The sequence below is a fragment of the Acidovorax sp. NN32 genome, assembly GCF_057597245.1.
Window position 1 is genome coordinate 4,215,001 of record NZ_CP199679.1, and the last position, 111,679, is coordinate 4,326,679.

General features: G+C 65.1%; 108 protein-coding genes and 1 tRNA gene (1 of these 109 cut by a window edge). 44 read left to right on the forward strand and 65 right to left on the reverse strand.

Annotated features, from left to right (window positions below):
• Positions 1-294, forward strand: the final stretch of a protein-coding gene (locus tag ACT89O_RS19370) for a Bug family tripartite tricarboxylate transporter substrate binding protein (protein WP_436131685.1). 744 nt of this gene lie to the left of the window's left edge; 294 of the gene's 1,038 nt are visible here — the last part of the coding sequence; the start codon falls outside the window, past its left edge; its stop codon occupies positions 292-294.
• 133 nt (positions 295-427) lie between these two features.
• Here the strand turns inward: ACT89O_RS19370 and ACT89O_RS19375 are convergent, their stop codons facing one another.
• Genes ACT89O_RS19375 through ACT89O_RS19395 form a run of 5 tightly spaced genes read right to left on the reverse strand, consistent with a single transcriptional unit; the run spans position 428 to position 4,604 of the window.
• Positions 428-1,039, reverse strand: coding sequence for an SCO family protein (locus ACT89O_RS19375; RefSeq protein ID WP_487262886.1), 612 nt, complete (start codon positions 1,037-1,039; stop codon positions 428-430).
• A 14-nt stretch (positions 1,040-1,053) separates the two neighbouring features.
• Positions 1,054-1,956, reverse strand: coding sequence for a heme o synthase (gene cyoE / locus ACT89O_RS19380; protein ID WP_487260899.1), 903 nt, complete (start codon positions 1,954-1,956; stop codon positions 1,054-1,056).
• Entirely contained in the window at positions 1,953-3,134 is a 1,182-nt protein-coding gene (locus tag ACT89O_RS19385; RefSeq protein ID WP_487260900.1) for a COX15/CtaA family protein, read from the reverse strand. Before ACT89O_RS19385 ends, cyoE begins: the two co-directional genes overlap by 4 nt.
• Positions 3,134-3,877, reverse strand: a complete 744-nt coding sequence (locus ACT89O_RS19390; RefSeq protein ID WP_306553491.1) for a hypothetical protein — start codon at positions 3,875-3,877, stop codon at positions 3,134-3,136. Before ACT89O_RS19390 ends, ACT89O_RS19385 begins: the two co-directional genes overlap by 1 nt.
• On the reverse strand, positions 3,819-4,604 hold the full coding sequence (locus ACT89O_RS19395; RefSeq protein WP_487260901.1) for an SURF1 family protein: 786 nt from the start codon (positions 4,602-4,604) through the stop codon (positions 3,819-3,821). The genes ACT89O_RS19390 and ACT89O_RS19395 overlap by 59 nt, the downstream gene beginning before the upstream one ends.
• Before the next feature lie 15 nt (positions 4,605-4,619).
• Here ACT89O_RS19395 and ACT89O_RS19400 point away from each other — a divergent pair, with 15 nt between their 5' ends.
• Positions 4,620-4,844 (forward strand): twin transmembrane helix small protein, encoded by a 225-nt coding sequence (locus tag ACT89O_RS19400; protein WP_055398589.1) that lies wholly within the window; start codon positions 4,620-4,622, stop codon positions 4,842-4,844.
• Positions 4,845-4,961: 117 nt separating this feature from the next.
• Here ACT89O_RS19400 and ACT89O_RS19405 read toward each other — a convergent pair whose 3' ends face one another.
• The 8 genes from ACT89O_RS19405 to ACT89O_RS19440 form a co-directional block, all read right to left on the reverse strand.
• Positions 4,962-5,843 (reverse strand): cytochrome c oxidase subunit 3, encoded by an 882-nt coding sequence (locus tag ACT89O_RS19405; RefSeq protein ID WP_487260902.1) that lies wholly within the window; start codon positions 5,841-5,843, stop codon positions 4,962-4,964.
• A gap of 61 nt (positions 5,844-5,904) precedes the next feature.
• Positions 5,905-6,129 (reverse strand): DUF2970 domain-containing protein, encoded by a 225-nt coding sequence (locus ACT89O_RS19410; protein ID WP_055398587.1) that lies wholly within the window; start codon positions 6,127-6,129, stop codon positions 5,905-5,907.
• Positions 6,126-6,761, reverse strand: a complete 636-nt coding sequence (locus ACT89O_RS19415) for a cytochrome c oxidase assembly protein (RefSeq protein ID WP_426304979.1) — start codon at positions 6,759-6,761, stop codon at positions 6,126-6,128. The genes ACT89O_RS19410 and ACT89O_RS19415 overlap by 4 nt, the downstream gene beginning before the upstream one ends.
• Before the next feature lie 13 nt (positions 6,762-6,774).
• Positions 6,775-6,885, reverse strand: a complete 111-nt coding sequence (locus ACT89O_RS19420; protein ID WP_212742253.1) for a cytochrome oxidase small assembly protein — start codon at positions 6,883-6,885, stop codon at positions 6,775-6,777.
• Between the two features lie 11 nt (positions 6,886-6,896).
• Positions 6,897-8,528, reverse strand: coding sequence for a cytochrome c oxidase subunit I (gene ctaD, locus ACT89O_RS19425; protein ID WP_055398585.1), 1,632 nt, complete (start codon positions 8,526-8,528; stop codon positions 6,897-6,899).
• Between the two features lie 30 nt (positions 8,529-8,558).
• Positions 8,559-9,728, reverse strand: coding sequence for a cytochrome c oxidase subunit II (gene coxB / locus ACT89O_RS19430; RefSeq protein WP_055398584.1), 1,170 nt, complete (start codon positions 9,726-9,728; stop codon positions 8,559-8,561).
• 59 nt (positions 9,729-9,787) lie between these two features.
• Complete coding sequence (locus ACT89O_RS19435) at positions 9,788-10,264, reverse strand: DUF2244 domain-containing protein (RefSeq protein ID WP_121505568.1); 477 nt, start codon at positions 10,262-10,264, stop codon at positions 9,788-9,790.
• A 151-nt stretch (positions 10,265-10,415) separates the two neighbouring features.
• Complete coding sequence (locus ACT89O_RS19440; RefSeq protein WP_487260903.1) at positions 10,416-11,321, reverse strand: biotin synthase; 906 nt, start codon at positions 11,319-11,321, stop codon at positions 10,416-10,418.
• A 23-nt stretch (positions 11,322-11,344) separates the two neighbouring features.
• On the opposite strand from ACT89O_RS19440, the gene ACT89O_RS19445 reads away from it, so the two are divergent.
• Both ACT89O_RS19445 and ACT89O_RS19450 read left to right on the forward strand, forming a co-directional pair.
• Entirely contained in the window at positions 11,345-12,067 is a 723-nt protein-coding gene (locus ACT89O_RS19445) for a ComF family protein (protein ID WP_487260904.1), read from the forward strand.
• An 85-nt stretch (positions 12,068-12,152) separates the two neighbouring features.
• Positions 12,153-12,680: a tRNA (cytidine(34)-2'-O)-methyltransferase gene (locus ACT89O_RS19450; RefSeq protein WP_055398580.1), complete on the forward strand. Its 528-nt coding sequence runs from the start codon at positions 12,153-12,155 to the stop codon at positions 12,678-12,680.
• Positions 12,681-12,729: 49 nt separating this feature from the next.
• On the opposite strand, the gene ACT89O_RS19455 is transcribed toward ACT89O_RS19450, so the two are convergent.
• The 4 genes from ACT89O_RS19455 to ACT89O_RS19470 form a co-directional block, all read right to left on the reverse strand.
• A complete protein-coding gene (locus tag ACT89O_RS19455; RefSeq protein WP_436131945.1) occupies positions 12,730-13,674 on the reverse strand; it encodes a LysR family transcriptional regulator in 945 nt (314 codons plus the stop codon).
• Between the two features lie 32 nt (positions 13,675-13,706).
• Entirely contained in the window at positions 13,707-14,171 is a 465-nt protein-coding gene (locus ACT89O_RS19460) for a MaoC family dehydratase (protein ID WP_056066019.1), read from the reverse strand.
• Between the two features lie 96 nt (positions 14,172-14,267).
• The gene (locus tag ACT89O_RS19465) at positions 14,268-14,888 is read right to left on the reverse strand and encodes a nucleotide-binding protein (RefSeq protein ID WP_487260905.1); all 621 of its coding nucleotides are present in this window, start codon (positions 14,886-14,888) and stop codon (positions 14,268-14,270) included.
• A 108-nt stretch (positions 14,889-14,996) separates the two neighbouring features.
• Entirely contained in the window at positions 14,997-15,635 is a 639-nt protein-coding gene (locus ACT89O_RS19470) for a LysE family translocator (RefSeq protein WP_487260906.1), read from the reverse strand.
• A gap of 254 nt (positions 15,636-15,889) precedes the next feature.
• Between ACT89O_RS19470 and kefC the strand changes: the two genes are divergently transcribed.
• Positions 15,890-17,788 (forward strand): glutathione-regulated potassium-efflux system protein KefC, encoded by a 1,899-nt coding sequence (gene kefC, locus ACT89O_RS19475; protein ID WP_487260907.1) that lies wholly within the window; start codon positions 15,890-15,892, stop codon positions 17,786-17,788.
• Between the two features lie 180 nt (positions 17,789-17,968).
• Here kefC and ACT89O_RS19480 read toward each other — a convergent pair whose 3' ends face one another.
• On the reverse strand, positions 17,969-18,307 hold the full coding sequence (locus ACT89O_RS19480) for a hypothetical protein (protein ID WP_487260908.1): 339 nt from the start codon (positions 18,305-18,307) through the stop codon (positions 17,969-17,971).
• Positions 18,308-18,700: 393 nt separating this feature from the next.
• On the opposite strand from ACT89O_RS19480, the gene ACT89O_RS19485 reads away from it, so the two are divergent.
• From ACT89O_RS19485 to ACT89O_RS19525, 9 genes are all read left to right on the forward strand, one after another.
• Complete coding sequence (locus ACT89O_RS19485; RefSeq protein WP_487260909.1) at positions 18,701-20,860, forward strand: TonB-dependent siderophore receptor; 2,160 nt, start codon at positions 18,701-18,703, stop codon at positions 20,858-20,860.
• Positions 20,861-20,890: 30 nt separating this feature from the next.
• On the forward strand, positions 20,891-22,039 hold the full coding sequence (locus ACT89O_RS19490; RefSeq protein WP_487260910.1) for a PepSY-associated TM helix domain-containing protein: 1,149 nt from the start codon (positions 20,891-20,893) through the stop codon (positions 22,037-22,039).
• Positions 22,040-22,082: 43 nt separating this feature from the next.
• On the forward strand, positions 22,083-22,937 hold the full coding sequence (locus ACT89O_RS19495; protein WP_487260911.1) for a hypothetical protein: 855 nt from the start codon (positions 22,083-22,085) through the stop codon (positions 22,935-22,937).
• Complete coding sequence (locus ACT89O_RS19500) at positions 22,934-23,308, forward strand: hypothetical protein (RefSeq protein ID WP_487260912.1); 375 nt, start codon at positions 22,934-22,936, stop codon at positions 23,306-23,308. The genes ACT89O_RS19495 and ACT89O_RS19500 overlap by 4 nt, the downstream gene beginning before the upstream one ends.
• 172 nt (positions 23,309-23,480) lie before the next feature.
• The gene (locus tag ACT89O_RS19505; protein ID WP_055398569.1) at positions 23,481-24,125 is read left to right on the forward strand and encodes a trimeric intracellular cation channel family protein; all 645 of its coding nucleotides are present in this window, start codon (positions 23,481-23,483) and stop codon (positions 24,123-24,125) included.
• A 105-nt stretch (positions 24,126-24,230) separates the two neighbouring features.
• Complete coding sequence (locus ACT89O_RS19510) at positions 24,231-24,923, forward strand: transglutaminase-like domain-containing protein (RefSeq protein ID WP_487260913.1); 693 nt, start codon at positions 24,231-24,233, stop codon at positions 24,921-24,923.
• Positions 24,920-25,363, forward strand: a complete 444-nt coding sequence (locus ACT89O_RS19515) for a PaaI family thioesterase (protein WP_487260914.1) — start codon at positions 24,920-24,922, stop codon at positions 25,361-25,363. Before ACT89O_RS19510 ends, ACT89O_RS19515 begins: the two co-directional genes overlap by 4 nt.
• A gap of 225 nt (positions 25,364-25,588) precedes the next feature.
• Positions 25,589-26,221: a helix-turn-helix transcriptional regulator gene (locus tag ACT89O_RS19520; RefSeq protein ID WP_487260915.1), complete on the forward strand. Its 633-nt coding sequence runs from the start codon at positions 25,589-25,591 to the stop codon at positions 26,219-26,221.
• Entirely contained in the window at positions 26,218-27,507 is a 1,290-nt protein-coding gene (locus tag ACT89O_RS19525; protein ID WP_487260916.1) for a type II toxin-antitoxin system HipA family toxin, read from the forward strand. Before ACT89O_RS19520 ends, ACT89O_RS19525 begins: the two co-directional genes overlap by 4 nt.
• A gap of 21 nt (positions 27,508-27,528) precedes the next feature.
• Here ACT89O_RS19525 and ACT89O_RS19530 read toward each other — a convergent pair whose 3' ends face one another.
• Positions 27,529-28,422: a LysR family transcriptional regulator gene (locus ACT89O_RS19530; RefSeq protein WP_487260917.1), complete on the reverse strand. Its 894-nt coding sequence runs from the start codon at positions 28,420-28,422 to the stop codon at positions 27,529-27,531.
• A 130-nt stretch (positions 28,423-28,552) separates the two neighbouring features.
• Between ACT89O_RS19530 and ACT89O_RS19535 the strand changes: the two genes are divergently transcribed.
• Positions 28,553-29,155, forward strand: coding sequence for a short chain dehydrogenase (locus ACT89O_RS19535; protein WP_487260918.1), 603 nt, complete (start codon positions 28,553-28,555; stop codon positions 29,153-29,155).
• Positions 29,156-29,257: 102 nt separating this feature from the next.
• Here ACT89O_RS19535 and ACT89O_RS19540 read toward each other — a convergent pair whose 3' ends face one another.
• From ACT89O_RS19540 to ACT89O_RS19560, 5 genes are all read right to left on the reverse strand, one after another.
• Positions 29,258-30,262, reverse strand: coding sequence for a Bug family tripartite tricarboxylate transporter substrate binding protein (locus ACT89O_RS19540; protein ID WP_487260919.1), 1,005 nt, complete (start codon positions 30,260-30,262; stop codon positions 29,258-29,260).
• Between the two features lie 163 nt (positions 30,263-30,425).
• Positions 30,426-31,157 carry an SDR family NAD(P)-dependent oxidoreductase gene (locus tag ACT89O_RS19545; RefSeq protein WP_487262887.1) on the reverse strand — a complete coding sequence of 244 codons (732 nt, stop codon included), beginning with the start codon at positions 31,155-31,157 and terminating at the stop codon, positions 30,426-30,428.
• A gap of 5 nt (positions 31,158-31,162) precedes the next feature.
• On the reverse strand, positions 31,163-32,377 hold the full coding sequence (gene pcaF / locus ACT89O_RS19550; protein ID WP_487260920.1) for a 3-oxoadipyl-CoA thiolase: 1,215 nt from the start codon (positions 32,375-32,377) through the stop codon (positions 31,163-31,165).
• Between the two features lie 36 nt (positions 32,378-32,413).
• Entirely contained in the window at positions 32,414-33,064 is a 651-nt protein-coding gene (locus ACT89O_RS19555) for a 3-oxoacid CoA-transferase subunit B (RefSeq protein WP_487260921.1), read from the reverse strand.
• A gap of 29 nt (positions 33,065-33,093) precedes the next feature.
• The gene (locus ACT89O_RS19560) at positions 33,094-33,795 is read right to left on the reverse strand and encodes a 3-oxoacid CoA-transferase subunit A (RefSeq protein WP_487260922.1); all 702 of its coding nucleotides are present in this window, start codon (positions 33,793-33,795) and stop codon (positions 33,094-33,096) included.
• A 91-nt stretch (positions 33,796-33,886) separates the two neighbouring features.
• Between ACT89O_RS19560 and ACT89O_RS19565 the strand changes: the two genes are divergently transcribed.
• Complete coding sequence (locus ACT89O_RS19565) at positions 33,887-34,687, forward strand: IclR family transcriptional regulator domain-containing protein (RefSeq protein WP_487260923.1); 801 nt, start codon at positions 33,887-33,889, stop codon at positions 34,685-34,687.
• Between the two features lie 140 nt (positions 34,688-34,827).
• On the opposite strand, the gene ACT89O_RS19570 is transcribed toward ACT89O_RS19565, so the two are convergent.
• Positions 34,828-35,049, reverse strand: coding sequence for a hypothetical protein (locus ACT89O_RS19570; RefSeq protein ID WP_176886849.1), 222 nt, complete (start codon positions 35,047-35,049; stop codon positions 34,828-34,830).
• Positions 35,050-35,249: 200 nt separating this feature from the next.
• On the opposite strand from ACT89O_RS19570, the gene ACT89O_RS19575 reads away from it, so the two are divergent.
• The gene (locus ACT89O_RS19575) at positions 35,250-35,684 is read left to right on the forward strand and encodes a DUF1841 family protein (RefSeq protein ID WP_487257428.1); all 435 of its coding nucleotides are present in this window, start codon (positions 35,250-35,252) and stop codon (positions 35,682-35,684) included.
• A gap of 26 nt (positions 35,685-35,710) precedes the next feature.
• Here ACT89O_RS19575 and ACT89O_RS19580 read toward each other — a convergent pair whose 3' ends face one another.
• Positions 35,711-36,973, reverse strand: a complete 1,263-nt coding sequence (locus ACT89O_RS19580) for a putative Na+/H+ antiporter (protein WP_487260924.1) — start codon at positions 36,971-36,973, stop codon at positions 35,711-35,713.
• A gap of 213 nt (positions 36,974-37,186) precedes the next feature.
• Between ACT89O_RS19580 and ACT89O_RS19585 the strand changes: the two genes are divergently transcribed.
• Positions 37,187-37,669, forward strand: coding sequence for a DUF3429 domain-containing protein (locus tag ACT89O_RS19585; protein ID WP_055398596.1), 483 nt, complete (start codon positions 37,187-37,189; stop codon positions 37,667-37,669).
• Between the two features lie 60 nt (positions 37,670-37,729).
• Here the strand turns inward: ACT89O_RS19585 and ACT89O_RS19590 are convergent, their stop codons facing one another.
• Positions 37,730-38,392, reverse strand: a complete 663-nt coding sequence (locus ACT89O_RS19590; protein ID WP_055401586.1) for a c-type cytochrome — start codon at positions 38,390-38,392, stop codon at positions 37,730-37,732.
• A 106-nt stretch (positions 38,393-38,498) separates the two neighbouring features.
• Here ACT89O_RS19590 and ACT89O_RS19595 point away from each other — a divergent pair, with 106 nt between their 5' ends.
• From ACT89O_RS19595 to ACT89O_RS19625, 7 genes are all read left to right on the forward strand, one after another.
• Positions 38,499-39,353: an AAA family ATPase gene (locus tag ACT89O_RS19595; RefSeq protein ID WP_055401588.1), complete on the forward strand. Its 855-nt coding sequence runs from the start codon at positions 38,499-38,501 to the stop codon at positions 39,351-39,353.
• Between the two features lie 10 nt (positions 39,354-39,363).
• Positions 39,364-39,600: a hypothetical protein gene (locus tag ACT89O_RS19600; RefSeq protein WP_436131356.1), complete on the forward strand. Its 237-nt coding sequence runs from the start codon at positions 39,364-39,366 to the stop codon at positions 39,598-39,600.
• 16 nt (positions 39,601-39,616) lie between these two features.
• Positions 39,617-40,219 (forward strand): GNAT family N-acetyltransferase, encoded by a 603-nt coding sequence (locus ACT89O_RS19605; protein ID WP_436131355.1) that lies wholly within the window; start codon positions 39,617-39,619, stop codon positions 40,217-40,219.
• An 18-nt stretch (positions 40,220-40,237) separates the two neighbouring features.
• A complete protein-coding gene (locus tag ACT89O_RS19610) occupies positions 40,238-41,425 on the forward strand; it encodes a vWA domain-containing protein (protein ID WP_121420979.1) in 1,188 nt (395 codons plus the stop codon).
• Between the two features lie 133 nt (positions 41,426-41,558).
• Positions 41,559-43,523: an autotransporter assembly complex protein TamA gene (locus ACT89O_RS19615; protein WP_487260925.1), complete on the forward strand. Its 1,965-nt coding sequence runs from the start codon at positions 41,559-41,561 to the stop codon at positions 43,521-43,523.
• Positions 43,524-43,537: 14 nt separating this feature from the next.
• Positions 43,538-47,989 (forward strand): translocation/assembly module TamB domain-containing protein, encoded by a 4,452-nt coding sequence (locus tag ACT89O_RS19620; protein WP_487260926.1) that lies wholly within the window; start codon positions 43,538-43,540, stop codon positions 47,987-47,989.
• A gap of 55 nt (positions 47,990-48,044) precedes the next feature.
• A tRNA-Arg gene (locus ACT89O_RS19625) sits at positions 48,045-48,119 on the forward strand.
• A gap of 130 nt (positions 48,120-48,249) precedes the next feature.
• Here the strand turns inward: ACT89O_RS19625 and ACT89O_RS19630 are convergent.
• Entirely contained in the window at positions 48,250-48,627 is a 378-nt protein-coding gene (locus ACT89O_RS19630) for a hypothetical protein (protein ID WP_218301870.1), read from the reverse strand.
• Between the two features lie 185 nt (positions 48,628-48,812).
• Here ACT89O_RS19630 and ACT89O_RS19635 point away from each other — a divergent pair, with 185 nt between their 5' ends.
• Positions 48,813-49,640: a hypothetical protein gene (locus ACT89O_RS19635; RefSeq protein ID WP_218301871.1), complete on the forward strand. Its 828-nt coding sequence runs from the start codon at positions 48,813-48,815 to the stop codon at positions 49,638-49,640.
• A 38-nt stretch (positions 49,641-49,678) separates the two neighbouring features.
• Here ACT89O_RS19635 and ACT89O_RS19640 read toward each other — a convergent pair whose 3' ends face one another.
• Positions 49,679-49,900, reverse strand: a complete 222-nt coding sequence (locus tag ACT89O_RS19640; protein WP_121420983.1) for a hypothetical protein — start codon at positions 49,898-49,900, stop codon at positions 49,679-49,681.
• Positions 49,901-50,030: 130 nt separating this feature from the next.
• On the reverse strand, positions 50,031-50,921 hold the full coding sequence (locus ACT89O_RS19645; protein ID WP_121420984.1) for an EamA family transporter: 891 nt from the start codon (positions 50,919-50,921) through the stop codon (positions 50,031-50,033).
• Between the two features lie 89 nt (positions 50,922-51,010).
• Between ACT89O_RS19645 and ACT89O_RS19650 the strand changes: the two genes are divergently transcribed.
• Complete coding sequence (locus ACT89O_RS19650; protein ID WP_487260927.1) at positions 51,011-51,502, forward strand: Lrp/AsnC family transcriptional regulator; 492 nt, start codon at positions 51,011-51,013, stop codon at positions 51,500-51,502.
• On the opposite strand, the gene ACT89O_RS19655 is transcribed toward ACT89O_RS19650, so the two are convergent.
• The 5 genes from ACT89O_RS19655 to ACT89O_RS19675 form a co-directional block, all read right to left on the reverse strand.
• Positions 51,503-52,495, reverse strand: a complete 993-nt coding sequence (locus tag ACT89O_RS19655) for a 2-dehydropantoate 2-reductase (RefSeq protein WP_487260928.1) — start codon at positions 52,493-52,495, stop codon at positions 51,503-51,505.
• Positions 52,496-52,736: 241 nt separating this feature from the next.
• A complete protein-coding gene (locus ACT89O_RS19660; RefSeq protein WP_487260929.1) occupies positions 52,737-54,101 on the reverse strand; it encodes an ATP-binding protein in 1,365 nt (454 codons plus the stop codon).
• 124 nt (positions 54,102-54,225) lie between these two features.
• A complete protein-coding gene (locus ACT89O_RS19665) occupies positions 54,226-54,885 on the reverse strand; it encodes a response regulator transcription factor (RefSeq protein ID WP_487260930.1) in 660 nt (219 codons plus the stop codon).
• Between the two features lie 276 nt (positions 54,886-55,161).
• Positions 55,162-56,682 (reverse strand): DegQ family serine endoprotease, encoded by a 1,521-nt coding sequence (locus tag ACT89O_RS19670; protein ID WP_487260931.1) that lies wholly within the window; start codon positions 56,680-56,682, stop codon positions 55,162-55,164.
• A gap of 265 nt (positions 56,683-56,947) precedes the next feature.
• A complete protein-coding gene (locus tag ACT89O_RS19675; RefSeq protein WP_487260932.1) occupies positions 56,948-57,739 on the reverse strand; it encodes an SDR family NAD(P)-dependent oxidoreductase in 792 nt (263 codons plus the stop codon).
• 128 nt (positions 57,740-57,867) lie between these two features.
• Between ACT89O_RS19675 and ACT89O_RS19680 the strand changes: the two genes are divergently transcribed.
• Positions 57,868-58,803 (forward strand): LysR family transcriptional regulator, encoded by a 936-nt coding sequence (locus ACT89O_RS19680; RefSeq protein ID WP_121422568.1) that lies wholly within the window; start codon positions 57,868-57,870, stop codon positions 58,801-58,803.
• A gap of 165 nt (positions 58,804-58,968) precedes the next feature.
• Here ACT89O_RS19680 and ACT89O_RS19685 read toward each other — a convergent pair whose 3' ends face one another.
• From ACT89O_RS19685 to ACT89O_RS19720, 8 genes are all read right to left on the reverse strand, one after another.
• Complete coding sequence (locus ACT89O_RS19685; protein ID WP_487260933.1) at positions 58,969-60,096, reverse strand: aldose epimerase family protein; 1,128 nt, start codon at positions 60,094-60,096, stop codon at positions 58,969-58,971.
• Positions 60,097-60,106: 10 nt separating this feature from the next.
• Entirely contained in the window at positions 60,107-61,042 is a 936-nt protein-coding gene (locus tag ACT89O_RS19690) for a DMT family transporter (protein ID WP_228896347.1), read from the reverse strand.
• Between the two features lie 287 nt (positions 61,043-61,329).
• Positions 61,330-62,907, reverse strand: coding sequence for a galactarate dehydratase (gene garD, locus ACT89O_RS19695; protein WP_487260934.1), 1,578 nt, complete (start codon positions 62,905-62,907; stop codon positions 61,330-61,332).
• Positions 62,908-62,948: 41 nt separating this feature from the next.
• On the reverse strand, positions 62,949-63,980 hold the full coding sequence (locus ACT89O_RS19700) for a lactonase family protein (protein WP_487260935.1): 1,032 nt from the start codon (positions 63,978-63,980) through the stop codon (positions 62,949-62,951).
• A 167-nt stretch (positions 63,981-64,147) separates the two neighbouring features.
• Positions 64,148-65,431, reverse strand: coding sequence for a TRAP transporter large permease (locus ACT89O_RS19705; RefSeq protein ID WP_487260936.1), 1,284 nt, complete (start codon positions 65,429-65,431; stop codon positions 64,148-64,150).
• Positions 65,432-65,433: 2 nt separating this feature from the next.
• Complete coding sequence (locus tag ACT89O_RS19710) at positions 65,434-65,952, reverse strand: TRAP transporter small permease (RefSeq protein ID WP_176886896.1); 519 nt, start codon at positions 65,950-65,952, stop codon at positions 65,434-65,436.
• Positions 65,953-66,033: 81 nt separating this feature from the next.
• The gene (locus ACT89O_RS19715; RefSeq protein ID WP_487260937.1) at positions 66,034-67,023 is read right to left on the reverse strand and encodes a TRAP transporter substrate-binding protein; all 990 of its coding nucleotides are present in this window, start codon (positions 67,021-67,023) and stop codon (positions 66,034-66,036) included.
• Positions 67,024-67,087: 64 nt separating this feature from the next.
• On the reverse strand, positions 67,088-67,906 hold the full coding sequence (locus ACT89O_RS19720) for an NAD-dependent epimerase/dehydratase family protein (protein ID WP_487260938.1): 819 nt from the start codon (positions 67,904-67,906) through the stop codon (positions 67,088-67,090).
• A gap of 127 nt (positions 67,907-68,033) precedes the next feature.
• Here ACT89O_RS19720 and ACT89O_RS19725 point away from each other — a divergent pair, with 127 nt between their 5' ends.
• The 8 genes from ACT89O_RS19725 to ACT89O_RS19760 all read left to right on the forward strand — a co-directional run bounded on the left by ACT89O_RS19725 (position 68,034) and on the right by ACT89O_RS19760 (position 79,845).
• Complete coding sequence (locus tag ACT89O_RS19725; RefSeq protein ID WP_121505524.1) at positions 68,034-68,762, forward strand: FadR/GntR family transcriptional regulator; 729 nt, start codon at positions 68,034-68,036, stop codon at positions 68,760-68,762.
• A 329-nt stretch (positions 68,763-69,091) separates the two neighbouring features.
• Positions 69,092-70,531: an aldehyde dehydrogenase family protein gene (locus tag ACT89O_RS19730; protein ID WP_487260939.1), complete on the forward strand. Its 1,440-nt coding sequence runs from the start codon at positions 69,092-69,094 to the stop codon at positions 70,529-70,531.
• 165 nt (positions 70,532-70,696) lie between these two features.
• A complete protein-coding gene (locus tag ACT89O_RS19735; protein ID WP_487260940.1) occupies positions 70,697-71,059 on the forward strand; it encodes a DUF2946 family protein in 363 nt (120 codons plus the stop codon).
• A gap of 135 nt (positions 71,060-71,194) precedes the next feature.
• A complete protein-coding gene (locus ACT89O_RS19740) occupies positions 71,195-73,405 on the forward strand; it encodes a TonB-dependent receptor (protein ID WP_487260941.1) in 2,211 nt (736 codons plus the stop codon).
• 19 nt (positions 73,406-73,424) lie between these two features.
• Positions 73,425-75,035: a PepSY domain-containing protein gene (locus ACT89O_RS19745; protein WP_487260942.1), complete on the forward strand. Its 1,611-nt coding sequence runs from the start codon at positions 73,425-73,427 to the stop codon at positions 75,033-75,035.
• Between the two features lie 111 nt (positions 75,036-75,146).
• On the forward strand, positions 75,147-75,464 hold the full coding sequence (locus tag ACT89O_RS19750; protein ID WP_055402051.1) for a hypothetical protein: 318 nt from the start codon (positions 75,147-75,149) through the stop codon (positions 75,462-75,464).
• A 467-nt stretch (positions 75,465-75,931) separates the two neighbouring features.
• A complete protein-coding gene (locus tag ACT89O_RS19755; protein ID WP_487260943.1) occupies positions 75,932-79,459 on the forward strand; it encodes a hypothetical protein in 3,528 nt (1,175 codons plus the stop codon).
• Between the two features lie 2 nt (positions 79,460-79,461).
• Entirely contained in the window at positions 79,462-79,845 is a 384-nt protein-coding gene (locus tag ACT89O_RS19760) for a hypothetical protein (RefSeq protein ID WP_487260944.1), read from the forward strand.
• Positions 79,846-80,295: 450 nt separating this feature from the next.
• Here ACT89O_RS19760 and ACT89O_RS19765 read toward each other — a convergent pair whose 3' ends face one another.
• Positions 80,296-81,375 carry an IS630 family transposase gene (locus tag ACT89O_RS19765; RefSeq protein WP_487260945.1) on the reverse strand — a complete coding sequence of 360 codons (1,080 nt, stop codon included), beginning with the start codon at positions 81,373-81,375 and terminating at the stop codon, positions 80,296-80,298.
• Between the two features lie 698 nt (positions 81,376-82,073).
• Between ACT89O_RS19765 and ACT89O_RS19770 the strand changes: the two genes are divergently transcribed.
• The 6 genes from ACT89O_RS19770 (at position 82,074) to ACT89O_RS19795 (ending at position 89,720) form a co-directional block, all read left to right on the forward strand.
• Positions 82,074-83,081 (forward strand): porin, encoded by a 1,008-nt coding sequence (locus ACT89O_RS19770; protein ID WP_487260946.1) that lies wholly within the window; start codon positions 82,074-82,076, stop codon positions 83,079-83,081.
• A gap of 714 nt (positions 83,082-83,795) precedes the next feature.
• Positions 83,796-85,397, forward strand: a complete 1,602-nt coding sequence (locus ACT89O_RS19775; RefSeq protein ID WP_487260947.1) for a hypothetical protein — start codon at positions 83,796-83,798, stop codon at positions 85,395-85,397.
• 16 nt (positions 85,398-85,413) lie between these two features.
• Positions 85,414-86,742 (forward strand): sensor histidine kinase, encoded by a 1,329-nt coding sequence (locus ACT89O_RS19780; protein ID WP_487260948.1) that lies wholly within the window; start codon positions 85,414-85,416, stop codon positions 86,740-86,742.
• A gap of 97 nt (positions 86,743-86,839) precedes the next feature.
• A complete protein-coding gene (locus tag ACT89O_RS19785) occupies positions 86,840-87,505 on the forward strand; it encodes a response regulator transcription factor (protein WP_121421066.1) in 666 nt (221 codons plus the stop codon).
• A 540-nt stretch (positions 87,506-88,045) separates the two neighbouring features.
• A complete protein-coding gene (locus ACT89O_RS19790) occupies positions 88,046-88,774 on the forward strand; it encodes a hypothetical protein (RefSeq protein WP_218301769.1) in 729 nt (242 codons plus the stop codon).
• A 244-nt stretch (positions 88,775-89,018) separates the two neighbouring features.
• On the forward strand, positions 89,019-89,720 hold the full coding sequence (locus ACT89O_RS19795) for a DUF6683 family protein (protein WP_487260949.1): 702 nt from the start codon (positions 89,019-89,021) through the stop codon (positions 89,718-89,720).
• A gap of 102 nt (positions 89,721-89,822) precedes the next feature.
• Here ACT89O_RS19795 and ACT89O_RS19800 read toward each other — a convergent pair whose 3' ends face one another.
• The 20 genes from ACT89O_RS19800 to ACT89O_RS19895 all read right to left on the reverse strand — a co-directional run bounded on the left by ACT89O_RS19800 (position 89,823) and on the right by ACT89O_RS19895 (position 107,446).
• Complete coding sequence (locus ACT89O_RS19800) at positions 89,823-90,509, reverse strand: GNAT family N-acetyltransferase (RefSeq protein ID WP_487260950.1); 687 nt, start codon at positions 90,507-90,509, stop codon at positions 89,823-89,825.
• On the reverse strand, positions 90,499-91,902 hold the full coding sequence (locus tag ACT89O_RS19805; RefSeq protein ID WP_487260951.1) for a hypothetical protein: 1,404 nt from the start codon (positions 91,900-91,902) through the stop codon (positions 90,499-90,501). The genes ACT89O_RS19800 and ACT89O_RS19805 overlap by 11 nt, the downstream gene beginning before the upstream one ends.
• Positions 91,903-91,965: 63 nt before the next feature.
• Positions 91,966-92,667: a hypothetical protein gene (locus ACT89O_RS19810; protein ID WP_487260952.1), complete on the reverse strand. Its 702-nt coding sequence runs from the start codon at positions 92,665-92,667 to the stop codon at positions 91,966-91,968.
• 39 nt (positions 92,668-92,706) lie between these two features.
• The gene (locus ACT89O_RS19815; RefSeq protein WP_121421072.1) at positions 92,707-92,928 is read right to left on the reverse strand and encodes a hypothetical protein; all 222 of its coding nucleotides are present in this window, start codon (positions 92,926-92,928) and stop codon (positions 92,707-92,709) included.
• 143 nt (positions 92,929-93,071) lie between these two features.
• The gene (sctT, locus tag ACT89O_RS19820) at positions 93,072-93,872 is read right to left on the reverse strand and encodes a type III secretion system export apparatus subunit SctT (protein WP_487260953.1); all 801 of its coding nucleotides are present in this window, start codon (positions 93,870-93,872) and stop codon (positions 93,072-93,074) included.
• 12 nt (positions 93,873-93,884) lie between these two features.
• The gene (gene sctS / locus ACT89O_RS19825) at positions 93,885-94,157 is read right to left on the reverse strand and encodes a type III secretion system export apparatus subunit SctS (RefSeq protein ID WP_142143659.1); all 273 of its coding nucleotides are present in this window, start codon (positions 94,155-94,157) and stop codon (positions 93,885-93,887) included.
• A gap of 50 nt (positions 94,158-94,207) precedes the next feature.
• Positions 94,208-94,861, reverse strand: a complete 654-nt coding sequence (sctR, locus tag ACT89O_RS19830) for a type III secretion system export apparatus subunit SctR (RefSeq protein ID WP_487257400.1) — start codon at positions 94,859-94,861, stop codon at positions 94,208-94,210.
• Entirely contained in the window at positions 94,852-95,718 is an 867-nt protein-coding gene (locus ACT89O_RS19835; protein WP_487260954.1) for a hypothetical protein, read from the reverse strand. Before ACT89O_RS19835 ends, sctR begins: the two co-directional genes overlap by 10 nt.
• Before the next feature lie 274 nt (positions 95,719-95,992).
• The gene (locus ACT89O_RS19840; RefSeq protein ID WP_487260955.1) at positions 95,993-96,592 is read right to left on the reverse strand and encodes a hypothetical protein; all 600 of its coding nucleotides are present in this window, start codon (positions 96,590-96,592) and stop codon (positions 95,993-95,995) included.
• 10 nt (positions 96,593-96,602) lie between these two features.
• Positions 96,603-97,085, reverse strand: coding sequence for a hypothetical protein (locus tag ACT89O_RS19845; protein WP_487260956.1), 483 nt, complete (start codon positions 97,083-97,085; stop codon positions 96,603-96,605).
• 37 nt (positions 97,086-97,122) lie between these two features.
• Positions 97,123-98,460: a FliI/YscN family ATPase gene (locus tag ACT89O_RS19850; protein WP_487260957.1), complete on the reverse strand. Its 1,338-nt coding sequence runs from the start codon at positions 98,458-98,460 to the stop codon at positions 97,123-97,125.
• A gap of 20 nt (positions 98,461-98,480) precedes the next feature.
• Positions 98,481-99,140, reverse strand: coding sequence for a FliH/SctL family protein (locus ACT89O_RS19855; protein ID WP_487257395.1), 660 nt, complete (start codon positions 99,138-99,140; stop codon positions 98,481-98,483).
• 11 nt (positions 99,141-99,151) lie between these two features.
• On the reverse strand, positions 99,152-99,733 hold the full coding sequence (locus ACT89O_RS19860; RefSeq protein WP_487260958.1) for a hypothetical protein: 582 nt from the start codon (positions 99,731-99,733) through the stop codon (positions 99,152-99,154).
• A 1-nt stretch (position 99,734) separates the two neighbouring features.
• Positions 99,735-100,655, reverse strand: a complete 921-nt coding sequence (sctJ, locus tag ACT89O_RS19865; RefSeq protein ID WP_487260959.1) for a type III secretion system inner membrane ring lipoprotein SctJ — start codon at positions 100,653-100,655, stop codon at positions 99,735-99,737.
• A gap of 25 nt (positions 100,656-100,680) precedes the next feature.
• Positions 100,681-101,100: a hypothetical protein gene (locus ACT89O_RS19870; RefSeq protein ID WP_233573465.1), complete on the reverse strand. Its 420-nt coding sequence runs from the start codon at positions 101,098-101,100 to the stop codon at positions 100,681-100,683.
• A 15-nt stretch (positions 101,101-101,115) separates the two neighbouring features.
• A complete protein-coding gene (locus tag ACT89O_RS19875; RefSeq protein ID WP_121421082.1) occupies positions 101,116-101,418 on the reverse strand; it encodes a hypothetical protein in 303 nt (100 codons plus the stop codon).
• A 178-nt stretch (positions 101,419-101,596) separates the two neighbouring features.
• Positions 101,597-102,802 carry a SctD/MshK family protein gene (locus ACT89O_RS19880; protein ID WP_487260960.1) on the reverse strand — a complete coding sequence of 402 codons (1,206 nt, stop codon included), beginning with the start codon at positions 102,800-102,802 and terminating at the stop codon, positions 101,597-101,599.
• Positions 102,803-102,852: 50 nt separating this feature from the next.
• A complete protein-coding gene (gene sctC, locus ACT89O_RS19885; protein ID WP_487260961.1) occupies positions 102,853-104,619 on the reverse strand; it encodes a type III secretion system outer membrane ring subunit SctC in 1,767 nt (588 codons plus the stop codon).
• 266 nt (positions 104,620-104,885) lie between these two features.
• Entirely contained in the window at positions 104,886-106,928 is a 2,043-nt protein-coding gene (locus ACT89O_RS19890; protein WP_487260962.1) for an FHIPEP family type III secretion protein, read from the reverse strand.
• Positions 106,925-107,446, reverse strand: coding sequence for a lytic transglycosylase domain-containing protein (locus ACT89O_RS19895; RefSeq protein WP_176886954.1), 522 nt, complete (start codon positions 107,444-107,446; stop codon positions 106,925-106,927). Before ACT89O_RS19895 ends, ACT89O_RS19890 begins: the two co-directional genes overlap by 4 nt.
• A 685-nt stretch (positions 107,447-108,131) precedes the next feature.
• Here ACT89O_RS19895 and sctU point away from each other — a divergent pair.
• Both sctU and fliO read left to right on the forward strand, forming a co-directional pair.
• Positions 108,132-109,412, forward strand: a complete 1,281-nt coding sequence (sctU, locus tag ACT89O_RS19900) for a type III secretion system export apparatus subunit SctU (RefSeq protein ID WP_487260963.1) — start codon at positions 108,132-108,134, stop codon at positions 109,410-109,412.
• Positions 109,409-109,834: a flagellar biosynthetic protein FliO gene (gene fliO, locus ACT89O_RS19905; protein WP_487260964.1), complete on the forward strand. Its 426-nt coding sequence runs from the start codon at positions 109,409-109,411 to the stop codon at positions 109,832-109,834. The genes sctU and fliO overlap by 4 nt, the downstream gene beginning before the upstream one ends.
• Positions 109,835-110,043: 209 nt before the next feature.
• Here the strand turns inward: fliO and ACT89O_RS19910 are convergent, their stop codons facing one another.
• Positions 110,044-111,672: an ABC transporter permease gene (locus ACT89O_RS19910; RefSeq protein ID WP_487260965.1), complete on the reverse strand. Its 1,629-nt coding sequence runs from the start codon at positions 111,670-111,672 to the stop codon at positions 110,044-110,046.
• Positions 111,673-111,679: the final 7 nt, after the last annotated feature.

Genomic DNA, 111,679 nt, shown 5'->3' on the forward strand with positions numbered 1-111,679 from the left:
GGGCGCAGCCCGCTGGCACCCGATGTGCCGAGCCTGGTCGAGGCCGGCATCAGCAACTTCAACCTGGAAATCTGGAACGCCTTTGCGGCGCCTTCGACCCTGCCCAAGCCCATCCAGGCCAAGCTGGCGGCGCTGATCAGCGAGATTGCGCGCAGCGAAGAGGTGCGCGGCAAGCTGTTCCAGCAGGGCTGGCAGACGGTGGGCTCGTCGCCCGAGGGGCTGGCCAACCGCGTGAAGGCCGACACCAACTTGCTGGGCGGCGTGATCGCGATGCGCGGCATCAAGGCGGAATAAATCTGCGCGACGGAAACGCCGCACGCCTTTGCTGCTAGCAAACATCAACCCGGGTCTGGCCGATGCGCCTGCCCGGGTTTTTTGTTGCAGGTGCTGTCAAACCAGCAGGCGGACTGGCGGGCCCACAGAAACCTCAGCCCGCCTCGGCCAGCAGTGCCTTGACGTCTGCCGCCAGGGCCTGCGCGCCACTGCCATAGCGGTTGTAGATACGCAGGCGCCCCGCCGTGTCATACACGTAGCTGCCCGCCGAGTGGTCCATGGTGTAACTGGTGGGCGTTTTGCCATCGACCTTCTTGTAGTAGATCTTGAAGTCCTTGGCGACCGCAGCCAGTTGCTCTGGCGAGCCATACAGGGCCAGAAAACTGGGATCGAAATTGGCCATGTAGGCCTTGAGCACTTCCGGCGTATCGCGTTCGGGGTCTACCGTGACGAAGATGCCCTGCAGGCGGTCGCCGTCCTTGCCCAGCATCTTCTTCACCTCGGCCAGCTCTTGCATGGAGGTGGGGCACACGTCCGGGCACTGCGTGAAGCCGAAGAACACCACCACCACCTTGCCCGCAAAGTCCTTGAGGTGTCGCGCCTGGCCATTGTGGTCGGTCAGCGGGATGTCACGGGCATAGTCCGCACCGGTGATATCCACGCCACGAAACTCTGCCTTTTTCTCGGAACAGGCACTAAAAATGCCCGTAGCGCTTATAGAAAAAGCGCTAACAGCTATCGTTTTGAGAGCACTTCTTTTCAGCATGGTCATGGCGGTCTTCACAGCACGTAGTGGTCCACCAGGAGGGCGGCAAACAGGGCGCTCAGGTGGATGAGGGAAAAGCGGAAGGTCTTGCGCGCGAGCGCGTCCGAATAGTTGCGCCACAGGGCAAAACCGTAGCCGCAGAAGCCTGCGCTGAGCACCACCGCAGCGGTCAGGTAGATCCATGAGCTCATGCCGTAAACGAAAGGCATCAGGCACCCGGCAAACAGGATCAGGGTGTACAGAAATACCTGCAGGCGGGTGAACTCGTTGCCATGGGTCACCGGCAGCATGGGCAGGCCAGACTTGCGGTAGTCCTCCACCCGGTACAGGGCCAGCGCCCAGAAGTGAGGAGGCGTCCACAGAAAGATGATGAGGAACAGGATGAGCGCTTCCGGGCCGACATCGTTGGTCATGGCCGCCCACCCGAGCACGGGCGGCATGGCGCCTGACGCACCACCAATCACAATGTTCTGCGGCGTAAGGGGCTTGAGAATCACTGTGTAGATGACCGCATAGCCCACAAATGTGGCGAACGTGAGCCACATCGTGAGAGGGTTCACCCAGAAGTACAACAGTGCGGACCCCGCACCACACAACACGGCAGAAAACAGCAGCGTCTGGGCGTTGGACAGCTGGCCTTTGGCCGTGGGACGCCAGGCGGTGCGCTTCATCTTGGCGTCGATGCCCTGCTCCACGATGCAGTTGAAGGCGGCGGCAGCGCCCGCCACCAGCCACACCCCGGCACAGGCCAAGGCCATCAGCCCAAGTTGCGAGGCCGACGGAAGCCCAGGCACAGCCAGCACCATGCCAATGAGGGCACAAAACACAATGAGCTGGACCACGCGCGGCTTGGTCAGCGCATAGAACTGCGCAATGCGCGACGGCGTAGAAACAGCGGCGGGGGCAGCAACACTCATGCGGAAACTCTCGATGCACCCGAAGGCGCGGAAAACTCTTGCGGCGCGGAAACCGCGCGGCTGGACACCAAGGCCCAGGTCAACACCACCACCAGCGCCGCAGCGCCACCGGTATGCAGCACGGCGGCCAGCAGGGGCCAGTCCAGCACCACGTTGGAGAGGCCGGTGGCCAGTTGCAGCAGCGCCAACGCGGCCAGCCAGCGGGACTGAACCCGGAGCACGCCCGCCTGGCGAAGGCGCCAGCAAACGATGCCCAGGGCCAAGAGGACCACATAAGCCATGAGCCGGTGTACATAGTGGATGGCTGTGAGCCCGGCAAAACTGATGTGGCTGCCGTCCTGCAGCATACCCAGCGCGCGCCAGACCTGAAAACCCTGGCCAAAGTCCATGGCAGGCCACCAACTCCCCTGACAAGTGGGAAAGGTGGTGCAAGCCAGCACCGCGTAGTTAGTGCTGACCCAGCCACCCAGCACCACCTGCACCGCCACGAGCACGCCGGTGATCACCAGACCCCAGCGCAACCCGGTGGAGACACGCACAGGCAGCTTGCCCTGAGCGCTCTGGGTGTGGCGCACTGCCTGCACACACAGCAGCGCCAGCAGCACCAGCCCCCCGATGAGGTGCAGCGTGACGATGGCCGGAAAGAGTTTCATCGTCACCGTCAGCGCCCCGAAAGCCCCTTGCAGACACACCCAGAACAGCGTGAAGGTGGGCCACCACGGGCTGATGGGGGGACGCTCGCCCCCCATACGCAAGGCCTTGTGGTGCTGCACCCACGCCGACACCGTGAGCACGATGATGAGCACGCCCACGCCCGTGGCCAGGTAACGGTGGATCATTTCAACCCATGCCTTGCCATGGGTCACAGGGCCGGTGGGCATGGCCTCCTGGGCCGCCGCGATTTCGGTGCGCGCCCCCACGGGGCTGGCGCTGCCGTAGCACCCGGGCCAGTCGGGGCAGCCCAGGCCCGAGTCGGTCAGGCGGGTGAAGGCGCCAAAAAGCACCAGATCAAACGTCAGGAACAGGGTGAGCACCGTGAGTGCCTGCAGGCGCCGCATGGGGGAGCTGTTGCGGTTGCGCCAGCCCACCCAGGCGAGCGGCCCGAGCGCAATCAGCACGCCCAGCAGCATCAGCCGGGCGATGGGCGCCAGATCGTAGAGCGGCTGTGGGGTGTCCATCACGGCTTCCCGGGACGCCCGGCCTCATCCCATGACGAGGACGCACGCAACAGGCGTTCAAGATCCCGCTTGGCCTTGGCCGCGCCTGCCGCATCCATGGCTGCCGGAAAACGCATCATCCAGTTGCCCATGGGGTCCACCACATACAAGTGGTCCGCGATCTGGTGCCCCTCGGCGGGCGCAAGCCACGCATTGAGTGCAGCGGCATCCATGCGCAGCACCGTCGCTTTCTGCAATGCGGGCGTGAGCTCCGGGGGCACGCTGGTAGCGTCGTTTACCAGCCAGACCCAGTCCACGCGGTCTTTCTCCTTGCCCACACTTTCGCGCAGTTGCCGCTGCAGGTACAGGTGCTTCTGGCAGGCGGCATCACAGGCCCCTCCCGCAACGCTGACCAGAAGCCATTGCCCCTTCAGCGAAGCCAGGGGAACGGCCTTGCCATCGAGTGCCGTGGCGCTCAGGTCCGGCAGGGTGCGCTGCGGGTTGATCAACTCGCCATAGTTGCGCCGGCCTTCGGGGCGGATGACGTAGTACGTGAAATACGAGGCGACGACCGGCGCCGCGCAGATGAGCAGCACGCCCAGCATCTTCAAACGCCCATGGCGCGTGCGCTGCGTCAGGGCCACGGCGCCCGCCGCTTCGGGCAGCGTGTGCACGGTGAGCCCCAGGGGATGGTCCCCCTGGGCTTCAGGCGGCAGGGTGGCTGCGCGGGCGAATGAACCGTCGGACGATTTGGAACCAGACATAGAGAAGTGCAATCAGGCCGCAGAGCCCGAACCATTGAAATGCGTAACCGTAGTGTTTGTCGACGCCTGCTCCGACCACGGGCCAGTCGCGTCGAAGCCCCTCGCCTGCTTCGCCCGTCTGCAGCACCGTGAGGTGGGCAAGCGCCAGACCGGTTTCGGTGCGAAACGCTGCCAGGTCGAGATTTTGCCGGATGCGAGAAGACCCCTGGGCACTGTCGGTGCCCTGGAACTCATACAAACGTGAAGGCGCGGGCGCCACACGGCCCTGCACCCGCACCGCCACGTCCTGTGGCGTCTGCACCTGTGGCAATTGCGTACGGTCCTGGAAATTGCGCGGCGCCCAGCCACGCTGCACCAGCACCGCCGCGCCACTTTGCCCTGCCAGCTGCAAAGGCGTCACCACAAAAAAGCCCGGGCGCCCGTGCATCTGGCGGTTGTCGAGGTACACCGTGTGCTCCGACAGCCACCGCCCCTCCAGAACCACGGCACGGTGCACCAACGAAGAGGCGTCCTTCGAGGATGGATCTGCCACCGCAGCAGCAAGCAAGGCGCGGCCGTCAATGGCAGGCATGCGCCCCCGTTCGTCCAGCGCGGCCTGAAGCGCCTCTTTTTCGGCTGCGCGCGACAGCTGCCAGCGGCCCAGCGATGCCGTGACCAGCATGCCCGCCACTGCGGCGAGTGTGATCAACCAGAAACGCAGGCCTGCGGGACGGCGGAAAGTGGTCACGGGATAATGTGCTCCATGAAATACCTCGTAGTGCTGGCGTTCATCGCCATTCTGGCCAGCCTGGCATCCGCCCTGTTCTTCATGATGCGCAATGGACGCGATGACAAGTCCAAGGGCAACCACATGGCCAAGGCGCTGGCCGTGCGGGTGGGGATCTCCATCGTGCTGTTCCTGTGTATCCTGGTCGCCTGGCAGCTGGGCTACATCCAGCCTACTGGCCTGCCGGCAACCGCCCGCTAACCCCCTCCAACCGTGGCGAGCAGGACGCCGCCAGCGATGGACCAGGCTCTGCGCTGACAGCATGCATGCCAACAAAAAAAGCGCCGCGAGGCGCTTTTTTTACATGGCAGGCGCGGTTTACATCCAGTAGACCAGCACGTACAGACCCAGCCACACCACGTCCACAAAGTGCCAGTACCAGGCAGCGCCCTCGAAACCGAAGTGCTTGTCGGCGGTGAAATGGCCCTTTTGCAATCGCAGCGTGATCACCAGCAGCATCAGCATGCCCAGGAACACGTGGAAACCGTGGAAGCCGGTCAGCATGAAGAACGTCGAACCGAACACGCCCGAGTTGAGCTTGAGGTTCAGGTCGGTGTAGAGGTGGTAGTACTCATAGCCTTGCACCAGCAGGAAGACAAAACCCAGCAGCACCGTGGCCCACATGAAGCCGATCGTCTTGCCGCGATGGTTTTCGCGCAGTGCATGGTGGGCGATGGTCAGCGTCACACCCGAGGTCAGCAGCAGAGCCGTATTGATGGTGGGCAGCCAGAAGGGACCCACCGTCTGGAAGGGCTCGACGATGCCAGCCGGCGAACCGGTCACGCCCGCAGCCAGACTGGGCCAGACCGCCTTGAAATCAGGCCACAGCAGTGCATTGTCCAGGCTTCCCAGGGCAGGTAAAGAGTGCGAACGCGCCCACCACAGGGCCGTGAAGAACGCGCCGAAAAACATCACCTCCGAGAAGATGAACCAGCTCATGCTCCAGCGGTACGACAGATCGATCTTGTGGCCATACAGGCCACCTTCACTCTCACGCACCGCATCGCCGAACCATTGGTACAGCGTGAACAGCCACCACACCAGGCCCAGCGCCAGGGAATACTTGCCCCAGTCGTGGCCGTTGATCCACTGCCCTGCGCCCAGAATGACGAAGAACAGGCCTGCAGCCGCCATCACAGGGTGACGCGACTCGGCAGGCACATAGTAGTAAGGGGTTCCGCCGTGGGTTGATGCACTCATTTCAGCTCCTGACTGTCAAAATCTTTGTTTTCAGTATTTGTTCGTACCAACCAACACACACTCACACGATCCAGTTCACCAGCCCGATCAGGCCGATGACCAGCAGAAAGACCGCGATCAATCCCACCACGATGATGTGCAGTGGGTTGAGCTTTTCGACATCCTGCTGGTATTCGCTGCCCTTGCGCAGGCCGATCAGCGACCAGGCCACGGCGCGCACGGTGCGCAGCAACGAGCCTTTGCGCGCATGCGGCTTCACCACGGGCTGCTCCAGGGGGGTATTCATGATCCAGCCCCTTCCAATGAGGAAATGGTCGGAAGGGATACATCCACGGCTGCTGTGGACTGCGGTGCTGCGGGGGTCTTGCCACCCACTTCAAAGAACGTGTAGGACAACGTAATGGTCGTCACGTCCTTTGAAATACGGGGGTCAATCACAAACGCCACCGGCCATTCCTTTTTCTCGCCGGGCTCCAGCGTGTACTGGTTAAAGCAGAAGCACTCCAGCTTGTTGAAGTGTGCAGCAGCCTGGCGGGGCGCGTAGCTGGGGATGGCCTGCGCAGCCATGCGGCGGTTCTGAATGTTCTGAAACTGGTACATCACCGTGGTCAGCTCACCCGGGTGCACCTGCACCGATCGCTGGGCAGGTTTGAAATCCCAGGGACCCCGCGCGTTGGCATCAAACTCCACCGTGATCGTACGGGTCCTGTCCACCTGCGTGTTGGCAGGAACCTTGACATCCTTGCCCGCCACGCCGTTACCAGGCACCTGACGCTCAGAGAGCGACAGGATGTTGATGCCCGTCATCTCGCAGATGTGCTTGTAGATGGGAATCAGCACATAACCGAAGGCGAACATGCCAGCCGCGATCACGACCAGCTTGCCGACCATCTTGGCGTTTTCGCGGTGCAGGCTCATGGCAGGTGTGGACTCAACGGGAAAGGAAGAACACCTTGGCCATGAACCCGACGAAGAACACCACCGCAATCGACGCCAGGATCAGCGCCATCCGCAGGTTGCTCTTTTTCTGCTCGGGTGTCATGGTCGTGATCCTCAGCCGATCACACGGGTGGCCGTGGCATCCAGCTTGGGAGGATTCTCAAAAGTGTGGAAAGGCGCTGGGGAGGGAACTTCCCATTCCAGACCTTCAGCACCGTCCCAAGGCTTCGCAGCTGCCTTTTCACCCTTGCCACGCATGGCAGGAACAATCACCGCCAGGAAGAAGTAGACCTGCATCAGACCGAAGCCCAGCGCGCCGACCGAGGCAATCGCGTTGAAGTCAGCGAATTGCATGGGGTAGTCGGCGTAGCGGCGGGGCATACCTGCCAGACCCAGGAAGTGCATGGGGAAGAAGGTGATGTTGAACGTGATCAACGAGCCCCAGAAGTGGATCTGGCCGCGCGTTTCAGAGTACATCACACCCGTCCACTTGGGCAGCCAGTAGTAGACACCAGCAAACATGGAGAACAGCGAGCCTGCCACCAGCACGTAGTGGAAGTGGGCCACTACGTAGTACGTGTCTTGCAACTGGATATCGATAGGGGCCATGGCCAAAATCAGGCCGGTGAAACCACCCATGGTGAACACGAAGATGAAGCCCACCGCAAACAGCATGGGGGTCTCAAAGGTCATGGAGCCGCGCCACATGGTGGCGATCCAGTTGAAGATCTTCACAGCCGTGGGCACGGAGATCAGCATGGTGGCGTACATGAAGAAGAGCTGGCCCGTCACGGGCATGCCCGTCGTGAACATGTGGTGGGCCCACACGATGAACGACAGGATGGCGATGGACGACGTGGCGTACACCATGGAGGCGTAGCCGAACAGCTTCTTGCGGGCAAATGCAGGCACGATCTGGCTGATGATGCCGAAGGCCGGCAAGATCATGATGTACACCTCGGGGTGGCCGAAGAACCAGAAGATGTGCTGGTACATCACCGGGTCACCGCCGCCAGCGGGGTTGAAGAAGCTGGTGCCGAAGTGGCGGTCCGTCAGCGTCATGGTGATGGCGCCAGCCAGCACGGGCATCACGGCGATCAGCAGGTAGGCGGTGATGAGCCAGGTCCAGGCGAACATTGGCATCTTCATCAGCGTCATGCCGGGTGCGCGCATGTTCAGGATGGTCACGATGATGTTGATCGAGCCCATGATGGACGAGGCACCCAGAATGTGCATCGCGAAGATGCCGGCATCCATGGAGGGGCCCATCTGCAGCGTCAGCGGCGCATACAGCGTCCAGCCCGCAGCAGGAGCGCCACCGGGCATGAAGAACGATGCCACCAGCATGATGGCCGCAGGGATCATCAGCCAGAAGCTGAAGTTGTTCATGCGGGCAAAAGCCATGTCGGATGCGCCGATCTGCAGCGGGATCATCCAGTTCGCAAAGCCCACGAAGGCCGGCATGATGGCGCCGAACACCATGATCAGACCGTGCATGGTGGTCAGCTGGTTGAACAGCTCGGGGTTCACCAGCTGAAGGCCGGGCTGGAACAGCTCGGCGCGAATCAACAGCGCCAAGACGCCGCCCACCATAAGCATGGCGAAGGCAAACAGCAGGTACAGGGTACCGATGTCCTTGTGGTTGGTGGCATACACCCAGCGGCGCCAGCCGGTGGGACCATGGTGCCCATGGTCGTCGTGTGCGTGGTCGCCCGCATGCCCGTGGTTGTCGAGAACTGCACTCATCTTGGATTCCTCAATACGTTAGGGCGCTGATTACTTGCCGCGCTGGGCCACGATTTCAGCAGGCTGCACCAGCTGGCCGGTCTTGTTGGACCACGAATTCTTGGTGTAGGTGGCAACGGCTGCGATATCGGTATCGCTCAGTTGCGCCCATGCAGGCATGGCACCATTGGCTGCGCCCTTGAGCAGAACCTGGATCTGCTTGACATGGTCCGCGTCCAGCACGATGGCCGAACCGTCCAATGGCTTGATGGGGCCAGCGCCCTTGCCGTTGGCCTGGTGGCAGGCCGCACAGTTGGCGGCATACACCTTCTCGCCACGCTTCATGATGTCGTCCAGCGCCCAGACCTTGGTGGGGTCGTCCAGCTTGGCAGCAGCCTTCTTCTTCTGATCAGCCACCCAGGCGGTGTAGTCCTCAGCAGACACGACCTTCACATGGATGGGCATGTAAGCGTGCTCCTTGCCGCACAGCTCGGCGCACTGGCCGTAGTAATCGCCAATCTTCTCGGCGCGGAACCAGGTGTCGCGCACAAAACCAGGGATCGCATCCTGCTTGATACCGAAGGCAGGCACCATGAAGGCGTGGATCACGTCGTTGGCCGTCGTAATGATGCGGATCTTCTTGCCCACCGGCACCACCATCGGGTTGTCCACCTTGAGCAGGTAGTCGGTCGGCGCATCCTTGACATTGCCACTGTCGGACATCACGCGATGGCTGCTGTCCAGCGTGGAGATGAAGGCCAGACCCTCACCCTCGCCGGTGATGTAGTCATAACCCCACTTCCACTGGTAACCCGTGGTCTTGATGGTGAGGTCGGCGTTGGTGGTGTCCTTCTGGGCCACCAGCACCTTGGTGGCAGGCAGGGCCATCAGGATCACGATGATGAACGGAACAATGGTCCAGACCACTTCCACCGTCACGGATTCATGGAAATTGGCCGACTTGGCGCCCTTGGAACGGCGGTGTTTCCAAATCGAGTAGAACATCACGGAGAACACTGCAACAAAGATCACCGTGCAGATGATCAGCATCATCCAGTGCAGAAAATGTTGCTCTTCTGCGATCTTGGTGACCGGGGGATGCAGGTTCAGCTGGTTGACTGCAGGGCCGCCAGGCAGGTCCTGAACGGCATGGGCTGCGGAGCCCACCCATGCACCGGCAATCAGCAGCAGAGAAGCCAGCTTGTTGGAAATGCTCTTCATAGTTCTCACTTACTTCTAAGCCTCAATTTAACCAATCCCTTTCGCGCGCCTGCGTGGGGTCAGGCTGCGCGCAAGGCCATGCGGATCTCCGATGCCAGAGCCGGTCGAAGTTCGGGGCGCATGAAGCGCCCCACTTCGACCGTTCGGCCCTGCGCAGACAGCATGATCAGCGAACGGTCCCCAGACTTGGGCTCTACGCGAACCCAACTCCGGTCAAACTCGGCGCGCTCCAGCTTGCCTGCTGTCTCCAGTTCCACCACAAGGCGCGAACCCTGCAGCGAAATCCTCTCGCCATCCGCCGCATGGCGACCGTACATGGCGAATGCAACTCCTACCGCCACCATCTCCAGCCACGCAAAGGGCATGACCAGGCGGGCACCGAGTATCCAGAAGCACGTTGCGATACCCAGGGACACCACACACAAGGACAGATACATCCAGCCCAACTGCACCGGCGTGACCGAACAGTTGCGAACGAGACGCCAGTCAATGCGTTGACCCGACACCGTGGCAAAACGAAAAACCAAGCCCGTCACCAGAAGTGCTCACAAGACTGCCAGCTGGGTGCCTGTCATGCCAAAGGCAAGACAGGCGCAGCCCGCAAAGTTGCGCGGGAAGATGCCCGAAATCTCAATAACCCGGAATTGTAGCGTGCCTTGTTCCATGTCATTGACACGCCGTTACAGGCTAGTTCTCTTTGCCGCCCTGGCGCAACATGGTGCGCATGTCCTGCAGCGACACAGCGCTGCTGGAACTGACGCGCACCCGAGGCGCGGGCTTGAACGCATGGCCATAAATGATTTCGAAAGTCAGTGCCAACTGACCACCTTGTTGTGGATCTGCCAACCGGTCGGACAGCACTTGGTAGAGCTTCTCGCGCCAGCGCCGACCGCGCAATGAGGGAAAGCGATCAGGGTGCAGATTGCAACCCAGCTCGCGCAGCTCTTGAATCAGCCGCTCGGGCGTGGCAAACGTGAGCGTGATGCGCTCCATGTCCATCACCGGTTCGGCAAAACCGGCGTGCACCAGCATGTCACCCCAATCGTGCATGTCGGTGAAGGCATGCCCGGCCGGGGGCCAGCCCAGCTCGGCATACACCGCATGCAGTTCACGCAGGGTGTCGGGCCCCAGGCACGAGAACATCAGGTAGCCATCCACCGCCAGGGCACGGTGCCATTGCGCGATCAGCGCCTGCGGGTCGGCTGCCGTGTGCAGCGCCATGTTGGCCCACAGCATCTGCACACTCGCATCTGCTGGCATACCCAGCTGGGGGTTGCCTGCGCTCCAGCGTGCAGGGCTCCACCACGGCTTGGCCAGCGCCTGCCGGGCAGAGTCCTCGCAATGGGCTGCCGTTTCGTAGATCTGACAACGCGCTTTGGGATAGCGTGCGCTCACCAGCGCATGCGCCTGCAGGCCGCCACGCACTGCGTCCCAATGGCACCACGATTCAGGGGCCTGGCGAATCCATTGCAAGCGGTCCTCCATGCGGCGGGCCACTTCTTCATGAAGCCAGGGAGATACGGCGGGGGCTGCTGCATGCCAGCGGGCAGCAGCAACGGGATCAATGGTGGGGGGGCGCTCGGAGGACGTCATGGGCCGCGCGAGTATATTGATTCATGCTTTTTACGGGCCTGACAGGGATTTCGCGCCGTTTCCACACCTGGGTCCACCAGGTGCCCAGCCAGTGCGCGTTCTGCCACACCTGGCCCTCGCAGCGCATCTGCAACGCCTGCGTGGCGCGGTTTGCCCAGCCCACCACGCGCTGCCAGCGCTGCGCCCTGCGGGTGCCCGCAGGGGTAGAGGTCTGCGGCGCCTGCATCCAGACCCCGCCCAGCTTTGATGCCTGCATTGCCGCAGTGGACTACGCCTACCCCTGGGCCGATGCGCTGGCGCAGTTCAAGTTTCGCGGTGATCCGGGCTGGGCCAAGGCGCTGGCCACACTGATGCGCAGCACGCCGTGGATGGAACCGGCGCTGGAAGCGGCTGACCGCGTGCTTCCGGTGCCGCTGTCCACCGAACGCCTGCGCGAGCGGGGCTTCAACCAGTCGGCCCTGCTGGCAAGGCACCTGGTAGGCCCCAAAACCGACCTCCACACCCTGCTGCGCCTGCACGCCACCGAGGCGCAAAGCAGCCTGCCCCGCGCCCAGCGCCTGCGCAACCTGCGCGGCGCCTTCGCCGTTGAACCCAGCCGCGCGGCAGCCCTGCGCGGCCAGCGGGTGGTGCTGATCGATGACGTGATGACCACCGGTGCCACGCTGCAGGCGGCCACCCTGGCGCTGCGCGAGGCAGGCGTGACGCATGTCACCGCCGCCGTCCTGGCGCGCACGGGGCTCGACTGAGCCCCGCAACCTCGAAGTACCAGCGGGATACTTTTGATTACGAGCGGTTGCTCAACTCACACGTCCAGCGATGACAATTGGCGGCATGTTCCATATCGTCCTCGTCGAACCCGAGATACCGCCCAACACGGGGAATGTGATTCGCCTGGCGGCCAACACGGGGTGCACTCTGCACCTGATCGAGCCGCTCGGGTTCTCGATGGAAGACCGCCAGATGCGCCGCGCGGGGCTGGACTATCACGAATACGCCCAGGTGCAAGTGCATGCAGGCTGGACCGCCTTCCTGCGGGATACCCAACCAGACCCGACCCGCATGTTCGCGATGACCACGCACGGCTCGCAGCCCGTGCATTCCACCTGCTTCCTGCCGGGCGACTGGATGGTGTTTGGCGCTGAAACGCGGGGGCTTCCGCCCGAACTGCGCGAGAGTTTTCCGCCCGCGCAACGCCTGCGTCTGCCCATGGTGGCGGGCCAGCGCAGCCTGAATTTGTCCAACGCCGTGGCTGTGACGGTGTTCGAAGCCTGGCGCCAGAACAGTTTTGCGATGCCCGACGGCGAAATCGCCGTGGAGCCAGAGGGCACCATCATCAGCGGATTTGCGCAGCTGGGTTGATGCCTGGCTGATAGTTGGTGGGTGCGCCACCTTGGCCGATGGCCTTGGGTTACTTGGACTGCTGCCCGCGTTGCTCCGCCACGGCCAGGGGCACCTGCTCGCTGAGAAAGTCCAGAAACACCTTGGTGCGCGCGGGCAGCATGCGGCCGGACGGCAGCGCGGCATAGATGGTGTAGCGCGAAAAAATCCATGCCGGCAGGATGTGCACCAGTTCGCCACGGGCCAGGTGTTCCTCGGCCAGAAGGCGCGATGTGACGGCCACCCCCGCGCCGTCTACCGCCGCGCGCAGAAGCAGCTCGGTGCTGACCGACTGCAGCACTGCCGGCACATCGACCTCTTGCGCGGGCATGCTGCCGTTGAGCGATTGCAGGCGCAGCTTGCGCGCTGGCCCCAACTGCGCTCGCGCGGCCATGCCGGAGTCGCGCAGATAGTCGTGTTGCAGCAGGTCTTGCGGCTCGCGCGGAATGCCCTTGCGCTCCAGGTAGTCGGGTGATGCAACAACAATCGCCTCCCCCTTCAACAGGGGGCGTGCCACGATGTTGGCATCAAAATCCTCGCCTGCCACCATGATGGTCACATCATATTCATCCACCCTCGCCGAGGCATAGGCGTCCAGGTCGATGTCAAGCAACAGCTTGGGGAACTCCGCATGCCACAGCGCCACCATGGGCGCCAGAAAGTTGGTCGCCAGCACCGGCGCCGCAACGATGCGGATGGTGCCGCGCAGATCGCGCGTGTTGGCCGCCGCTGCCGCTTCGGCGTCGTCGATCTCGTGCAGGATGGTGCGTACGCGCTGCAGATAGGCATCACCCGCGTCGGTGAGCGCCAGCTTGCGGGTAGTGCGCTGCAGCAGCCGCGTGCCCAGATGCTGCTCCAGCTCGGCCACCATGCGGGTGACCACAGGGGGTGACATGTCCATGGCGCGGGCGGCGGCGGCAAAGCCGCCCTCCTCCACCACACGCTCGAAAATTTTCATAGCTTGCAGTCGGTCCATGGTTCAGACCTCCTGCCCGGTGGCGACCAGGCTCAGGCCGGGGCGCCGAAATTGCGCGCCAAAGACTCGGCCACGCACACCGGCTTGTCGCTGCCCTCGCGCTCCACGGTCACCAGCCAGGTCATCTGCATACCATCGGGCGCTACCGGCTCGGCAGCCTGCAAGGTCAGGCGTGCGCGCAGGCGGCTGCCCACCGGCACCGGTGCCGTGAAGCGCACCTTGTTGAGCCCGTAGTTCACGCCCATGCGCGCGCCCTCGATGGTCAGGCCCGTCTCGAAAAACTGCGGGATCAGCGACAGCGTGAGAAACCCATGCGCAATGGGCGCGCCAAACGGCCCGGCCTTGGCACGCTCGGGGTCCACATGGATCCACTGGTGGTCGCCCGTGGCCTGGGCAAACAGGTTGACCTGTTCCTGCGTGATGGTGATCCAGTCGGTCACGGCGACCTCCTGGCCCACGCAGGCGCTGACTTCGGAATAAGAGCGGAAGATTTTCATCGTCGCAATGTAGCCCCGCACCCAGGCGCGCCTTGTCTGCCGGGTGACAGGTGTTTTCCCGAGGGGCTGGTTGTACGTTCTGCTTCACGCTGTCCTTCAAGAATTGAGCCATGCACAGATGCCCGGCCACTGCTCCAGGTCGCGCGCCACGCGGCCGGGCGCCACGTCAAACAGCGTGAGGCCATGCGCCGCCAGGTGGATGTAGTTCTGCGTATCGCGCAGGTAGCCCAGCACCGGGAAGCCCAGGCTGTCCACAAAATGGTGCAGCTGCTCGGCGGCTTTGGTGCGGGCGTCCACGCGCATGCCCACAATGCCGATCTGCACCCCTTCAGCGCGGCGGTGCTCGGCCAGCTGGTCCAGAAAACTGCGCGTGGCAAAGATGTCGAACACGCTGGGCTGCAGCGGCACGATGATCTTGTCGGCCAGCTTGAGCACATCGTTCAGCCGCCAGCCGTGCAGCCCGGCAGGGGTGTCGAGCACCGCGTGCGTGGTGCCCTTGGGCGGGCGGCTGATCACGTCCGAGCTGATGCCATCCCAGGCGCCAATGGGGCGCGCGGCAGGCGGGCGCAGACCCAGCCAGAGCTTGGCGGATTCCTGCCGGTCGGTGTCGCCCAGAATCACGGGATGCCCCTGGCTGGCGTAGTAGCCCGCGATGTTGCTGGACAGTGTGGACTTGCCCACACCACCCTTCGGGTTGGCGACAACAACTACTGGCATGACAACCTCCTTGGAATCTGCGTATCCATGAAAAACCAAGCCAAATCAGCCTCTAGCGCTTTATAGGCATGCGCAAGCAGCTATTAAAATCAAAGCAAAACCATCCTATCAAGCCTGCTGCCCGCCGCGCTTGACGAAGAACAGCCCGGCGCCCACCGCCATCAGCAAGCCGCCAAACACACGGTTTTGCACCCGCACCGCACGCGCGCTGCGCATCAGGCGGCGCAGCGCGCTGGCCCCCGCAGCGTAGCCGTGCATCACCACCACGTCCACCGTCACCGTGGTGGCTGCCATCACCACCAGCTGCGTCCACAGTGGGCGCGTGTCGGTCATGAACTGAGGTAGCACCGCCACCATGAAGATGATGCCCTTGGGGTTGGTGGCGTTGGTCAAAAAACCCGTGAGGCAGCGTTTTTGCCAGGTGCCGGCCGACTCTGCTTCATCGCCCTGCACCGGCGATTTGTCCCCGGCACGCCACTGCGCAAAGCCCACATAGATCAGATAGCAGGCGCCCAGCACTTTCACCACGCTGAAAGCCACCTCGGACGCCAGCAGCAGCGAACCCACGCCCGCCCCGGCAATCAGCAAAATCAGCAACAGGCCCAGCTGCAGGCCCAGGATGGTGGCGCCCGTCTTGCGCACGCCGTACGACAGCCCATGGCTCATCGACAACACGGCCCCCGAACCCGGCGACACCGCAATCAGGCACGATGCCGCAAAAAAAGCCAGCCAAGTCTGAAAGTCCATGAATCACCAAGCCCGTGTGCGAAGAAGGGCGAGCATCTTAACAACGCCCCCGTGTCGCTGCCATGATCTGGATAAAAATGCCTGCTAGCGCTTGACCATAAAGCGCTACCAGCTATCAAAATAGAAGCATTTCAATGGCATGCCACGCGCACCCCCGCATCGCTACGGCAATGCCAGAATCCTGACACGCCCACGCCCGCCCGTCCGCACCCCTGCGACGCCCCTCCCAACGCCACCACTATTGCCGCGCCTCCATGGAACACGCCCCCACCTGGCTCACCTACGGTTTCCTGTACCTCACCGCCGCCGTGCTGGCCGTGCCCATTGCCAAGGCGCTGGGCCTGGGCGCCATCATTGGCTACCTGGCGGCGGGCATCGCCATCGGGCCCTGGGGCCTGGGGCTGGTCAGCAACGTGCAGGACATCCTGCACTTTGCCGAATTCGGCGTGGTGCTCATGCTCTTCCTGGTCGGGCTGGAGCTGCAACCCAGCCGCCTGTGGGCGCTGCGCCGCCCCATCTTTGGCACCGGCACCGCCCAGGTGCTGGGCTGCGCAGCTGTGCTGTTTGCGCTGGGTGCGCTGGCTGGCCTGCCCTGGCGCGTGAGCCTGGTGGGCGCTTTAGGCCTGGCGCTGTCGTCCACGGCGATTGCGCTGCAGGTGCTGGCCGAGCGCAACCTCATGCGCACGCAAAGCGGGCAGGCGGGATTTTCCATCCTGCTGTTCCAGGACGTGGCGGCCATTCCCATCCTGGCCCTGCTGCCCGTGCTGGGCGCAGCCGCCGGCGAAGGCGCGGGCCACACGCCAGGCGAGATGGTGCTGGAGGTGCTGAAGATCGTCGGCGTGATCGCCGCCATCATCCTCGGCGGGCGCCTGCTGCTGCGCCCCGTGCTGCGCTGGATCGCCAAGAGCAACACCCCCGAGATCTTCACGGCCGCCGCGCTGCTGCTGGTGGTGGGCATCGCCTACCTGATGGTGCTGGTGGGCCTGTCGATGGCGCTGGGCGCCTTTCTCGCCGGCGTGCTGCTGGCCGACAGTGAATACCGCCGCGAGCTGGAGGCTGACATTGAGCCCTTCAAGGGCCTGCTGCTCGGGCTGTTCTTCATCGCCGTGGGCATGAGCATCGACTTCGGCGTGATCCTGCGCTCGCCCGGCCTCATGGCCGCCATCCTGGTCGGCTTTCTGGCGGCCAAGGCCGTGGTGATCTACACGCTGGCCAAGATCGTCGGCATCCCCTACCAGGAGCGGCCGGTGTTCACCCTGCTGCTGGCCCAGGGCGGCGAGTTTGCTTTTGTGGTGTTCCAGGCCGCAGCCGGTGCCAGCGTGTTCCCGGCCGAGACTGCCTCGCTGCTGATCGGGGCCGTGGCGCTGTCGATGCTGATCAGCCCGCTGCTGCTGGTGCTGCTGGACCGTGTGCTGCTGCGCCGCTATGCCCAGCTCAAGACCGCCACGCCCCAGGCCGAAGAAATTTCCGAACCCCAAGAGGCGCCCATCATCATCGCGGGCTTCGGCCGCTACGGGCAGATCGTCTCGCGCGTGCTGCTGGCCCAGGGCATCCCCACCACCGTGCTCGACCACAGCGTGGACATGCTGGAAGTGGCGCGCACCTTCGGCTACCGCGTGTTCTACGGCGACGCCACGCGGCTCGACCTGCTGCGCATCGCCGGGGCCGAACATGCGCGCATCCTTGTCATTGCCGTGGACGATGCGGATCAATCCCTCAAGATCGCCAAGCTCGCGCGCGAGCACTTCCCGCACCTGCAAATCGTGGCTCGCGCGCGCGATGTGACGCACTGGAACAAGCTGCGCGACCTGGGCGTGACCCTGGTCCAGCGCGAGCTGTTCGAGTCCAGCCTGCAAAGCGCCCACACCGTGCTGGAGCTGATGGGCCTGCCCCCCGCGCAGGCCACCGCCATCACCCAGCGCTTTCGCACCCACAACATCGCCCTGGCCGACCGCATGTACCCGCACCACAAGGACCGCGCCAAGTTCATCGCCGTGGCGCGAGAAGGGCGCAACCAGTTTGCGGAGCAGATGGCGCGGGAGCGGCAGGAAAGTGCGGCGTTGAATGCGGCGGGAGGGGCGTACCCAGGGTATGGCGGGGCGGAGGGGGCCGAGGATGGGGAGGGGGCTACCTCTATCCAAAAAATGGATTAAAAATAGCTTCCTCCTCTCGACCATCATGACTTTTTGCTATACATTTAATAGCAAAAACCTCGCGCGGTGCGGAGGGCTCCACCTAGATGTCAAGCACCGCAAAATTTGCTTCTGCGGCATGTCGCAACTTCCGCTATGGGCCTAAAGCTGCCGTTCGCTCTTGCTCAAATCAGACACTCTTCATCCTTCAACTGCAGGACGACGCAGCAGTTGAACGAATATGGCCCAACCCAACCCGGTCGAGGCGAAACCGAACAGGACCCCGGCTGCGTTGTAGCCTGCACCCAAGGCCATGACGGCGAACAAGGACATGAACGCCAGCTTCAGCCAGGGAAGCGTGATGAGCGTTCTCCTGAAGCCAAAGGCGGCCAGCAACGCAGACCCAAACATAGGCCCGTATGCAATAGCTCCGTAAGCCAATTCACTGGGAGTCCATAACTGCGCCGGAGCAGACACGAAACTCAGATAGAGAAAAAACGCACCCACTAGCGTGCACACTGCAGCGAATAGCTCTTTCATCCAATCCTCCAAATGGCACGCTCAAGCAACCTGGAAGTACGGAGTTCAGTGCCCGCTCCTGGCCGAAGGCAGAAGTCTAGCCTCGGAGTTCAGATTGGGCTCCTGGCGGGGCCGCGTGCTGCTACATGGATTGCAACTTCGTTTCAACGATACGTTTCGCGTTGTCCCGAGATAGCCCAAACAGTCCCAGTTTTCGCGCCGCATGGCGGTGGTGGTTATCTCAACTCCCTCAAGAAGGTACTGCGGCTTCTCGCACTCCAGTCATTTCATTGCAGAATTTCAAACGATAACCATTCGCATTATAATTCATCACTTTCTCGCCAGCCAACGTCCCCTGCCACGTGAGCCAGCGCCCCCAGCGTTTGTTGTCCGCTCACCTCCATCGGGACCCCCATGTCTTCTCAGCCCCTGCGCCTCGCGCACGCCCCGCGCTTGCCATCCGTCCGCGCGGCCACTCTTTTCACCCTGACCCCGCTGGCCCTGTGCCTCGCCCAAGCAGCTATCGCACAGCAGTCCAGCACACCGGCAGCAGACGCGACAACAGGCGCGCCCCAGCTGCAAGAAGTCCGCATCAACGCCAGCACTGAAAAAGACATGGGTTTTGCGCCCGTGGAGGCACAGACCGCCAGCAAGGCGCCCATGCGGCGGTTGGAAACGCCGCAGTCCGTCAGCGTGGTCACGCGTGAGCAAATGGAATCCCGGCAGATCACCAACGTGCAGCAAGCGCTGCAGACCGTGGCGGGGGTAAGCCCGGTCAACTTTGGGCGCCGGGGGTTTGACGACATCAATATCCGTGGCTTTCGCTCCACCGAATCCATCCTAGTCGATGGCCTGGTGCAGAGCCCGGGCATGTGGGCCAAGCTGCAGCCCTATGGCTACGAGCGCTTCGAGGTGCTCAAGGGCTCGGCGTCGGTGCTGTATGGCCAGGTGCAGCCCGGCGGCATTGTCAATGCGGTGAGCAAGCGGCCCAAGAAGGAAGCGATCAACGAGGTGGGCGTGGAGGTGGGCAGTTTCGGCCAGCGCACGCTGCAGGCCGACATCAACCGACCACTGTCCGAATCGGGCAAGTCGGCGCTGCGCATCAATGCGCATGTCTCCAACGTGGACGACCCCACACAGTTCGTCTACCGCAAGGACCGGTGGTTCGCGCCATCGCTCTCCATCGACCTGGGCCCGCAGACCGACCTGGTGCTGTTTGCCACCTACAGCCAGAGCCAATGGATGCGCCAGCAGGGCATCACGCCCTATGGCACGCTGCTACCCAACCGCAACGGCACGTTGCCCGTCACGATGTTCACGGGCGACCCAAGTTTTGGCGGGTATGACGTAGAGAGCAAAACCGTGGGCTACTCGCTGGAGCACAAGATGTCGGAGGCCATGACCTTCCGCCAGAACGTGCGCTACGAGACCGAGAAGGGCACAGGCAACTTTGTCTCCAACCAGGCGCTGCACGCCAACCAGCGGCTGCAGAACCGCCAGGCCTCGCGCCAGTACATGGACTACGACCTGCTGGCCACCGACACCTCGCTGCTGTCGCGCTTTGAAGCGCTGGGCGTGAAGCATCAGCTGGTGACGGGCCTCGATGCGCGCAGCGGCACCAGTCTGCTGGCCAGCCGCACCTGCCGCATCGGTGCGCTGGACCTGTTTGCACCCGTGTATGGCATGCAGGCCACCTGCCCCGAGGCGCTGACGCAGGATGCGCCCGCCAAACTCACCGTGGCCGGGCTGTATGCGCAGGACCAGATCAAGTTTGGCCAGGGCTGGACGGCCCTGGTGGGCCTGCGCCGCGACTGGTCCACCACCGATACGAACAACCGCGTGGCCAACACGCAGACGCGCCAGAAGGACAACGCCACCACGCTGTCGGCCGGGCTGGTGTACGAGTTCAAGCCCGGCTGGGCCGCGTATGGCAGCTATGGCGAGTCGTTCCTGCCCCAGTCGGGCCTGACGTTTGGCGGATCGACCTTTGTGCCCGAAACCGGCAAGCAGTGGGAGGCGGGCGTGAAGTACGAAGCCCCCGGCGGCCAGGTCACCGGCGCGCTCGCCGTGTTTGACCTCGTGCGCGAGAACGTGACCACGGCCGACCCGGTGAACACGGGCTTCAGCGTGCAGACCGGCGAGCAGCGCGCACGCGGGCTGGAGCTGGAGCTGGGCGCGGACCTGAAGAACGGCTGGAAGCTGACCAGTGCCTACACCTACACGCAGACCAAGGTCACGCGTGACACCAACACTGCCATCGTGGGCAAGCCTCTCAACCTCACGCCACGCCACACGCTCACGGCCTGGGCCACCTACAAGCTGCCGCAATATCAGCGCGTGACGCTGGGCCTGGGCGGGCGGTATGTGAGCGAGCAGATCGGCTCGTACCCGTTCACGCTGCCGTCGTACTTTGTGGCCGATGCGTCCATCAGCTACGTGGGCGACAACTACCGCGTGACGGCAGGCGTGAAGAACGTGTTCAACAAGGCGTATTACGACGGCGCGATCAACGCCAACGTGGTCTCGCCCGCGTTGCCACGCAACTTCAGCCTGGGCGTGACGTACTTCTTCTGACGCAGCGTCCACCCCAGCCGCCCGCACGCCATGACCAGCCAGCGTACGCTCAACCGCCTGTTCACCCTGCACTCTTGGGCAGGCATCGTCACGGGGCTGCTGATGTTCATCGTGTGCTTTTCGGGCGCGGTGGTGGTGTTCAAGCACGAGATCGACCTGTGGGCCAATCCGTCGCTGGCGCAGCTGCCGCGCTCTGACAAGCCTGCGTCGCTCGACGCAGTGCTGACCCAGCTGCACACCCGCTACCCCGGCGCCACGGTGGAGACCATCGCGCTGCCGGATGCCGTCAACCCCAGCTACTTCGCCTTTGTGCGCGAGCGTGGCGCGCCCGCCAACACTCGCACCAAGGTGGCCTTGCGCTCCGACACCGGCACGGTGGTGGGCCCGGTGGACAGCCAGCTCGGCCAGTACCTGCGCATGCTGCATGTGTTCCTGTTCTTCGGGCCGCGGTGGATCGTGGGTTTCCTCGGGGTGGCGATGCTGGTGCTGATTGCCACGGGCATCGTCATCCACCGCAAGATCCTGGCCGAGCTGTTCACCCAGCGCTGGGGTCGCAGCTTCCGCGTGGTGATGTCGGACCTGCACAAGTCTGCGGGCATCTGGGGGCTGGGCTTTCACATCCTGATCGCGGCCACGGGGGCGTGGATGGGACTGGCGCCGCTGTTTGAGCAGGGCTACAAATACGTGACCACCAGCACCGATGCCACCGCCTCCAAGCCAGCGCGCAAGGCGGGCGGTGACGCCACCGAGCCGGTGCCCATGCAATCGCTGGATGCGCTGTACGCCACAGCGCAGCAGGCCGTGCCCGGCCTGGAGGCGCGCTACGTGTCGCTGCGCCGCTGGGGCAGCAGCACGGCCGAGGTGGGTTTCACCGGCAACCTGCGCGATCACCTGGCCAGCACCGCGCGGGTGGACATCCATGCCGCCACGGGCGTGCCGAAGAAGGTGCACGACCCGCGCACGGCGGGCTTCTGGTCGCTGGTCAATGGGCTGATGGAGCCCCTGCACTTTGGCGACTTTGGCGGGCTGGCGCTGAAATGGCTCTATTTCTTTCTGGGCATGACACCCGCGTTTTTGTCGATCTCGGGGACGCTGATCTGGCTGGATGCGCGTCAGCAGCGCAGGCGCGAGGCAGAGGCTGCGCAGGGCGCTGCGGGCGGCATCGCGGCGGCAGGCTGACACCCACCAGCGCCTCTCTCACAGCGTCACAGCTTCGCCCACCATGCAACGTTTCTTTCTGGCACTGCACGCCACCACGCCCGCCGCGCTCATCGTGGCGGTGTTTGTGCACCTGTGGGGGCCTGCGGGTCTGCCCTCGCTGGCGCAGCGGCCCGTGTGGTCGGTGTGGACGCTCATCGGCGTGTGGCTGCTGCTGTCGGCTGCGGCGGCGTGGGCGCTGCGCACGGTGGCGCTGTGGCGCGTCTCGCTGGGTGGCGCAGGCGCGCTGCTGGCCGTGGCTGGTGTGGCCGGGCTGGTGCTGGGCAGTGCCCAAGGACCCGCCATGTTGGTCAGCCTGGTCGCCATGGGGCTGATCTGCGGGGGCATCGCGGTTTTTATCGGGCCCCAGCGGGTGCAGGCGCACCGGCGCAGGGCGTCGCGGTCTGCGGCCGTGGCCCGACCGGGCTCTGCAGTGCACACAACCACCGCCCACCCGCGCTGGCACCCACGCGGTTGGGCCCGCTGGGTGGGGTCAGCCCACTGGCCCTTCTGGCTGACCGGTGTGCTGGCGGTGGAATCCTTCCGCCTAGCCCATATCGTGGCCACCGAACCCGCACGGTCGTCGGGCATGCTGGGCCTGCTGCTCGCCTTCTTCGTGGCCCTGCCCGCTGCCACCTTGCGCCACTGGGCGCCCCGCACCGCCGTGCTGCTGTGGGCACTGGCCGCGTTGGCCTATGGCGGCCTGGCGGCCAAGGCGGGGATGGTGCAGTGGGCCGTGGCGTCGGCGTTGTGTGCCCTGGCTGTGGGTGCACCGCTGCGGTGGCGCGCGCGGCGGGCGCTGCGCCGGCGGCGGGCGGGCCACGGGGCGCCGCACGCGCCCAACCCAGGGCCCGACCGCCACCCGCCGGAGGCTGCATGAACGAACTCATCGGCGCCAGCGCCGCGCTGGCCTCATTGATCGCACTGACCCGCTGGGCGCGCACCGTGCCCACCCGCGCCTGGGGCGACGGCACGCCCCCCGCCACTACGGCATCCCGGCGCGCCTGGGCTGTGGTTGTGGCTACCGTCGTGCTGCAGGCCCTCGCGGCCACCGCTGCGGCGGGGCCGGCGGCGGGGCTGGCGCTGGTGGTGGCGGCCTGGATGGTGCTGGGCTGGCTGCTGGTGCTGGCCATGAACCAATGGCCCGCCAGCAGCCTGCGCTGGGGACACCGCCTGGGCGCACTGGGCGGCACGGGCTGTTTGCTGGCGCTGGCCTGGCAGCTTCTTCGGGCGGGGGGCTTGGTGTCATGAAACACCCCAGTTGCCCAAGAGCAGGGACGTTGGCGGATTGTTTATGAATAAAAACAGGCCCCAGCGCTTGATTAGCAAGCGCTATAAGCTATATTTTCGATAGCAAAAACTTGACAGGCAGCGTGCTGCCAGCCCCTGCCCGCTCCCACAGCGCCACGGCACAATCGCGCCCATGGACCTGCCGCTCGACGCCCCCTGGATTCACACACTGCGCTTCACGCTGGAAGTGGCGGCCACCATCGCGTTTGCCCTGTCGGGCGTGATCATGGCCGCGCGCAAACGGCTCGATGCCGTGGGCGTGTGTGTCGTGGCCTTTGTGGCCGCGTTTGGCGGAGGCACGCTGCGCGACCTGCTGCTGGACCAGCGGCCCTTCTTCTGGATCCGCCACACCGAATTCGTATGGGGCATTCTGGCGCTGTGCATCGGCGCCATGCTGTTCATGCGCCAGCGGCACTTTCAGCCCACCGAGCGCGCCATGCTGCTGCCCGACGCCATTGGCCTGGGCCTGTTTGCCGCCGTGGGCGTGGACATTGCCACCGCCATCGGCATGCCGCCCATCATCAGCGTGATGATGGGTGTGACCACCGGCGTGTTCGGCGGCGTGCTGCGCGATGTGCTGTGCAACGAGGTGCCCCAGGCCTTCAGCGACCATCGGCCCTATGCGCTGTGTGCGTTTGCCGGTGGCTGGGCTGACGTGGCGCTGCGCCAGCTGCAGGCGCCCGACTGGGCACCGCTGTTGGCCTGCGTGCTGCTCACGGCCGGGCTGCGCGGGCTGGCGTTGTGGCGCAACTGGGAGCTGCCCGCTTGGAGGGTGTGATGGGGGCATCGAGCCCCTGCCGCGCCGGGCTGGCGCGCCTGTGACAGCATCGGGTGCCCGGGGCCCGCACACTGGCCTTCGTCCGACTGCAGGAGACACACCACAATGACCACCACACCCACGCCCGCCCACCTGCGTGCCACGGCCCTTATCGACAGCGACGCACCTTCCATCCAGGCCTTTGCCGCCCAACACGCGTGCGGCACCACCGACCGTGACCGTGCCGTGGCCCTGTACCTGGCCGTGCGTGACGGCTTTCGCTACGACCCCTACCGCATCGACCTCTCGCCCCAGGGCATGGCGGCCAGCACCGTGCTGGCCAACGGCCACGGCTGGTGTGTGCCCAAGGCCGCTCTCCTCACCGCCGCATGCCGCGCGGCGGGCATCCCCGCGCGCATGGGCTTTGCCGACGTGCGCAACCACCTCAGCACCGAGCGCATGCGCGAGACGATGAAGACCGACCTTTTCATCTGGCACGGCTACACCGACATCTGGCTGGATGGCGCCTGGCGCAAGGCCACGCCCGCGTTCAACATCGAGCTGTGCGAGCGCTTTGGGCTGCTGCCGCTGGAGTTCGATGGCGAGAACGATTCGATCTACCACCCGTTCGACAAGACCGGCCAGCGCCACATGGAGTACGTACGCCAGCGCGGCGCCTTTGACGACATGCCGCTGGCGCAGATCGTGGCGGACTTTCGCGCGGTGTACAGCGGCTGGCTGCCCGAGGACGGTGCCACCCACAGCAGCCTGCAGGGCGCCAGCTTTGCGCAAGATGTGGAGAAGGAGTCCCGCGCATGAGCAGCCGTGCCGAGATCCCACCGGGCTTTGCGCCACTGCAGTCTGGCGGCCCGTTCATCCAGCACAACGGCCCGCTCTACCTGCGCCACGAAGGCAGCGTGGTGCAGTTCGGCTTTCGCGTGGAGCGCCGCCATGTGAACCCCATGAACAACCTGCACGGCGGCATGATGGCCAGCTTTTGCGACATGCTGCTGCCGCTGTCGGTGCACCGCAAAAGCGACCAGGTGGCCGACCGCTTCCTGCCCACCATCAGCCTGCAGATCGACTACCTGGCCCCTGCCTCGCTGGGCGCCTGGGTGCGGGGCGAGGCCGAACCGCTGCGCGTCACGCGTTCGCTGGTGTTTGCTCAGGGACTGGTGACGGCCGATGGCGTGCCCTGTGCGCGGGTGAGCGGGGTGTTCAAGATCGGGCCTGCGGTGCCCAGCGACGCTGTGGAGTGAGCCCTGTAGGCCCGGCATGGCGGCGCGTAGCAGCACGTCCTTGTGCTGATTGCCCCCTTGTTGCACGACCATGCCGACAGCTCAGCACCATTTAATTCATAGATATTATTTTTTATCGTATTAACACGCATCTATGAATAATTTATACCATTCAGCTCTTGCCCTCAGTCACCTGCAAATAATTCATAGATGTTCAAAAATTCCTTCTTGAACTAATATCTATGAATGCCATCTCAAAACACCAAGCCCGCTGACTACCCCCAGGCGGTCCTCCAGCAGATCGCGTTGCTCGCGCAGAACATCGTGATTGCACGCAAGCGCCGCAAGGAAACACAAGCCCAGTGGGCCCAGCGGCTGGGCGTGTCGCAGCCCACCATGGCGCGCATCGAGCGCGGCGACCCATCGGTGTCTATGGCGTCGTATGTGATGTGCATGTGGCTCATCAACCAGGCCCAGGGGCTGGCCGACCTGATTGCACCGCAGAACGACCTCACATCGCTGGAGCAGGAGTTAGCCAAAGCCCGCCCCCGGCGCACCGCACAGAAGACGGCGCAGAAAGACGCAAAGACGCCAGCAAGCAACGCAAAGCCTGCCGCCTTGCCGTCCGTCTCCAGAACCAACGCACCTGCCCACTTGGGGACCGTGCACGTTGCTGAAGAGATGAAGGGCTCCTTCGAGGAAGCAAGCCCTGCCAAACCAACCATAGGGGCCGCGCAGAAGGTCACTGGACTGAGCCCCGAAGAACAGATCCGGCAAGCCATTCGAGTTACAGGACTCGGCGCGCCAAAGCGCCAGCCCAACAGCACCGCCGCAGGCCTGGCCGCACTGATCGCGGGCCAGAAGAAAGCGCGGCCATGAGCCTGCAGCCCAACGCGCCGCAGGTCACTCCGCGCTCCTACGTGCCGCAAGACACGCTCTACGTCTGGACGCTGGTCAACCCCGCCCAGCCGGTGCTGACTGGGTCGGTGGGCTTGTCGCAGCTGGTGCCCAACTGCGCCACTTTCAGCTACGCCACAGACTGGTGGCAGTTTGCGCTGAGCGAAGACCTGCCCCTCATCGCAGGCCAGACGTTCAGCGCAGGCCACAAGGACAGCGCGCCCGGCGCCATCGACGATGCGCGGCCAGACCGGTGGGGCGAGCGCATCATCCGCCACATCGACCGCCCCGCGCGCCTGTCGATTCTGGAGATGCTGCTGTTCGCTGGCGACGACCGCTTTGGCGCGTTGGGCATCTCCACATCGGCCGACCACTACATCCCCCGCCGCATCGGGCCGTATCCGCAACTGCGCGATCTGGAGGCCATGGTGCGGGCGGTGGAAGACGTGCAGTCGCAAGCCCCGGTCACACCAGAAATCCAGCGGCTGGTGCAGCCCGGCGTGACGCTGGGCGGCGCACGGCCCAAGGCGCTGCTGCAAACCGACAGCGGGCCTTGCGTCATCAAGTTCAGCGAGCTGGACGACACCGTGGATACGCCTCTCATCGAACACGCCACCATGACGCTGGCAGCCCTGGCAGGCATCCACGTTGCCAGCACGGGTGTGCTGCCCATTCCATCGTGGCGGGGCCGGGGGCCGCAGCGCCATGCGCTGACCATCCAGCGGTTTGACCGGGTGCAGATGGGTGCCCTGAGCCTGCGCGTGCACTGCATCTCTGCCAAGACGGCGCTGGCTGCGGCGGGCCTGACCGAAAGCTATGGCGCACTGGCCACCGTGCTGCTGCGCCAGGCGCACCCCGACCGGCAAAAGGCGCAGCGCGAAGAGCTGTTTAGGCGCATGGTGTTCAACATCCTCATGGACAACACCGACGACCACGAGCGCAACCACTGCCTGCGCCTGGGCTTTGACGGCTACTACGACCTGGCCCCCGCGTTCGACGTGGTGCCCACGCTGCAGAACATGGGCTACCAGGCCATGGTGGTGGGCCAGCACGGTGCGCAGTCCACGCTGGACAACGCGCTGACCGACTTGAGCGAATTCGGTCTCACCCGCTCCCGGGCCATCGGGTTGATTCAGGAGGTTGCTCACGCGATAGAGCAATGGCCGCTGCATTTTGCGCAGCACGGCGTCTGCGCGGCCGACATGGAACAGCTCGCGGCGAGCATCGACCGCGATGCACTCAAGGACCAGCGCAAAGCATTCTGCTGAGCCGGCTGCCGTATAGCTCAGTCAGTGGCCATCTACGCCCAGCGTCCCCACCACGTACTCCACAAACCGCGCCAGCTTGGGCAGTTGCCGCCGGTCGGGCGCGTACACCAAGTGCACATCGCGCTGTGCGGGCAGGCAATGCTGCAGCACGGGCACCAGCGCGCCGCTGGCCAGGTCGTCGGCCAATAGCACCTCGGGCTGCATGACGAGACCCAGCCCATGCAGCGCCGCCTGGCGCAGGCCATCGCCCTGGTTGCAAACGAAGCGCGCGTTCTCCGGCCAGAAGAACTCCGTGTCGCCGTCGCGCAGCGTCCATTCCACACGGCGCTGCCACACCGAGTGGCTCAGGCACTGGTGGCGGGCCAGGTCGGCCGCGCCCTGTGGCGTGCCATGGCGCGCCAGATAGGCGGGCGTGGCGGCAATCACCATGCGGTAGGGACGCAGTGAGCGGGCCACCAGGCCTTCGTCCACGATGCGGCCGATGCGGATGGCGGCATCGAACCCCTCACCCGCCATGTCCACCACGCTGTCGGTGAGCTGCAGGTCCACACGCACCTGCTCATGGCGCTGCAAAAACTCCGCCACCAGTGGCGCGATGACATGGCTGCCCAGGGTAAAAGGCGCACTCACCCGCAGCAGGCCCTGCGGCACGGCGCGGCTGCGCTCCACGGCGGACTCGGCCCAGCGCACCTGCTCCAGCACGCGTTTGCTGTCGTCGTAGAACGCGGCGCCCACCTCGGTCAGGCTGTTCTGACGCGTGCTGCGCTGGAACAGGCGCGCGCCCAGGTGGGTTTCGAGCTGCTGAATGTGCTTGCCCACCATCACCGCCGATATCTGCAGCTGCCGCGCGGCGGCGGCAAAGCTGCCCGCCTCCACCACGGCCACCATGACTTCCATGTTGCGCAGCTTGTCCATGGTTCCTGGATATTCCTAATCAATAGTTAGCACAAGCATAACTTGCACGTACTTTATGCATTGATTGATTAGCAAAAGAATCGGGCTGTCAGTCCTTCATCAACCCTTTTTGACACCCAAGGAAAACACCATGTCCAAGATTCTTCTCATCGGCGCCAGCGGCACCATCGGCCAGGCCGTGCAGGCCAACCTGGGCGCACGCCACGACGTGATCACCGTCGGCCGCAGCAGCGGCGAGCACCGTGCGGACTTCTCGCAGCCAGGCTCGGTCGCACAGCTCTTCGAGGCGGTGGGCAAAGTCGATGCCATTGTGAGCACTGCAGGCAACCTGCACTTTGGCCCGCTGACGGAAATGACGGCCGAGCAGTTCAACCTGGGCCTGCAGGACAAGCTCCTGGGCCAGGTGCAGCTGGCGCTGGTCGGTCAGAAGTATTTGAACGATGGCGGCTCCATCACGCTGACGGCGGGCATCCTCTCGATCGAGCCCATCCGCAACGGCGCCAGCGCCACGGCCGTGAACGCAGCCATCGAAGGTTTTGTGGCTGCCGCCGCCATCGAGCTGCCGCGCGGCCTGCGCATCAACGCCGTGAGCCCCACCATCCTCACCGAATCCGTGGGCGTGTACGGGCCGTTCTTCCCGGGGTTCGACACGGTGTCTGCCGAGCGCGCCGCGCGCGGCTACCAGCGCAGCGTGGAAGGGGCTCAGACGGGGCGGGTGTACCGGGTTCAGTGAGCCAGACCACCTGGATTTGAAAGAAAAAAAAAGCTGCTGCCGCCCGTCGAACTAGGCGGCAGCAGCTATCAATTGGGTAGCTGCAGTGATCGATAGTGCAGATCAGTCGAGACTTGCGCCCGACTCCTTCACCACCTTGCCCCACTTCACCGACTCGGCCTGGATGAAGGCGGCGAACTGCGCGGGCGTTTCGCTCATGGCTTCCGCGCCCTGGTCATTGATCTTCTTCTTCACATCGGCCTGGTTCAGCACCTTGACCAACGCGGTGTTCAGCTTGGCCAGCACTGGCGCGGGCGTGCCTGCGGGGGCAAACATGCCGAACCACGACGTGGCTTCGTAGCCCGCCACACCCGCTTCGGCGATGGTGGGCACGTTGGGCAGCTCGGGTGAACGCTTGGCCGTGGTCACGGCAATGGGCACCAGTTTGCCGCTGCGAACATGCTGGATGGCCGAGGGCATGTTGTCGAACATGATGCCGATCTGGTTGCCCAGCAGGTCGGTGACAGCGGGTGCGCTGCCCTTGTAGGGCACGTGCACCATGTCCACCTTGGCCAGGCTCTTGAACAGCTCGCCCGACAGATGGATGGAGCTGCCGCTGCCCGACGAACCGAAGTTGAGCTTGCCGGGGTTGGCCTTGGCGTAGGCAATCAACTCGGGCACCGTCTTGAACGGCTGGGCGGGGTTGGCCACCAGCAGGTTCGGCACATTGGCCACGCGGGTCAGCGGCGCGAAGTCCTTCACGGGGTCAAACGGCATCTTCTTGTACAAGCTGGCATTGATGGCGTGCGTGCCCACCGTTCCCATGAACAGCGTGTAGCCGTCCGCGGGGGCCTTGGCAGCCATGGAGCCGCCAATGTTGCCGCCCGCGCCTGCGCGGTTGTCGACGATGACGGACTGCCCCAGTTCGGTGGTCAGCGCCTGGCCGATGATGCGGGCCAGGATGTCGGTGGTGCCGCCTGCCGCAAAGGGCACGACGATGGTGACGGGCTTGCTGGGATAGGCCTGGGCCAGCGCAGCGCTGCTGCCCAGCAGGCCAGCCCCTGCGATAGCGGCGCAGGCAGCGGCCGACAGCGCGAAGCGGCGGGTGGTGTGGATGGAATCGGTCATGGTTTGTCTCCTTCAAGAAGGTGGATGAATGAATGGGTCGGTGCCACCAGTGCTGCGTTAGTCCGCGTCTGGCCGCGCCATGGCCTCAACCGGGCGCCGAGGCCTCCGGGCGAGAACGGGGGGGTGCCCCTTGCGGGGCGACAGGGAAAATCAGTTCAGGTTGCTAAACAGGCGCCACTCCCAGCGTGGTGCCGCCGCACACGTACAGCACCTGCCCGGTCACGAAACCGTTGTCGGGCGAGAGGAAGAACAGCGCTGCGCGCGCCACGTCTTCGGCGGTGCCCATGCGGCCTACCGCAATGCTTTTGAGGATGCGCTCGGTCTGCGGCGCGCCGTCGGGGTTGCTCTGGCGGAAGAGTTCGGTAGCAATTGGGCCGGGGCCGATGGCGTTGACGGTGATGCCGTCACGCCCCAGCTCCATGGCCAGCGTGCGTGTCATGCCGATCATTCCAGCCTTGGTGGCGGAGTAGACGATGCGCTCGCCCTTGCCCAAAGCGGCGCGCGACGACATATTCACGATGCGGCCCTGCCCGCTGGCGCGCAACGTGGGCAGAAAGGCCTGCACCAGCAGCATGGGTGCACGCAGGTGCAGGCCCACCACGTCATCCAGCTGCGCGGTGGTCGCGGTGTCGATGGTGCCGGGGCGCGTGGCGCCCGCGTTGTTCACCAAGGCCGTGACGTTGTGTTTGGCCGCAATCTCGGCCGCGCGTTCGCGGGTCGATGTTTCGTCGGTCAGGTCGCCCTGGTACGAGGTGAGTTGCGGGTGGCTCCAGCTGGGCAGCACGTAGTCCAGGTTGACCACGGCGTGGCCTTGGGCCAGCACGGCTTCGGCAATCGCGCGGCCGATGCCGTTGCTGGCGCCGGTGACGACCGTGACGGGAGTGCTTTTATCAATTGCGGTCACACACGCTCCAGGATGATGGCAATGCCCTGCCCCACGCCGATGCACATGGTGCACAGCGCGTACTGACCAGCGTGCTCGTGCAGGCGGTTGACGGCGGTGGTGACCAGGCGGGCGCCGCTGGCACCCAGCGGGTGGCCCAGCGCGATGGCGCCGCCCCAGGCGTTCACACGCGCATCGTCGTCCTTGATGCCCAAGGCGCGCAGCACGGCCAGCCCCTGCGCGGCAAAGGCTTCGTTGAGTTCGATCACATCCAGGTGGTCGATGGTCAGCCCCGTCTGCGCCAGCACCTTGAGCGTGGCGGGCGTCGGGCCAAAGCCCATGATGCGCGGCGCCACACCGGCCACAGCCATGCCCACGACGCGCGCGCGGGGCTTGAGGCCGTATTTACCAGCATTGGCCTCATCGGCCAGCAACAGCGCGCAGGCGCCATCGTTCACGCCCGATGCGTTGCCCGCCGTCACCGTGCCATCGGGCCGCACCACGCCCTTGAGCTTGGCCAGCGCTTCCAGGCTGGTCTCGCGCGGGTGTTCGTCCTGGCTCACGATGATCGCGTCGCCCTTTTTTTGCGGGATGTGCACCGGCACGATCTCGCGCGCCAGGTGCCCGGCCTTGATGGCGGCCACGGCATTGAGCTGGCTGCGCAGGGCCATCTGGTCCTGGGCTTCGCGCTCGATCTTGAAGTCGGTGGCCACGTTCTCGGCGGTCTCGGGCATGGAGTCCACGCCGTACTTTTCCTTCATCAGCTTGTTGATGAAGCGCCAGCCGATCGTCGTGTCATACACCGCGTTGTTGCGGCTGAAGGCCGACTCTGCCTTGGGCATGACGAAGGGGGCGCGGCTCATGCTCTCCACACCGCCCGCGATCATCAGGCCGGCCTCGCCCGCCTTGATGGCGCGCGCTGCGGTGCCCACGGCATCGAGCCCCGAACCGCACAGGCGGTTGATGGTGGCGCCGGCCACGTCGATCGGCAGGCCCGCCAGCAGGCTGCTCATGTGGGCCACGTTGCGATTGTCTTCACCGGCTTGGTTGGCGCAGCCATACAGCACGTCGGTCACGGCCGCCCAGTCCACGCCGGGGTTGCGGTCCATCAGCGCCTTGATGGGGATGGCACCCAGGTCGTCGGTGCGCACGCTGGAGAGCGCGCCGCCGTAGCGGCCGAAGGGGGTGCGGATGGCGTCGCAGATGAAGGCTTGGCGTTGTGGGTGGCTCATGGTTTTGTCTCCTCGTTTCTTGGGGGTTGGATTCGGTCAGGCGGCGGGGCGGATGGGCAGGCCCACCAGTTGCTCCAGCTCGGCGTGCGACAGGCCGGGCACCATGTCGATGAGCTGCAGCCCGGAGGGCGTGCAGGCCAGTGTGCACAGATCGGTATAGATACGCTTCACGCAGGCGACACCGGTGAGCGGGTAGGTGCACTGCGCCACGATCTTGCTCGCGCCCTGCTTGGTCAGCAGGTCCATCATGACCCAGGTCTGCTTGGCGCCGATGGCCAGGTCCATCGCGCCGCCCACGGCGGGGATGGCGCCGGGCTCGCCCGTGCTCCAGTTGGCCAGGTCGCCCGTGGCGCTGACCTGGAAGGCGCCCAGCACACAGATGTCGAGGTGCCCGCCGCGCATCATCGCGAAGCTGTCGGCGTGGTGAAAGTACGCGCCGCCGGGCAGCAGCGTGACGGGCTGCTTGCCCGCGTTGATCAGGTCATAGTCCTCCAGCCCCGCAGCGGGCGCCGGGCCCATGCCCAGGATGCCGTTTTCGCTTTGCAGGATGACCTCGCGGCCTGCCGGGATGTGATTGGCCACCAGGGTCGGCTGACCGATGCCCAGGTTGACGTAGGCGCCGTCGTGGATGTCTTGCGCCACGCGCTTCGCCAGTTCTTCTTTACTACGCTTTTGATAGCTGCTCACGCTTTATCCTTGTGCGGTAGGTGCCGATTTCATGCCGATTTCTTGAAACCACCCGCCTGCGTGGCCGTGCGGTCGATCTTGACCACATGGCTCACGTAGATGCCAGGGGTGACGATGGCCTCGGGGTCGAGCGCGCCCAGCTCCACCACCTCGTGCACGGTGGCAATCGTGGTCTTGGCGGCCGTGGCCATCACGGGGCCAAAGTTGCGCGCCGACATGCGGTAGGTAAGGTTGCCCCAGCGGTCGCCCTTCTCGGCCTTGATCAGGGCCACATCGCCGTGGATGGGGTATTCGAGCACGTAGTGTTTGCCATTGATCTCACGCGTTTCCTTGCCTGCAGCCAATTCGGTGCCATAGGCCGTGGGGCAGAAAAAGGCGCCGATGCCCGCACCCGCAGCGCGCAGGCGCTCGGCCAGATTGCCTTGGGGCACCAGTTCCAGCTCCAGCTTGCCACTGCGGTACAGCTCGTCGAACACATAACTATCGACCTGGCGCGGAAAGCTGCAGATGATCTTGCGCACCTGCCCGGCCTTGAGCAGCGCGGCCAGACCCTGGTCGGCATTGCCTGCGTTGTTGTTGACCACCGTGAGGTCACGTGCCCCCTGGGCGACGAGGCCATCGATCAGCTCGCCCGGAATGCCGGCCGTGCCGAACCCACCTATCAACACCGTGGCACCATCCTTCACCCCCGCAAGGGCCTGGGCCACCGAGTCCGCCAGTTTGTTGATCATTGCAACGCTTTCTTGGTTTCTCAGTTGTCTCTTTGAAATTTGTTCGCATATAGAACAAATGTTCGCTTAAAGAATTATAGTTGGCATACGTATGAATTCCCAAACCCCTGAAGCCAAAGACCCCAAACCGAGCGACAGCTATGTGCAGTCGTTCGCGCGCGGGCTGGAGGTGATCCGCTCGTTCAGCGCGGCCACACCGCAGCAAACCTTGAGCGAAGTCGCCGTGCAGACTGGCCTGACCCGCGCAGGCGCGCGCCGCATCCTGCTCACGCTGCAGACGCTCGGCTATGTGGAGACGGACGGCAAGCTGTTTAGCCTGAGCCCGCGCATCCTGGACCTGGGGTTTGCGTACCTGTCTTCGCTGCCCATCTGGAACCTGGCCGAGCCGGTGATGGAAGACCTGGTGGAAGAGGTGCGCGAGTCGTCATCGGCCGCCGTGCTCGACGGCCTGGACATCGTCTATGTGCTGCGCGTGCCCACCCACAAGATCATGCGCACCACGCTGGGCGTGGGCTCGCGCCTGCCCGCGTGCTGGACGTCCATGGGCCGCATGCTGCTGGCGGGGTTGCCGGACGACGAACTGCAGGCCCGGCTGCAAGGCCACCCCATGCAGCGCTTTACCGAACACACCACCACCGATGTGGATGCACTGCTGGCCCACATCCGCCAGGCGCGGCAGCAGGGCTGGTGCCTGGTGAACCAAGAACTGGAAGAGGGTTTGATATCGATTGCTGCGCCGCTGACCAACCGCACGGGGCAGACGGTGGCGGCGCTCAACATCAGCGGTCAGGCCAACCGCACCAGTGCGGCGATGATGCAGGAGAGCCTGCTGCCCGCACTGCTGAGTGCGGCCCGGACCATCTCGCGCATGATGGGCGCACCGAGGGGGTGATGAAGGGAGGAAGGCACACCGAGAAAAGCCGGTGATCACCCCCGCAACGAGCAGCCCGTGCTAAAGCACCGACTCCCGTCTTAGTTGGAGAGGGCAAGAACCGGAGTCGTAACCCCAGTCGCTCGCCATGACAGGTGAAATCAGTTCTTGCGAAACCCCAGCACCAGCACCACGCCGCCCAGCACCATCGCACCCAGGCTCATCCACTGGGGGATATTGACGGATTCTTTTTCCTTCACGGTGAGCTCGAGCGGGCCCAGCTTGGCTTGGGTGGTGTCCTTGGTAAAGCTGAAGCCGCCGGTCAAAAACCCGGCCAGCCCCACCACCAACAACAACACACCAACGATTCGCATTGCATTCATGAAACTTCTCCCGATGCCGGGTTTGGAGGACTGCGACAAAGTGGACCCGGCTCCCGACCTTTGCGCCAGCCCAATGTAGGTGCGCCAGCGCAGGGCCAACGTAGGACGCCGCCCCGGCGCGATGTAGCAGGCGGGCGCGATCCGAACCGCCTTCCCCTGTGCGCTCCGGGCTCTTGCCCTGCGTGCTACCCTCACGCCCCATGTTCAGCCCCTCCCAAGCCGATGTGCGCCGCTTTCTGTGCGGTGTGCACGCCAAGACCCAGAGCGGCGCCCCCATGGAAGCCATCGAGACGCTGGCAAGCCTGTGGATCGCCGAGCACCCCGAATACCACACCGATTTGTCCGATGCCGATGCGGCCGTCACTCGTAACTACGACGAAACACCGGGGCAGACCAATCCCTTCCTGCACCTCTCGATGCACCTGTCCATCAGCGAGCAGTGCAGCATCGACCAGCCCCGTGGCATCCGCCAGGCGGTGGAGCTGCTGACGGCGCGGCTCGACTCCTTGCACGATGCCCACCACGCTGCCATGGACTGCCTGGGCGAGATGCTGTGGGAGAGCCAGCGCGCAGGCCGTCCGCCCGATGGCGACGCCTACATCGCCTGCGTGCAGCGGCGCGCCACACGGGACTGACCACCCACGCTACGTCCGCTGGCCGGTCACAACAACTTGAACGCCAGCACCGCCACCATGGTAGGTGGCAAGGCACCCAGCAGCAGCCCCAAGGGGTGGATGGCGTTGTCAGCGAACTTCTCTTTCAGGATTGCCGCGCCTGCGGGGTTGGGTGCATTGGCAATCACAGTCAGCCCCCCACCCGTTACTGCACCCGCCACCAAGGCGACCTTGAACTCGTCGCTCAGGCCTTCGACCAACGAGCCCAGGTAGGTCAGCGCAGCGTTGTCCGTAAAGGCAGTGAGCGCCGCCGCGCCAAAGAACACGGCATTGGCATCCATCTTCATGAGCACCGGCTGCAGCCACCACTGCTGCAAACCACCCAGCACCACCAGCCCGACCAGGAAGAAAGCCACCAGCAAGGCCTCGCGCAGGATCAGCGGGTTTTGGTGGCGCTGGTAGGCCGTGGTGAATCCCATGAAAAACAGGAACAGGCCCATGAAGACTGCTGGGTGGTGCGCAAACAGCACGACAAGCCCCAGGAATACCAGATGCACCAGCATCACAGACACAGGCACGGGCGCCTCGTCCGTCGTGATCTTGCGTCCCATGTGCCCCACCTGTTGGCGAAACAGCAGCGTGGCGATACCGGCGTTGACCACCACCGCGACGGCCGCCTTCCAGCCAAAGTTGGACACCATGAACCACAGGTCCCAGTTCCACTGCGCCGCCACCATGAGCACCGGCGGCGCGGCGAACGGCGTGAGGGTGCCGCCGATCGAGATGTTGACGAACAGCACGCCAATGGTCGAATACTTGAGCTTGTTCGACAAAGGCTGCGAAAACAGGATGTCACGCAGCATCAGTGCCGCCAGCGTCATCGCAGCAGGCTCGGTGATGAAGGAGCCCAGCAGCGGAACGGCCGACAACACCACAAAGTACATCGCCACACCGCGCTGAAAAGGCATGCACCGTGCCAACACCCGCACCGCGGAGCCAGCCATCTGAAGAATCGGCCGTGTAGCCGCAATCACCATGATCGCGAACACAAACAGCGGTTCGGTGAAATTGCGCGAGTCCAGGTAGGCCGTGGCCTCCTGCTTGCCGCTGATGGAGAACATGAACAGCATGAGCACCAGCGCCCAGAAGCCGAAGACCACCTCGACCTCGCCCAGCAAATGCCAGATGCCCGCATGCTTGGGCTGCGTGTGCGCCAGGCGTTCGAAATACTTGGTGGAGAAGGTGTGGAGGATGGCCAGGCCGAACAGGACGGCACCGATCACCTGAATCAGGGTGGGAGAGGAGTTCATGGGTCGCAGAAAAACCGCGTGGCGGCCCGACCAGCGCATGAACCTGCCGGGCCACCATGGCGCCGACACCCAGCCTCCATTTTACCGTTGCACAACGGCGGCTCCGTGTAGGCGCAGCGCGCTTGGAACGCCGCTCACGGCATACACACAACCATGCACCCTACTCGGGAGTCGCGCTTTCCAGACAATGCGGGCACCGTACCCGGAGGCACCATGCACAGTCACCCATCCGCACAACCCTTGTCTTCACCGCCCCCTGCGCCGATCCCTGGTCCCGTGGCCTGGCTGGGCTATGGTGGCCTGCTGCCGTTTGTGGCACTGGCGGCTGGGGGCCTGTGGGCACCCAGCACGCCCTGGTGGAGCGCGGCGCTACTGGCCTATGGCGCGGTGATTCTGAGCTTTGTGGGAGCGCTGCACTGGGGCTTCGCCATGGCGCTGAGCGGCCTCAGCACCGCCGAGCGCACACGCTGCTTTGTGTGGAGTGTGGTGCCATCGCTGATGGCCTGGCCTGCGACGCTGTTACCCCCAGCGGGAGGGGCAGCGCTGCTGGTGACAGGCTTTGTGGCGCACCTGGTGCAAGACCATCGGCTGGCCGCACGCACATCGCTGCCGGCGTGGTACCTGCCGCTGCGCTGGCGCCTGACAACCACGGCCTGCGTGTGCCTGGCCGTTGGCGCCATGGCCGCCAGCCGCTGACGATTCGATGGCCCAGCAAAAAGCCCGCCGAAGCGGGCTTTTTATCAACGGTGGTGTCGCTTAACGGAAACGCGACTGGGGCACCGTGTGCAGATCGCCTTCGAGGCCGCTGATGTAGTTGGACAGCGCCTTCAGCTCAGCGTTGGTGAATTGCTTGGCCACACCGCCCATGATGGCGTTACCACGGCCCACATTGGCGTTCTTCTCGACCTTGTAGGACTTGAGGGCCACGAAGAGGTAGTCGGCATGCTGGCCGGCGATCTTGGGGTACGAGGGATCAATGGGCTTGGCGAAGTTGTCGCCATGGCAGGACACGCAGGCGCCCTTCTTCAGCAGCTCGGCCACCTGCACACTGGGTTCGCGGCCGGGCTTGGCGGGCAGCTCGGCCCCCGTCTTGCCGTGCTGTTCGTAGTAGGCCGACACGTCTGCGATGTCCTTCTCGGACAACGACTCGGCAATGCCGCGCATGGTGGGGTGCTTGCGCTCGCCCTTCTGGTAGGCGACCAGCGCTGCCGCAATGTACTTGGCGCTTTGGCCCGAGATCATGGGCACCTTGTGGATCTCAGGAAAGCTGGCCTGGTAGCCAACAATGCCGTGGCAGCCAATGCACATGGCAATCTTTTGCTTGCCGGCTTCCACGTCGCCTTTGGCTTCCTGGGCATGGGACAAGGCGGTCACGGAAGCGACAGCCAGGGCAAATAGCGTGGTCAGCGTTTTGTTCATTTTGCGCGCACAATCTCGTGGAAGTTCAGCTCTGGGCTCTGATCAGCCGTCGATTATAGCCAGCGCCCTGTCAAGCCCATTCATCAACGATCCGGTGTTTTCCCCCATGAAATTCCAAGGCTCCCAGAACTACGTCGCCACCCAGGACCTGATGCTCGCCGTCAATGCCGCCATCACGCTGCAACGGCCGCTGCTGATCAAGGGCGAGCCCGGCACGGGCAAGACGATGCTGGCCGAGGAAGTGGCCCAAGCGCTGGACATGCCGCTGTTGCAGTGGCACATCAAGTCCACCACCAAGGCCCAGCAGGGCCTGTATGAATATGACGCCGTGAGTCGCTTGCGGGACAGCCAGCTCAACGACGGCGACAGCGCAGAGCGCGTGAAGAACATCCGCAACTACATCATCCAGGGCGTGCTGTGGCAAGCCTTCACGGCCGACCGGCCCGTGGCACTGCTGATCGACGAGATCGACAAGGCCGACATTGAATTCCCGAACGACCTGCTGCGCGAAATCGACCGCATGGAGTTCTACTGCTACGAAACGCGCGAACTCATCAAGGCCAAGCACCGCCCGCTGGTGTTCATCACGTCGAACAACGAAAAGGAGCTGCCCGACGCCTTCCTGCGCCGCTGCTTCTTCCACTTCATCAAGTTCCCCGAGGCCGACACCATGCGGCAGATCATCAACGTGCACTTCCCCACGCTCAAGAGCGAGCTGCTCAGCGTGGCGATGAAGACGTTCTATGACGTGCGCAACCTGCCGGGCCTCAAGAAGAAGCCATCGACCAGCGAACTGATCGACTGGCTCAAGCTGCTGGTGGCTGAAGACATTCCGCTCACCGCCTTGCAAAGCGCCGACAACAAGGTGGCGGTACCCCCGCTGGTTGGGGCGCTGCTCAAGAATGAACAGGACGTGAGCCTGTTCGAAAAGCTGGTGTTCATGAATCAGCGCAACCGCTGACTCCCCGGCAATGTCCCAACACCCTCCCCCTTCGCTGGCAGACGGCATTGCCGACGCCATTGGTTTTGTTGGCGGCGCACTCGCCGGTTTCTGGCTGGGCCAGTGGCTGGGCATGGACATCTTTGCGCCAGGCTACGGCACCCCGGCCCTGGTGGGCATTGCCCTGGTGGGACTGGGCGGCGGCCTGGGCCTGCACGCTGCGCGGCGCTGGCAGACCAGTCGGCGCAACAAGCCCTCCAAGGATTGACGAAGAGAAAAGACCCATGGCTTTTGTAGAACCAGTCACCCTGCGCGACCGAGGCATCCGCCTGGAGCCCCTGGCGCTCTCCCACGAACACGGCTTGGCCGCCGCTGCGGCCGATGGCGAGCTGTGGAAGCTGCGCATCACCTCGGTACCCGAGCCCCAGGACACCCGCGCGTACATCGAAGCCGCCTTGAAGATGCGGGAAGACGGGAACCGCTTTGCCTTTGCGGTGGTGGATGACGCCACCGGCAAGGTGCTCGGATCCACCAGCTACCACGACATCGTGCCGGCCGTGAAGCGCGTGGAGATCGGCTGGACCTGGTACTGCCAAAGTGTGCAGCGCACCCACGTCAACACCACCGCCAAGCTCTTGATGATGGGCCACGCCTTCGACACGCTGGGCTGCCATGTGGTGGGTTGGCGCACCGACAACTACAACTTTGCGTCGCAACGCGCCATCGAGCGCCTGGGCGCCAAGAAGGACGGCGTGCTGCGCGGCCACGCGCTGCGCCGCGACGGCACCATTCGCGACACGGTGATGTACAGCATGCGCGCAGGCGAGTGGCCTGAGGCCAAGGCGCAGTTGCTATACCTTTTAGAGCGTCGAACGCTTACCAAATAAGCGCTGGAGGCCAAAATCATGCTGATCGACTTCTTCTACACCCTGCGCTCGGCCAAGTTGCCCGTGTCGGTCAAGGAATACCTCACCCTGCTCGAAGCCCTGCAGGCCGGTGTGGTGGGCCCCAAGTCGGATGACGCATGGAGCCTGGACGACTTCTACAACCTCTCGCGCCTCACGCTGGTCAAGGACGAGAAGCACTACGACAAGTTCGACCGGGCCTTCGGCGCCTACTTCAAGGGCGTGGAGATGGTGGCCGATTTCACCAAGGAGATCCCGGCCGATTGGCTGCGCAAGATCCTGGAAAACGAACTCACGCCCGAGCAAAAGGCCGCCATCGAGAAGATGGGCTGGGACGAGCTGATGGAGACGCTCAAGAAGCGCCTCGAAGAACAAAAGGAGCGCCACGAGGGCGGCAGCAAGTGGATCGGCACGGGCGGCACCAGCCCGTTTGGCCACGGCGGCTACAACCCGCAGGGCGTGCGCATTGGTGGCGCGGGCAAGAACAAGAGCGCGGTGAAGGTGTGGGAGCAGCGCGCCTACAAGGACTACGACGACCAGCAGGAGCTGGGCACGCGCAACATCAAGGTGGCGCTGCGCCGCCTGCGCAAGTTTGCGCGCGAAGGGCACGAGCTGGAGCTGGACCTGCCCGACACCATCCGCAGCACGGCCGCCAACGCGGGTTACCTCGACATCAAAATGGTGCCCGAGCGTCACAACAATGTGAAGGTGCTACTGCTGATGGACGTGGGCGGCACCATGGACGAGCACATCCAGCGGGTGGAAGAACTCTTCAGCGCCGTCAAGAGCGAGTTCAAGCACCTGGAGTTCTATTACTTCCACAACTGCGTGTACGACTTCATGTGGAAGAACAACCGCCGCCGCTTTGCCGAGAAGTTTCCGACCCTGGACATCATCCGCAAGTACAACAAGGACTACAAGCTGATCTTTGTGGGCGACGCGACCATGAGCCCCTACGAAATCCTGCAGCCCGGCGGCAGTGTGGAATACAACAACGAGGAAGCGGGCGCCGAGTGGATTCAGCGCCTCACGCACGCCTTCCCCAAGTTTGCGTGGATCAACCCCGAGCCCCAGGGCGTATGGCAGTACCGCCAGAGCATCAGCATCATCCAGCAACTGGTGAGCAACCGCATGTACCCGCTGTCGCTCAAGGGGCTGGAAGAGACCATGCGGCTGCTGTCGAAGTAGGCGGGATGGGGCACCAGCGCTTTGGAGCCCATCGCGCGGAACTGTCTGACACGGCGGGGCTGATTTTCGGTGCATAGTGGCGGTGGGCCGGTTTTGCAGCCAGCCCCAACCACCCAAACCACCTTCTCCTGCCGTGCCTTTTCGCGTCCTGCGCCCCACTGCCCTTTTCTCAACGCCGGCCCCATGGTCGGCGTTGCTGCTTTTCAGCGCGCTGTGCCTGCAGGGCTGCAGCCTGCTGCCGCGCGGTGAGGATAGCGAGAGCACAGGCTCGGCGCCCACCCCGGCCATTGCCGAATCGGGCACGCCCTCTTTCGCCGTTCAGGTCAACGCCCCCGCCAACGTGCGCGAGACGCTGGAGCGCCACCTGGAGCTGCAGCGCTTTCGCCACCTGCCCGATCTCCACGCCAACGAGCTGCAGCGCCTGCTGGGCGCAGCCGATGCCAACGCCCGCGAACTGTTGGGCACGATGGGCTACTTTGCACCCACCATCACGGTGGAGCTGACCGAAACGCCCGACAGCAAGGCTGCCCCGCGCACGGTGGTGGTCACGGTGCAGCCCGGCCCGCAGACCCGCATTGCCAGCGCGGACATCGACTTCACTGGCAACACGGACGGCACGGGCGGTACGGACAGCTCCAGCTCGGAGCGACCCACAGAAGAAGCCGGTACCAGCGCCAGCATCCGCCAGCAGCAGCGCGTGCAGCGCAACTGGTCCCTGCAGCCGGGCCAACCGTTCACCCAGTCTGCCTGGGACTCGGCCAAGAACGACGGCCTGCGCCAGCTGCAGGCGCGCCGCCACCCCACCGCCCGCATCGCCAGCAGCCGGGCCGAGATCGATGCCGACCAACACGCGGCAAAGCTCAGCGTGACCTACGAGCCCGGCCCGCACTACCGCTTTGGTCCGCTGCGGGTAGAGGGCAGCCAGCGCTACGACCCCGACGGCGCCCGGCGCCTGGCGCGCCTGCCCACAGGCGCGGTGTATGACGAGGCCGAACTGCTCGACGCCCAGCTGCGGCTGGCCAGCAGCGGTTACTACGATTCGGTGTTCCTCACGCTCGACACCGAGGGCACTGACCCGCAGGCCGCGCCCGTGGTGGCCCAGGTGCGTGAGGCACCGATGCAAAAGCTGGTGTTCGGCCCCGGCTTCTCGACGGACAGCGGCGCGCGCCTGTCGCTGGAGCACATCCACAACCAGTTGCCCGTCATCGGTTGGCGCGCGGTGAGCAAGCTCTCGCTGGACCGCGAGACCAAACACGCCAGCAGCGAATGGACCGACCTGCCCAACAACAACGGCTGGCGCTGGTTTGCAGGCGCCCAGCTGCAGCGCGAGGCGACGGGCGACTACGACGTCAACAGCGGGCGCGTGCGCTACGGCCGCAGCAAAAGTACCAAGAACATCGACCGCAACTACTTCCTGCAGTACGACTACGCCAACAGCCAGGGGCTTGCCGCCAACGTGCAGTCGCCCTCCGACACCAGCACGGCCCTGAGCGTGAACTACGGCTGGACGGGCCGCTACTTCAACAGCGCCACCGCCCCCACGCGCGGCCATGGCATCGCAGTGGAGCTGGGGCTGGGCACCACGCTGCGGCCTGAGCGCGACCCGTTTGTGCGCACCCTGGTGCGCTGGCAGTCGTTCATCCCCGCAGGCCGCGTGCAGGACGCCGCTGGTGTGGGCCGCAGCGCCCGCGTGGCCTTGCGCGCAGAGGGCGGGGCCGTGCTGGCGCGCTATGGCGCGCAGATCCCTGTCACCCAACTCTTCCTGACCGGGGGCGACACCACCGTGCGTGGCTACGGCTACCGCAGCATCGGCGCCCGCACCGACAACGGCCAGCTCTACGGCGGCCGCTACCTGGCCGTGGGCAGCGTCGAATGGCAGCGCCCCATCGTCTACCAGGGCGCCATGACCGACTGGGAGAGCACGCTGTTCGTGGATGCTGGCGCCGTGGCCGACCGCCTGGGCGACCTGGACCCGCGCGTGGGCATTGGCGCTGGCGTGCGCTGGCGCAGCCCTGTGGGGCCGCTGCAGGCCGACCTGGCCTATGGCGTAAAAACCAAGGAGGTGCGACTGCACCTGCGGCTGGGGTTCAGCTTCTGATGAGCGCTGCGCCCATGCCCCCCCACTCCCCGACACCCCGCGCACGCTCCTCCGATTTCAGCGCAGGGGCATCGCACCACCAGGGTGGCCAGCACCCTTCGCCACGCCGTGGCCGCCGTGCGCTGCGTGCACTGGGCTGGCTGTTGGTCGCAATGATTGCGCTGCTGATCGCCGCCGCAGCCGCCGTGTGGTGGTGGGCAGGCAGCAGCACGTCGCTGGCCCTGGCGCTGGCGCGCGCGGCGCAGTACCTGCCCGCCAACCAGCAACTGGAGAGCCGCGAGGTCACCGGATCACTGCGCAGCGGGGGGCGTATTGGCTGGCTGCGCTGGCGCAGCCCCAGCCTGTCGGTGGAGGTGACCGACATCCGCCTGGGCTGGCAGCTGGCCCCCCTGCTGCAGCGCCGCCTGGAGCTGGGCGAAGTGCATGCCGCGCGCGTGCAGATCACGCCGCTGGGCAGCCAGCCCAATGCGGAGCCACCCACACCCCTGACCGAACTGGTGCTGCCCTTGCAGATCGGCGTGCCGTTCCGCGTAGACCAGCTGCAATGGGCGGGCGCCCCGGCCGTAGAAGCCCAGGGCCTGGCCGGCGACTACCGCTTTGACGGGAGCGAGCACCGCCTGAACATCGCCAGCGTGGCGCTGGCCCAGGGTCAATACACCGCGCGGCTGACGCTGCAGGCCCAGGCCCCCATGGCGCTGAACGCCACTGTGGACGGCACGGTGCGCACCGCCGTGCCCGGCGGCACCACCGCCCTGCAGGTGGGCGCACACGCCACGCTGCAAGGCACGCTGGCCACGGCGGCGGCGCAACTGCAACTGCAGGCGCGCATCAGCCCCACCGCCGCCCAGGCTGAGCCCACGCAGCCGCCCCCGGCCCCTGCCAAACCACCCACCACCAAACCACCCACCGCCAAGCCAGCAGCACCGCCACCACCCGCCGCAGAACCCATGCAGGCCGACCTGCAGGCCACGCTGGCACCCTGGTCCCCACAGCCCTTGCAATTGGCCCAGGCCACGCTGCGTGCCGTCAACCTTGCAGCTCTGTGGCCCCAGGCCCCGACCACCCGGCTGCATGGCACCGTGCAGGCCGGGCCCACCGGGAGCGGAGCAACGGCCGGCACTGGTTGGTCCCTGCAGGCACAGCTGCGCAACGAACTAGCAGGCCCGTGGGACCAGGCCCGTCTGCCCATCACCGCCCTGCAGGCCGATGCCAGCTACGACGGCACCCGCTGGACGGTACCCGGCGCCACTGTGAATACAGGCACCGGCGCAGTCACCCTGCAGGGCAACTACACCCCCGCCACCGGCGCGCTGGAGGGCCAGGCTGAACTGCGCAACCTGCGCCCAGACGCCCTGCACACCGCCTGGGCAGCCGCCCCGCTGGCGGGCCGCGTGGGCGCGCAGATGCAGGGCGACGTGGTGCGCTTTACGGCAGATATCCGCGCCACCGGCACCGCCGCCTCCGGCAAAACCCCCACCAACCGCCCCGCCTTGCTGCGCATCAACACGCTGACCACCCAAGGTAGCTGGCAACCCCCGTCACCCACCCAGCCCGGCGGCACCTTGCAGCTGGATCGCCTGCTGCTGGACGCCCTGCAGGCCCGCATTGAAGCCACCAACCTGCGTGTGGCCCCCAGCGATCTGTCGGGCCAGGGCCAGATTGCGCTGACCGTGCCCGGCGCCACAGCGCGCGCCCAAGGCAGCCTGGCGCCCCAGGCGGGTACGGGCGACCTGCAGGTCCAATGGACCGACGTGGACCAAACCCAACGCTGGCTGGCCAGCCTGCCGCTGGTGGGCACCCGTTTGCAAGAAGCCTTGCAGGGCGCCACCGCCAAAGGCGCCGCGCAGCTGAACGCGCGATGGAAAGGTGGCTGGCAGACAGCGGCCCGGCAACTGCAAGCCGCCACCGCAACCACCAGCGACAGCACATCCCCCAACGCCAGCCGTGCGGGCAACACGCCGCCATCGGACAAAGCCACCTTCGAGCTGCAAGCCAAGCTCTCCACCCCGCTGCTGGACCTGTCACTGCCTCCCGGTAAAGACGAGGGCGGCGGTTCCACAGCCGTGCAACTGCGCGCTGTGCAGGCCGGCCTCTCGGGCACCCTGGCGCAGGCCACGCTGACGCTGGATGGCGAAGCCCGGCTGAATGCATCCCAGCCCCAGCAGATGCAGCGGCTGGCCCTGCAAACCCGCGCCACGGGCGGGCTGACCACACCCACGCAAGGGGCGCAGGTGCAGATCAGCGAACTGCGGCTGGTGGCACAAGACACCGCACGCCCCGGCCCCTGGACGCTGCAACTGGCCGAGCCCGTATCTATCACCGCACGCGCCACCACCGGTACACGCTCGCCAACAGCGGGCTACACCGTGTTGGCCACTGCAGGCCAGGCCCGCCTGACCGGCCCCCTGCCCGGCACCGCCGTGCTGCGGTGGCAGCCCCTGCGCGTGGCCACCGGCGCGAACCCTGTGCAATTGCAAACCCAGGGCACCGTGCAGGGCCTGCCCATGGCCTGGGTCGACGCGCTGGGCCTGGGCAACACCCCGGCCGCCGCAGGCCGCCCTGCCCAGCCGCTGCTGGCCCGCATGGGGCTGGCCACCAGCATCGTGCTGGACGGGCAATGGAACGTGGACAACACCCAAGGCCCCCTGCGTGCCAGCGCCAGCCTGCGCCGCGCCAGTGGCGACCTGCGCATCCTGGCGGGCGACGCCACCGCCATCACCGCCGTGCAAAGCAGCGGCCAGGGCACGGGCGCAGGCGCCACGGCGGTGATCGCCACCGAGGCCTCGGCAAGCCCCTCGGCATCAGCTGCTGCATCCCGTGCAGGGGCAGGCACCGCCGCCGGTGTGCGCCAGGCCGAAGTTACCGTCGAGATCGAAGGGGAAGCCCTGCGGGCCCAACTCGCCTGGGTGAGCGACCGGGCGGGCGAGGTGCAGGCCAACGTCAGCACCCGTCTCACACCCGGAGCGCCCGGCGCCTCCGCCGCTGCGGGCGCCAGCCCCTCCTCGCCCGCCAACTCTTCGCCAGCCACCTCTTCGCCCTTCACCTGGGCGCCCGATGCACCCCTGGCCGGCACCCTGCGCGCGCGCCTGCCCGACGTGGGCGTGTGGTCGGCCCTGGCCCCGCCCGGCTGGCGCGTGCGCGGCACGCTGGACGCCAGCGCCACCTTGTCAGGCACCCGCAATGCGCCGCGCTGGGCCGGCACGCTGGGCGCCGACGACATGGCCGTGCGCTCGGTGGTCGATGGCGTAGACCTGCAGGGCGGCCGCCTGCGCGCCACGCTGCAAGGCAACCAGCTCAATATCACCGAGTTCCGCCTGCAAGGCGGGCGCGGCAGCGGTGCGCGCATTGCGGGCTTCAGCGGCAACCGCACTTCCGCACCGCAAAGCGGCGGCATGCTCACCGCTACTGGCCGCGTGAGCTGGGGCGACAGCGCCACCGCAGCCACGGGCCTGTCAGGCATCACCATGTCACTGCAGGCTGAGGCCAAGGCGCTACAGGTGCTGGTGCGGGCCGACCGGCAGATCAGCGTGTCGGGCCAGCTGCAAGCACAGCTTCAGCAAGGCCAGATCAGCCTGCGCGGCAAGCTCACCACCGACCGCGCCACCATCATCCTGCCCGACGAAACCGCGCCCACGCTGGGCTCCGACGTGGTGGTGCGCTCTGCTGCCAAGGACCGCGAAGACCAGGCCAAGGCCCAGGCCGCCGCCAAGGCCAACCAGGTAGCGGCCCAGGCCGAAACCGCCAAGCCCCCCGACATCGCGATCACCCTGAACCTGGGGCGCGACTTTGCCCTGAGCGGTCAGGGCATCACCACGCGGCTGACGGGCGAGGTGGACATCCGCAGCAGCGCCGTGCCCGGCGCCCCACCGCGCGTGACCGGCGAAGTGCGCACCGACGAAGGCCGCTACCGCGCCTGGGGCCAGATGCTGGACGTGGAGACGGGGCTCATCCGTTTCAACGGCCCGTACAACAACCCCTCGCTCGATATCCTGGCACTGCGGCCCAACATCAGCGTGCGCGCTGGGGTGCAGGTCACCGGCAGCGCCCAGGCGCCGCGCGTCAAGCTGTATTCCGACCCTGAGCTGCCCGATGCCGAAAAACTCTCGTGGGTGGTCCTGGGCCGCAACGCCTCCGCAGGCGGCGCCGAAGCCGCCGTGATGCAGCAGGCCGCCCTGGCCCTCCTGGGCCGCAAGGGCGGCGGTAACACCACCGCCAACATCGCCAGCCGCATCGGCCTGGACGAAATCGGCTTTCGCAGCGCCACCACAGGCGAAGACGCCAGCGCCGCCGCCCTCACCTTCGGCAAACGCCTGTCCAAGGATTTGTATGTGACCTACGAACGCAGCTTGTCGGGCACGCTGGGCACGCTGTACATCTTTTACGACCTTACCCGCAGCCTCACGCTGCGCGGGCAGACGGGCGAGAAAAGCGCAGTGGACATCATCTACACGGTGAAGTACGACTGAGGCTGCGCACGCCAGAAAGCGTGCGCGTGACCACTACAATGCGCGGCTGTCTTGCCTCCTCGTAGTTCAATGGATAGAACGAGTGCCTCCTAAGCGCTAGATACAGGTTCGATTCCTGTCGAGGGGACCAAATTCATGGTGAAATGGAATCTATCGCTTGATAGATAAGCGCTGCAAGCTATCAAAATAGAAGCATTTCCGCGACAGGCTCCTCGCAGTGTGTGCGGTGGAGTCTTTAGCCACACGAAGGCCCGCCGCCCTCAGCTTCTTGAACCGTCTCCGCGCACGCCGCTGTCGGAAGTAGCCTTGGTTGCCTCACCAGCTTCTTCGGCATTGACCGCCGTACCCGCTGCCGCGCCGCCCAGCGCGCCCGCAATGCCGCCCAAGGTGCCTCCGACGACCACGCCGACCGGACCAGCGACTGCAACGCCCACGGCCGCACCGGCAGCCGCGCCCGCCATCATGCCGCCGCCCACCAGCACGGAATGGGCCTCGCGCTCTGCGTCTTCCGGCTCCAGGGCGGTCTGGGCGCCAGGTCGCGGATCTTGCGATGGGATCCCGTAGCCGGGGCGGGCTTGGTCGGCCAGGTCTTCATCCACCGGTGGGGTGGCCGGATGAGGGAGTGTGGATGGATGCATGTGCGTCTCCTGGGAAGTGGGTGACAAAACAAAACGGTTTCATCTCCCTCTCTTTTAGGGTCCACTCAGCGCCGTGTGCGCCATCCTGCAGACCGTGAGGCTGTCGGACAATGCCCGGTGCCCACGCAGACGCAGACGCACAGCTTCTCAAGTCAATACGCCACTTGCCCATCTAAGATCAAACCATGTCGGCATCCCCTTCCCCCTCCATCCTTCCCTTTGCCCCACAGCCCTCCGCCAGCGCACTGGCGCAGGCGCTGGGGATTCCCGTTTTTTCCCCGCACTGGCACATGCCGCAGTACCCCGACGGGGCCGTGGGGCCGTGGCAGATGAAGCGCACTGGGGTGGGGCTGGACCGTGGTTACCACAGCGGCCCGTGTGTCACCTCGGGATCGACGGTACTGATGCGCCAGAGCGCTGCGGGCGGGTGGGAAACCTGGATGTCACTGTCGCCGATGGAAGTGGAAAGCCAGGAACTGGCCTGCCGCCATGCGCGGGGCCACACGGTGGTGATGGGCCTGGGCATGGGCTGGGTGGCGGCCAACATCGCGCTGCAGCCCACGGTGGAGCGCGTGACCGTGGTGGAGCGGGATGGGGATGTGCTGGAGCTGTTTGGCCGTTGCCGCGTGCTGGAGGGGCTGCCGGAGTCCGCAGCGCGCAAGGTAGAGCTGGTGCAGGCCGACGCGCTGCAGTGGCACCCCCAGGGCACGCCCGTTGACTTCCTGTATGCAGACATCTGGCTGTACCTGGCGGAGCCACAAACCCTGGCGGAGGTGCAGCGCATGCAGGCCAACGTGCACGCTGACCAGGTGTACTTCTGGGGGCAAGAACTGGTGCTGGGTGCCATGGCCAGCGCACAGGCGGCGCCTGGTACGACCGCATGGACCGACGCGGTGGACCATGCCGTGCGCGAGACAGGTTTGCCGCTGCTGGCGCAGGCAGACGAAGGGTATGCCAACCTCATTGCGCGGGTGTTGCAGCTGCGCCAAGGCGGCCGACCTACCGCCGGTTGACCGGCTGGCAGCCCAGCCAAGGGCCTCGGGCTTTTGCGTTATTTGGTGAGCCACTTGCGCTGCGCGCGCGGCTGTACGGTGATGTCGACGCTCTGGTGCACGGCTGGCTGGCCGCTAGCGGCGTCGGTTTCCACCACGTCTTCCAAAGCGATGTCCTTGACCTCTGAATGGGTCGTTTCTTCCAGGTCGGCCAGGATGGCGCTGACCTTGCGTTCAGCCTCAGCGACCTTGGATTGTGGCAACGGCGAAGTGCGCATCATGGGCGGCTCCTGTGAGATAGACCCATTCTGGCCACGGAGCACGCTCTGTGCGTGTCATCCTTTGCCGACGGCCGGGTGTCAGCGTGACGGCCATCCCGGAGGTCTGGACATGCCCAGGCGGTGCGCGATTTCAGGCCGCCTGAGGCGCTGCGCGGTCGGCGCCAGAGGGCCGACCAGCAGTCATCGCACTGCCCATGGACGCCGCCACGATGCAGCCAATGGCCAGCCACTGGATGGCGCTGAGGTGCTCGCCCAGCAGCAGCAAGGCGAGCACAGCAGCCACCGCAGGCTCCATGCTGATCATGATGCCGAAGGCCTCCTTGGGCAGGCGCTTCAAGGCCATCATCTCCAGCGAGATCGGAATGGCGCTGGACACTGCCGCCACCGCCAGCCCGATGAGCAGCACGGTGGGCGACAGCAGCGCAGCGCCCGCATGCACCACGCCCACCGGCACCACCACCAGCGCCGCCACCAGGAGGCCCAGCGACACCGTGTGCCCGGCGTGCAGGTGCCCGGCGCGCTTGCCGAACACGATGTACAGCGCCCAGAACACCGCCGCGCCCAGGGCATACAAAACTCCCACGGGGTCCAGCGTGCTGCCGTTCAAACCCAGCGGCAGCAGCATGCCCAACCCGGCCATGGCCAGCGCCACCCACACAAAATCCACGGCGCGCCGCGAAGACCAGATCGCCACCGCCAGCGGCCCTGAGAACTCGATGGCCACCGCCAGCCCAAACGGCAGGGTGCGCAGCGACATGTAGAACATAAGGTTCATGCCCCCCAGCGCCGCGCCGTACAACATGACGGCACGCGCATCAGCCCGCGACAGATGCCAGCGCCACGGCCGCCACAGCAACAGCACCAGCAACGCCGAAAAGCCCACGCGCACGGCAGTGGTGCCCTGCGCCCCCACCACCGGAAACAGCCAGTGCTTCGCCCAGGAGGTACCAATGCCCAACGCGGTGACGGAGCCCAGGACGGCGAGAAATGGGAAAAAACGGTGCAGAAGGGAAGCGCTCATGGGTTGAAAATATAGTGTGACCCCTGCGTGCTTTTTGCTCGATTTTCAGGGCCCGTGTGCAACTTTCGCTCACCACCACGAGGCGCCCCATGCCCGCCACCCCAGCACTCGACCGCTTTGATATCGCCATCCTGGACATCCTGCAGACCGACAACACCACACCCCAGCGCGTGATTGCGCAGGCGGTCAACCTGTCGGCACCCGCTGTGCAGCGACGCATCCAGCGGCTGAAAGACAGCGGCGTGATCCGCGCCAACGTGGCCGTGCTGGACCCTGTGAAAGTGGGCAAACCGCTGACCATCGTGCTGGAGGTGCACCTCGAAAACGAGCGCCCCGACCGCACCGCCCCGCTGCGCGCGCGCATTGCCGCCGAAGACGCGGTGCAGCAGTGCTACAGCGTGACGGGCGAGGCGGACTATCTGCTGGTGGTGAACGTGGCGTCGATGGCCGACTACGAGGCGCTGACGCAGCGGCTGTTTGAGGGGGATGACAACATCAAGCGGTTCAGAACGTCGGTCGCACTGGCCAGCCTGAAGACCGGGCTGCGTGTGCCGCTGGACCACGCGCTTCCAGTTGCCTGACTACAGCCCCAACGCCCTGCGCATCTGCGCGCCCGTGAGGCGCTGGCGCGGGCCGCCCAGCAGCTCGCACATGCGCGCATTCAGCGGCGCCTCCATGCCCTGCTGAGCCGCCAGCCTCACCACAGCCCCGCTGAGTGCATCAATCTCGGTCACACGCCCGGCTTCCAGGTCGTCCCACATCGACGAGCGCGCCTTGGCGTCGATCTGCAGCATGCGTTTTGCCAGCCGGGTGAAGAGCCAGTTGGGCAGGCGCAGCACATGGGGCAGCAGCGTGGGCGACACGGCGGTGACCTGGGCGGGTTTGATGCCTGCACGCGCCATCACACGCAGCGCCTCGGTTTGCAGGGCAGCAAAGACGCGGCGGCAGTCGCGGTCGAGCAGCTCTTGCCGCAGAGGCAGGTCGGACAGCGCATTGACCGGGTTGTTGAGGTTGAGCAGCAGCTTGCCCCACTGCACCGCACGGATGTCGGCGGGCAACACGGTGGCCAGGCCTGCAGCGTTGAAGACCGGCGCGATGCGTTCGGTGACGGCATCACGCTGCAGTTGCAAATGGCCCGCGGTGGCACGATGCACCTGGGCGCCGCGCAGCACCACGTTGTAAGGCACCATGCCCGCCAGAACACTCAGGCCTGGCGCCCGGGCTGTGACGCGGGCCACGTTGTCAACGCCGTTTTGCAGCGAGATGACGGGCGTTCCCGGCGCACAGGCGTCGGCCAGTTCACGCGCAGCGGATTCGGTGGCGCCGCTTTTGACGCACAGCAGGATGACGCTGTCCGGGCCCGGCACCGCGTCGGCCAGTGTGTGTGCCAGTTGCAGCGCAGACACGGGCACGGTGCGTTCAAAGCCATCCAGGTCCGTGACTTTGAGGCCGTGCAACGCGATGGGCTCCAGCGCATGCGGACGGCCCACCAGGCAGACCGGCTGGCCGTGCGCGGCCAGGCGCCCACCCACATAACAACCAATGGCACCTGCGCCGAGAACGATGAAGTGCATGCGGATGCTTTCTGGATCAACGGAAGACAGTGCCCCGCGATGGATGCGGCGCCTGCGCATTGTGCGGCGACACGCCCACAGGGCCTGGCGCAGAGGCGACGGTATCTGCAGACACCTGCAGCCTGCATATTTTGAGCTTTTTTGGCCCCTGGCGCCTATTCATCAAGCGCCGATAGCTATCAAAATAGAAGCACCATCAACAAACACCACCTGCACCCAACGGGACTTCCAGCAGCAGCCCTCAGCCAAACCGCACCGTCACCAGCAGCCCCCCCAGACGCGGCGAAGCGCTGAGTTGCGCCGTGGCGCCATGGCCTTGCGCAATGGCCTGCACGATGGCCAGGCCCAGGCCGCTGCCCGGGGCGCCTTCCGAGGTTTCGCGCACAAAACGCTGCATCACGCGCTCGCGGTGCTCGGGGGCGATGCCGGGGCCGCTGTCTTCCACCGTGAGCACGGCAGCATCACCCTCGCGGCGCACCTGCAGGTCCACCCGGCCGCCGGGCGGGGTGTACTTGATGGCGTTGTCCAGCAGATTGCGCGCCAGCATGCGCAGGGCTTCCGCATCACCACGCACGGTCACGGGCACGTTGGCGGCGTCGGAGTGAAGCAGGCCTACATCCATGCTGCGCGCCTGCGCGGCGGGGGCCACGTCGGCCAGGGCCAGCTGCGCCACGGCGTGCAGGTCCACGGGTTCGGTGGTGGCGGTGCTGGCCTCTTGCCGGGCCAGGGTGAGCAATTGCTCCACCAGGCGCGTGGCGCGGTCGATGCCGGCCGACAGGCGTTCGATGGCGACGGCACGCGCGGCATCATCGCCCGCGCGCTGCAGGCCCTGCAGCTGCAGGCGCAGCGCGGCCAGGGGCGAGCGCAGTTCGTGCGCGGCATCGGCCACAAAATGCTCCTGCGCGTCAAAGGCGCGCTGCACGCGCTCGAACAGCAGGTTGAGTTCACTGACCAGCGGCTGCACTTCGTCGGGCAGTTGCGCATCGCTCACGGGCGAGAGGTCATCCGCCTGGCGCTGCGCCAACTGGCGGCGCACGCGCTCCACCGGGGCCAGCGACCGGCTCACACCCCACCACACGGCCAGCACCAGCAGCGGAGCCATGATGGCCAGCGGCGCCAGCGTTCGCAACGCCAGACTGCGGGCCATGTCGCGCCGCGCGGCCATGTTCTGCGCCACCTGGATCACCTGCGAACGCGTTTGCATCGAGAACACCCGGTAGGTACCGCCGCGCGCCTGCACGTTGGCAAAGCCCAGCACGGCGATCTGCGGCAGGGCCGCGCCCACGGCGGATTCAAAAATGCGCAGGCCTTCGTTGGTCCACACCTGCACGATGAATTCGTGGTTTTCGTCCTCGGGATCCAGGCCCGGGCCCAGCCCTTGCGCATCCACCGGCAGGCCCGAGCGCAAGGCCAGTGCGGTTTGCTGCATGTGGTAGTCGAACAGCGCATCGGCCTCGTCCAGCGCACCCCGGTAGGCCAGTGCGCCCTGCACTGCGCCGGCCAGCACGATGGCGGCCAGCAGGAACACCAGCAGACGCATGCGCAGCGAGCGCGGGAGCATGGACTGCAGCGCGCTGCGCCAGGAGGTGGTTGGCACGTTCTTCATCTCTATCCATCCATCCCCGCCGCATGCCCAGGGCGGGAGATTGCGCGGGGGCAGCCAGCAAGGGCCGCCCCGCAGCAAAGGCTGTCGTCCCCTTGGGGGGAAGCGGCGAAGCCGCTCAGGGGGGTCATGCCTTCGGCACGAGGTAGCCCACCCCGCGCACGTTCAGCACCAGCTCAGGCCCCAGCTTCTTGCGCAGGCCGTGGATATAGACCTCCACCGCGTTGCTGCTCACCTCGTCGCCCCAGCCGTAGAGTTTGTCTTCCAGCTGCTGGCGCGACAGCACCATGCCGGGCCGTGCGATCAGCGGCTCCAGCACCGCCCATTCGCGCGCCGACAGCACGACAGGAACTCCATTCACCGTGGCCTCGCGCGTGGCGGGGTTGATGCACACGCCCTTGTGCTCATACACCGGCTCGGCCCGCCCTGCAGCGCGGCGCAACAGGGCGCGGATGCGGGCGAGCAATTCATCAAGGTCGTAAGGCTTGAGCACGTAGTCGTCCGCCCCCGCGTCGAGCCCCTCGATGCGCTGGGCCACGGCATCACGTGCGGTGGCCACCAGCACCGGGGTGCGGTTCTTGCGAGCGCGCATGTCGCGCAGCACGGTGATTCCGTCGCGCCGTGGCAGGCCCAGGTCCAGCAGCACTAGGTCGTAGGGTTGGGTGCGCAAGGCGGTGTCGGCCGCGTCGCCATCGCGCGCCCAGTCCACGGCGTAGTGCTCGGCACGCAGCAGGTCCGCCACGGCTTCGCCGATCATGGGGTCGTCTTCAACTAGCAAGAGGCGCATGGTGGGCAAGCATAGCCAATGAAATCAATCGGGCCACCGAAGTGGCCCGTGCAGGCATCGCATCACAGCGGACCACAAAGCTCAGCGCAGCGGTTCTGGCTAGGAGGCTGTCGGACTTGGAGCGTCGAAGCGAAAATTGGCCCCAGCGAGGACAGTTTTTGCCGGATTTGCAGCCGACGATTTCCAAGTCCGACAGCCTCCTACGCGTTTCGTCGCAGACAGTACCGAAAGTACGGCAAGACGGAACAACGACGCCAGGAGAGCTTTTGGGGCCGCTTAGCCCAAACGCACTGGCACAAAGATCTTGTTGCCATCGCGCTCGATCAGCAACGCCACCGACTTGCCTGCGGTGGCCTTGGCCATTGCCGCGCGCACCTGCTCGATGTTCTTGGCGGGCGCGCCGTTGATGGCCAGCAGCACATCCCCCGGCTGCACACCGGCCGCCGCAGCGGGGCCGCGCGCCTGTTCGATCACCAGGCCCTCGCTCACGCCTACCTCGCGGCGCTCCTCGGGGTCCAGCGGGCGCAGCGACAGGCCCAGCTGGCCCTTGCCCACGGCATCGTCGTTGCGCGCCTGCTTGGTCGCCTTATCGCTGGCGTCGCCCAGCGTGGCGGTCAGCTCCAGGGGCTTGCCCTGGCGCCACACCGACAGCTTGGCCTGCTGCCCCGGCTGCGCCTGGCCCACCCAGGCGGGCAGGTCGCCCGAGGCCACGATGGGCTGGCCGTTCACCTGGCGAATCACGTCGCCCGCCTGCAGGCCTGCTTTCTCGGCCGGGCTGCCCTTGCTGACGCTGGCGACCAAAGCGCCCTCGGGCTTGTCCAGCTGGAAGGATTCAGCAAACGCCTGGTTCACCTCCTGCACGGCCACGCCCAGCTGGGCGTGGCGCACCTTGCCGGTGGCCACAATCTGGTCCTTGATCTTGGCGGCCAGCTCGATGGGGATGGAGAACGACACGCCCTGGTAGCCGCCCGAGCGGCTGTAGATCTGCGAGTTGATGCCCACCACCTCGCCGCGCGCGTTGAACAGCGGCCCGCCCGAGTTGCCGGGGTTCACCGCTACGTCGGTCTGGATGAAAGGCACCAGGCTGTCGTCGGGCAGCGAGCGGCCCTTGGCGCTGACCACGCCCGCCGTCACGCTGTTTTCAAAGCCAAAGGGCGAGCCGATGGCCAGCACCCATTCGCCCACCTGCAGGTCGCGCGTGCTGCCCAGGCGCACGGTGGGCAGATCCTTGGCGTCGATCTTGAGCACGGCCACGTCGGTCTTGGGGTCGGCGCCCAGCACCTTGGCGCGGAACTCGCGCCGGTCAGTGAGCTTGACGACCACTTCGCTCGCGCCTTTGACCACGTGGGCATTGGTCAGCACCAGGCCATCAGGGCTGACGATGAAGCCCGAGCCCTGGCCATGGGTGGGTACATTGGGCTGGCCTTGCGGGCCCGCGCCGGGGAAACCGAACTGGCGAAAGAATTCGTAAAACGGATCGTTTGGGTCGATCTGCGGGCCACGGCCCTGGCGGGCAGCGGGTTGCTCGTCATCGTCGTCATCGTTGGCCATCGCCGTCTTGGTGCTGCCCGTGACGCTGATGTTGACCACGGCCGGGCCGTTCTGCGCGGTGATCTGCGCAAAGCTGGGCAGCGCACCGCCCGGGGCCATGGCCGTCTGCGCCACGATGGGCGTGGAGGGTGTGACCGCGCGGGCCTGGTGCCCGCTGATGAGGCCGGCGCCGGTGGCGCCCACAGCGCCCGCGGCCACCAGGGCCAGGATCAGGCGGCGGGGAGTGGATGCAAGCGTGTTGTTCATGGTGTCTGCCTTTTCAATCAGGGTTGCGATGGAAGGCAGTGTGGGCACGGACACTTAGACGAAACTTAGGCGGCGTGATGTGCCCATGGGTATCTGGACAGCATTCCTGTTTCGTCCCGAGAGCCGTCGACATCGGCACTGCCCCAGACCAGTGCCACCGTGCAAGGGCCGCCCCGCCGCACGGGTGGCGTCCCCCTGCCCGCATCGCGCAGCGATGCGAGAGCGGGGGGAAGGCGCGAAGCGACTCAGGGGGGTGTTCTCTTGTTCACAGGAACATGCCGCCCGACGCCTCGATGCGCTGGGCATTCACCCAGCGTGTGGCCGGTTGCAGCAGCGAAGCGACCAGCGGGCCGATGTCGTCCGGCACGCCCACGCGGCCCAGAGCCGTCTGCGCGGCCACAAAGGCATTGAGCTGCGCGTTGTCGCGCACCGCGCCGCCGCCAAAGTCGGTCTCGATGGCGCCCGGGGCCACCACGTTCACGGTGATGCCACGCGGGCCGAGTTCTTTGGCCAAGTAGCGGCTCAGCACCTCGATAGCGCCCTTCATGGCCGCGTAGGCGGCGTAGCCGGGCAAGGCGAAGCGGGCCAGGCCCGACGACAGGTTCAGGATGCGGCCGCCATCGTTCATCAGCGGCAGCAGGCGCTGCGTGAGGAAGAACACGCCCTTGAGGTGCACGTTGACCAGCGCATCGAACTGCGCTTCGGTGGTTTCGGTGATGGGCGCATGCACGCCCATTCCCGCGTTGTTGACCAGAAAGTCAAACCGCTCGCGCTGCCAGTGGCTGCGCAGGGTTTGCTGCAGCTGCGCAGCGAAGGCTTCGAAGCTGGCTACATCGCCCACATCCAGTGGCAAAGCCACAGCACGGCGGCCCAGCTTTTCGATGTAGGCCACCACTGCCTGGGCTTCGGCGACCTGCTGGCGGTAGGTCAGCACCACGTCGATGCCGCTGTGTGCAGCGGCCAGCGCTGCGCTGCGGCCCAGGCCGCGGCTGCCGCCGGTGATCAAAACGACAGGGGTGGGGGAGGGGGCTGAAGAAAGGGATGAAGCGCTTGTCATGGCAGGGTCCTTTGCAGTGTCTGAAGCCCGGTCACACCGCGTGACCGGGGCTGGAGATGAACTTTATTGGAGTGCCAATCAAAGATAAACCATGCAAAATATGATTCATTGTCCATCCATTAAGAACAATGAACCCTTTAGACCGCATGCAGATCTTTGCCCGTGTGGCCGAGCTGAGCAGCTTTACCCAGGCTGCGCAGGTGCTGGGCCTGCCCAAGGCCAGCGCCTCTCTGGCCGTGCAGCAGCTGGAGGCCCACCTGGGCACGCGCCTGCTGCACCGCACCACGCGGCGCGTGCAGCTGACGCAAGACGGGCAGGCCTTTTACGAGCGCTGCAAGGACTTGCTGGACGATGTGGACGAACTGCAGGCCATGTTCCAGCAGCCCGACGGCACTGCGCTGCGCGGGCGCGTGCGCATTGACATGTCCACCGGCATTGCCCGCCAGCTGGTGCTGCCTGCGCTGCCCGATCTGCTGGCCCGCCACCCGCTGCTGGAGGTGGAGCTGAGCAGCACCGACCGCCGCGTGGACCTGGTGCGCGAGGGTTTTGACTGCGTGATCCGCGTGGGCCCGGTGGCAGAACCCGGGCTGGTGGCCCGCCCCCTGGGCCTGGTGCGCGTGGCCAGCTGCGCCAGCCCGGGCTACCTGGCGCGCAAGGGCACACCCCAATCACTGGCCGACCTGGCGCAGCATGACCTGGTGCACTACGTGAGCACGCTGGGCACCAAGTCCGCCGGATTTGAAACGATGGGCGACGACGGCAGCCCGCAGTTTCACCCCATGGCTGGGCGTGTCACCGTCAACAGCGCCGAGGCCTACCTGGGCGCCTGCGCAGCAGGGCTGGGCCTGATCCAGGCGCCTTTGCTGGGCGTGCGCGAGCTGATCGATCGGGGACTGCTGGTGGAGGTGCTACCGCACCACCCTGCCCCGCCCATGCCGGTGACGCTGATCTACCCCCACCGGCGCCACCTGCCCCAGCGCGTGCGGGTGGTGATGGACTGGCTGGCCGCAGTGGTGCAGGCGCATCTGCAGAGCGAGGCCCATGGCGCACCTGCCGCCGCATGAAGGTTTCGCGCGGCGCTTCGACTACGCGCAGTCAATGGTTTGCAGTGGATTGAGACCGAATCAACAGCTATTAATTGAATAGCTACTAGCGCTTACTGGATAAGCGCTAGAGGCCAAAATCACATGAACAGTGTCATCGCAACCCTCACCAAGTCCCGCCCAGCCTCACCCGGTGAAGCGGTACACGATGGCCCCCTGCACCACGTCGCCCGGCGCCAGCCAACGCAAGGGAAACCCTGGCTGGTTGGGCGCATCGGGATACTCCATGGGCTCCAGGCAGATGCCGTCGCCCGGCTGCCATAGCCAGACGCCCTGCTCTGCGCCCCGCCCCAGGTCGCGCACCGGATCAGCCTTGAGGCCGTGGCCTGCGTAAACCTGCACCCCGGGCGCGGTACTCCATACCTCCATGGTGCGACCAGTGAGGGGCTCGCTCAGCAGCGCCGCAAGACGCAGGCCTTGCGAGGGCGTGACGGGTGACACCGGTGGCGTCCGCACCGCGCCCTCTTCGTCCCACACATGGTCATCCAGCACCAGGTAGTGGTCCAGCCCACCCGCCAGCGACAGCTGTTCGCTGGGCTCCGCCACGGCGGCACCTACGCTGCGGGCTTCGCGAAGGTCGAAAGGCGTGGCATCTACAGGCTGCACCAACCCGCTAGGACACACATCTGCCGCAAGCGGTACATAGCGGCTGGCGGGCACTTGCAGGGTGTGGCCGTGGGTGCTGCCAGCGCCCGCCAGGTTGAAGAACGCATGCCCGGTGATGTTGAGCAGCGTGGGGGCGTCCAGCGCCTCGCCCGTCCACGCCATGTGCAGCGCGTTGTCGGCCGTGATGTGCAGGCGCAGCTGCAGGCGGAGCGTGCCGGGCACGCCGTCGTCCTCAGTGCGAAAGGTGTGGCTCAGGGTGAGCGCATCGGCCTGCACGTCATCCACCGCAAACACCCGAAAGCGGCTGCCCTTGGGCCCGCCATGGTGGTGGTGGGGGCCGCTGTTGGTGGGCAGTTGCCGCTGTGCGCCATCGGGCAGAGTCAACAAGCCACTGCGCAACCGCCCAGCCCAGCGGCCGATGAGGGCGCCCATGGAGAGTTGCCCGTCCAGGTAGCCCTGCAGGCTGTCGTAGCCCAGCGCCACATCAACGAGGCCGCCCTGCCCGTCGGGCACCGCCACCTGTACCAGCCGTGCGCCGTAGTTGCTGACGGCCACCTGCAGGCCACCAGCACCGCGCAGGGTGAAGAGGTCAGTCGGCTGGCCGTGAAGCTCTTGCTGAAACGCTTTGCGTGAAAGGGAATAGGCCATGGCTGCGAGTCTATTTGGTGGCGGACGCAGCGGGCGCGTCGCGCGTGACCAGCCAGATGCCCCCGCACACCAGCACCAGGGCCAGCAGGTTCTTCCACTCCAGCAGCGCCTCGCCCAGGAACAGTGCTGACAGCGCCGCGCCGAAGATCGGCACCGTGAAGTTGAACACCGTGACCTGGCTCACGCGATTGTGCTTGAGCAAGATGCTCCACAGCGAAAACGCGGCCGACGACAGCAGCGCCAGGTACACCAGCAGCACGGTGGTGCCCCAGGTAAAGCCCGTGAGCGAGCCGCCCAGGCCCCAGCCAATGGCCAGCAACGCCACGCCGCCAAGCCCCAGTTGCCAGCCCGTCATCACCACCGAGTCCATGCGCTGCGACACCTGCTTGCCGTAGATGCTCGCAGCGGCCAGCACGAAGGCGGCGATCACCACAAAACCTTCGCCCAGCAGCGTGAAGTCCATGTCCAGCGTGCCGCGCCCCAGGTTGACCACCATCACCCCCGCAAACCCCACCACGCAGCCCCACAGCTTGGCGTGGCTCAGGCGGTCGTTGTGATAGACCCAGTGCGCAAGCAACACGCTGAAGAACGTGCCGGTGGCATTCATGATGGAGCCCTTGACCCCCGTGGTGTGCGCGAGGCCCACGTAGAAGAACACGTATTGCAGCGTGGTCTGCGCCAGGCCCAGCACCACCAGCTGGCGCCCGGCCACAAAGCCCAGCCCCCAGATGGCCTTGCGCGTGGCCACGGCCCAGGCCAGCAGGATCAGCCCCGCGCCCAGAAAGCGCCAGCCTGCAAACACCAGCTGCGTGGGAATGTCATTGCGGGCGATGCCGAACCAGGCGTAGCCGGTCTTGATAGCGGGGTAGGAGCTGCCCCAGAGCAGGCAACACAGCAGCGCCAGCGCGATGACGACCCTGGGGTCGGAAAAACGGGGATGTCCCATGTGAGTTCTTGGTTTCTCTAGTGAAACAGCCCGCGCAAAGACGGGCTGTGAGGGGGAGGCTTGCAGCCCCAGGACGCAGCCTGCAAGGCCACCGTTTCAGTGATCCGTTGCGCTACGCGCCACCACCAACGCATGCGAAGGGCGCAGCCGAGGCGAGGGCAGCCGCGCAAGGGCCGCCCCACCGCGGATGCGGCGCTTTGCTTGTGTGCGCTGGCTGCGTCCCCCTCCCGTAGCGCGCAGCGCGTAGAGAGAGGGGGAAGGCGCGAAGCGACTCAGGGGGTGTCACTTCAAGTGACCGGTGCGGGGTTGAACAGCACCAGCGCGTTGTGCAGCTTCCACTGCTCGGCCCAGGTCTTCTTGCGGCCGCTGGCCACGTCAAGCAGCAGGTGGAACATCTCCCAGCCCAGCTCTTCGATGGTGGCCTCGCCGTCGGCGATCTTGCCGGCGTTGATGTCCATCAGGTCGTGCCAGCGGCGCGCCAGGTCGCTACGCGTGGCCACCTTGACCACGGGGCATTCGGCCAGGCCATAGGGCGTGCCCCGGCCGGTGGTGAACACATGCAGGTTCATGCCCGCAGCCAGCTGCAGCGTGCCGCAGATGAAGTCGCTGGCGGGCGTGGCGGCGTACACCAGGCCGCGCTGGTCGCGGCGCAGTTTTTCGCCCGGAGCCAGAACGTGCGCGATGGGCGCGGTGCCGCTCTTGATGATGGAGCCCATGGCCTTCTCGGCGATGTTGGACAGGCCGCCCGCCTTGTTGCCCGGCGTGGTGTTGGCGGCTCGGTCCACGCGGCCTCGGTCAAGATACTGGTCGTACCAGCCGAGTTCTCGCACGATGGCTTGCGCGACTTCAGGCGTGGCGGCGCGGCTGGTGAGCTGCTCCACGGCGTCGCGCACCTCGGTGTTCTCGCTAAACATCACCGTGGCACCCGCGCGCACCAGCAGGTCTGCGCAAAAGCCCACGGCCGGGTTTGCGGTGACGCCCGAGAACGCATCGCTGCCGCCGCACTGCACACCCAGCACCAGCTCGCTGGCCGGGATGGTCTCGCGGCGGCGGGCGTTGAGGCGTTCGAGGTGCGGGCGCGCGCTTTGCACGATGTGGTCGAGCATGGACATGAAGCCCACATGCTCGTCGGCCTGCAGGCACACGGTCTCGGGGCCCAGCGCCGCATCGCGCTCGTCTGCGATGGGAAAGCTGCCCGGGGGCAGCAGGCGGTCGGGCTGCAGCTTTTCGCAGCCGAGACTCACCACCATAACCTCGCCCCCAAAGTTGGGGTTGAGGCTGATGTTGCGCAGGGTGCGGATGGGGATGATGGAGTCGGGCGCATCAATGGCCACGCCGCAGCCGTAGGTGTGCTCCAGGCCGATCACGTCGTCAACCTGCGGATACAACGGCAGCAGTTCGTCCTTGATGCGGCGCACCGCCAAGGCCACCACGCCCGCCACGCACTGCACGGTGGTGGTAATGGCCAGGATGTTGCGCGTGCCCACGGAGCCATCGGCATTGCGGTAGCCCTCGAAGGTGTAGCCCGTGAGGGGTCCGAGCACCGGCGGCTTCACCGTGGCCATGGGCAGGCCTTCGAGCGCGCGGGCCGAGGGCATCTGCAGCAGGCGCTCGTGCACCCAGCTTCCCGCCGGGATGGCCTTGAGCGCATAGCCGATGGGCACGTTGTAGCGGCGCACCACATCTCCCTCGGCCATGTCCTGCAGCGCCACCTTGTGGCCCTGCGGCACCTTGTCGCGCAACGTGATGCCTGCGCCTGGCACGCCGGGCGGCAGCACCGTGCCGGCAGGAAGGCCTCCGTCGTTGGCGACGATGGCGACGTTGTCATCCGGGTGCATGCGGATGGTGAGGGCGGGTCGGTTCATCGGTGGCGCGGTCTCGTCAATTGATGCAATCTCATTAGGTATCAGGCATCAGGCTGCATGGGCAGCACGGTAATCCAGTTCGGGTTGAGCCCCACATCGTGCTCGGCCACCTGGGTCAGGGCACCGCTGCCAGGCGCGATCAAGTGCACACCCACACGGTGGCTGATCTGGCCTGCGGCAATCAGGTGGCGCCCGTCCGGAGTGATGGCAAAGCCCCGGGGCTGCAGTTGCGTAGACCAGTGGTCGATGGGGGCCAGCAGGCCGGTGACCGCATCGATGGCAAACCCGGCCAGGGTGTGGCTGTTGCGCTCGCTGGTGTACAGCCAGCGGCCATCAGCGCTCAGGTGCAGGTCTGCGCCCCAGGCCGGGCCTGCAAAGCCCGGTGGCAATGTGGGCAGGCTTTGCAGCAGCTCCAGGCCTCCGCTGGCTTCGTCCCAGGCCAGCACATGCACGCAGGCATCCAGCTCACCCAGCAGGTAGATGCGGTCGCCCCGCGCGTTGAAGCGCAGGTGCCGGGGACCTGTGCCTGCTGGCAGGGCGAACACCGCAGGGTCGGTGGGTTGCAGCGCGCCCGTGGCGGCGTCGAATCGGTAACGGTGCAATTGCCCGCCCCCCAGTGAGGCGGCCAGTACAAAGCGGTTGCCGGGGCTGGCCAGCGCACTGTGGGCGTGGCGACCGGTGGCGTACGTGGTGGCACCACGCCCCGCAGCGACCACCCCGTTGGCAGCGATGGCCTGCACCGCGACCAGGTCCGCACCGTAGGAAGCACTCAGCAGCCAGCGCCCCGTGTTATCGGTGGCCAGGTGGGCCATGCTGGCGGGCAACGCGGCCTCGCTCAACACCTCGGCGCAACCCGCGCGCGCATCCACCGCCAGGGTGACCACGGCCAGCGGGTCGCTGCGGCGCGCCACATACAGGCGGGTGCCGTCCGGGCTGAGCGCCATGGGCATGAGCTGCCCGCCCAGCGCCAGGACCTGCTCGGTGCACAGCTGCCCCGAGCCCGACGCCAGACGGAGCACATGCAACTCACCGCTGTCAGCGCAGGAGACAAATACCAGGGTATCGGTAGCCATCGTGTGTGTAACCATTTCAGTGCACGACGGAGCGGCCCACTACCCTCGGCCGATGGAACGAGCAGGGACCAGGCCAGAGGCGCCGAGCAAGGGCCGCCCCGCAGTGAGGGCGTCGTCCCCCTTGAGGGGGAAGGCGCAGAAGGCGACTGAGGGGGTGCTTCATTTCTTCACAGTCCCATCGCTCGGGGCAGCCAAAGCGAGATGGCTGGCACGTAGGTCACCATCAGCAGCACCACAAACAGCGCCACAAAGAACGGCATCATGGCCTTGGTAACCACACCGAGCGGCAGCTTGGCCACGGCAGCGCCGGTGAAGAGCACCGTGCCCACGGGCGGCGTGATGAGGCCAATACCCAGGTTGACCATCATGATCATGCCGAAGTGCACCGGGTCCACACCCAACAGCTTGACCACGGGCAGCAGGATGGGCGTGAGGATCAGGATGAGCGGGGACATGTCCATCAGGCAGCCCAGCAGCAGCAGCATGATGTTGATCATGGCGAGGATGACGTACTTGTTGTCCGACAGACTGGTGAGGAAGGCTGTGACCTTCATCGGGATCATCATCATCGTCATCAGGTAGCCAAAGGCTGCCGCAAAGCCGATGAGGATCATCACCACCGTGACTGTCTTGACCGTGCGGTGCACCAGCTTGGGCAGGTCGCGCCACTTGTAGTCGCGGTAGATGAACATGGTCACGAAGAACGCCCACACCACCGCAATCGACGCCGACTCGTTGGCCGTAAAAACGCCCGACAGGATGCCGCCCAGGATGATGACCATGGTCATCAGGCCCCACAGCGCCTCCACACAGATCTTGAGCGCCTGCTTGAGCGGGATGACCTCGCCCTTGGGGTAGCCCTCGCGCCGCGCTGTGAACAGGCACAGCGCCGCGAGCGTGAGGCCCATGAGCAGCCCCGGCAGCACACCGGCCATGAACAGCGCGGCAATCGACACCGTGCCCCCGGCCGCCAGCGAATACAGCACGGCGTTGTGGCTGGGCGGGATCAGGATGGCCTGTACCGAGCCGCTCACGGTGACGGCCGTGGCAAAGGGGCGCGGGTAGCCTTTTTTCTCCATCTCGGGGATCAGCACCGAGCCGATGGACGCGGTATCGGCCACCGACGAGCCCGAGATGGCGCCGAAGAAGGTGGACGCCAGAATGTTGACCAGCGACAGCCCGCCCCGGATAAATCCCACCAGCACGCCCGCAAACGCCACCAGGCGCCGCGCCATGCCACCCTCGGCCATGATGGCGCCAGCGAGCACGAAGAACGGAATAGCCAGCAGCGAGAACTTATTGACGCCCGAGGCCACCTGGATCATCACGGCATCGAGCGGAAGGTCAATCCACAACGCACCGACCAGAGCCGAGAGGCCCAACGAATAGGCGATCGGCACACCGATCATCATGAGCACGAAGAAGGTGCCCAGCAGTACCAAGGTATCCATAATCAGGCGCCTTCCGTCAGTTCTTCAAAGCGCACGATGCGCCGGTGGTTCTGCGGTCCGAAGACCATCTTCTCCAGCACAAACAGCAGCGTGACGGCCGCGCCGATGGGCAGCGACGCATAGGTGGCGCCCACGGGCAACCAGGGCAGCTCCGCAATGCCCTGGCCCCAGGTTTCAATGCACAGGTTGGTGCCATACCAGGCCACAAAGCCGCAGATGACCAGCATGAGCAGATCCACCAGCACCGCCAGCAGCCGCTGCAACGGGGCGGGCAATTTTTCGGTGAGCATGTTGACGGCGATGTGCCCGCCCGCACGGTAGGCCGCCGCAGCGCCGATGAAGGTGAACACCATCATGAGCAGGATGGCGATGGGCTCGGGCCACTGCGAGCCCGTGCCCATCACGTAGCGGCTGAACACGCCCCAGGGGATGATCAGCGACATGAAGAAGATGGCCGTGCCGGCCGCCCAGATGGTGGCCAGGTAGAGCCGGTCCATCCAGCGCAAAAAGGGGTGGTCCATACAAGCAGGTCTGAAAGACAAAGAAAAAAAGGCGCAGGCAACCCACCAGGAGCTCGCCCGCGCAAGACGCAAATCCAGTGCTTACTTCACCGCCTCAATGCGCTTCATCAGGTCTGCATAGTTGGCGCCGTACTTGGCACGCACGGGGGCAGTGGCGTCATAGAAGGCCTTGGTGTCCACGTTGATGAACTCCACACCGGCTGCCTTGAGCTTGGCGGTGTAGTCCTCCACGCTCTTGTCCCACAGGGCGCGCTGCTCCAGCTGCGCTTCGCGGCCAAACTTCTTGAGCAGTGCCTGGTCGTCCTTGGAGAGCTTGTCCCACGTGACCTTGGAGACCACCAGCAGTTCGGGAATGATCAGGTGGTTGGTCTGCGTGTAGAACTTGGCACCGGTGCTGTAGTGGTTGCTGGTGAAGAAGCTGGGCGCATTGTTTTCAGCGCCATCCACCACGCCGGTCTGCAGGGCGGTGAACACTTCGCCGTAACCCATCGAGATGCCGTTGCCGCCCATGGCATTCATGGTGTCCACGAACAGCGGGTTGCCCATCATGCGCACCTTCTGGCCCTTGAGGTCCGCCGGCGTGCGTACGGGCTTCTTGGTGTACAGGCTGCGCGACCCGCCATCCATCCAGCCGATGGCCACCAGCTTGGCGGGCGATGCGCTGATCTTGGCCAGCAGTTCGTCGCCAATCGCGCCGTCGATCACCGCGCGCATGTGGTCCTGGCTGCGGAACACGAAGGGCATGTTGAACACGTTCACTTCCGGCACCACCGTTCCCACCGGGCCGAGCGAAGTGCGCAGGATGTTGATGGCGCCGAACTGCGTCTGCTCGATCATTTCCTTCTCGCCGCCCAGCACGCCACCGGGGAAGGTCTGGATCTTCAGGCGGCCATTGGTGGCGGCGTCAAGCTTCTTGCCCATGTTCTCCACCGCCACCACATTGGGGTAGCCAGCGGGGTGCACGTCGGCCGCCTTCAGCACCATGGACTGGGCCTGGGCGGCAATGGGAAGAAAGGCCATTGCGGCCACGGCGGTGGCGCAGGCTGTCAGCAGGGAACGGCGAAAGGTCATGGTTTGTCTCCGGTGTAATGGTTTTTGAGTGATGCGAAATGGACGGGAATCCCGGCGCCAAGGGTCATTCGAAAGGACCGGTGCGCACGAACGGACCGCCCTGGTAGATGACGGCGGGGTCGCTCAAGTCGGGGTGCGGGTCGGCCGCCTCCACCTTGGTGCGGAAGGGCTCGGAGCTGTCCTGCGGGCGGTAGCCGATGTGGCGCGCCAGGGTGTTGTCCCACCAAGTGGTGGTGTTGTCGCCCATGCCATAAATGATGCTGTGGCCTACCACTGGCGCCGTGAGGCTGGCAACAACGAGGCGCTCCAGGTCGTCGTAGCTCATCCAGGTGGCCAGCATGCGGCGGTTGCGCGGCTCGGGGAACGATGAGCCAATGCGCAGGCACACGGTTTCAATGCCATAGCGGTCAAAGTAGAAGCGCGACAGGTCTTCGCCAAAGGCTTTGGACACGCCGTACAGGCCGTCAGGCCGGGCCGGGTCGTTGGGGCCCACCACTTCGTCCTGGCGATAAAACCCGGTGACGTGGTTGGAGCTGGCAAACACCACCCGCTTGACGCCTTGCTTGCGCGCCGCTTCATACAGGTTGTAGACACCCACGATATTGGCCTGCAGGATGGGCTCCCAGGGCTGCTCGGTGGAGACGCCCCCGAGGTGCACCACGGCATCAACGCCCTCCAGCAAGCTGAGCACGGCGCCCGCGTCTTCGAGGCGTGCGGGGCGCAGCTCCTCCCCTGCGCCTTCGTCGCCCAGGTTCGCGATATCAGACAACCGCAAGGTGGTGCAGTAGGCTTTCAGGCGCGCACGCAATTCCTGGCCCAGGCCTCCGGCAGCTCCGGTCAACAACAGGCGTTGGAAACGAATAGGCGTCGGATGGCAAGGCATGGCGGTTACAAAGGCAGAGGTTCTTGGTACAGTGGCAACAGATTCCGTTGAACGTCATCAGTTGTCGTACAACGAAAAGCAATGTACCGCTTCTGCCCCCGGCGCCCCATAGGGATAACACCAAGAAATGACCACCGATACCCCGCTTCGCCGCAAGCCCCGCACACTGGCCCTGGAGCTTGTCGAATCCCTGGGAGACCGCATCCGCGACGGCCGCCTGGCTCTGGGCGACAAGCTACCCACCGAGGCCGCCATCATGGCCGAGTTCAGCGTGAGCCGCACCGTGGTGCGCGAGGCGATTTCCAAGCTGCAAGCCTCTGGCCTGGTGGAAACGCGGCACGGCATCGGCACCTTTGTGCTGGGGCTGGGGCAGGCGCCCGGCTTCAAGATCACCCCCGACCAGTTCAGCACCCTGCGTGACGTGATTGCCGTACTGGAGCTGCGCATTGGGGTAGAAACTGAAGCCGCCGCGCTGGCCGCGCAACGCCGCACCGAGGCCAACCTGAAAGCCATGCGCGAGGCGCTGGACGCCGTGGCAGCCGCCGTGGATGCAGGCCGCGACGCGGTGGCGGCGGACTTCCAGTTCCACCTGGAAATCGCACGTGCCACGCAGAACAGCCACTTCGCCGAACTGATGGGCACGCTGGGCAGCATGATCATCCCGCGCGCCCGCCTGGCCGCCATGGATTCGGCCAATGACGAGCGGCGCCAGTACCTGCGCCGTGTCAACGGCGAACACGAAAGCATCTACGACGCCATCGTGGGCCAGGATCCCGACGGTGCGCGGGCCGCCATGCGCACCCACCTGGCCAACAGCCGCGAACGTCGGCGGCGCGCGCAGGCCGAAGCGGGCTGAATCACCCCAGCCGAGTCACTCTTTCATAAACCCTGGGGAATCGTGGCCAAGGTGAGGTTCCCGGTTGTCCCATCAGTAGTTACCCGACAACCGATAGGACTTCTTGTGTTGTACGATGACATACAACAAAATATTGCAATGCTTTCGCGCGGTCGGGACTGCGGCGCCTTTCAAACCACCAGGAGTTGTCCGCCGTAAAGCCCTCAGCGCACATTGAAAGACATCCTTCCTGTGCGCAGAGCTAGCTTGCGCTGCGCAACCTGCGCACTCGGCATGCAACCGCCCCTTTTTTTTCTCAACACCCTCTTCTTCACCACCACACCACCACCATGCATGCAAACCTGATTGGCGGCGCCTGGACTGACGGCGTTCGCACCTACCAGAACACCAACCCCTCTGACACGCGCGATGTGATCGGCGACTACGCCGTGGCGAGCCGCGAGCAGGCGCTGGAGGCCGTGTCGGCAGCCCAAGCGGCGTTCCCCGCATGGAGCGTGTCCACGCCCCAACAGCGCTTTGACATCCTGGACGCCGTGGGCAACGAGATCATCGCGCGCAAGGCCGAGCTGGGCGACCTGCTGGCCCGCGAAGAAGGCAAGACCCTGCCCGAAGCCATTGGCGAAGTCGGCCGCGCCGCGGCCATCTTCAAGTTCTTTGCCGGCGAGGCGCTGCGCCCCGGCGGTGAGCTGATCCCCTCCGTGCGCCCCGGCGTGGGCATCGAGATCACGCGCGAACCCCTGGGCACCATCGGCATCATCACGCCGTGGAACTTCCCCATCGCCATTCCGGCCTGGAAGATCGCCCCGGCCCTGGCCTATGGCAACTGCGTGGTGTTCAAGCCCGCCGAGGTGGTGCCCGGCTCCGCCTGGGCGCTGGCCGACATCCTGCACCGCGCAGGGCTGCCTGCCGGTGTGTTCAACCTGGTCATGGGCCGGGGCTCGGATGTGGGCGCCGTGCTGCTGGAAGACGAGCGCATTGCGGGCGTGAGCTTTACCGGCTCCGTTGGCACTGGCCAGCGTGTGGCCGCCGCCTGCGTGCCGCGCGGTGCCAAGGTGCAGCTGGAGATGGGCGGCAAGAACCCGTTTGTGGTGCTGGACGACGCGGACCTGAACGTTGCTGTGGGCGCCGCCATCAACAGCGGGTTCTTCTCCACCGGCCAGCGCTGCACCGCCAGCAGCCGCTTGATCGTGACCGAAGGCATCCACGACCGCTTCGTGGCCGCCATGGTCGAGAAAATGAAGACCCTGAAGGTGGATGACGCACGCAAGACCGGCACCGACATCGGCCCCGTGGTGGACGACCGCCAGCTCGCACAAGACCTGGAATACATCGGCATCGGCCAGCAGGAAGGCGCCAAACTGGCCTTTGGCGGCGAAGCCCTGGAGAAGAACGCCGACGGCGCGCCCGGCTACTACCTGCGCCCCGCCCTGTTCACCGAGACCACGCCCGGCATGCGCATCAACCGCGAAGAAATCTTCGGCCCCGTAGTGAGCGTGCTGCGCGCCAAGAACTACGAGGAAGCGCTGGCTATGGCCAACGACACGCCCTTCGGCCTGGCCAGCGGCATCGCCACCACCAGCCTCAAGCACGCCACGCACTTCAAGCGCCACGCGCAGGCCGGCATGGTGATGGTGAACCTGCCCACGGCGGGCGTGGACTACCACGTGCCGTTTGGCGGCCGCAAGAGCAGCAGCTACGGCCCGCGCGAGCAAGGCCGGTATGCGGCCGAGTTCTACACCACGGTCAAGACGGCCTACACCCAGGCCTGAACCTGGCGCCGCCGCCGACGCGGCGGCGCCAGCAGCCACGGTGCTTGCCCTGCGTCAAATTGCCACAAAATCCGGCCCTGGCGCCGATGCAGAAAGCGAGTAACGCTATAACATTTATAGCAAACCGCCCCGCACCGCTGCGTGGCCGCAGTATCATCGCGCCCCATGACCGCCCTCCCACGAACAACCTTTGCCGCGCTGCGCCTGTGGGTGCTGGCATGGTTCGTGGCGTCGATGGGGGTGGCGATTGCATCGCCGCTGGTGAACCCGCAATCCTTCGAAGTGATCTGCTCGGGCACCGGCGCCATCAAGCTGCTGGTGCAGACCGGCGATGGCACGGTGGAGATGGGCGCCATGGGCATGGACTGCCCCTTGTGCGCCACTCCCAGCGCGCCGCCCCCCACCCTGGTAGCCGCCGTGCTGCCACCCCACCCCCTGGCCCATGCGCTGCAGCCCGTCGAGGCCGCCCGCATCGCAGCGGCCACTGCAGCGCCCCTGCCCGCACGCGGGCCCCCATCGCGCTCTTGATCTGAAGCCTGTTGGCAGTACCCCGTACCTGGTGGTCGGGCGCTGCCTTGTTCCCGCTGGTTTCCAGACCGCGCAGCCCTGCGTGCACTCCACGCGGGCCTGGTTGCGCTGTCGCCTCAAGACAAGAGCGTTTTCATGTCCCGTTCGTACTCCTCCTCCCGCCATGCTGCGGGCTCTCCGCGCCTGCCTCTTTCTCCTTCGTGCTGGGGCGTGTTCGCCACCTGCGCACTGGCCTCCCTCTCCGTCCCTGCCCAGACCACCACGCCCACGCTCAAGGCCGTGGACGTGGTGGACACCGCCGCATCCCCCAACGGCAAGCTGAACCTGGACACACCCGTGGACACCGGTAGTCGCCTGGGCCTGACGGCGCGTGAGAACCCGGCCTCCGTCACTGTGGTGGATCGCGCCACCATCGACGCACGCGGCGCACAGGACACGCAGGAAATCCTGCGCGCCGTGCCGGGCGTGGTGGCGCACAACGCGCCGGGCTCCATGTCCGCGCACTACCGGGGCTTCACCAGCAACTCGGTCGCGCAGCTGTACAACGGCATCAACCCGCAGTACGGCAGCGCCACCCGCGCGGTCGATAGCTGGATCTACGACCGGGTCGAGGCCATCGGCGGCGCGTCGAGTTTTCTGTACGGATCGGGCGGCGTGGGCGGCTCCATCAACTACATCACCAAGACGGCCGAGCGCAGCGACTTCACCGAGGGCCAGCTGCGCCTGGGCTCCTACGACCTGAAGGAAGTGTCGGTAGGCCTGAACCGCCGCATTGCAGGCGGCGATGGCAGTGCAGGCCCTGCCCATTACGCGCGCATCGACCTCAACCACCGCAACGCAGGCAGCTGGATCGAAGGCACCAGAACACAGTCCACCCAACTGGCGACCTCGCTGCTGTCCGACCTGGGCGGCGGCTTCACGCACACACTGGCCTACGAATACCAGAGGGACCACGTGGACCGCCCGTACTGGGGCACACCGGTGCTCAACCCCGCCGTGGGCGCGCTGGCCATCGACCCGGCCACGCGCTTCAAGAACTACAACAGCGCCGACGGGATGTACGAGCAGCGCGTGCAATGGCTGCGCTCGGTGGCGCAATGGCGTGTGTCGGATGCGCTGCAGCTCAAGAACACGTTCTACGTGTACGACGCCCTGCGCGACTACCGCAACGTGGAGACCTACACCTTCAATGCCACCAACACGGCGGTCACGCGCACGTCCCCGCTGTTGCAACGCCACGACCAACAGCTGGTGGGCGACCGGCTGGAGGGCACCTACCAAGGCCAGCTCGCAGGCCGAAAGAGCGACTGGGCCTTTGGCCTGGATGTGAGCATGAACAAGCAGAGGCGTTTCCCCTTCGGCCCTTCGGTCACCGTGAGCACGGTCAACCCCTACCACTTCTCCACCGAGAACTTCTTCGACATTCCCGGCATGTCACCCGTCCTGAACCCTGACAAGGACAACAAGATCACCAACACCGCGCTGTACCTGGAAAACCGCACCCTGGTGGCCTCCGGCGTGAACCTCATCACCGCACTGCGGCACGAGCGCATCGATCTCGACCTGGTGAACCGCCGTGCCGTGACGGCCACAGCACCCGCCACCTTCAGCCGCAGCTACAGCCCCACCACTGGCCGCCTGGGCGTGGTGTGGGACATTGCACCCGGCGCCAACCTGTATGCGCAGGCCTCCAACGCGGCCGACCCACCCTCGGGCTCGCTGGCCTCGGCCTCGTTTGCCGATGTGCGCAACAACAGCGAACTGACCACGGGCCGCCAGATCGAGGTGGGCGGCAAGTTCGACTTCTGGGACGGCAAGGGCAGCGCCACGGTGGCGGCGTTTGAAATCCGCCGCAAGAACATCGCCTCGCAAGACCCATCCAACCCCAACCTCACAGTGCTGGTGGGCGAGCAGTCGTCCAAGGGCATCGAACTGTCCGCTGGCATTCGGCCTACGCCGCAATGGCAGTTGCAGGGCAACCTGGCGCTGACCCGCGCGCGGTACGAGAACTTTGTGCAGGGCGGTGTCTCGCGCGCGGGCAATGTGCCCCAACTGGTTCCGCAGCAGGTGGCCAACCTGTGGGCCTCGTACGCGATCACGCCCACCGTCACGGCCAGCGTGGGCGTGCGCCATGTGGGCAAGGTGTACGGCAACGCAGCCAACACCAAGTTCTGGCCGTCGTACACGCTGCTGGACCTGGGCCTGGCCTGGAAGGTCAACAAGACCACAACGCTCACCACCCGCGTGCGCAACGCCACCGACCGCATCTACGCAGCAGAGACGCGCGACCAGGTCTACCTGGGCGCACCGCGCACGCTGGACGTGACGCTGCACACCGCGTTCTGACGCAGGCAAGGAACCGGACATGCCACACGCCAAACGCTGGCTGTACCTCGTCCACCGCTGGCTGGGCGTGCTGCTGTGCGCCTTCTTCGCCATGTGGTTCCTCTCGGGCGTGGTGATGATGTACGTGGGCTACCCCAAGCTCACGCAGGCCGAGAGGCTGGCCCACCTGCCGCCATTGCGCAGCGCCATCGCTGGGCCCGAGCGCCTGCTCGAACCCGCCGAGGCCCTGCAGCGCGCGGGCCTGGCAGGGCCGCTGCAAGACCTGCGGCTGGCAATTGCCAGCGGTGGGCGCGCCGTGTACTTGGTGGTTCCCGCTGCCCCCACCGGCGACGCAGCGCCACGCCCGCGCAGAGCACCGGCAGCGGTTGTGATCGACGCCATCACTGGCGAGAAACTCAAACAGGTGGATGCGGAGCGGGCCATCGCCTCGGCCCGCGCCTTTGCTCAGGAAGCCAACCCGTCCATCAACTACCAGGGCACGATCGACGAGGACGCCTTCACCCACTCGCGCGCGCTCGACGTGCACCGCCCGCTGCACCGCCTGCACCTGGGCGACAGCGCGGGCACCGTGGTCTATGTGTCGGGCAACACGGGCGAGGTGGTGCGCGATGCGCCGCTGCAAGAGCGCGCCTGGAACTACGCAGGCGCCTGGATCCACTGGCTCTACCCCTTCCGGGGCAATGTCTTCAACGGCTACTGGACAGACATCGTCAACTGGCTTTCCATTGCGGGCATCTTGCTCACGCTGACGGGCACCGTGGTGGGCGTGCTGCGCTGGCGTTTCCAGGGCCGGTACAAGACCGGTTCGCGCACGCCCTACCGGGGCTTCATGATGCGCTGGCACCATGTGTTCGGGCTGGTATTTGCGCTGATCACATTCACCTGGATCTTCAGCGGCCTCATGTCGATGAACCCATGGAAGATTTTTGACAGCGGCGCCGCGCCACTGCGCCAGCAGGCCATGAATGGCGGCCCGCTGGTGTTGCCCCCGCAAGCCGCCACCGTGCAGGCTTTGATGTCAGGCGTTTCGCCGAACACGCGGGAGCTGCGCTGGGTGCAAAGCGCGGGCCACCCGCTGGTGCTTGCTTACAGCCCGACCGGCGCCCCCACGCTGCTCGATGCGACCACCGCCGCGCCCCACCAGTGGCCCCCTGGCGCGGTGGCCGAGGCTGCAGCGCGCCTGCTGCCCCACGCCGTGGCGCGCACCGAAACGCTGACCGCCTACGACCTGCATTACTACGACCGCGCCACCCACACCATGACGGGTGGGGGCGACAAGCCCCTGCCCGCGCTGCGCCTGGTGTTTGACGACCCCCATGCCACCTGGGTCCACATCGACCCCCACACCGGCGCCGTACTCGGCCGCACCGACAGTTATCGCCGTACCAGCCGCTGGCTGTTCTCCATGCTGCACAGCTGGGACTGGCTGCCACTGCTGGAGCGGCGCCCGCTGTGGGACATCGTTCTCATTGTGCTGAGCCTGGGCGGTACGTTGCTGAGCGCAACGGGGGTGGTCATTGGATTGCGGCGGCTGGGCGCCAAGTTCGCATTCGCAGCGGGCCCAGCGTCGCAGCTTGCCGGACAGGGCCGCCGCAGGCGCGCCCGTGTCTTGCCTACGACAGGTGGCTGAGCCGTCATTTTTTGTTTGATACTTTTTGTTTCAAACAACTACACTGGGCTTCACCCACCGCACGTCCATCCCGGGCGTGCTGGGGCTCCATCCCTCGCAGAGATTTTCCCCATGCAACTGATCCGCACCATCACTGGCGCCGCCCTCCTGTTGGCCGCTGGCACTTCGGCCTGGGCCGCCACCGACTACAACCGCCCACCTGCAGGCGACGCGCAATACCGGCAGTGCCTGAGCTACTCTGCCACCGTCTACGAGGGTGGCAACGAGCCCAGCCCCATCAAGGGCCAAACCAAGGCCCAGGCCTGGTGCACCTGCATGTGGAACGAAACGCCCGAAGATTTCAAGGGCAACCTCGTGAAGTTCGCCGAAACCCGCAAGGGCAAGGAAACCAACAAGCTGTGCGAGAAGCATTCGGACTGGAGCGAATAAGCGCCACCGTGCAATAGACCGGTTGGCGGTTTCCCACGACAGCTGAAGTGCCCCCATGTTCGCCCAAGCTGTTGGGTTTCAATCAGTCTGCCAACCTGCAGGCCATCAAGGCCCAAGACGAAATGATGGGTTCGCTGCTCGAAGTGAAGGCCTGAGCCAGCAGTGTGCAGTCAGGCGGAATTCCTTCGGCGCTGACCCGGCACCCGCAGTTCGCGCCCTTGCGTCCTACCTGCCCGCCGTAAAAGTCTGTAACCCTCGCAGCCCACCTCCCGCGTTCCCCGCGCGCAGGACGCTCCTGATTCAGTAGCTGCTTGCGCAATACCAGATTACCCTGTAGCCCGATTCCTTGCATTCACCGCCGCCCACACCGGCCCGTCCCATGTAGGGGTCATTCCTAGCTAGGAACACTCCTAGCTAGGAGCCTTCCCAGTTTCGCGCGCTGAAGCCTGTAGGCACAGTCGCGCGCCATGCAAGTCGCCCCCTCAGCCTCCACCTACGCGCCAGCCCCTGGCGATCTGGCCAGCCCGCCCGCTCCTGGCAGTGCATTCAACAGCTATACAGACCAGCCCCAGGACAACGCTGGCGCCTTCACCGACAGCGGCCCAGGCGGCTATGGCCAGCCCGACCCCTACGCTGACACGGCCTTGGCCAGCACCTCCCTCTTCGCCCCCACCGACCACACCCCCAGCGACACACTGGCCCTGATGGTGCAGGCACAGACCAAGCCTCTGCTGGTCACCCCTGAGAACGCAGCAGGCCTGGGCATCGACTTTGCGCACACCAAGCCCCTGACCGTCACCCCGGAGAACGCAACAGGTCTCGGCATCGACCTGGTGCAGACCAAACCCCTGCAGATCCCCCCCGAGAACCCAGCCACTGGCACTGCGGGCGCCCAGGCAGCAGCCCCCAACGCCAGCCCCACCGAGATCGCTGCCCTGGAACTGCTGCTGGCCGAGCCCGCCAACCAAGAGATGGTGGCCCAGTTCGGCCCGCCCCTGCGCCCGCTGAACACCGACACCGACGTCGGCCAAGGCATCCTCGCGCGCTTTGGCCCCGACCTGGGCGCCCGGCTGACCCAGCTGCAAGAAGCGCACAACGCCGTACGCGACCAATTCCTGCAGGCCCTGGACCACGCCCAGCAAAACCCCGGCCCCGAAGTGGCAGGCAGCGAACTGATCGCACGGCACTCCAGCGGAGGCGATGCCGAGCACATCACCGAGCAGACACTGCACAGCGTCACCCACCCGCCCAGCGCCAATCAGGCCAGCGACCTCCAGGCCATTGAAGCCCAGGCGCTCGCCGCTGGCGGGCAACACCAGAACCTTTGGCGCCTGAGCGACCCCGCCGAATTCGCCAAGGCCTACGCCAGCGGCGACAGCCCCGCGCAAAGAGCCTTTGCCCAACTGCACGGCAAAGAGCCCCTGCAGTTCCATGACGAAGTGCGCACCGGAGAAACCGATGCGGGCCCCCAGATCACCCCTGCCTACTACGGCCTGGGAGAAAGCCAGCTGGTGCTCGGCGGCCCCACCGTCACAGAAAACGGCAACCCCGGGCCCTGGTCTGCCAGCACCTGGCAGACCACCCAGCTCACCCCCGAACAAAACCGGGATCTGATCAACAACGAATACCTGTGGTTTGACCCCGTCAACGGCTGGAGCACGGACCTGGCCAACAACATCAAGCAAAGCACCAGCTTCCTGGACAAAGCGCTGCCCATGGTGTTTGCAGGCGTCATGACCTTCGCCACCGCAGGCGCCTTTGGCATCACCGCCGCCAGCGCCAGTACCAGCCTGGGCCAAAGCATGGCGCTGGGCGCCATCAGCAGCGCCACCATGCAGCTGACCACCGGGGGCAAGATCGACCTGGGCGACCTGCTGCGCTCGGCACTGACGGCCGGAGTGAGCTTTGGGGTGATGAACGCCACAGGCATGAACGAGCTGCTGCAAGGCGGCGATCTGGCTACGCGCAGCCTGGGCCACCTGGGCAAGGCGGGCCTGCAGGGTGTGCTGCAAGAAGCCACTGGGGGCAAGTTCAAGGACGGCCTGACCAACAGCCTGCTGGCCAGCGTGGCGGGAGAAGTGGGCAAGAGCCTGGAGGTGCAGATCGCCGAGCTCAGCAAGAACGAAGGCCTGAGCGTGCAAGAAGCCAGCATGCTGCGCCTGATTGGCCGGGCTGCCAGCAGCGCAGTGAAGGTTGCGGGCAGCAATGACCCGGCGGCGGGGTTTGCGAGTGACTTCCTGGGCGAAGTGCTGGGCGAAGAGCTGCGGGGCGCACAAGGAAAGGGGCAAAGCCAAAGCCAGAACCCAAGCCAGGCAGGGAGTGAGGGACAACCAGGAGACAGGCCCTCCAGCGACTGGGTGAGGAACCTGGGGGCCAGTGAGGTGGATGCGCAGGGGCTGGGCCTGCGGCCAGGACTCGGGGGACTGGGCGTGCGGGTTTCAGACGAAGCCCTGTCTGACTGGAGTGACGAGATCGATGGCGGCATCGCCCTGAACGGCAGCATGGCCCCCGAAACGCAAGCGATCACTGAAGCAGTGGTCGGAAAGGGCCAGGGCCCGCTGGCAGCCCTGGAGGCAGCGGGGCTGGACAAGCAGCAGCAGATAGCGGCCTACGGTCAGTTGCTGGCTAGCGGTCAGATACAGCTCAACGCGCAGGGCGTGCCCATCGTGCAGCCGGGGCAGGTGCTGCAGTTTGATCTGTCGGATACAGGCGCGGCGCAGCTGGGTGGGCGGGCGATTGCGCAGGAGAGTGCGGGGCGGGCCCAGCGGGAGGCGCTGGCCCAGCAAGCCAGCGAGGCGCGCCAACAAGGTATGAGCCCCGAGCAGGCTGCCGAGATCTATACCCAGTACGGTGGACGCTCTGCCAGCTACGCAGGTTTGACACCCACCTGGAGCGGCCGCATGGTTGACGTGCCAGGGGGTGGAGTGGATGCCCTGGGCAACCCCACCGGCATGCGCGAGCAGGTCTGGGTCAGCGACAAACCGTCGAGCAGTTGGTCGCAAAGCGTAGGCAACGCAATACAAACCGGCGCCATGCTGATTGACGGAGCCGTGCAGCTTGGGGTGAACGGAGTCGTCAACGGCATGTGGGCTCGCCCGGCCAGCGGACTGGCGGCACTGCCCGCATTGGTCATCAACGGTACAGAAGCCTACACCGCCATCCAGGCAGACCTGCAAGAGCGCATGAGCCTGCAAAGCAACAATCCTGGGGCCATCGCCATCCAGCAAAGCCTGGGCCAGATGCTGCAGCCCGTGGGACAAACCCTGGACCAGCTGAGAACCGCCAGCGAGAACCGGTTCGGTGATGGTTGGACGGCGGCAGGCTTCACGGCTGCGCAAGCGGCGTTGGAAGTAGGCGGACTATTGGGCGGGGTAGCGGCCATCCCGGCTGGGCGAGTGGCGCTGGGCAACCTGGGCACCAGCGCGCGGATGGGATTGAATACACTGGCCGATGTGATGCCGGTGGGGTCTGGGGATGCGGCGCGACGAAGCGCAGCGTTCGAGTGGGGGGCTGTGGGGGATTTGGGGGGGCTGGGGCTTCCAAATAGAGCATTTGACCCAGCGGGTAGCCCTTTACCCTACGGCTTCAAAAGCTATGAGGCTTACACCACCTTTGTTGATTTGCTGAAGGGCAACTTGCCGGAAAATACGAGCATTGTTTTTAAGGGCAGTTCAGTTACTGGCCATAGCTCGCAATTTAGCAAAACACCTAACTCTCCATTTGATCATGGTCGCATTAGTGATTATGATATTGCCTTGATTAATGATGATCTGTACCTCCAATCTTTGGAGCTGGGAAGAGCAAATGGGTTTAAAGTGAAAACCATGCCTGATCGTATAGGCCCATTAACTCCAGAGCAGGCGAGAATTCTCGGACTCAGGGATGTGCAAATTATGCTCTTCCAACAAGCTGGACGCCCTGTGGAATTCATGTTCTACGATAATATTTCTGGCGCACTATCCGGACCATCCCACATTGTACATATCGGGAAATAGAAATGCACATATTTGATCATTATGGCATTGAGATTAATGATGCCATCGCAATGGCGCAAAAGTTAACGTCAGTCTTAGGCGTAAAATTCTCCCCCCATGAAAGCAGCTTCTGGGGTGAATATTTCCTAGGGGAAATCGAAGGCGCCGGAAATATTCGAATAATTTCAAATTTTCATGATGGAGATTGGCACGAAGAGGATTATATGAAGTACCCACTCTTGCTTGAGGTTAATGAAGTTACTTACCCTAATGAAATAATGAATATTATTTCAAAAATAAAAGGGGTTGATTTCCTATACCGCTCGGAGGTAGAAGGGGGGAAATGGATTCGCCGTTACAAACATGAAGATGGAAATTTTCACATGGTGGGTGAGAAGATCTTTTAATTTGCAGTCTCAAATCTGAAAGGCACCACCCTAACCGGGGTAATGCACGCAAATGAAAATGAGATACGAGCACTTGCAGCTAGAAGACAGCATGAAACTGGCATCTATTCAACAGCAGGGCTGAAGCGTAGGGACCTCAGTTCGCGCTCAAGGTCGCAGCCATGCCCCTGCGTTCGACAAAAAATCACCTCAGTGGGTGTTCTGTAGAGCCCGCGCCTTTCGCGCCTGTGGCTACAACAGGGACTCTGGCGCGTCGTGAGCGCATGACCCGGTAAAGCACCAGCGCCGCGAAGCAGGTGCCCGTGTGCGCCCGGCAAGCAATGACACCGTGGGCAATCCTCTGCTCCGACTCCGGTGCTCCAAAGCCTCTCACCACCACGATGGCGCGTCCATCCAGTCCGAAACTCTTCACAAGAGCCGGAAGCTAGTGTGGCGTCTCAGAAATAAGTATCAAATAATCGAACCAGCAGCGCGAGCGACAGAGGCCAGGATGGTGTCGGCGCTTTTGCGCCACACGAACGGCTTGGGGTCCTCGTTGTGACGGTCGATGTATGCCTGGATGGCTTGCTCCAGCTGAGCGACACTGGTGTGGGCGCTGCGCTTGATCCACTGCTCACTGAGTTGGCTGAAGAAGCGCTCGACCAGATTGAGCCAGGACGCGGAAATTGGCGTGAAGTGAACGTAATAGCGGGGATGGGCTGCTAGCCACGCCCGCACGGCCTGCGTCTTGTGCGTGCCGTAGTTGTCCATGATCAGGTGGATGTCTTGGTCGCCCGGCACCTGTGCATCAATGGCTTTGAGGAACTGCAGGAATTCCAGGCTGCGGTGACGGCGCTTGAGCTGTCCGATGACTTTGCCAGTGGCCACATCCAGCGCTGCGAACAGCGACGTTGTGCCGTGACGCTTGTAGTCGTGCGTGCGCGTGCTGGGTTTGCCAAACGTCAGTGGCAACCCTGGCTGGGTGCGATCCAGGGCCTGGATCTGGCTCTTCTCGTCCACGCACAGCACCAAGGCGCGATCAGGTGGTGCCATATACAGCCCCACCACATCGCGCACCTTGTCCACGAAATGAGGATCAGTGGACAGCTTGAAGGTCTCCTGCAAATGCGGCTTCAGACCAAACGCATGCCAGATGCGTTGCACCGTCGCCGGTGATACGCCCGCCTTTCGGCTCATCTGGCGCACGCTCCAATGCGTGGCGTTGTCAGGCTTGCTCTGGCGAACCTTGTCCACGATTTGCTGAACCTGCTCGTCGCTCACGCTGCGCGGGCGGCCAGCGCGCAGCGCATCGGTCAAACCCGCGAGGCGGTATGTCTGGTAACGCCGCCGCCACTTGGAGACGGTTTGCACCGTCGTTCCCAAGCGCTGGGCAATCACAGTGCCCGACTCTCCATCCGCGCAGCCCAGCACAATTCGCATGCGCAGCTTCTCGTCTGCTGGCGCCTTGCGTACGCGCAAGCGCGCCTGGAGCTCTTGGCGCTCGGCATCGGTGATCTGCAGCTTCGTGGCGGGGCGTCCAGTGTGGGCCATCGGCGTAGTCTCCTCCAAGAAAACTCCGAGGATCAACACTCGCCGAAATAATTCAAATTACTTATGAGACACCACACTAGCAGGCTGCTGCAATACCAGTCTGCCGATGCCAACCGCAAAAGCTCGACCTCATAAAAGGGCCTACAGGCTATTTTTTGAGACCCACAGGGGGTAAGTGGCCATTGGGAACGCAGTTTTTGGAGTTGCCGGGAGGTAATTCAGCAGCCTGCTTGGGATGTCTGGCATAACCCTCGCGAGGTGGTGATAGCGCGGGTCGGGATGGGCCACAAGGCGTCTTTTTGCAGCCAATAGCCATGCTATTGGCAAGAAAAGCAACGCAGTGGACCGCCCGAAGCCGTGCTATCACGGTCCGCAGGAAGTGATGCAGGACATCCACAGGCCCCATGCAACAGGGTGTTCGCCCAACCACGGGCGGCTTTTGAACGTGACACCCAATCTGTATGGAGTGCTTTAGCCGCCAGCCGCGCAAACGCCAGCCTCCCGAATTGCAATCAAAAGAAACATTCTTTGCACCCCCCTCCCAGAGCGCTGTAACACCTGTGTTGCGTAAGCGCGAAAGCGCAGGCCGACGCCGCCTGAGGCTTGCTGTAATCCCGCGCAGGGCTGCCCCGCCAGGTTGGACTGGTGGGCATCAGGGAGGGGCAGCATTTCAGCAACCTCTGGATCAAAAACTATTCATGAACAAATACCAAGTAACCCCTTTGGCTCTGGCAACGCTGCTGGCTTGTGCACCAGCGGCCTGGGCGCAATCGAGTGTGACGATTTATGGCGCTGTGGATGTGGCAGTGGGGAAGTTTTATCAAGCTGATGCTACTCAAATTAAAGAATTCAACACTGGACTACAAAGCTCATCTAGAGTGAATCTGCAAGATAGCTTCGTAGGTTTTCGGGGTGTTGAGGACCTAGGTGGTGGGCTGCGTGCCGGCTTTCAACTAGAACAAAAATTCGATGCCTCTAGCGGTGCAAACGATCCACAAGGTGCGTTTGCGCGCAGTTCTAACGTTTGGCTGAGCGGTGACTGGGGCCGCGTTACCCTTGGACGCGCCATTACGCCAAGCTACAACGCAATGGCGTCCTGGGACTTAATGGGTATGGGTAACAACTCAATCGCAGTGCGAACTTTCGGTGCTGTAGGTACTGGCGGCCAACGCCAATCCAATCAAATCAGTTACCGTACACCACAAATGGGCGGTTTTGTGATGGAAGCCGCATATGCACCCAAAGAAGATGCTCTGAGCAAGGTAGATTTGAGCGCTATTTATATAGCAGGCCCTTTGACTGTGGGTGCAGCTTACAACAAGTTTAGTGGTCTAGATGCCAATTTTGCTTTAGGCGCCAAATACGGCTATCAGAATCTTGAGTTCGCAGGGGCTTACTACCATTCGCGCAACGGTCGCCACTACAACCCCACCACATTGCAGTATGTTTCCAATTCAATTGCTGGTTCCAACGGATTTACCTTAGGCGCAAAAGCCACTTGGAATCAATTCTCGGCTGGCATTGATATCGCACGAGAAACCAAGTCAGAGTACACCATCGGAAATAGCCAGTTCGATGCAAAAAAATATACCAATGTATTACTCAATGGCACGTACGCCTTGTCAAAACGTACAAAAACGTATATCAATTACATGCGTGCAGGCGGCTTCAACAATTATGGCATTGGTTTAAATCATAACTTCTAAATATAAAAATCAATATTACCAACCAGTTCTGGTACAAGCTTCTCAATGAGTGACCTCTACTCTGTTGGGATGGCCCCAACGGTCCCGCTTACCCCGCCGCCCGCTGCACCCACAGCGCAGGCAGCGGACCAGCCAGCCGAATCCAGTGGGCCCGGTTTACCTAACGATTTCAATCTACCGCCGGAGCATTCCCCTTTTAACCAAACGCCAGCCTCAAGCCCAAACGGCTCTGGGCCAAACCCTTCTTCTGACACCAGCGGGGTCGACCCCAACGCTGACACCGGTGGCACCAGCCCCAATGGCGGAAGCAACGGAGCGGGCGGGCCCGATGGCGGCAGCCATGTCGGCAATGGAGGTGGCGGCTCTGCCAGCCAGGGTGGCGGTAGCGGTAGCGCTGGGGGTTCAGGCACAGGCGGAATGGGCTCGTCTGGGACGGATTGGCAAGGTGGAAGCGCTGGCGGCCCAGGGGGTAGCCCTGGGCGCTCTTCTGGTGATGGTGGCACGTATCCTTACGGGGGCAGCCGTGGGGATGGCGGGGGCCGGAGCGATGGGCGCACCCCAAGCTCAGGCTCATCACAGAATGGCTATACCGGTGCAGGGTCTGCGCCAGGCAGTTCAGGTGCGGGCGCTGGTGGCAATACCTACCGCGGGGGTGTGCCGGGCAGCCAACTCCCTACCGGGGCGCAGTCTCGCGTTCTGGCTACTGCCATCACGTTGGCGGGCACATCTGTGACGATCACCGGCACTGGCTGGAACGCTGGCACGGCGGTGCCCGGTGGCAGCGCGGTCGGTGGCCCGGGCTACGGCGCGGCGCCTTGGCAGGCGGCGGCAGCTGGCGGTGCGGTGCGCCCGGGGGGCGCGGGTGTGGGCGGTGCCTTGCAGGTTCCGCAAGGTGCCAGCCCGGCTGCGGTGCAGGCGGGCTTTGCCAACCCTCGGGCCGATGCGGCGGCGCAGTCTTTGGCCCAAAGCAATGGGTTCGCGGCGTCCAAAAATATGCAACCCCCGGGGGGGCAGTCACAGACCACGGCAACCACCGTGCAGACGGCGCAGGCAGCCCAGGCTGTGAATACAGGGGCTACGGCAACAGCAGGCGCGCGCGCGGACGCCCGCGATGGCGGGGTGTCTGCCGCAGTGGCCGCCGGGCGCAGCAGTGCGCAGGCTGCAGCGTCGCAGCCTGCGGTAGCGCAGGCGCAGGCCGCACTGGCACAGGCTTTGGGGCGCACCCTGGCCGGGCAGATGACGGCAGGTGGGGCTGCGGTGGCCTTGGCACAAGCGCAGTGGGCGCTGCGGGCTGCGCGCTTGGGCGAGGGGCTGGCAGCGGGTGCTGCAGGCCTGGGCGCGGGCACTGCGGCGGCGGCGGGTGGCGCAGGGCGAAGCCCTGAACCGGCAGCGCGTGGCGCCCGAGCCGATGGTTTGGCTACCGGGCAGCAGGGCCGACCGGAAGGCCGGGGGGGCCGGCCTGGGCAACTGGCCGCTGGCACGGGGGCTCAGGCATTGGGCACCCCTGCCGGGGCAGGTGTGCGCGAGGGCCGGGGCACAGGCAAGCCACTGCTGGCGGGCGAACCGACGGAGATGCCGCAGGCCCTGGCGATGGCTTTGGCGCTGGCCCCCAAGGTGCGGCAACGCGCATCGCAAGACCGGGTGGAGCGGGTGGAGCGCGATACGCCGCGCCATGCTGCGCCGGAGCTGGAGGATGAGGATTTCTGGGATGCCTGGAACGATGCCGATGAAGGCAGCGAGGGTGAACCGGGCGAACCGGGCGATTCGCACAGCGCGGAGGATGTGAGCCGCGAGGCCGCTGCCCAACACTACCGTGCGCTGTGGGTATGGCTGCAGGCCAATGCGCAGCAGGCGCTGCTGCGGGAGCTGGAGGCGGGCCGGTGTGTGTTGGTGCTGGCGCCACCCGATGTTTCACACATGCGGCTGTGGGGGCATGTGCTGCGCCCCAACGCCCAGCAGCCAGGGCTGGCAGCAGGCGCGGCGGGGCTGGCCTGGCCACTGGTAGCGCGCTGGACGGCCACGATGCCCGCTGATACGCAGTGGCAGGTGTGGCGCTTGCGGCAGGATGTGGATGCAGCGGGCCGGTGGCGACTGGGTGCGTCGCGGCCGGACCGGCACACGCCACAGCTGGTGGTGGAGGGTGCGGCAGCAGAACCCGCCATGGCAGGCCCTGGCGCCGCCGAACGCATTGCGCTGCAGGAGCCGCGCCGCTTGCGCCGCTTGCTGGGCACGCAATGGACGCTGATGGCTTTGCGGGTGCCCGTGCCGCTGGATGGCACCGGCCTGGGTGCGGCGCATGCCGTGCATTCGGGGTGATGGCTTGAGCGGGTCGATGGCGTTGGGCGCTGGGGGCAGCACAGAGGCCCCTGGCAGCGGGATCGAATCGCCAGCGCCGTCGGCCGACTGGCAAGGCTGCGCACTGCTGGCGCTGGGCGATGCCATGGCGGTGCTGGATGTCTCGGGCACGGGCAGGGTGCTGTGGCGCAATGCGGCGCTGTGCGCGGCGGTAGCCCACACGCCAACGCCAAAACCCACAGCTGTGGTTGCGATTGCGGCAGACGCGAACGACTGGCCGCCCGTGGGGACCCCGCTGGCGCAGCTGTGCGAGCGGCTGGAGGGCCTGACGGCTGGGCTGTGCGCAGTAGCGCAGTGGCCGGGTTGTGACGAGGGCTGGGCGGGCACGGTGGAGCTGTGTGGTGAGCAGGCCGTGGCTGACAGGGATACGCCAGTGGATGCGCCGGTGGTTGCGCGCGCGCGCGCTGCCCGGCTTGCTCCGGTGGCGGCGCAGCAGGGCCTGTGGGCGTTGTGGCTGGGGCCCGACAACGGGGCGCTGAACCCTACGCGACGCCACCTGGAAGACCGTGAGCGACTGCTTTTTACGTCGCACAGCTTGGCGGTGGGCGAGATGGCGACCACGTTGGCACATGAGCTCAACCAGCCGCTAGGGGCGGTGGGCAATGTGCTGCGGGGCCTGAAGGCGCGGCTGGCATCCGCTGGTGAAAGTTTGCAGCCGCAGATGTTGCCGCCGCTGACGCAAGGGGTGCAGCTGGCGTTGGAGCAGGTGCAGTACGCGGCACGGGTGATTGGCCGGGTGCGGGACTACACGCGCAATCACCAACCGCAACGGGAGCCTCTGGATACGCTGACCTTGTTGCGCAGTAGCTTGGCGCTGCTGGATTGGGACCTGGAGCGCCACGGGGTGCAGTGGTCCGTGCAGGAGGACGGCATTGAGCAGACGCTGCAGCAGCGCGGCTGGGCGGTGGTGGCCGATGGTGTGATGGTGCAGCAGGTGCTGGTGAATTTGCTGCGCAATGCAATCGATGCCATGGCGACGTCGCCCGCGCACGAGCGGCGTCTGGAGGTCGTGTGCCGGATCGATGAGGTGGATCAGATGCTGGAGATGGCGATCCGGGATTCAGGGTGTGGCATAAAGGATGAGACGGCGGCGCAATTGTTCATGCCGTTTTTTTCGACGAAACCCACGGGAATGGGTGTGGGGCTGAACATCTGCCGCAGCCTGATTGAACTGCACCAGGGCCGCCTGTGGTTCACGCCCAATACGGACCGGGGTTGCACGTTCTTCGTCGCGCTGCCGCTGGTTGCAGCGCCTGCGCCTGCCGCCCAGGCCGAGCCGCAGGGGCTACCCGGCGATCAGGCCTGAGCCTGGCGGCGACTGCGGCGCAAAGACAGGCGCAAGACCTGCCTACCCAACGGGGCGCCCCTGAGAGTTTTGAATGCTATGAGGGAGAGATGGACACATGACAGTCACGCACGCTGGACCGACGACACGAACGCTGTACCTGCTGGACGACAACGCAGATTTCCGGACCACGGCCCGCTGGTGGCTGGAGGGAGCGGGCTACCGGGTTCTGGATTTCGCGGATGCCAACGCCGCCATTGCCACCCTGGAGCACCAGATGCAAGCGGGCACGCTGGCCGACAGCTGCTTGTTGCTGGATGTGCGAATGCCCGGGATGTCCGGGTTGCAGGTGCATGACGCGCTGATTGCGCGGGGTATTGCAGGGCCGAGTGCGCAGTGGCCACTGCCGGTGGTGTACATGACCGGGCACGGCGACGTGCCGCTGGCGGTGCAGGCCATGGAAAAGGGCGCCATCACGTTCCTGGAAAAACCGTTTGAAGACAGCGCGCTGGAGCAGGCGCTGGCCAAGGCGTTTGAGGCACCGGCCGCGCCGCATCGGCCACCAGCGTGCGCAGAGTTCCAGCGCAGGCTGGCCACGCTGACGGACCGGGAGTCCGAGGTGATGCGCGGGGTGGTGGACGGCAAGATGAGCAAAGAAATCGCCCGGGACCTGAACATCAGCGCCAAGACGGTGGAACTGCATCGGGGACGGGTTCTTGGCAAGATGCAGGCCGATTCGGCGGTGCACCTGACCCGCATGGCCATGGCACAGAGGGTGCTTTAAACACCTTTGCACGATCTGTTCACGGCGTGCTGTGCACAACGCGCACGGACGGGCTGGGCAGCGCGTTGCAAAGGTCTTCAGTTGCAACGAGTCGCAAGCAGGCGAAGCGCGCGACAAGGGCTTCGACAGGTATCTGGCATTGGGAGCTGAGCTACTCCGGTGCAGGATGACAGAGTGTTGGGCAACGTCTGATATCCAAAGCAAATATGCCGCCAGCGCTTTTCTACAAAGCGCAATTAGCTACTATTTTTGTAGCAAAAATAGATACTGGAATTGTGATCCGCGCATGCTTTGCGGGCGGGCGGATCCTGGGCCAGAGAGGTGCGCGGGTAGGTGTCCTCCCTAGCTAGGGGCATTCCTAGCTGGGAATCGCACATATAGCGCGGCAGACCCAAAGTCGGTTCAATCACGGCTGTCCCGACGGAGCCAGTGCCACAAAGCCGCAGCCCGATGGGGTCCTTGCCAGGGCGACCTGTGCAGGCAAAGGAGTCGTTCCAACCAATCACGGCCCGAAGATGGGCCAGTTTCAAGGAGTTTGTTATGGGTGCAGCAGTTGGCGTCGTGGGTTCCGCATTGATCGGCGGCGGCGGAATGGGCATGGGCGGCCTGCTCGGTGGCATCGGTTCGCAGTTTCTGAGTGGCATGGTCAGCGGCCTGCTGGGTGGCAATGACATGAGCAAGACGCTGGAAGGCTTCTCGCCAGTCAACATCCTGAATGCAACGACCAACTTGGTCAGCACCATCATGGGCGGCGGCGCACAACAAGCGGCGCAAACACTGCAACGCGAAGATGGCATGCCGAAGTTCCTGCAAGACGCGATCAGCCAGGCGATCGACGAGGTGATGCAGGAATACTGCAAGCCCACCGATGGTGCTGGTGAGGCAATTTCCGACGTGGCATCTTGCGACATCCAAAAGTCGGTTGACGACATTGCGCAGCAGATCGTCGACAGCGTGCGCAACCAGATGGCCGAGAGCACGGGCGAAGGCGGCAGGGGCTGTGGCAAAGCCGGTGCCAAGAGCTGGCTGCAGGCCATTGCCCAGGCCATGGGCGAGGCCATGGGCGACAAGGCCGCCAAGATGGTGGAGCTGTCGGGCAAGCTCAAGGAGGCCGCTGGTGGTGACGGCGAGGATGCTGCCAAGGAAATGCAGGCTGTCAACGCAGAGTTCCAGGCTGTAAGCCAGGAGTTCAAGCTGCTGACCGATGCATTCAATACCGCGCTGAAGTCGCTGGGCGAAGGCATGAGCAGCATGGCTCGCAAGCAATAAGTCCTGTCCGCCCGACGGGCAGATATCGCGATTTGCAACAAACGAAACGGACCGTTCCTCGGTCCGTTTTTTTCTTCCTCGACCGATACGATGTGGCCGCCTTGCCCGCCTGGTGGGCACCGCTGGAAGTCCAAGGCCGTTGTGCATGCACAGGCATCACCTTGGATGTTTGCACCTTTCTTTGTGCCCCGGACAGGGCTGGCTGGTTTTCGGAACTGTCCGCGTTTTTGACTGAACACTGACCATGAAATCCCTGAAAAATCTTTGCGCTGCTGTAGCGATCACCTTCGCAACCATGACTCCTGCCAGTGCCTGGTGGATGAGTTCGGACACGGGCATGAGCCTGTCCGTGGGCGCTGGCAGCTACTTGCTGAACAACGAAATCCAACGCGCTGCGCGCGCCAGCCGCAAGGGGGTGGCGGGCGGCGTATCCACGCAGCAGTTGGCGCGCACCGGCTTTCAGCGCAATGGCAGAACGGCAGCACTGGATATGTTGGTGGGCTACTACCCGCCGGCGCAGCGTCCACAAATGCGCCAGGGGTTTCTGGAACTGCACCAGCAGTACCCACAGGTGGCGCGACAGCTGGGTGTGCCGACCAACGATGTGGCCACGGGGCTGGCATCTTTTCTGGCGGGAGCCTATATGGCCTACAACAACCAGAATGTGAGCAACAGCCATGTGAAGCCGCTGGCCAATCAGTTGCGCAGAGCGCTTGCGGCAGAGCGAGATTTCGCCCAGGTGACCGACGCGGAGAAGCAGCGCATGTATGACGCCACGGTGATGCTGGGCATGCTGATGGCAACGACGCAGGTGCAGTTGCAGCGGCAGCCTGATCCGATGCTGGAGGCGCAGATGCGGCAGCTTGGTAAGGAGATGATCGAGGGCTTCTTGAAGGTGGACGCCAGCCGCCTGCGCATCACGTCATCGGGCATGCGAATCGTTTGAGATCGGTGCGTCGTTCATCGTTTGGGGCGAGCCTCTCGGGGCCAACACGCACCGTGCCATCCCTCTTCCCATCCCTCTCACCTCCCCTCACCCGCTGCAGGTTTATGCCGGAGAAACGCTGAGCACCGCACGCTGGCGCTGGCGGCGGGACTGGGTGTGCCACGCCTGCCACTGGGCCTGGTCCAGGCGGTAGCGCCGGGCCTGCGTGCCGTTGTAAGTGGCCATACCTTGGCAGCCGAAGCCCAGTACTTGCAGACAGTGCGCGGCAGAGCGGTTGGTGGGTGCGCAGTGGCCTAGCACATGCGTTTGTAGCAAGGCGCCAAAGGCGTGCTGCAGCAGCCACTCCCCGCCATCCAGTGCGAGCGTACCGCCCCAGGTCTGTGCCGCCAGTCGGGCGCCGATCTCCAGGATTTTCGGATCCTCCTCCAAATGCACCAGGCTGAACCAGCCGCAAAAAACCCATCGGGGTTGCACAAGCTTGGCTAACAGCACAGCGTCTATGTCGCCTTCGGCGTGCGCACGCAGTGCGTCGGCAATGGTGTCCGAGTCAGGCGGCTGGGCTCGCTCTGCACACCAGATGCCCGTGCCAGGGTATCGCAGATAGAACTGTTGCATGTGCGCGATGAAGCGGTGTGCGACACGGGGCTCATCCAGCGGTGCATCGTCGGCCAGGTGCGCGCGTACGCGAGGGTCGCGGTGCATGGTGACCAGGGCCTGGGCGTCGCGGCTATGGAACTGGCGAATGCGCAAGCGTGGACCTTGATAGAGGATGACGGGTTCAGGGGACATAGGGTGTGCCGATGGTGGGCGCTGTGCCGCAGTGGGTGGGTGCGGAGGCTGCCAGGAGGAGTGGCGATAGCCCACCCCAATGGGCTTGCAACACGCGCTGATAAGCCGCCCAAAAGGCGGTTTGCGGACCGCTCTGTTGCCAGACAGGCTCCGCAAGGAACTTGCTCGCCTCTGCACTCTGGGCAGGCCCGAGGGCGGCATATGCGGTGCCTGCCAGCCAGAGGTCTCCTTGGTGAGCGGCTTGCGGTGCGCGTCCGATGGGCTGGGTATGGGGAGAGAGCTGCACTGGCGCAGTTGCGCCTGCGGGAGGGCCGCCTGGGGTATTGCCGGTGACCATGGCCCAAGCCCCCAGGTAGTGCCCCAGAGCCATGGCATGGGGATATGCCCCGCGCCGATCGCAGTGATGCAGGTACTCCACTGGGGGGTACATGCCGTCGTGACCCTGGCATAGCTGGTGGTGAATGAGCCGGATTTCGTGGGTGCGCTGCTGGGCACAGAGGGTGTGCAGGTAGCAAGCCAGGGCCTGGCCGTCAGGGTGCTGCTGGGCCAGGACATTGACAATGGCACAGGTCTGGCTGGTAAGCAGCCGCGTAAGGGCAGGGGCGAGCACCGGCAGGGCCGCCCCTTGGGCAGCGATAGGTATGGCCAGGGCCCACAGGGTGGCTTTGGCGGGTGCATCGCTGGCGGTGGCGCAGGCCTCCAGCGCCTGCCGCAGGGCTCCGGGATCGGCCCGCGTGCGCACCGGGGTGCGGGGTGGTAACAGGGTGGTGAGTATGGCCCTGACCATTGCCACGGCCTGTGCCGGAGCCAGGGGGAGCGGCAGCATGGCTTGCAAGGCAGTGTCGAGGGCATGGGTACGGCCGTGCAGACTACTCAGCAAACGGCCGATCAAAGGAGCGCGCAGTCCGTCTGGCTGGGGGTGGCTGGGCAGGACGGGCCCCACGGCGGTACCGTGGCCAACTAGAGCGATCAGCAGGCCGAGCCTGTCGCGATCGCTGGCGCTGCGCGCCAGGTGTTCACCCCAGCGCGCCAGATCTTGCTCCTGAACGGCAACCCGGGTGAAGCCTGCCAGGTGCGCTGCATCGAGGCGCGTTGCGAGGTGCTGCAACAGTGTGTCTGTGTCGGCGTAGTCGAGCTGGTGGTACCAGGGTCGGACCCGGCGACTGGGGGACTGCGCCAAGCTGTGTACCCAGGCCCGCAGGTCGGCGTGCTCCAGCCGCAGCAGAGCATCCAGCAAGTGGGCGGGCGACTGGGGGGCTTCGGGGTCGTCACCGGGCCATGGCCCGTCACCGCTGAAGCCCTGGCCGCCGCCCGGGTACCCCCCCAAGGCTGCAACGCGGCCACCAGGAGCAACGGCCCGAATGGGGGCCAGCGCGGCCAATGGCTCAGACATGCCAGATGGTGAGGGTGGGATAGCAGGGTGCAACGGGCCGCATGGGGGCGGCGTACAGGGGCCTCAACGCCAGGAGGCCGGAGGAATCCAGCCCTGAGCCAGCGCGCCAACCGTTGCATCAGGCGCGGATTGTTCACCGTGGCGGGACGCAGCCATGAAGGCTTCTACCGCCTGGGTGGCCGCACGGTAGGGTTCGGGGTCCGCCTGAGACCAGCTCAGGGCCATAGCTTGCAGTGCGTGGCGGCTGCTGCGGGTCCAAGCCCCATCGAGGGGGTCGTCGGCCACGCTGTGGAGCTTGGCGCAATAGAGGCGCCGGGCCGCTTCACTGTGCGATACCAGGCCCACCAGTGCGCGTGCGGCCCGGTCAAAAGCCACCGCCCCGAGGGTGCCGCGCCCGTCGGGCTGCGCGAACCAGGCGCACAGGTACTCAATGGGGCCCATGGTGCGGGTGGCGCGCACGGACGCGTCCCATTGCGCCCCCCATGCGGCGTGCCGCCCCGAGGGCAGGCGGCCGCTTTGCAGAGCAAGCACCAGGGTATCGGCGACCGCAGCCTGGGCCTGGGGGTTGCCATGCTCGCCAATGCGGCAAAGCACCTGCAGGAAGGCGGGGTACAGCGCATCGCCGAGCGAGAGGCACAGGCGCTCCATCCAGCGCACGCGGTCTTCACGTGAGGGCAGATGGGCGCAGCCTTCGATGAGGACCTCTGCCGCGCCGGCCCAGTCGGGCTGATCGCGCAGGGTCAGATCGGGGATGGGTTGGGCCATGGGTGCTGTCGCAAAGGAGCGGCGCGCGGGGGGCGGAGATCAACCCCGGGTAAAGAGGCAGTCAATGAACCGGGATTGCAGCTGGGCCGGGGTGTCGCCGCTGAAGGGGGGGACGGACAAGGTGCGGGCGACGGCGTCGCTGCCGGTATAGCCAAACAGGCGCGCGGTGTCGCCGTTGTCCAAGGCTGGCCGGAGCGCGTCAGTCCGGGGCGCTAGGCCAGCGAGGCCTGTCAGCGACGAGAGAGAGGACGAGGTCACCATGTGTGGACGCGGATGAAAGATGGGATGTCTCCATCGTAAAAACTTGCGCCCGCTTGCGCTATTGGGAAGCCTCCTAGTGGAGGGGGTGCATTTGCAACAAAACGCTTCAAACCCCAAGCCCGAGGCAGGCGCTCGCTGGGTGTTCAGGTGGGCAGCAGGGTCTGCATCTTGTGCAGCAGTGTCGGGAAAAGGGCAGCCAGGTAGTTCAGCAGTGTCTTGGCCAAGGTGGTGAGCATGACCAACCACAGCAGGATGGCAGCCACGCTTTTGAGGGAGCTGGACAACGAGTACAGATTGAGTTGGGGCGCGAAACGATTCATGAGGCCCAGCGCCAGGTCAATGGCGTACATGACTACCAGGGTGGGCGCAGCGAGCAGGAAGCTCAGGCCCGCAAACTGCGCGAAGGCGCTCTCAAACAAGGTGACACCGGCTGGGCGCGGAGCAAGGCCAGGCTGGGCCAGGGGCCACAGCACAAAACTTTCCATGAGGACGCCGATCCAGAGCATGAGACCACCTGAGGCCATAAACACGTACACAGCCAAGCGACCCAGGAAGGCCCCTGAAAGCGAGGTCTGACGCCCGGAGAGAGGGTCTGTGACCTGCGCCTGCGACAGTCCGATCGCGCCGTCAATGATCTCACCGGCGGCGTCGAACGCCCAGAGTACAGCGGCCAGCAGCATGCCCAGAGCCAGGCCGATGAAGGCTTCTTTAGAGAACAACCCGATCCATTGGGAAACGCTCCAGCCGGTGACGTTGACCGCAGGCTGCAGGGCCAGTGTGATGACTCCGAACGCAAGAAAAATGGCGCCCCGCACGAGCTGGGGCACGGTTTCCTGGGCCAGCAGGGGCAACAGCACGAAGGCGGTAGCAAAGCGCACGCTGGCAAGCGCGGCCAGAAGCGCCAGTTCGCTGACGTTGTTCACCGCAGCAAAGGTTTCTCCCATGGGTGGGTGGCCTCAGCGTTTGACGAGGGCGGGGAAGTCGGTCATGACCCGGTCGGTGTAGCGGTACAGCGTGCCGCCCAGCAGCGATGCGGTGATGAAGATGGTGAGCACGATGGCGAAGAACTTGAGCGCGTACTGCAGGGTCTGCTCCTGAATCTGGGTGGCGGCCTGCACCAGGGCAACCAGTAGCCCGACCAGCGCGGCCACGATGACCGGGGGCGCGGACAGGAGCAACACCAGCCACAGGGCTTGGTACAGCAGTTGGATGGTCTGGCTTTCAAACATGGCGTACGAAGGGCATGGTCAGAGTGGGAAGGCGATGCACGGCGGCAAGGTCAGTGGCCGTAGGAGAGCACCAGGCCGTGGGTGAGCTTGACCCACCCATCGACCAGCACGAAAAGCAGCAGCTTGAACGGCAGCGAGATGGTGGTGGGCGAGAGCATCATCATGCCCATGGCAGTGAGGATATTGGCGATGACCAGGTCAATGATGAGAAAGGGCAGGAAGATGAGGAACCCGATCTGGAACGCTGCGGACAGCTCGCTGACGGTGAAGGCGGGCACAACCACCACAAAGTCGCGTTCGCTGATCTGGGCAGCACGTTCGGGACTGAGGGTTTTCTGGGCGGTCTTGAGGAAGAAAGCGCGCTCGTGGGCGGATGAGTGGCGAACCAGAAAGTCGCGCAGGGGCTCTTTGGCCGCATCGGCCACCGCCAGCATGCCAGAGGTGCTGCCGATGTTGGAGACGCTGCGGGCACGTTCGGCCATGTCCAACCCCACGGGCAGCATGACGTAGATGGTGAGTACCAGGGCCATGCCGTTGAGCACCACGTTGGGTGGCACCTGCTGCAGGCCCAGGGCGTTGCGCAGCAGGCTGAGCACCACAATGATCTTGGTGAAGGAAGTGACCATGACGCCCACAAACGGCGCCAGGGAGACAACGATCACGGTGACCAGTGCCGAGGAAGGGGTAAATTGATTCAGGTCCATGGTGTCTGCGAATAGGCTGCGCCGCACGCGCGCCCGGTGGGTGGTTCAGCGGAAAACAAGGGGGCTTCAGGCCCAAAGGCTGGTGTGGCACCGAGGGCGCTGCGGATTCGAAGGGCGTAGCCACCGGCCAGGGGGACCAGATCACCGTGGGCGCGCAACGCACCACCCTGCTGCAAGTGCAGCTCCCCCGGCAGCATGGGTGGTAGCCGAAGGCGAACCGGTGCTGTCGATGCGGGAGGTGCGGCTGGTACCGAGAGCACCGCAGGGCGAGCCTGCCAGCACAGCCATTGCTCCAGCCCCATGGCGGGCATGCCGTGCCAGACGATCTCGGCATCGGCATCCGTGTTGGCATGGGTGTCTGTGGCAGGCGGCTCGGTGGCCGTGGGCAGCGGCGCGTGCAGGTCCAGCCCCAGGGGCTCGGCCATGGGCGGGGCACCAGTGCGAACATCGGGGCTGCGTACCAGCACCCCCGCGCGCACCGGAAGGTGGCCGCAGATGGGCCGCACGGTGACGGGCCATTCGCACCCCAGAGAGGGCGTGAGCCAGACCAGGGAGCCTTCAGCGAGGTCTGCGACTGCGGCGGCAGGCGCTGTATCCAGGCACAGTTCCGTGCGCACGCTGGGCCAGGCGACATGCGGGGACTGCAGCCAGTCGGCCGGCGGACCCGACAGTGCCGTCCAAGGCAGGCGCAGGCGCGTGCCCACAGGGGCCAGTGCAGCGGTCTGCACCACCGCTTCACACGTGCCGGATTCCAGGGCGACTGCTGGCGCGGCTTCACCGGGCTGCAACAGCCAGGGGTGGCGCAGCCATTGCTCGACAGCACTGATGAGCGGTTCTGCCTTGGCCAGCTGCAGCATCAGGCGCGGTCCGGTCCACTCCGTTGCGGTGTCCCCAGAGGTGCGCGCAGGCTGGGTGGCATCCCGACCAGTGGTGCCTGAGGAGGCTGTTGGTGCATCCGGGTTTGGGGCTTGGGGCTGAGATTCACACAGGCAAGGGTCTGGCTCTGGCAGCAGCGGCAGCCAGAGCTCGGCCCGGTGTGCACCTACCGGGCCACAAAAAACGAGCCACGCCGGCGCGGGCACTGGTGGGGCGTGCGGGGCAGGTGCCGCCACTGCGGCTGGGCTGGCGGTGTCAGGCCACGGTGTCATCGTCAAATCCGAGGTCGTCCATGCGACCGTGGCTGTGTTCGCGCAGGCGGTCGCGCAGTCGCTCCAGGTGCGGGGTCAGTTGCTGGCGGATGGTGGCATTGGTGCCCATGCGCAGCTGCCACTGGCCGTTGCCGCTTTGGGCTAAGCGCAGGGCCAGGGTGGCGGCCTCGGCACCGCCCAGCGGCACTTGCAAGCGCAACGGAGTACCCACCCCGGGCGCGCCCGCATGAGGGGCCATGGGCAGAGAATCTGGCAGGAGGCCGGTAGGTTGGGCGGGTGCGGTGAGGGCTGCACTGCCCCCCATAAGGGTACTGCCCTCCCCTGCCGACCCGGTGTGCCCGGTCAGTGGCGGCAGCTGCCCCCACGGGCCTGGGGGCGGAGCCTCGGTGTGAGAGAGGTCGTTGGGTTCGGGGTCGTCCTGGTCCTTGAGCCGGCTGTCACTGCGTTCGTCGGCCCGCCGGATGGCGGCATCAAAGTCCCGCCGCGCCTGCGGAGGCACCCAGCCGCCGGCCTGTGAGGCCCGGGCGGCAGTGTCGGATGTGTAGGTTTTGCGCTCAGGGGGCGATGGACGGATGTCACTCACGGGGCATTCCTCAGGGGACTGACCGCAGCGGGGGGTCTTCCCGCTCCAGCGTGGTTTCACGTTCGCGCCGCAGGCTCTGGCGGGCGTCATCGCGTAGCGTGGAGCTGGCCTGGTGCTGGGCCACAGCCTGGAGCCACGCGGTGCGGGCTGAGGCGGCGCGGGTGCGCGCGTTGATCAGCTCTTCTTCCTCATCGATCAATGCGTATTCAGCGCGTTCGAGCTGGTCGTCCAGCGCCTCCTGTGCGGCACTGGCGTAGCCGGCCACCACCCCCATGCGGGCGGCGTAGGGGCCAATCAGGCTGTGCTGCAGCTCCAGCCTGCGGGCCTGGAGCTGGCGAATCTGGGCTTCGCGGTCGCGCACCACTTGCTGGGCAGCTTGCAACTCGCGCTCGGCCTGTTGGCTGGCTTGCAAGGCTTTGCGCTCGCGCAACGCACGCAGTCGCTGCAGCTGACTGGCAGCAGCCAGTTGCTGGGCCATGGCGGAGGCGGTCATGGGTGAGCCCCCCAATGTGTATGCAGGCTGGTCACAGTCACCGCTGGAACTGCTGCAGCGCAGCGAGGGTTTGTTCGAAAGGAGTCCCCTCGTCGGGCCGCTGTCGCAACAGGGCCTGCAACGCGGGTTGGGCGGCGATGGCGTCGTCGGCCAGTGCATCGCTGCCAGGCGCATATTCACCGACTTGAAGCAGGAAGCGGATTTCGTCGTGTTTGGCCATCAGTGCGCGCACACGCAGGGCTGCGTCCTGGTGGGCACGATCGGTAACGCGGTTGAACACGCGGCTGGCGCTGGCCAGTACGTCAATGGCTGGGTAGTGCCCCGCTTGCCCAAGCTGGCGCGAAAGCACGATGTGACCGTCCAGGATGGAGCGGGTCTCCTCGGCCACAGGGTCGGAGCCGTCTTCATCTTCAGCCAGAACCGTGTAGAAAGCGGTGATGGAGCCGGACGCATCGTTACCCGCCCGCTCGAACAGGCGCGGCAGCTCTGCAAACACACTGGGGGGGAAGCCCCGGCGCACGGCCGGCTCCCCCACCGACAGGCCGATCTCGCGCAACGCACGGGCGTATCGGGTCACGGAGTCCATCATCAGCAGGACGCGCCGCCCTTGCGCGCGGAAGTGCTCGGCAATGGCGGTGGCGGTCTGTGCGGCACGCAGCCGCTCCATGGCGGGCCGGTCGGAGGTGGAGACAACGATCACCGAGCGGGCCAGGCCCTGGGGGCCAAGGCTGTCCTCCAGAAACTCGCTGACCTCACGCCCCCGTTCGCCAATCAGGGCAATGACATTGACATCGCTGTGTGCGAGCTTGGCAAGCATGCCCAACAAGGTGGACTTGCCACCCCCGGCCATGGCGAACACGCCCAGTCGCTGACCTTCACCGATTGTGAGCAATCCGTCGAGCGCACGCACCCCGGTGATGAATGGGGTATCAATGGGCCGCCGGGTCAGCGGGTTGGGTGGCTCGGCGTGGAAGGGGCGAAGCGGCAGGTGGGCCGGGAGGGCGTGACCATCCAGGGGTGTGCCGAAGGCATCGAGCACGCGGCCCAGCAGGGCGTCGCCCACGGGAATGAGCTCTCCGCTATCCAGAGGTTCCACCTCGGCACCCATCGAGACGCCGTGCAGGTGCCCCAGTGGCACAAGAATGGCGTCATGCTCGCGAAGCCCGACGACTTCTGCGCGCAGCACGTTGCCATGCGGTTGCGCGGGGTCACGAATCAGGCATTGCTGGCCGATGACGGCACGCAATCCACTCACGCGCAATGTGGTGCCAAAGGCTTGCACAACCCGCCCCCGGGCAGCCACCGGCTGCATGGAGCGCAGCGAGGCCAGGATGGCAGGATCGAGCAGAGGGCGGGGGGAAGCGTCGGCGTGCATGTCGCAAATCGGTGGCGCGCTCAGGCGGCCCTGGCTTCGGGGGCCGCCATCTGGCGCTGGGAGGTTTCAATCCGCTGCGCAGCACTTGCCAGGACGGTGTCGAGCCCGGCCAGCAACGCACCAGCCTGAGACTCCACCACGCAGTCCAGCCCATGGATTTCTGTGTCGGCCAGACATTGCACGGGCATGGGCAATTCACGCGTGGCAAGTTGTGCGCGCACGGGCTCGACCAGCTCTGCGGGCAGGCGCAGGCGCACGGGCTGAGGAGGCACTACCTGCTCAAAAGCCTGCAGCGCCAGGGCGGTCACCACTTGATCGGGCGCCAGGGCCGAAGCCATGCAACGCACCATGGCAGTGGCCAGCGTGACGAGGGCGCTGCGCAGTTCTTCGCGCTGGTGCTGGTGCTGTTGCGCCAGCGATTGCAGCGCTGCTGCAATCTGTCCCGCCGCTTCCTGGTGGGCCTGTGCCAGCCCAACGGCAAAACCGTCGCGGTGACCTTGCTCGCAGGCCGCCTGCTGCGCCTGCGCAGCCGCGTCACGGGCACTGCTGGTAAGCGTTTGCAGCGCAGCGGCCAGGTCCAGAGCGCTCTCCAGCGCCTGAACGTGCTGCGCCGGCACGGTACGTTCCGTGGTGGCCAGGGTCAGGGTGGCGTCTTGGTGCAGGGTGAGCAGGTAACTCATGACGGTGTGGGCTACGGGGTTACGGGCTCGGTCTGCGGGGTAACACTGGCGGGTGCTGCCAGCGCTGGTGCGGCCGCATGTGCCTGCTCTAACGCGGACTGGGCCCAGGTAGGGTTAGAGCCCACCGTGGGCAGCAAAGCCAGCGAGGCGCTCCAGCCAAGGTGGTGGGCAAGGCGCGCCTGGAGTTCGTGCACGCAACCCCACAGCAGCATCGCCTGACCCCAGGCACGAACGTACGACACGATCATGTGGGCAGGCGGCAGCAGGGGCCGAGGTGCCCGCGCCAGCAGTTCCGGGGTGTCCGGAGCGTCAAGGGCAGCACGGAAGGGCCCGACCCCAACGCTGCGCGACAGGGGTGCGAGTTGCCGCCCGTCGATGCAGGCACGCAGCGACGCCTTGAGCCAGTAGATGCCAGACAAGGCGCTGAGTGCATCGCGGGCCGGCGCGGGATCGGCCACCCACAGAGGACACAACATGAGCTGCTGCCAGCTCAATGGCTCGGCCTGCAACTGCCGCGCAAGCGCTGCCCGCGCGCGCCGCTGCGCGGCCACATGGGTCAACGCCGAGTCTTCACCCAGGTCCACGGGCTGCATCTCAGGACTCGCTGCCGACACGGGGCTGCGCGGGGGATGCGACCGCAACGGCGGCGCCCCGGCGCAGCGGTGCCACTGCGGCGCCGACCATGGATGCCAGCCCGGTCTCGGCCAAGGCTGCCGCGGCTGCAGGGCGGCGCTGCCACCAGGCCATGGCCGCCACGGCGGCCGCTATGAGGCTAAGCAGCCCCGCCACCAGCATGACCATGCCGCCATACTGCGCCCACAAACCGCCCAGGAATGACGGCGGGGCCGCCGGTGGAATAGGTTCGGCGGGGAACATGGCAACAGTGACGTTGTCGTAGGGCAGCCCCTCCATGGCGTTGACTACGAGGGCTTTGATCTTGCCCGTCTGCTGGCTCAGGTCGACCCCGGGGCGGTGTTTGATGAACACCGAGGCCGTCGAGTGCTGGGGCTTGTCGGACAGGGGATTCTTCTCGGGCACAGAGACATGTACCCGTGCCTGCACCACACCGTCAATGCTGGAAAGCGTGGCCGAGAGCTCTTGCGACAGGGCATGGGTGAAGCGGGCCCGCTCTTCGAGTGCCGATGACACGAAGCCCTCTTTCTTGAATACCTGGCCCAGGGTGTCGAAGGAGTCCCGTGGGAACCCTCCGGCGTGCAAGATCTCTACAGCGCGAGAAAAGTCGTCAGGTCGGGTGCTGACGACAAAGGCCTTGCCGTCGCGCGAGGCCGCTTTTTCTGCATGCAGGCCCGCATTGCGCAACACGGCCACCATCTCGTTGGCCTGGCGCTCGGTCAGCTGGCCATACAGCTCCTGCTGAGAGCATGCGGCCAGGAGTGCCAGCGTGACCGTGACGAGGACCCGCGCGGGCCAGGAGGGTGTCCTGGCCTTGCGGGCGTTGGCCCCGGGGATGGGGCAGGTGCGCAGAAGCGTTCTGGCAGAAAGTAGCGGTCTCATGCGATATAGCGGTCAAGGCAGGCGGTCAGGCCTGTTGGCGGAACAGTTGCTGCAGCCCGTCGGAGGTGCGGTTGGCGATGTTGGCGGTGAGCTGGCTGTGGAACAGGAACTCGTGCGCCCTGACGGTCAGCATGACCATCTCACCCGGTGTCATGTCGTTGCCCGCTGCCATGGCCGCTTGCGCATGCTCCTCCAGCGAGACCGCCTCGGCGTTGATGTGTTCGAGCGGCTTGAAGAGAGCCTGCATCCCCTCGCCCATTGCCTGCACAGGCTGGGCCTGCAGCGTGCTGCCCGCGCCCGCTTCTGCACGCGCAATAGCCTCGTGAAAGCCGGACATGTCGGTCAATGAGATGCCATAGCCGGCTTGGACGGGGCTCTGCCCCGCCGAGACGCCGACACTGTCTGCGCCCGAAAGCGAAAGGCCCATGGTGGTAGTGGCGTTCATGGTGTCAGCGCCACATCACTGTTTGCGGGCCATGGTTTCCAGTGCCGTGCCCACCGATTGCAAGGAGGTGTGGGCACTGTTGGACATGAAGCCCATTTGTTGGGCCAGCATGGTCATGTGGGTGATGTGGGCAGGCTTGTCGTTGCCGTCGGCCAGGGCATCCCCTGCGGCCTCGATTTCACTCGCTTTGGCGTCCAGGGTCTTGCCCCAGGCATCGGCCATGACCTCGAACCAGCTAGCGCCTTTGCCGCTGCGGCTTTGGGAGCTGCTCAGTCCAGTGGTGGCGACCATGGCCAGCGGATTGATGGAATTGCTCATACTCTGACTCCTACTTTGCAGGTGGTGCTGGCGGTGATTGCCAGCGGGGTGGTTGAACAAGGGGTCGGTCCGAGGACCGATGTGGCACGGTGACGTTTCAAGGTTTGAGGTAAACGTGGTGCGGTGGGCTCACCTGGGTGCCCAGATGCACTGGTGGTGAAGCGGTTCATGCAGGGCTTCAGAACGACAGGACGCTGGCCACGCCCTCGCGTTCCATCTGCACCTTGTCGGACAGAATGGCCACAATGCGGTGCCCACTGGGCAACATGGCCCCCTCGAAGTAACGGGTGCCGTCCACGGTGACGAGGTAGGCAGGCTCTCCGGGCACGATGGCAGCGACACGCTTGCCAGGATCGTGGATGGCCGATGCAGCTGGAGGCGGCGTAGGGGGAGCCTCGTTGACAGCGGCCAGCTGCTGCAAGCCCGGCACATCACGGCGAGCCAACGCCTGAACATGCTCAAGCTGCCGCGTATCAGACACCGCCGTGCGCACCCGCACCACCCCCGCACCAGCAGCTTCCACTTGCGCAGCGATGCCGTTGAGTCGATAGACCTCGGCCACACTGGCTGCAACCTGCTCATTGACCCATACCGATAGCCGGGCGGGCGAACGGTCTGCAAGCGCCTTTTCCAGACGGGTCTTTTCAGCCTGGGACTCCAGGTGCCCGGTCACGTACAGCTGCCCGCTGCGGGACTCGACATTCAGTGTGGGCATGCCCAGGTGCGACAGGGTCTGGCGGATGTTCGCGGCGTGCTCTTGCGGACTCAGGGTGGAAGGCCCCATGGCCCAGGCCAGGGTAAGGGTGCACACAGAAACACCCACCAACGCGGTGCCGCCCAGCATCAGGCGCGAGCGCCAGCGCTGCAAAGGGGACGTCTGGCCTGCCGCCATGGCTGCAGGGTCCTTTGCTGGCGTAGCTGCGGCAGAGGAGGCCTGCGAAGCAGACGCACCCATACCAGCATGCGAACGCGCCTCCGAGGCTGCTTCTGAAGCAGGAGCAAACTCTTGCGCATGCGGTGTAGCCGACGTGGCACCTCCGTCTGGTGCCGCGTCGGTGAACAGCGGCGCCCATTGCTGCGCACCGAGCTGACCCACGGCAAGCCGGATCCCTCCGACAGTGAACGGCTCGTACAAGCCCAGCTCTGCGCGCGCGCCTGCCTCCAGCGTCCTGTGGGCTACGGCACCGCCGCCCTGCTGCACCTGCAACACCAAGATGCCTGTGGGCGAAAACGACAACACAGCAACGCCTTCGGCCTTCTGAAGCACGACTTCATTGATCCAGTCCTGTCCGATGCGCAGCGTCTGCCCAGGCTGAATGACAGAAGATGCGCCACGCTGCTCGCCGCTGAGAACGCGCAGTTCGTACAAAGTTTCTGTGCTCATTCCACGGTACTCCTCGGCCCGGACATGCGGGCCTCGTTCGCTCGATTCGTTCACGGCGCCTGCTCACCCAACCCCTGGGCTACGCCAGGCCTGGGATCGCCCGTCGCGGGGTTGCGGGTAGACGTTGTGGTCTCTTCCAGTACAGGCATGGGTGGGGCAGCCACGGCGCCACCGGGCCGCAGTGGCCCCGTGGGTGCTGATGCATTGGTCGCGCGCCGTGCAGGGATGAGGCGGGGCGAAATGAGGAAGAGGCGTTCCACCCGCTCTTGCTGGTCGTTGTTCGAGCGGAACAGCGCGCCTGCCAGGGGGATATCGCCCAGGAATGGAACCTTGGAAACCCCTTCGCTGCTGGACTCCTTGACCATGCCGCCAATCAGCAGGCTCTCGCCCGCGCCGATCAGCGCCTGGGTATTGATGGAGGAACGCTCGACGATGGGGATCGAATCAACCTGGCTGGCTCCATTGATGCCGCCGTCTTCGATCTGGACGAGCAGCTTGATGCGCACGTCTGAGCCTTCCTGGAACACATGGGGCGTGACACGCAAGGAGGTCCCTGCCGACACCTTGTAAAGATCGACTTGCTCTCGACCTGCCACGCGCACGTAGAAACTCTTGTTGGTGTCAAAGAGCGCCTCGACGTTGGACAGCGTCATGACCTGGGGGCTCGAAACAATGCGGGCTACGCCCTTGTTCTGCAATGCATTGATTCGCGCCACAAAGTTGTTGCGCCCGCCCAGCACCAGGGACATGAATCCGCCCTCGCCTGCCGGCGTAATGCTCTGAACCGGCGTGCTGCCCAGCAGACTGGCGTCGCTGGCGGTGCCATTGCCAAACAGGAAGGAATAGCGGTCGCCACTCAGGCGCCAGTTGATACCCATCTCACGCAACTTGTCGGTGCTCAGGTCGATGATGGTGGCTTCGATCTCCAGGGCCTGGGGCTCAATGTCCAGCGACTTGATGAGCTCGTCGTAGTAAGGCAGACGCTCCGGGAGGTCTCGCACGATCACTGCATTGAGACGGGTATCGGCCTCCACACGGGCCTGGTTCGCGACCGAAGCCGCGCCCAGGCCTTCCAGCAACGCCGCGTCCACGGTGGCCACCTGCACACCTCCTACGGCTCCCGGTCGGCCGCCCCAGGCTTGCTGCACGGTTTCGGCAGAGGCCTGCATCGGGTTGGCACCAGCGGCTCCCAGCGTGCCTTGTCGAGCCAGGCCCTGGCCGCGCAGACCCGGCTCAGAGGCGCCCCGATACTGCGTCAGTGCCGGTGACGGGTTACCTCGCTGGGCTGTCAGCAAAGAACGCAGGATGCTTGCCACACCAGGGATGACCGTGACGGTGCCGCCGTACTGGGCACTCACATCCTGGGCCCATGCGTATTTCAGGTAGTACACCTTGAAACCCACGGGAGCCAGCGTGGTGGACTGGCTTTGCTGACCTGAAGCCAGTTCGCCGACCAAGTCTACAAACCGTCGGTTTCCGCTGGCGATGAGCCCACCACTCTGGCTCACACGCAGGGTGTTGCGCGAGTCCATGATGTTCATGTCACGCGCGGTATTGATGACCTGGCGAGCGTCTCCCTGGCGCATGGCAAAGGTGCGTGTCGTGACCTCTGCCGGTGTGTACACGTGCACGACGGCGCCGTCGTAGTAGGCCATGAGCCCAAATGAGCGCTGGATGCTGGAAAACACTTTTTCGGCCGTACCTCGGAACACGCCGTTGACCGCGCCCTTGACACCAGAACTTACCGACACGGGTACATCCATGGTCCCGAAGAAGTCCTGCAAGAACGCCGCAATCGGCTGCTCTCGCACGGTCATATCGACCTGTCTCTCCCCGAAAGGAATGGGCGAGGCCTGCACCGCCGTGGCGCACAACGCCCAACCCAACGCACAGCCTGCCGCCCAGGCGCGCCACGCGCCCGCCTTTGGCCCCGACAGCAACGGACTCCAATTCCCCTTAGCTACTACTCCCATTCTCACTCCCTTGTTTGAACTCATTGTTGGTATCAGCGCATACGCTCATCGGCGAGGCTGTTGAAGAACAGACTCCGCCTGAAAACAGTCGGCGACTGCCGACCGACTTACTACGACGCCCCCTGTAACATGGGGGCGTCGTCTTTTCCGACATGGGCCAGTACGCCCAGGTGCAGCGTCGGAACCAATTCGTGGTAACTGAGCACTGGAGTGTCAAAGCACTCGATCTCGATCAACTTGCGTACGTGGCGGCGAATGTCCACCGCCGTCACGATGGCTGCTGGCCGGTGATGTGCGATGGCCTGCGTGAATTTCTGAATCAACTGCGTGGTTTGCGCGGGATCGAGCGCCAGCTGCTGCACCCCGCCGTTGACCCGCACAGCGGATCGCAGCAGCTCCTCGACGGAGGGATCGATAAGCAGCGCGCCCAGGCGGCCGGTCGGCGCGTAGCGATAGCACAGCTGGCGCTTGAGTCCGATCCGGACCAGTTCCGTCAGAGCGAACACATCTTTCTCCCGCTGGGCCGCATCGGCGAGGGTCTCCAGGATGTCGCGGAGGTTGCGGATGGCCACCTCTTCTTCCACAAGGCGACGCAGGATTTCAGCCACCCGTGCCAGAGGCAGAGCACGAAGGGTTTCCTTGACCACATCGGGCAGGTCGGCGCTGGCACGGGTCAGCAAGAGGTTCGTTTCCTGCGTGCCCAAGAACAGCGCGGCGTTGCGACGGAGAGCTTCCCGCACGGCCGTGGCCAGTGCCGCCGCAACACCGTCGGCCACCATGTCGCCCTGGGCAACCGGCACCTCGTGCACCATCAGGCGCCAAGCAGGCGCTGGCGCGGCTGGTTCGAGGGCCAGTGCGCTAGACCCCGGCACCGCTGGCGCCGGCGTCTGAGCAGGTGGCGCGGGCACCATGTGCACATCGATGCGCGGCAAACGCAGGCCCAGGTGCAGCTGAAAATGGTCGAGCACGCCTTCAAGGCCGTGCAGCAGGTCACGGCTGTCTTCGCCGCGCAGGTGCCCGGCAGGCAACTCAAGTAGGAGGGGCACGTTGGGACGCACCGGGATGGCATCGGTGAACATCAACTCGGGGGCGTGCGCGGGCTTGCGGCGCACAGCCACCAGCTTCGGCCCGATCCAGCGTTCCCAGCGCTCCCGCCACGCGGGCGTCAGCATGGCCCCAACCCCAAAGAACACAAGACCCAGCAGACCAAAGACCACGGCGGGAAAGCCAGGCACGGCCGCGAAAAGAAAACTCAGGCCACCGGCCACCAGCAACACGCGGGGCTTGGCCGTCAGTTGTCTACCAATGGCGTCGCCCAGATGTTTGTCATGCTCATCGTCTGTAGTACGCGTCACCAGCAGACCTGCGGACATGGCCCCCAGCAATGCGGGGATCTGCGTCACCATGCCATCACCAATGGCAAGGATGCAGTACTTGATGGCCGCTGCCGACATGGGCATTCCCTGCTGGAGCACCCCCACGGCCAGCCCTCCCAGCAGATTAATGATGATGATGATGATGCCCGCGATGGCATCGCCTTTGACAAACTTCATGGCGCCGTCAAGGCTGCCGTTGAGCTTGCTTTCGCTTTCCAGTTGGCGACGGCGACGCCGGGCCTCGTCCTTGTCGATCAGGCCTGAGCGAAGGTCCGAGTCGATGGACATCTGTTTGCCAGGCATGGCATCCAGCGAGAAACGCGCGGCGACTTCAGCCACGCGCTCCGAGCCTTTGGCAATGACGATGAACTGCACCACGGTAATGATGAGAAACACCACCAGGCCCACCACGAGATTGCCGCCCGCCACCATGTTCCCAAACGTGTCAATGATGTGGCCAGCTTCGCCGTGCAGAAGAATCATGCGGGTTGTCGCGATCGACAGCGCCAGCCGAAAAAGCGTGCTGATCAGCAGCACGCTGGGGAACACGGAAAATTCGAGCGGATTGGCCACATAGATGGCCAGCAGCAGCAGCAAAACCCCGCCCGAGATGTTGACGGCCACGAGGGTGTCGAGGGCCCAGGTCGGCAGCGGCACGATCATGAGCGCGATGATGGCCACGATGCCTGCCACCAAGGCGATGTCGGTGTACCGCGCGAGCCCGCCACCACTGCGATCGGCACGCGCGGCCGACCGGAAATAGCTAGCCAAATTCACAGCGAGTCTTTCCCTGTGAAGGCATGGCCCGCTTGCCTGGCGCTGACCCCGCGCAGCAGCACGTATTCGGCAAGCACTTTGCGGACGTAGTCCTGAGTCTCGCGGTAGGGTGGGATTTTGCGTCCGTGTTTTTCTACGGCGCCCTCACCGGCGTTGTAGGCGGCAAGCACCAACTCCAGGTCATTGCCAAATCGCTGCTGCAAGGTTTTGAGGTACCGGGCGCTCACCCGCAGGTTCGTCTGCGGGTCGTGCAGTTGCTCTGCGCCCTCCACGCCAAAACGGCGCGCGGTCGGGGGGATCACCTGCATCAAGCCTCGGGCTCCTGCATGCGAGATGGCATCGGGCTGGTGACGGGACTCCACGCGAGCGATGGAGTGCAGCAGCAACGGGTCGATGTCGTGCTCCTGCGCGGTGCGGTCTACCAAAGGTGCCAGCCCGACGGGGCTGCTGGTTCGCAAGGGCTGGGCGTCGGGGCTGCGCGATGGCATGGCTGTGCGGGGCGGGAGCTTGCCGGTCATGGCAGGCTGCGCTGTGCGGGCGCCTGCACCGACAGGCAACAGACGCGACGAGGTGTGGCGATACAACCCCATCTGCGCAGCCAGAACTGGTTTGCCGGATTTGGCGGCAGACACTTGGCAACCGCGAACAAGCGCTTCGGCGTCCCGTTGCGCGGGTGTCAACAACTGATCCCACCCGACGGCACATGCGGCTGTCGGCGCTGGCGCCAAGACCGCAGGTCCAGGTGCAGCGTGGGTCAGGCCCCCAAGGCCCAGTCCGCAAGTCCCCATGAGGAACCACATCCCAGGGAGCCTCGCCAAGGGCCGAACCAACAAACGCCGGGCAAGCAGATGAACACGATGAGACGATGGGGAACGCACAAACAGACTTTCGCTTTTAGAAGCAGACTCAGACACGAACGCAACAAGGTAGAGCTAGTGTTTCCGCTCAGCCTTTCGAATTTGTGGCAAAAAGTGCTGCTTCACGTATCCATTTGTCAGCAACGAAACACAGATGCAACGCACGCCCATTGCGGGCACGTGCTTTCACTTGCATCCTGTTTCAACATTCATGTGACCGTTGGCACACTGCCCGACACTTCAGTTTCCGCACCGTTGCCAAGCCTCCCCGTGATGCTGCAGCGCCTTGAGCCCTGGGCCAGCACGGCCTGCGGCCCCACCCGATTTCCAACAGGACTCTCCGCCCATGGCCGGTCAAGACGACAGTGGCGACAAGACAGAAAAGCCGACACCCAAGAAGCTTCAGGACGCCCGGAAAAAGGGCGAGGTTTCCAAGAGCAAGGACCTGACAGCGACAGCAACATTGCTGACCGTGCTGCTGCTAGCCACTGTGGCCTTGCCGATGGTAGGGCAGCAGATGACGTCACTGATTGAACTGAGCCTGTGGGGATTGCAGATCCCTTTTTCTGAGGCACTCGCCCAATTGGGGTGGCAAGCGCTGCGCACGTTGCTGTTGCTGGTGGGGCTGGTGGTGGTACCCGTTGCGGTGGTCGGCGTCCTGGTGGAGTTTCTGCAGACCGGCCCTGTGCTGACGATGGAGAAAATCTGGCCCAAGGCAGAACACCTGAACCCCGCCAGCGGCCTCAAACGCATGTTCTCGCTGGACAACCTGGTCGAGCTGCTCAAGTCACTGCTCAAGACCGTGCTCGTGGCCGTCATTGCCTGGATTGCGCTGAAGGACTTGCTGCCCGATCTGCCACTGCTTGCGCGCGCGAAGCCAGAGGCCGTGGGATCGGCTCTCTGGCAAGCCAGCTGGACGCTGCTGGCATGGGTCACGGGCGCGTTTCTCCTGATGTCGGCGCTGGACCTGGCATGGCAACGCTACAGCTTCATGAAGAAGATGCGCATGAGCATGCGCGACATACGCCAGGAAATGAAGGACGCCGAAGGCGACCCGCATCTCAAGGGCCATCGCAAGCAGCTGCAGCAGGAGTGGGCTCAGCAAGGCGCCAACAAGGCGGCAGCTAACGCCCATGTGCTGGTGGTCAATCCCACCCATGTCGCGATTGCCATCGACTACCACCGCGACCGATGCCCGGTGCCCACGGTCATTGCCAAGGCACAGGACGATGATGCTCTGGCCATGAGAACCGCCGCGCAGGAGGCCGGCGTTCCCGTACTGCGCAACATCGAAATCGCCCGTCAATTGCTGGCCGACACAGAGCCCGGCGACGTCATTCCTGCGGAGCTGTTCGACATCATCGCGACCGTGATCCTGTGGGCGCAAGATGTGCGCTATGAACTCGAACGTGCCTCGCAGACCTCGCATGCGAAGTCTTCCACAGAGTCAGAACCGCGCCGTCCTCGACGCCCCGCTCCTGGTGAAGACCTGACCCGGTACCCGCTCTCTACGGCCCATGACGCAGCGGGCGCAGCCGCCACCCCCGGGGGCTGGAGAACCAACCGCTTTGCCCGCTATGTTCCCAGGCGGTGGCGATCCAGAGCGGCCACTGACACTGCATCATGAACAAGCATTCACCTACAGACACCGCACAGCCTTATGAAGGCACTGCCCCTGCCCAATTGATCGAGGTGACGAGCCCCCAGACCACTGCCAGCGTGGTGCTCCCGAATACTGCGCCATTTGGCGTAGCTGACGCGCCCGCAGCCCCACTGGCCGGAGTGCTGGGTACCGTACTGGCACTGGCATTCGTGCTGGCCCTGGCCTGGATACTTCTGAAGGTGCTGCAGCGCACCGGCATCGCGCGAAATCAAAGTGGTAAAGCCGTGCTGCAGGTCGTGCAACAAATATCTCTTGGCGGGCGAGAGAGAGTGGCCCTGGTCCGGCACGGGGACCGAGAATATCTGCTGGGGGTGACACCGCACCAAGTACATCTGCTGGCTGAATCCGCTCCTGAAGGTAGAGAGAAATCGCCGACTGTTCCTTGACGCGTTCATGCAGGCATTGCGGCAACTGTGTACGCTCCCATGGTGGCTGTACAGCAGACTGCGGGGCACCCTCGGTAGGGTGCCAGAGGTGCCTGCCGCTGCGCCTTTTCCTTGGGCTGTAAACAAGCTGCCACATGGCAGCTTGTTTTCTACGCTGGAGGACCATGCCCTTGGGCGGGCACGCCCATTCAGCACCGCAACTCAGCCGCTCACCCTTTGCTGCGCAGCGTGCGGCTCAGCAAGATCACGGGCACCAACCCCACGGCCACCAGCGCCAGAGACGGCAACGCCGCCTCACCCAGGCGTTCATCGCGCGCCAGCTGGTAGGCCACCACGGCCAGGGTGTCGCTGTTGAAGGGGCGCAACACCATGGTGGCGGGCAACTCCTTCATCACGTCCACAAACACCAGCAGCGCGGCAGCAGCGGTAGACCGCTTGAGCAGCGGCCCATGCACACGCGCCATCAGGCCCACGCTGCCCATGCCCAGCATGCGGGCAGAGTCATCCAGGCTGGGGGGAATTCGCGCGTAACCGCTCTGAATGGACTGCAGCGCCACTGCGCAGAACCGCACCAGGTACGCCCATACGATGCCCAACGCCGTGGCCGTGACCAGCGCACCCACGCCCCACTGTGGCATGGCCGCCTGCAGCCAGCCCACGGGCAGCAGCAGGCCCACCACAATTACAGCACCCGGCACGGCGTAGCCCACGCTGGCCAGTTGCACCACGCCGCGTGTGATGGCGTCGGGCTGGCGGCGCACTGCAAATGCCAGCGCCAGGGCGATGACCACGGCCAGCACGGCGGTGATGCCCCCCAGGCGCACGCTGTGCCAGGCCCATTCCATGAAACGCTCCCACGGCAGCACCGACCAGTCGGCCGCCAGCGGGCGCAGCATGAAGAGGACCGGGGCGACAAAACCCATCACCACCGGCACCGCGCACACCACCCAGGCGGCCCAGCGGCGTGCGCCGCGCAGCGCCAGGGGCTGTGCCTCGGCCGAGCCTGCGCGCCCGCCGCCCGTGGCGAAACGCATGCGCTTTTGCGCGCGATGTTCCAGGTGCAGCAGCGCCATCACCACCACCAGCAGCATGGTGGCCAGCTGCGCGGCGGCCAGGCGGTTGTCCATCGACAGCCAGGCCTTGTAGATACCGGTGGTGAAGGTCTGGATGCCGAAGTAGCTGGCCACGCCAAAGTCAGCCAGCGTTTCCATCAGCACCAGCGCAACGCCTGCAGCGACTGCCGGGCGTGCCAGAGGCAGCGCCACGGCGCGGATGCGGCGCGACAGCGGAGCGCCCAACAGGCGCGCGGCCTCCATGAGGTGCGCGGCACGCTCGCCCAGCGCCGTGCGCGCCAGCAGGTACACATACGGGTACAGCGAAAAGATGAACACCCACACCGCGCCGCCCAGGCTGCGCACCTCGGGCAGCAGGCGGCCTTCCAGGCCAAAGGTGTTGCGCAGACCCACCTGCAGCGGGCCGCTGAACTGCAGAAAGTCGGTGTAGGCATACGCAGTGACATACGCAGGCATGGCCAGGGGCAGCAGCAGCAGCCACTCGAAGGTGCGGCGGCCCGGGAAATCAAACAGCGTCACCGCTGCTGCCGTGCCTGTGCCCACAACGGCCGCGCCCAGGGCCACCAGCACGCTCAGCCACAAGGTGGTCCACACATAGCCAGGCAACACGGTGGCCGCCATCTCGCGCAGGATGGCGCCCGCCTGCGCATCGCCCTGCCCCACGGGCAACCACGATGCGAGCACGGCCAGCACGGGCAGCGCCAGAAACCCCGCGAACAGGATCAAAGGGATGGTGCGAAGGGCAGAAAAAGGCGTGCGGCGCAAGGCGAGT

What these genes read in the sequence shown, in the direction of transcription:
- ACT89O_RS19620 (WP_487260926.1), top strand. Translation starts at nt 43,538, where the DNA reads ATGCCCCCCCACTCCCCGACACCCCGCGCACGCTCCTCCGATTTCAGC.
- ACT89O_RS19660 (WP_487260929.1), bottom strand. Translation starts at nt 54,101, where the DNA reads ATGAAGAACGTGCCAACCACCTCCTGGCGCAGCGCGCTGCAGTCCATG.
- ACT89O_RS19540 (WP_487260919.1), bottom strand. Translation starts at nt 30,262, where the DNA reads ATGACCGATTCCATCCACACCACCCGCCGCTTCGCGCTGTCGGCCGCT.
- ACT89O_RS19880 (WP_487260960.1), bottom strand. Translation starts at nt 102,802, where the DNA reads ATGAGCACAGAAACTTTGTACGAACTGCGCGTTCTCAGCGGCGAGCAG.
- ACT89O_RS19455 (WP_436131945.1), bottom strand. Translation starts at nt 13,674, where the DNA reads ATGGACCGACTGCAAGCTATGAAAATTTTCGAGCGTGTGGTGGAGGAG.
- ACT89O_RS19750 (WP_055402051.1), top strand. Translation starts at nt 75,147, where the DNA reads ATGCAACTGATCCGCACCATCACTGGCGCCGCCCTCCTGTTGGCCGCT.
- ACT89O_RS19390 (WP_306553491.1), bottom strand. Translation starts at nt 3,877, where the DNA reads ATGTCTGGTTCCAAATCGTCCGACGGTTCATTCGCCCGCGCAGCCACC.
- ACT89O_RS19800 (WP_487260950.1), bottom strand. Translation starts at nt 90,509, where the DNA reads ATGTCCCCTGAACCCGTCATCCTCTATCAAGGTCCACGCTTGCGCATT.
- ACT89O_RS19400 (WP_055398589.1), top strand. Translation starts at nt 4,620, where the DNA reads ATGAAATACCTCGTAGTGCTGGCGTTCATCGCCATTCTGGCCAGCCTG.
- ACT89O_RS19710 (WP_176886896.1), bottom strand. Translation starts at nt 65,952, where the DNA reads ATGGACCACCCCTTTTTGCGCTGGATGGACCGGCTCTACCTGGCCACC.
- ACT89O_RS19530 (WP_487260917.1), bottom strand. Translation starts at nt 28,422, where the DNA reads ATGGACAAGCTGCGCAACATGGAAGTCATGGTGGCCGTGGTGGAGGCG.
- ACT89O_RS19655 (WP_487260928.1), bottom strand. Translation starts at nt 52,495, where the DNA reads ATGCACTTCATCGTTCTCGGCGCAGGTGCCATTGGTTGTTATGTGGGT.
- ACT89O_RS19485 (WP_487260909.1), top strand. Translation starts at nt 18,701, where the DNA reads ATGTCTTCTCAGCCCCTGCGCCTCGCGCACGCCCCGCGCTTGCCATCC.
- ACT89O_RS19805 (WP_487260951.1), bottom strand. Translation starts at nt 91,902, where the DNA reads ATGTCTGAGCCATTGGCCGCGCTGGCCCCCATTCGGGCCGTTGCTCCT.
- ACT89O_RS19725 (WP_121505524.1), top strand. Translation starts at nt 68,034, where the DNA reads ATGACCACCGATACCCCGCTTCGCCGCAAGCCCCGCACACTGGCCCTG.
- ACT89O_RS19730 (WP_487260939.1), top strand. Translation starts at nt 69,092, where the DNA reads ATGCATGCAAACCTGATTGGCGGCGCCTGGACTGACGGCGTTCGCACC.
- ACT89O_RS19715 (WP_487260937.1), bottom strand. Translation starts at nt 67,023, where the DNA reads ATGACCTTTCGCCGTTCCCTGCTGACAGCCTGCGCCACCGCCGTGGCC.
- ACT89O_RS19860 (WP_487260958.1), bottom strand. Translation starts at nt 99,733, where the DNA reads ATGCAGCCCGTGGACCTGGGTGAAGACTCGGCGTTGACCCATGTGGCC.
- sctJ (WP_487260959.1), bottom strand. Translation starts at nt 100,655, where the DNA reads ATGAGACCGCTACTTTCTGCCAGAACGCTTCTGCGCACCTGCCCCATC.
- ACT89O_RS19845 (WP_487260956.1), bottom strand. Translation starts at nt 97,085, where the DNA reads ATGACCGCCTCCGCCATGGCCCAGCAACTGGCTGCTGCCAGTCAGCTG.
- ACT89O_RS19850 (WP_487260957.1), bottom strand. Translation starts at nt 98,460, where the DNA reads ATGCACGCCGACGCTTCCCCCCGCCCTCTGCTCGATCCTGCCATCCTG.
- ACT89O_RS19670 (WP_487260931.1), bottom strand. Translation starts at nt 56,682, where the DNA reads ATGAACAACACGCTTGCATCCACTCCCCGCCGCCTGATCCTGGCCCTG.
- ACT89O_RS19445 (WP_487260904.1), top strand. Translation starts at nt 11,345, where the DNA reads ATGCTTTTTACGGGCCTGACAGGGATTTCGCGCCGTTTCCACACCTGG.
- ACT89O_RS19795 (WP_487260949.1), top strand. Translation starts at nt 89,019, where the DNA reads ATGAAATCCCTGAAAAATCTTTGCGCTGCTGTAGCGATCACCTTCGCA.
- ACT89O_RS19685 (WP_487260933.1), bottom strand. Translation starts at nt 60,096, where the DNA reads ATGGCCTATTCCCTTTCACGCAAAGCGTTTCAGCAAGAGCTTCACGGC.
- ACT89O_RS19635 (WP_218301871.1), top strand. Translation starts at nt 48,813, where the DNA reads ATGTCGGCATCCCCTTCCCCCTCCATCCTTCCCTTTGCCCCACAGCCC.
- ACT89O_RS19570 (WP_176886849.1), bottom strand. Translation starts at nt 35,049, where the DNA reads ATGAATGCAATGCGAATCGTTGGTGTGTTGTTGTTGGTGGTGGGGCTG.
- ACT89O_RS19630 (WP_218301870.1), bottom strand. Translation starts at nt 48,627, where the DNA reads ATGCATCCATCCACACTCCCTCATCCGGCCACCCCACCGGTGGATGAA.
- ACT89O_RS19745 (WP_487260942.1), top strand. Translation starts at nt 73,425, where the DNA reads ATGCCACACGCCAAACGCTGGCTGTACCTCGTCCACCGCTGGCTGGGC.
- ACT89O_RS19595 (WP_055401588.1), top strand. Translation starts at nt 38,499, where the DNA reads ATGAAATTCCAAGGCTCCCAGAACTACGTCGCCACCCAGGACCTGATG.
- ACT89O_RS19895 (WP_176886954.1), bottom strand. Translation starts at nt 107,446, where the DNA reads ATGACCGGCAAGCTCCCGCCCCGCACAGCCATGCCATCGCGCAGCCCC.
- ACT89O_RS19765 (WP_487260945.1), bottom strand. Translation starts at nt 81,375, where the DNA reads ATGGCCCACACTGGACGCCCCGCCACGAAGCTGCAGATCACCGATGCC.
- ACT89O_RS19740 (WP_487260941.1), top strand. Translation starts at nt 71,195, where the DNA reads ATGTCCCGTTCGTACTCCTCCTCCCGCCATGCTGCGGGCTCTCCGCGC.
- kefC (WP_487260907.1), top strand. Translation starts at nt 15,890, where the DNA reads ATGGAACACGCCCCCACCTGGCTCACCTACGGTTTCCTGTACCTCACC.
- ACT89O_RS19500 (WP_487260912.1), top strand. Translation starts at nt 22,934, where the DNA reads ATGAACGAACTCATCGGCGCCAGCGCCGCGCTGGCCTCATTGATCGCA.
- ACT89O_RS19675 (WP_487260932.1), bottom strand. Translation starts at nt 57,739, where the DNA reads ATGACAAGCGCTTCATCCCTTTCTTCAGCCCCCTCCCCCACCCCTGTC.
- ACT89O_RS19505 (WP_055398569.1), top strand. Translation starts at nt 23,481, where the DNA reads ATGGACCTGCCGCTCGACGCCCCCTGGATTCACACACTGCGCTTCACG.
- ACT89O_RS19580 (WP_487260924.1), bottom strand. Translation starts at nt 36,973, where the DNA reads ATGAACTCCTCTCCCACCCTGATTCAGGTGATCGGTGCCGTCCTGTTC.
- ACT89O_RS19760 (WP_487260944.1), top strand. Translation starts at nt 79,462, where the DNA reads ATGCACATATTTGATCATTATGGCATTGAGATTAATGATGCCATCGCA.
- ACT89O_RS19410 (WP_055398587.1), bottom strand. Translation starts at nt 6,129, where the DNA reads ATGAATACCCCCCTGGAGCAGCCCGTGGTGAAGCCGCATGCGCGCAAA.
- ACT89O_RS19520 (WP_487260915.1), top strand. Translation starts at nt 25,589, where the DNA reads ATGCCATCTCAAAACACCAAGCCCGCTGACTACCCCCAGGCGGTCCTC.
- ACT89O_RS19780 (WP_487260948.1), top strand. Translation starts at nt 85,414, where the DNA reads ATGGCGTTGGGCGCTGGGGGCAGCACAGAGGCCCCTGGCAGCGGGATC.
- fliO (WP_487260964.1), top strand. Translation starts at nt 109,409, where the DNA reads ATGAACAAGCATTCACCTACAGACACCGCACAGCCTTATGAAGGCACT.
- ACT89O_RS19705 (WP_487260936.1), bottom strand. Translation starts at nt 65,431, where the DNA reads ATGGATACCTTGGTACTGCTGGGCACCTTCTTCGTGCTCATGATGATC.
- ACT89O_RS19565 (WP_487260923.1), top strand. Translation starts at nt 33,887, where the DNA reads ATGAATTCCCAAACCCCTGAAGCCAAAGACCCCAAACCGAGCGACAGC.
- ACT89O_RS19460 (WP_056066019.1), bottom strand. Translation starts at nt 14,171, where the DNA reads ATGAAAATCTTCCGCTCTTATTCCGAAGTCAGCGCCTGCGTGGGCCAG.
- ACT89O_RS19495 (WP_487260911.1), top strand. Translation starts at nt 22,083, where the DNA reads ATGCAACGTTTCTTTCTGGCACTGCACGCCACCACGCCCGCCGCGCTC.
- ACT89O_RS19465 (WP_487260905.1), bottom strand. Translation starts at nt 14,888, where the DNA reads ATGCCAGTAGTTGTTGTCGCCAACCCGAAGGGTGGTGTGGGCAAGTCC.
- ACT89O_RS19770 (WP_487260946.1), top strand. Translation starts at nt 82,074, where the DNA reads ATGAACAAATACCAAGTAACCCCTTTGGCTCTGGCAACGCTGCTGGCT.
- ACT89O_RS19605 (WP_436131355.1), top strand. Translation starts at nt 39,617, where the DNA reads ATGGCTTTTGTAGAACCAGTCACCCTGCGCGACCGAGGCATCCGCCTG.
- ACT89O_RS19815 (WP_121421072.1), bottom strand. Translation starts at nt 92,928, where the DNA reads ATGGTGACCTCGTCCTCTCTCTCGTCGCTGACAGGCCTCGCTGGCCTA.
- ACT89O_RS19680 (WP_121422568.1), top strand. Translation starts at nt 57,868, where the DNA reads ATGAACCCTTTAGACCGCATGCAGATCTTTGCCCGTGTGGCCGAGCTG.
- ACT89O_RS19420 (WP_212742253.1), bottom strand. Translation starts at nt 6,885, where the DNA reads ATGACACCCGAGCAGAAAAAGAGCAACCTGCGGATGGCGCTGATCCTG.
- cyoE (WP_487260899.1), bottom strand. Translation starts at nt 1,956, where the DNA reads ATGAGTGTTGCTGCCCCCGCCGCTGTTTCTACGCCGTCGCGCATTGCG.
- ACT89O_RS19755 (WP_487260943.1), top strand. Translation starts at nt 75,932, where the DNA reads ATGCAAGTCGCCCCCTCAGCCTCCACCTACGCGCCAGCCCCTGGCGAT.
- ACT89O_RS19810 (WP_487260952.1), bottom strand. Translation starts at nt 92,667, where the DNA reads ATGGCCCAACCCATCCCCGATCTGACCCTGCGCGATCAGCCCGACTGG.
- sctT (WP_487260953.1), bottom strand. Translation starts at nt 93,872, where the DNA reads ATGGGAGAAACCTTTGCTGCGGTGAACAACGTCAGCGAACTGGCGCTT.
- ACT89O_RS19375 (WP_487262886.1), bottom strand. Translation starts at nt 1,039, where the DNA reads ATGCTGAAAAGAAGTGCTCTCAAAACGATAGCTGTTAGCGCTTTTTCT.
- ACT89O_RS19610 (WP_121420979.1), top strand. Translation starts at nt 40,238, where the DNA reads ATGCTGATCGACTTCTTCTACACCCTGCGCTCGGCCAAGTTGCCCGTG.
- garD (WP_487260934.1), bottom strand. Translation starts at nt 62,907, where the DNA reads ATGAACCGACCCGCCCTCACCATCCGCATGCACCCGGATGACAACGTC.
- ACT89O_RS19650 (WP_487260927.1), top strand. Translation starts at nt 51,011, where the DNA reads ATGCCCGCCACCCCAGCACTCGACCGCTTTGATATCGCCATCCTGGAC.
- ACT89O_RS19875 (WP_121421082.1), bottom strand. Translation starts at nt 101,418, where the DNA reads ATGAGCAATTCCATCAATCCGCTGGCCATGGTCGCCACCACTGGACTG.
- ACT89O_RS19665 (WP_487260930.1), bottom strand. Translation starts at nt 54,885, where the DNA reads ATGCGCCTCTTGCTAGTTGAAGACGACCCCATGATCGGCGAAGCCGTG.
- ACT89O_RS19575 (WP_487257428.1), top strand. Translation starts at nt 35,250, where the DNA reads ATGTTCAGCCCCTCCCAAGCCGATGTGCGCCGCTTTCTGTGCGGTGTG.
- ACT89O_RS19385 (WP_487260900.1), bottom strand. Translation starts at nt 3,134, where the DNA reads ATGGACACCCCACAGCCGCTCTACGATCTGGCGCCCATCGCCCGGCTG.
- ACT89O_RS19450 (WP_055398580.1), top strand. Translation starts at nt 12,153, where the DNA reads ATGTTCCATATCGTCCTCGTCGAACCCGAGATACCGCCCAACACGGGG.
- ACT89O_RS19470 (WP_487260906.1), bottom strand. Translation starts at nt 15,635, where the DNA reads ATGGACTTTCAGACTTGGCTGGCTTTTTTTGCGGCATCGTGCCTGATT.
- ACT89O_RS19790 (WP_218301769.1), top strand. Translation starts at nt 88,046, where the DNA reads ATGGGTGCAGCAGTTGGCGTCGTGGGTTCCGCATTGATCGGCGGCGGC.
- ACT89O_RS19490 (WP_487260910.1), top strand. Translation starts at nt 20,891, where the DNA reads ATGACCAGCCAGCGTACGCTCAACCGCCTGTTCACCCTGCACTCTTGG.
- ACT89O_RS19525 (WP_487260916.1), top strand. Translation starts at nt 26,218, where the DNA reads ATGAGCCTGCAGCCCAACGCGCCGCAGGTCACTCCGCGCTCCTACGTG.
- sctS (WP_142143659.1), bottom strand. Translation starts at nt 94,157, where the DNA reads ATGTTTGAAAGCCAGACCATCCAACTGCTGTACCAAGCCCTGTGGCTG.
- ACT89O_RS19700 (WP_487260935.1), bottom strand. Translation starts at nt 63,980, where the DNA reads ATGGCTACCGATACCCTGGTATTTGTCTCCTGCGCTGACAGCGGTGAG.
- coxB (WP_055398584.1), bottom strand. Translation starts at nt 9,728, where the DNA reads ATGAAGAGCATTTCCAACAAGCTGGCTTCTCTGCTGCTGATTGCCGGT.
- ACT89O_RS19645 (WP_121420984.1), bottom strand. Translation starts at nt 50,921, where the DNA reads ATGAGCGCTTCCCTTCTGCACCGTTTTTTCCCATTTCTCGCCGTCCTG.
- ACT89O_RS19590 (WP_055401586.1), bottom strand. Translation starts at nt 38,392, where the DNA reads ATGAACAAAACGCTGACCACGCTATTTGCCCTGGCTGTCGCTTCCGTG.
- ACT89O_RS19405 (WP_487260902.1), bottom strand. Translation starts at nt 5,843, where the DNA reads ATGAGTGCATCAACCCACGGCGGAACCCCTTACTACTATGTGCCTGCC.
- ACT89O_RS19585 (WP_055398596.1), top strand. Translation starts at nt 37,187, where the DNA reads ATGCACAGTCACCCATCCGCACAACCCTTGTCTTCACCGCCCCCTGCG.
- pcaF (WP_487260920.1), bottom strand. Translation starts at nt 32,377, where the DNA reads ATGAGCCACCCACAACGCCAAGCCTTCATCTGCGACGCCATCCGCACC.
- ACT89O_RS19855 (WP_487257395.1), bottom strand. Translation starts at nt 99,140, where the DNA reads ATGAGTTACCTGCTCACCCTGCACCAAGACGCCACCCTGACCCTGGCC.
- sctU (WP_487260963.1), top strand. Translation starts at nt 108,132, where the DNA reads ATGGCCGGTCAAGACGACAGTGGCGACAAGACAGAAAAGCCGACACCC.
- ACT89O_RS19415 (WP_426304979.1), bottom strand. Translation starts at nt 6,761, where the DNA reads ATGAGCCTGCACCGCGAAAACGCCAAGATGGTCGGCAAGCTGGTCGTG.
- ACT89O_RS19835 (WP_487260954.1), bottom strand. Translation starts at nt 95,718, where the DNA reads ATGCTGCAGCTGGCCAAGGCAGAACCGCTCATCAGTGCTGTCGAGCAA.
- ACT89O_RS19600 (WP_436131356.1), top strand. Translation starts at nt 39,364, where the DNA reads ATGTCCCAACACCCTCCCCCTTCGCTGGCAGACGGCATTGCCGACGCC.
- ACT89O_RS19690 (WP_228896347.1), bottom strand. Translation starts at nt 61,042, where the DNA reads ATGGGACATCCCCGTTTTTCCGACCCCAGGGTCGTCATCGCGCTGGCG.
- ACT89O_RS19515 (WP_487260914.1), top strand. Translation starts at nt 24,920, where the DNA reads ATGAGCAGCCGTGCCGAGATCCCACCGGGCTTTGCGCCACTGCAGTCT.
- ACT89O_RS19870 (WP_233573465.1), bottom strand. Translation starts at nt 101,100, where the DNA reads ATGAACGCCACTACCACCATGGGCCTTTCGCTTTCGGGCGCAGACAGT.
- sctC (WP_487260961.1), bottom strand. Translation starts at nt 104,619, where the DNA reads ATGACCGTGCGAGAGCAGCCGATTGCGGCGTTCTTGCAGGACTTCTTC.
- sctR (WP_487257400.1), bottom strand. Translation starts at nt 94,861, where the DNA reads ATGGACCTGAATCAATTTACCCCTTCCTCGGCACTGGTCACCGTGATC.
- ACT89O_RS19510 (WP_487260913.1), top strand. Translation starts at nt 24,231, where the DNA reads ATGACCACCACACCCACGCCCGCCCACCTGCGTGCCACGGCCCTTATC.
- ACT89O_RS19480 (WP_487260908.1), bottom strand. Translation starts at nt 18,307, where the DNA reads ATGAAAGAGCTATTCGCTGCAGTGTGCACGCTAGTGGGTGCGTTTTTT.
- ACT89O_RS19440 (WP_487260903.1), bottom strand. Translation starts at nt 11,321, where the DNA reads ATGACGTCCTCCGAGCGCCCCCCCACCATTGATCCCGTTGCTGCTGCC.
- ACT89O_RS19560 (WP_487260922.1), bottom strand. Translation starts at nt 33,795, where the DNA reads ATGATCAACAAACTGGCGGACTCGGTGGCCCAGGCCCTTGCGGGGGTG.
- ACT89O_RS19720 (WP_487260938.1), bottom strand. Translation starts at nt 67,906, where the DNA reads ATGCCTTGCCATCCGACGCCTATTCGTTTCCAACGCCTGTTGTTGACC.
- ACT89O_RS19535 (WP_487260918.1), top strand. Translation starts at nt 28,553, where the DNA reads ATGTCCAAGATTCTTCTCATCGGCGCCAGCGGCACCATCGGCCAGGCC.
- ACT89O_RS19785 (WP_121421066.1), top strand. Translation starts at nt 86,840, where the DNA reads ATGACAGTCACGCACGCTGGACCGACGACACGAACGCTGTACCTGCTG.
- ctaD (WP_055398585.1), bottom strand. Translation starts at nt 8,528, where the DNA reads ATGAGTGCAGTTCTCGACAACCACGGGCATGCGGGCGACCACGCACAC.
- ACT89O_RS19640 (WP_121420983.1), bottom strand. Translation starts at nt 49,900, where the DNA reads ATGATGCGCACTTCGCCGTTGCCACAATCCAAGGTCGCTGAGGCTGAA.
- ACT89O_RS19735 (WP_487260940.1), top strand. Translation starts at nt 70,697, where the DNA reads ATGACCGCCCTCCCACGAACAACCTTTGCCGCGCTGCGCCTGTGGGTG.